This window comes from Xanthomonas bonasiae (assembly GCF_017163705.1).
GTDB lineage: Bacteria > Pseudomonadota > Gammaproteobacteria > Xanthomonadales > Xanthomonadaceae > Xanthomonas_A > Xanthomonas_A bonasiae.
On sequence record NZ_JAFIWB010000023.1, the window covers coordinates 1 to 97,393 of the forward strand.

Below are 97,393 nucleotides of genomic sequence, written 5' to 3' on the forward strand. Positions count from 1 at the left end.
CCTCCGAAACCACCGCCACCGAAGCCGCCGAAGCCGCCCCCGAATCCGCCGCCACCCCAACCACCGCCGCCACCGCCACCGACCGAGCGGCCCGGCGAGATGCCCGACAGCAGGCCCAGCACCAGCCCGATGGCGCCGGTCAGCGCGCCGACGAACAGCGACAGGCTCAGCAACAGGCCCACGCCGCCGCCGGCGAGCGCCGCCAGCACGCCGCGCAGCAGCCGCGGCGCGCGCGCGAACAGCAGTTGCGCGACGAAGGCGGCGAACAGCCCGGCGAAGAACCCCAACGGCAGCTTGCCGCCGGAGCGCGCCTCGGCCGCATGCGTGCTCACCGGCGGCGGCAACTGTTCGCCGTCGATCAGCTTGACCAGCATCGCGGTGGCCTCGGCGATGCCGCCGGCGTAGTCGCCGGCGCGGAACCGCGGCGCCAGGTACTCCTGGATGATGCGGTTGGCGGTGGCATCGGGGATCGCGCCTTCCAGGCCGTAGCCGGGCTGGATGCGCACGCGCCGATCGTCCTTGGCCACCACCAGCAGCACGCCGTCGTCCACGCCCTTGCGACCGATCTGCCACTGGTCGAACACGCGCTGGGTGTACTGCTCGATCGTCTCCGGCGCAGTGGTCGCGACCACCAGCACCTGCAGCTGGCTGCCCTTGCGCTGCTGCAACTGCACCGCCTGCTGCTCCAGCGCAAGGCGCTGGGTCGGCTGCAGGGTGCCGGTGGTGTCGACCACCGGCGTGTCCAGCGGCGGGATCGGCGCTTCGCTGGCCGCCTGCGCCCACGCCAGCAGCGGCAACAGCGCCAGCAGCAGCATCCCGATCCAGGCATGCCGGCCGCGGCGCACAGGGCGGTGGCGGGTGGTCGTATCGCGCATTGCAGACTCCTGCCGGCGCGATCGCGCGGCGGCATCGAAGGGAGCACACCGCAGCGGCGGCGTGGCCCGGGAAGCGGCCGGCTGGCTTACGACACCAACCGGGATGCACGAACCGGCCGCAGGCCGCAGCGCGGACCGGTGCGCAGCGGCGCCATCGTCGGCACCGCCATGCGCTGCAGTGCGCTTACTGCGCCGGCGCCGGCTGCGGCGCCTGCTGCGGTTGCGCTTGCGGAGCGGTCTGCGCCGGCTGGCCACCGAAATTCACCGCCGGCGCCTCGGAGATCTGCGCTTCGTTGGCCACGGAGAAGTTCGGCTTTTCCTTGTAGCCGAAGATCTTCGAGGTGATCACCTGCGGGAACGAGCGGATGTAGGTGTTGTAGTCCTGCACCGCCTCGATGTAGCGGCCGCGGGCCACGGTGATGCGGTTCTCGGTGCCTTCCAGCTGCGCCTGCAGGTCGCGGAACGACTGGTCGGACTTGAGGTTGGGATAGTTCTCGGTGACCACCAGCAGCCGCGACAGCGCGCTGGACAGCTGGCCCTGGGCCTGCTGGAACTGCTGCAGCGACGCCGCATCGTCGGCGTTGACCTGGACCTGGCCGACCCGCGCGCGCGCGTTGGTCACGTCGGTCAGCACCTGCCGCTCCTGGTCGGCATAGCCCTTGACCGTGTTGACCAGATTCGGGATCAGGTCGGCGCGGCGCTTGTACTGGTTCAGCACCTCGGACCAGCCGGCCTTGACCGCCTCGTCCTTCTGCTGGATCGCGTTGTAGCCGCAGCCGGACAGCAGCGCCACCACGGCGGCGAGGAACAAGGAACGGGACAACAGGCGCATGGTGCTCTCCGGCATGAAGACAGGGCGCAGCTTGCCACGCCCCCCGTGAAAACGCAGCCGCGACTGGGTCAGCCGTTCACCACTTGCCGGCGCCGGGCACGTTGTGCGCGGCGGCGCGGCGGCGCATCAGCAGGTTCAGCCATTCCACCAGCACCGAGAAGCCCATCGCCGCGTAGATGTAGGGCTTGGGCACGTGCACGTCCAGGCCGTCCAGGATCAGCACCACGCCGATCATCAGGATGAACGCCAGCGCCAGCATCTTCACCGTCGGGTTGGCGTCGATGAAGCGGCCCAGCGGGTTGGCCGCCAGCAGCATCACCGCCACCGCCAGCAGCACCGCCGCCACCATCACCGGGATGTGCTGCGCCATGCCGACCGCGGTGATCACCGAATCCAGCGAGAACACGATGTCGATCACCGCGATCTGCGCGATCACCATCCAGAACACGCCGGAGGCCTTGCTGGTGGTCGGGTCGGCGTCTTCGCCGCCGGTGATCATCTCGCGGATCTCCATCGTGCCCTTCACCAGCAGGAACACGCCGCCGACGATCAGCACCAGGTCGCGCACCGAGATGCCCATGCCGGCGACGCTGAACAGCTCGCCCTGCATCCGCGCCAGGAACGCCAGCGACACCAGCAGCGCGATGCGGGTCAGGCACGCCACCGCGATACCGAACTTGCGCGCGGCCGGGCGTTGCGCCTCGGGCAGCTTGCCCACCGCGATGGAGATGAACACCAGGTTGTCGATGCCCAGCACGATTTCCAACGCGCTCAGCGTCAGCAGCGTCAGCCAGGTGTTGGGATCGGCGAGAAACTCGAAAGCCATGGGGTCGAATCCTTTAACGGTAAAAAAGACAGGCGGATGTCACAGCACGCGCGGCAGCAGGATCAGGCCCCAACACAGCACGACATTGGCCAGCATCAGCAGCACCGCCGCCGAGCCCATGTCCTTGGCGCGGCCGGCCAGTTCGTGGTGTTCCGGGCCATAGCGCTCGATCACCGCCTCGATCGCGGAATTGAGCAGTTCCACCGCCAGCACCAGCAGCAGCGAGCCGATCATCAGCGCCTGCTGCACCGCTCCATCGCCCAGCCACAGCGCCAGCGGCGCCAGCAGCACGAACAGGCACACTTCCAGCCGGAACGAGGATTCGTGCAGCCAGGCCGCGCGCAGACCCTGGTACGACCAGCGCAGCGCCATCAGCATCCGGCGCGGTCCGCGCGGCAGGTGCCCGAATTGGTCGGCCATGGCTCAGGCCCGGCCTGGGGAACGAAGACGCGACGGCGACGGCCGGAAGGGAACGGTCATGGGCGATGGCGAAGCGGGCTAGGCGCCAATTTTGCCACAAGCCCCCGTTCGCCGCTGAGCCGGGCCGCCGCCGGCGGCGGATTTGCCTGCGGCGCGGCGCCTGCGGCACCATCGCCGCTCCGTTGTCGTTAGGAGGTGCTTCATGCCCCGTTCACCGCTGCGCACCGCGCTGCTCGCCACCTGCCTGTTCCTGCTGGGCCTGCAGTCGGCCCTGGCGCTCACCCTGATGCCCCCGCCGCAGATTCCGCAACAGGTCTCCAGCCCGGACTGGGAACAGGACATGCAGCGCTTCGCCCAGGCCGATGCCGCGCATCCGCCCAAGCCCGGCGGCGTGCTGTTCGTCGGCAGTTCCTCGATCCGCTTCTGGACCTCGCTGGCCAGCGATTTCCCCGGCGTGAACACGCTCAACCGCGGCTTCGGCGGCTCGGAGATCCGCGACAGCACCTGGTATGCCGACCGCATCGTGGTGCCGTACCGACCGCGCCTGGTCGTGTTCTACGCCGGCGACAACGACCTCAACAGCGGCCGCAGCCCGCAGCAGCTGCGCGACGACTTCCTGGCCTTCGTCACGCGGGTGCGCCGCGACCTGCCCACCACCCGCATCGCCTACATCTCGATCAAGCCGAGCCCGGCGCGCGCGGCGCTGCTGCCGCAGGTGGCCGAAGCCAATGCGCTGATCCGCAAGGCCGCCGCCGGACTGAAGCGGGTGGACTTCATCGACGTGTCCACGCCGATGCTCGGCGCCGACGGGCAACCGCGCGGCGAACTGTTCGGCCCGGACCACCTGCACATGAACGCCGCCGGCTATGCGCTGTGGCGCGACATCGTGCGGCCCTATCTGAAGCGCTGAACGCGCTGCGCCGGCGCAGCACACGCCGCCGCGCGCCAGGCGATCCGCTCGCTCACTTGACCGGATCGAACCTGACCGTGGCGGTGGTGCCGCCGCCTTCGGCGCTTTCCAGCCCGATCCGCCAGCCGAAGCGCTCGCACAGCCGGCGCACGATCGACAGGCCCAGCCCGGTGCCCTGCGGGCGGTCCGGTTCGGCACGGAAAAACGGCTCGAACGCGCGCTGCAACGCTTCGTGCGACATGCCGATGCCGGTGTCGCGAATGCTGATCCGGTCGCTGTCGATCTCGACCACGATGCTGCCGGCGTCGGTATAGCTGCAGGCGTTGCGCAGCAGGTTGCTGACCACCACGTGCAGCACCCGCGGCGGCGCGTGCAGGCGCGTGGCGGCGAGCACGCTGACGCTCAGCGTCACCGGCTTGCCGGTCAACAGCTCGCGCGCATTCTCGACTTCGTACTCGACCACGTCGGCGACCTCGAAGGTCTCGCTCTGCGGCACCACGTCCGCCTCGCGCGCCAGGATCAGGAACGCGTCGATCACCGCCTCCATGTCGCGGCCGGCGCGCTGGATGCGCTGCAGGCTGCGGCCCAGCCGCGGCGGCAGGTCGGGATCGGTCATCGCGATGTCGCTGGCGACGCGGATCACGGTCAGCGGCGTGCGCAATTCGTGGCTGGCGTCGCGGGTGAAGTTGCGCTCGCGCGACACGTGGTCGGTGACGCGCAGGGCCAGCGCATGCAGCGCGGCGGCCAGTTGCCGCGATTCGCCCTGCACGTCGGCCGGCAGGTTTTCCGGCGCCAGGTCGGCGGTGGACGGATGCCGCGGATCCCATTGCGACACGCGCCGCGCCAGCCAGTTCACCGGCGACAGCAGGCGCCGCGAGGCGCGATGGGTCAGCCACCCCACCACCACCACCGCGACCAGGGTCAGCAGCGCCGGCACGATGCCGAACCAGAACGCCAGGCGCTGCGCCTGCGCGCGCAGGAACACCAGGTACAGGCGCCCGGCCTTGGTGTCGTCGACCAGGACCATCTCGCCGCCGGGGCGGTTCTCGTGCAGGCCGGGCTCCAGGCCGCGCAGATTCGCCGGCACCGCCGCATCCGATTGCCCGGCGGGCACCAGGTAGCCGTGCAAGGTGTGGCTGTTCGGCGGCGGTTGCGAGGGAGACTGCGCGTACAGGCGCCAATAGTGCGCGGCTTCCTGCCGCATCACCGACCCCACCAGCGAGTGCTGCACGACCGCCACCACCAGGTAACTGCCCAACGCGACGATGCAGCCAGCGAACAGGATCCGGGCGATCAGGGCAAGGCGGATTTTGCGCGGCAAACCGTGCGGCATTACAGCTTCCGTGTGACGTCGCCGCGATTATAGGAGGGCGAATGGTGAATCCGCCGTGCAAGCAGGCCCCGTTGCCGGGGTCTGCCGCGTAACGAACGCCGGCCTCTCAACGAAAGCCGGCGCCGCTCAGCTCATCGGCTGGGCGATGTCGGCGATGCGGTAGCCGGCGCTCTGCACGGTGTGCAGCAACGGCCGGTCGAACGGCTTGTCGATGATCTTGCGCAGGTTGTACAGATGGCTGCGCAGCGTGTCCGAATCGGGCAGGCCGTTGCCCCAGATCTCGCGCTCGATCTCCTGGCGGGTGACCACGCGCGGCGATTCGCGCATCAGGATGGTCAGCAGGCGCAGGCCGATCGGCGACAGCTGCAGCTCGGTGCCGGCACGGGTCGCCCGCATGCTCACCGGATCCAGCACCAGATCGGCCACCTTCAGCACTTCCGAGCCCACCTGGCGGCGCTCGCGGCGGATCAACGCACGCAGCCGCGCTTCCAGTTCTTGGATCGCGAACGGCTTGGTCAGATAATCGTCCGCGCCGAAGCCCAGGCCGGTGAGCTTGTCGTCGAGCGTGTCGCGCGCGGTCAGCATCAGCACCGGCGTGGACTTGCGCGCGTCGTTGCGCAAACGGCGACACACCTCGATGCCGTCCAGGCGCGGCAGCATCAGGTCCAGCACCACCACGTCGTAGCTGTTCTCTGCCGCCAGGCGATAGCCGTCCAGGCCATCGCAGGCGTAATCCACTTCGAATCCGCGGCCTTCCAGGTATTCGCCGATCATTTCGGAGATGTTGCGGTTGTCCTCGACGACCAGAACGAGTCCGGAGGTTTCCTTGGTCTGACGCATAGAGCTTCCTCAGTCTTCAGCTTTGTGAAACATGCCGGAAACCCGGTGGTGACCGCGTGAAGACCGCTTCATATGCCTGACCGGCGCAAGAATCACCCGCCGATCAAGGGTTTGAGCTTGGGCCACACATTGTCCAGCACCTTCGGCTGGCCGGCGGCGGTGGGATGCAGGCCGTCGTCCTGCATCAGCGCCGGGTTCAGCGCCACGCCTTCCAGCAGGAACGGCAGCAACCCGGTCTGGTACTGTTTGGCCAGGTCGGCGTAGACCGCACGCAACCGCTGCCGGTAGGCCGGCCCGTAGTTCGGCGGCACGTCGATCCCCAGCAACAAGACCTTCGCGCCGGCATTACGGCTGAGCACGATCATCTTCTCCAGATTGCCGCGCAGCTCCGCCGGGGTCAGCCCGCGCAGCGCGTCGTTGCCGCCGAGTTCGATCACCACCACCGCCGGCCGGTGCTTGAGCAGCAGCGCCGGCAGCCGGGTCAGCGCGCCGGAAGAGGTCTCGCCGCTGATGCTGGCATTGACTACGGCCGGTGGCGCCTGCATCTGTTGTTGCAGGCGGCGCTCCAGCAGCGCCACCCAGCCGGACTGGACCGGGATGTTGTGCGCAGCGCTGAGGCTGTCGCCGACCACCAGCACCGGCCCCGTCGCACCTTTGGCACAGGCGATGGCGGGCAGCAGCAGACACCATGCCAGACAGGCCCAGAGCCAGGCGCTGCGCGTCCAGGCCGGCGTTCCTTTCGTATCGTTGCCACGCATCCGGAGATTTCCTCATCGACAGTCTGGCCCCCACTCCCCGCACCGGCATCGCGATCGACGTACGCGATGTCGGCAAATCCGTCAGCGGACCGGAGGGCACGGTCCACATTCTCGACAACGTCGGATTGACCATCGGTGAAGGCGACAGCGTCGCCATCGTCGGCGCCTCCGGTTCCGGCAAGACCACCCTGCTCGGCCTGCTCGCCGGCCTGGACCTGCCGACGCGCGGCGAGATCGTGCTCGCCGGGCAGTCGCTCAACGCGCTGGACGAGGAAGCGCGCGCCGCCCTGCGCGCGCGCGAAGTCGGCTTCGTGTTCCAGAGCTTCCACCTGCTGCCGTCGCTGACCGCCGCCGAAAACATCGCGCTGCCGCTGGAACTGGCCGGGCGCGAGGACCCGGCGCGGGTGCGCGAGGTGCTGGAGGCGGTCGGCCTGACCGCGCGGGCGCGGCACTACCCGCGGCAGCTGTCCGGCGGCGAGCAGCAGCGCGTGGCGCTGGCGCGCGCATTCGTGGCGCGGCCGCGGATCCTGTTCGCCGACGAACCTACCGGCAGCCTCGACCAGGCCACCGGCCAGCAGATCAGCGACCTGCTGTTCGCGCTCAACGCCGGCAGCGACACCACGCTGGTGCTGGTCACCCACGACCTGCGCCTGGCGCAGCGTTGCGAACACCGCTACCGGCTCGACCGCGGGCGCCTGCGCCAGGCCGAAGCGGTGGCCGACGCATGAACGTGCTGCGCCACGCCGCGCGCGCGCTGCGCCGCGAGCTGTTCGCCGGCGACCTGCTGACCGTGTTCGCCGCACTGGTGCTGGGCGTGGCGGTGATGACCGCGGTCGGCACCCTGGTCGATCGCGTCACCCTGGCGCTGACCGGCAGCGCCGCCGAGGTGATCGGCGGCGACCTCGGCGTGACCGGGCGCCAGGACATCCCCGCCGCGTTCGCCGAAGAGGCGCAGCGCCGCGGCGTGCGCCACACGCGCTTGGTCAGCTTTCCCAGCGTGCTGTTCCATGGCGACGCCAGCCAGATGGCCAACATCAAGGCGGTCGATGTCGGCTATCCGTTGCGCGGCGAATTGCGGGTCGCGCGCGACACCGCCGGCGCCGGCAGCGAGCGCGCCGGCCCGCCGCCGCGCGGCCAGGCCTACGCCGATCCGCGCCTGCTCGAGGCGCTGGGACTGAAGCTCGGCGACGATCTGGAATTCGGCGCCGGCACGCTGCGCGTGACCCGGGTGCTGCGCGCCGAGCCGGACGCCTCCGGCGAACTGATGCAGCTGTCGCCGCCACTGCTGGTCAACCGCGCCGACGTCGATGCCGCCGGCCTGCTCGGCCCCGGCAGCCGCGCCTCGTACCGGCTGATGTTCGCCGGCGCCCCGGGCGAGATCGCCGCGCTGCGCGAATGGCTGCAGCCGCGCGCCAAGGCGTTCCGCCTGGTCGGCATCGAGGACACCCAGCGCGGCGTGCGTGGTGCGTTCGACCGCGCCGGCCGTTTCCTGGCACTGACAGCCTTGCTGGCGGTGCTGCTGGCCGGCGTCGCCACCGCGCTGGCCGCCAACCGCTTCGCGCTGCGCCGCATCGACAGCGTGGCGGTGCTGCGCTGCCTGGGCGCGCGCCAGCGCGACATCCTCGGCGCGCTGGCGCTGCAGTTGCTGTTGCTGGCGATCCCGGCCTGCGCGCTCGGCGTGGGCCTGGGCATGCTGGCGCAGATCGGCCTGGTCGAAGCGCTGGGCAGCCTGATCCCGAACCGGCTGCCGCTGCCGCAGGCGACCCCGGCGCTGGCCGGCGCCGGCATCGGCCTGTTGCTGCTGCTCGGCTTCGGCCTGCCGCCGCTGCTGCGGCTGCGCAACGTGCCGCCGATGCGCGTGCTCAACCGCAGCTTCGCCGCGCTGCCGCCGACCTCGCTGCTGGTCTACGCAGCCGCATTGGTCGCCACCGTGGTGCTGGCGGTGTACGCCACCGGCGATGGCGTGCTCGCGGCCTGGGTGCTGGGCGGGCTGACCCTGCTGGCCGCGCTCGCCGCAGCGGTCGGCGGCCTGCTGCTGGCCCTGCTGCGGCGGTTGCAGTCGCGCCTGCGCGGGCCGTGGAAGCTGGGCCTGGCCGCGCTGACCCGGCGCCGCGCGCTGAGCGTGGTGCAACTGGTCGGACTGTCGCTGTCGCTGTGCGCGTTGCTGCTGCTGGCGGTGATCGGCCCGGGCCTGCTCGGCCAGTGGCGCGACCGGCTGCCGGCGGACACGCCGAACTACTTCCTGATGAACATCCAGCCCGACCAGGCCGAGCACGTGCTCGGCACGCTGCGCGGACTCGGCGTCACCGACGCGGCGGTGGAGCCGTTCAGCACCGGCAAGCTGGTGGCGATCAACGGCAAGCCGCCGCAGCGCCAGGAGCAGGGCCCGGAGGACGATGGCGATGGCGTCGATCGCCCAATCAACTTCTCCTGGCGGCATGCATTCCCCGCCGCCAACCGCCTGCTGTCCGGCCGTTTCTGGGCCGCCGACAGCACCGCGGCGGAAGCGTCGGTGGAGGAAGCCTGGGCACAGCGCTACGGCCTCAAGCTCGGCGACCGCATCACCCTGCTGCTCGGCGAGCAGCAGCGCAGCTTCACCGTCACCAGCGTGCGCAAGGCCGACTGGGATTCGTTCCGGGTCAATTTCTTCCTGTTGCTCAACGCCGGCGCGGTACAGGACGCACCGTACAACCTGATCTCCGCGTTCCACCTGCCGCGCGGTTCCGCAGCGCAGTTGAGCGGCCTCAGCCGCACCTATCCGAACGTGTCGCTGCTGGACATCGACGCGATCCTGGGGCGGGTGCGCGAGGTGATCGACCAGGTGGCGCAGGCGGTGCAGCTGGTGATGGGCTTCAGCCTGCTGGCCGGCGTGCTGGTGTTGCTGGCGGCGCTGCAGGCCACCGCCGGCGAGCGCCGCTACGACAGCGCGGTGCTGCGCACGCTGGGCGCGCGCCGCGGCCAGTTGCGCGGCGCGGTGCTGGTGGAATTCGGCGCGCTCGGCCTGCTGGCGGCGATCCTGGCGGTCGGCGCGGCGGCGGGGATCGGCGTGGTCGTGGCGAAACAGGCGTTCCAGCTGACGCTGTCGCCGCCGTGGCCGGCACTGCTGCTGGGCGGGGTCGGCGGCGTGCTGCTGAGCCTGCTCGCCGGCTGGTCGGGCACGCGCCGCATCCTGCGCACGCCGCCGGCACTGGCGCTGCGCGAGAACTGAGCGCACTGCGGCGCAGCCCGGCATGCGGGTCGCGGCGATGAGGTAGGTCTCGACGAATGCTTGCTCGCGGCCGGCGACGACGATGTGCACCGCCGATAGAACTCGGCGGTGCACTACGAATCCCCAATCCCCAATCCCGCGCAAGCAACATATGCCGGTTGCGTATAAGCACCATCCGAATCGTTGCTTCAGCGCACGCCTGACCCTGCCTACAGTGCAATCGATGCCGCGTGCCGTGCGCGCGGCGCTGCATCCTTCGCAGACGAGGTCAGACGATGGCACGCGCCTCCACCGCAACACGGCCTGCCCCCGCGACATCGGCGGTCCGCATCGAACCGTTCGCTGCGCCGCTGGGCGCGCAGGTGCTGGGCCTGGACCTGTCGCAACCGCTGGACGCGGCCACGTTCGCGCTGCTGCATCGCGCGCATCTGCACTATCACGTGCTGGTGTTCCGCGATCAGCGCATCACCCCGGCGCAGCAAGTGGCCTTCAGCCGCCGCTTCGGCCCGTTGCAGATCCATGTGCTGCGCCAGTTCCAGCTGCGCGAGCAGCCGGAAGTGCTGGTGGTGTCCAACATCAAGGAGAACGGCCAGCCGATCGGGCTGGGCGACGCCGGGCACTACTGGCACTCGGACCTGTCGTACAAGCCGACCCCGAGCCTGGGCTCGATGCTGCTGGCGCAGGAGCTGCCGGCCGAGGGCGGCGACACCCTGTTCGCCAACCAGCACCTGGCCTGGGACACGCTGCCGCCGGAACTGCAGCGCGCGGTCGACGGCCGCCTGGCCGAGCACAGCTACCTGGCCAAGTACGAAGCGCTGCGTGCGCGCAATCCGTGGCGTCCGCCGCTGACCCAGGCGCAGATCGACGAGGTGGCGCCGGTGCGCCATCCGATCGTGCGCACCCATCCGGAAACCGGGCGCCGCGCGCTGTTCGTCAGCGAACACTTCACCACCCGCATCGTCGGCCTGCCGCAGGACGAAAGCGATGCGCTGCTGCAGGCCCTGTTCGCCCATAGCAGCGCCGATCCGCTGGTCTACCGGCATCGCTGGCAGGCGCACGACATGGTGTTCTGGGACAACCGCGCGGTCACCCACCTGGCCGGCGGCACCCCGGACCATCTGCGCCGGCGCCTGCACCGCACCACCATCGAAGGCGACGTGCCGTTCTAGGCCAGCAACAGCGCACCGCCCCGCCACTCCGCCCTTCCCCGCAACGGAGCGACGCATGACCGCTTTCGATTCACCTGCTGTTTCCCTGGCCGCAGCGCGGTCCGCTGCCGTGCCGCAGCGCCGGCCGCTCTGGTGCGCCGCCGCGCTGCTGGCGATCGCACTGCTGCACAGCCTGCCGGCGCACGCCGAAGGCCGGCTGCGCATCGCCAAGCAGTACGGCATCGTCTACCTGCTGCTGGACGTGGCCCAGCAGCAGAAGCTGATCGAGAAGCACGGCAAGGCCGCCGGCATCGACATCGCGGTGGAAACCGTGCAGCTGTCCGGCGGCGCCGCCGCCAACGACGCGTTGCTGTCCGGCTCGATCGACGTGGCCGGCGCCGGGGTCGGCCCGCTGTTCACGCTGTGGGACCGCACCCGCGGGCGCCAGAACGTGCGCGGCGTGGCCTCGCTGGGCAACTTTCCCTACTACCTGATCAGCAACGATCCGCGGATCAAGACCCTGGACGACTTCGGCCCGCGCGACCGCATCGCGGTGCCGGCGGTCGGCGTGTCGGTGCAATCGCGGCTGCTGCAGCACGCCTCGGCGCAGCGCTGGGGCGAGAAGGCCTACAACCGGCTGGATACGCAGCAGGTGGCGTTGCCGCATCCCGACGCGGCCGCGGCGATCATCCGCGGCGGCACCGAGATCACCGCGCACTTCGCCAGCCCGCCGTTCCAGGAGCAGGAACTGGCGCGCAATCCGAAGGCGCACATCGTGCTGGACTCGTACGCGATCGAAGGCGGCCCGACCTCGGCCACGGTGCTGTACGCCACCGAGAAATTCCGCCGCGACAATCCCAAGACCTACCAGGCCTTCGTCGCCGCGCTGGCCGAGGCCGCCAGCTTCGTGCAGCGCCAGCCGGAACAGGCGGCGGACCTGTTCGTGCGCGCCAACGGCGGCAAGATCGACCGCGCGCTGGTGCTGCGCATCCTCAAGGACCCGAAGGTGCAGTTCAAGACCGCACCGCAGAACACGCTCAAGCTCGGCCAGTTCCTGTACCGGATCGGCGCGATCAAGCAGGCGCCCGGCGCGGTCAAGGAGTATTTCTTCGACAGCGCGCAGGTCGCCGGAGGCAGCTGAGATGAGCGCATTCGCACTGGCGCCGGCGCCGCTGCTGCAGGTCGAGCGGGTCAGCCTGGAATACGCCACCGGACAGCGCGTGGTGCGTGCCACGCACCAGGTCAGCTTCGACGTGTACGCCGGCGACCGCCTGGTCCTGCTGGGCCCGTCCGGATGCGGCAAATCGACCCTGCTCAAGGCCATCGCCGGCTTCGTCGCACCGAGCGAGGGACAGATCCGCCTGGACGGACAGACGCTGCGCGCGCCGGGACCGGACCGGGTGGTGGTGTTCCAGGAGTTCGACCAGCTGGCGCCATGGAAGACGGTGCGCCAGAACGTCACCTTCGGCCTGCGCGCGGCGCGCAAGCTGGGGCGTCGCGAAGCGGCCGAGCGCGCGGACCACTACCTGCAGAAGGTCGGGTTGTCCGCGTTCGCCGATGCCTATCCGCACACCTTGTCCGGCGGCATGAAGCAGCGCGTGGCGATCGCGCGGGCGCTGGCGATGCAGCCGCGCGTGCTGCTGATGGACGAGCCGTTCGCCGCGCTCGACGCGCTGACCCGCCAGCGCATGCAGGAACAGGTGCTGGAACTGTGGGACGAGTTGCGCTTCACCCTGCTGTTCGTGACCCATTCGATCGACGAGGCCTTGCTGGTCGGCAACCGCGTGGTGCTGCTGTCGCCGCATCCGGGCCAGGTCCGCGCCGAACTCAATAGCCATGGCTTCGGCCCGGCCAGTCTCGGCAGTGCGCCGTTCCAGCAGGCCGCGCAACGCATTCACCGGCTGCTGTTCGACCCGCCCGGCGGCGACGCCTCTGCCTCCGAGGCGGCCGCCGGGAACGTGGCGCCGTTGCGCCGGCGCGCGCCGCTGCGCGAGGTCGCGCCGTGAGCGCCGCCGCGCCGCTGCGGCCGCCGATCCGCGCCGAGTACGAACGCCCGGTCGTTGCCTACGTCGCGACCGCATCGCCGCTGGCGCTGCCGCAGCGGCGGCTGCCGGACTGGCTGCGCCAGGCGCTGATCCTGCTCGCGCTGGCCGGAGTGTGGGAAGCGGCCGCGTACTGGCTCGACGACGACCTGCTGCTGCCGGGCTTCGTGCAGACCGCACGCGCGTTCGCCGACGGGCTGTGGTCGGGCGAACTGCCGGGCCGCGTCGGCGCCTCGCTGCGCCTGCTGGCGCAAGGCTATGCGCTGGGCGTGGTACTGGCCTTCGCGCTGACCGCGCTGGCGGTCTCGACCCGGATCGGCCGCGACCTGCTGGGCACGCTGACCGCGATGTTCAATCCGCTGCCGGCGATCGCCCTGCTGCCGCTGGCGCTGCTGTGGTTCGGCCTGGGCAACGGCAGCCTGGTGTTCGTGCTGGTGCACGCGGTGGTGTGGCCGCTGGCGCTGAACACCTACGCCGGCTTCCAGGGCGTGCCGGAGACATTGCGCATGGCCGGGCGCAATTATGGATTGCGCGGGCTGCGCTACGTCGTCGCGATCCTGGTGCCGGCCGCGCTGCCGGCGATCCTGTCCGGCCTGAAGATCGCCTGGGCCTTCGCCTGGCGCACGCTGATCGCCGCCGAACTGGTGTTCGGCGCCACCTCCGGCCAGGGCGGCCTGGGCTGGTACATCTTCCAGAACCGCAACGAGCTGTACACCGACCGCGTGTTCGCCGGGCTGGCGATGGTGATCCTGCTCGGCCTGCTGGTGGAAGGCGCCGGCTTCCGCGTGCTGGAGCGGCTCACCGTGCGCCGCTGGGGCATGCAGCGCTGAGACGCTGAGCGGCACAAGCCCGCTGCGCGCAGCGGGCGCGGAACTTGACGGCCGCCCTCGCCTTCGCCGAGCATCGCGGCGACTGCCGCTGCCGCTTCGTGCGCAGATCGGCCCGCGCCCGGTCAGCATCGGCGAGCACGAGGACCATGCCGGCAAGCGACAGTCCATCGCACAGCGCGTCCGCCCCAGCGAACGCGGTCGTTGCACGCAACGGCGTGCCGTACCTGGCCTGCATCATGGCCGAGACCCGCAGCGGCCCGTATTACATCGCCACCGCACCGACGCCGCAGGCGCTCGATGGCTTGGGCAAGACCCTGCGCGAGCGCAACAGCGTGCGCGGGCAAACCGAAGATCCGGTCGCGATCCTTGCGGTGTGGTACGAGGAGTGCGAGAACGAAGTGGCCGCCTTGCTCCGCGCCGCGGAGATCTCCCGGCTCAGCCATTGCTGGCAACGCGGCCTGATCGAGTCGTTCAACCCGCAGTGGCTCGACCTCAGCGGGCTATCGGTCGGTTTTCCATGGATCTTCACCCTGCCCGAGCGCAAGGGATTGAGCTACCACCTGGTGACCGACCTGTAGCCCGGCGCCGCGGCGCGCTGCCTGCGCGGGCAAAAAAAGGGAAGGCGCCAGTCCCGGCCACCTTCCCACCCTGGCGCTGCGCCGGCAGCGGCGTTCAACGCTCGGCGGGCGCCGGCTCCACCCACTGCGCGAACACCGCGGCGATCCTGGCATCGGCCACCGGCTTGCCCTGCTGCACCGCCTCGGCCTGCTCGAACAGCGGCATGATCATCGCCATGCCGTCGAGCTTGGTCTTCAGGTGCACGCCCGGCGGCTTGCCGAGGAAGGCGTCCCAGTGCGCGCGCACCTTGGCCCAGTAGCCTTGCGTCGCCTTCCAGTAGGCGTAGGCCGGCGTGAAGTCGACCTCCTCGGTCTTGACGTAGTCGTTGAAGCCGAATTCGCGCGCGATCGGCTGCTGGCTGCCGTCGGGCTTGCGCAACACCTTGGTGTTGAACTGCTCGTGGGTCCAGCCGGCCGGGGTCAGCGTGTGCCGGTTGATCACCGCCAGCGCGTTGTAGTCGCTGCGCTTGGTGTATTCGCGGCGCGGCAACGGACGCCAGCTCAGGTCGCTGGTCCAGGTCGGGTGGCCGTCGGCGTAGTCCCAGCGGCCGGTGCCGCAGTAGCGCGGCGCGTCGCTGACTTCGTACACGCATTGGGTCCAGGCGCCGCGGGTCGCGGCAGCGGCGAGCGGGCGCACCTGCCAGGTCTGGTCGGCGCTGAATTCGAAACGCTGCGGCGCCTCGTAGCTCCAGTCCTGGCGCCAGTGCTTGGTCACGTGGCCGCTCTTGGTGTCGACCAGCAGATGCTGCAGCACCACCTTGCGCGGGCTGTCCTCGACCACGATCACCACTTCGTTGGCGCCGCTGCGCATCGCCGGCGCGCGCTCGTACCCGGGCTTGAGCAGGACGGTCTCGTCGAAGGCGAAATCCACCATGTACTCGCCTTGCATCGCCAGGATGCTGGTGCGGTCGCGTTGCGGATCGGCGTCCTGGGCGTGGGCCAGGCCGGTAGCGGCGAGCAGGAGCAGCAGAAGCGGTGATTTCATCGTCGTGGTCGGTCGCGGTAGCTGAGGAAGAAAGGAGAACTGCGCCCTACAGGCGCAGCAGCGGCCACGGCCGTTGCGGATCGTGGCGCGCGGCCGCCAGGCCGGCGCGGGCGCAGCAGCAGTCGTCGACCAGCACTTCGCCCTCGGCCGCCTCCAGCCGCGCGATGCGCCGGGCGATGCTGGCGCCCAGCGGCGACACGCTGGCGACGCTGGCCGCCAATTCGCCGTCGCTGGCGTGCAGGCGCAGCGCCCGCGCGCGCCAGCTGTCGCCGCTCAGGCGGCCGGCCACGCGTCGCCACAGGCGTTCGGCGACGCCGGCATCGGCGCTGCCGCTGTGCACCGCGGGCAACGTGGACAGCAAGGCGTCCCAGGCGACGAAATCGCTGTCCGGCAGCAGGTACAGGCGCCAGCAGCAGCGTTCCTGGCGATCGTAGAAACACAGGCTTTCGAGCAATCCGTCGCTGTCCACGCCGAGCTGCGCGCCGACGCGCAGCGCATGGTTCCAGCCCATCAGTTCCGTGCCCAGCTGCGCGCGGTACAGGCATAGAACGGTGCCCAGCGCCGCCAGCTGCGCCGGGCGCGGCAGCGGCGCGGATGCGGCGATCCGGGTCGCGTCGGTGGTCGCTGGCGCCGCCTTGCCCATGCGCCGCTACCAGTCCAGCGCCAGGCTGACCGAGACGTTGCGTCCGGCGCCGGTGTAGCGGTCCAGCACCGCGCTGCTGGCCAGGGTCGCGCTGGGCAGGGTGTTCCAGTCGATGTAGCGGCGATCGGCCAGGTTGAACACGCCGACGTTGAGCCGCGCGCCGGGGGTGAAGTTCCAGTGCGCCAGCAGGTCCAGCGTCGCATAGCCGGACGGCGTGTAGTACGTCGCCGACGCCGGGCGTTTCTTCTTCGCCACGAAGGTGCCGACCAGTTGCGTGCCCCAGGTCTCGCGGTCGTAGGCCAGGCCGAGCACGCCGCGCAGCGGATCGATCGAGTTCAGCGGCGTGGCGTCGGTCTTGTTGTCGCCACGCGCATAGGCGGCGCTGGAATGCAGCGACCACCCGGCCCAGCGCGCGGACAGCGCGCCGAAGTCGACGCCGGCCTTGGCCTCCACGCCCTTGATCACCACGTGATCGACGTTGCGCGACTGGTACAGCATCAGCCCGTCGGCGTTGTAGCCGACGAAGCTGTAGGACTCGATGAAGTCGCGGTAGTCGTTGTAGTAGCCGCTCAGGCCGAAATACCCGGCCGCCGCGGTGTAGCGCAGGCCCAGCTCGGCGCCCTTGCTGGTCTCCGGCTTCAGGTCCGGATTGGCGATGGCGGTATAGCCGAACTGCAGGTTGGTGAAGCCGATATTGACGTCGTTGTAGGGCGGCGCGCGGAAGCCGTGCGCGTAGTTGGCGTACAGCGACCACGCATCGTCGATACGCCAGATCGCGCCGAGCTTGGGCGAGACGTTGCTGTCGGTGACCTTCTCCGCGGCCACGCCGGGGTTGTCGACGGCGAAGATCGCATCGACCTGCGGCGACAGCCGGTAGTAGTCCACGCGCAGGCCCGGAATCAGGCTGAAGCGGCCATCGGCCAGGCGCATCTCGTCCTGCAGGTAGGCGCCGGCCTTGGTGGTCTCGGTGACCGGGAAATCGCGCACCGGGAACGTCTCCACGCCCACGGTCTTGCTGATCGCGCCGGTGGTCAGGTTCTGCGCGTAGCCATCGCGCTTTTCGTGGGTGTCGCTCCACGACAGGTCGATGCCGTAGCTGAAATCGTGGACCACGCGGCCCTGGTCCACCTGCTTGTGCAGGTTGGCCTGCAGCCCGTACAGGCGCTGGTCGAAGTCGTGCTCCATGTGCCGCAGGGTGTTGTTGCTGCGCCGCTCGTCGGTGCGTTGCAGGCTTTCGCTGTCCTGCCGGTACAGCTGCCACTGCAGGTCGTCGGCGAGCAGCGTGTCGAGCTGGTCCACTTCGTGGGTCAGCGACACGCGGGCGCGGGTCTGATGGTCGCGACCGCGCTGCGACAGGATGCTGGAAGTGACGTTGCTCAACGCATCGATGCTGGAGTAGTCCTCGTTGCCCTCCACGGTCAGCTTGAAGCGCTGGTTCGCGCTCGGCGCGTACACCAGCTTGCTGAGCAGGCTGCGGCCGTCGCTGCTGAGCGGATTGGGCGCGGTGCGCGCCGCGCCGGTGCTGCGGTTGTCGCCCTGGGTCTCGCTTTCCTGGCCCTGGCGGTGGCTGACCGCGGCCATGCCGCTCCAGCGCTCGCCGCCGAACGCGACCAGCGCGCCGGCGAACAGGCCGTTCCATTCGCTTTCGTAGCCGAATTTCAGGCCCACGTAGCTGTTCTTGCCCGGCGCCAGGTAGTCGGCCGGGTCCTTGGTCACGTAGGCGACCACGCCGCCGAGCGCATCGGAGCCGTACAGCGAACTGGCCGGGCCGCGCACGATCTCGACACGCTTGAGCGTTTCCATATCGACGAAGTTGCGGTTGGCGTTGAGATAGCTGCCGAAGCTGAAGGTGTCCGCGACCGGGATGCCGTCGGTCAGCATCAGCACGCGGTTGCCGTCCAGGCCGCGGATGCGGATGCCGCCGATGCCGCTGAAGCGGCCGCTGTTGCCGGTGACCGAGACGCCGGGGCTGTAGCGCAGCAGGTCTTTCAGGTCGTAGACCAGTTCCTGGTCCATCTGCTCGCGATCGATGACATCGACGCTGCTGGGGACATCGACGATGGCGCGCTGGGTGCGCGTGGCGGTGACCTGCAGGCGGTCGAAGTCGCGCGGCGTGGCGGAACTGGATGCATCGACGGCATCGACGGCATCGGTGGCGTCGACGGGTGCGGCATGCGCGCAGGCGGCCAGGGCCAGCCACAGCGCGCCGGTGAGCGGAGCGGTACGGATCATGGAAGTCATCGGTGGGTCGCGAAAAAATCCCGGCCACGCCGGCGCATGCCGGCGCAAGGGCCGAGGAGAGAAACGGTCGCGACTGCGGGCGGCCGCAGCGGACCCATCGGGTCCGGCCAGGTGGCGGCAGTGTCGAGCGGGTGGCGTGGCCGCGCGCTGCGCGGCCGGCCGGCTTACTTGGTCAGGATCAGCTTGTCGTTGCTGGTATGGCGCAGGCGATACACGCGGTCGCCATGCTGGATCAGCACTTCGCGGCGCCCCTTGAGCAGCGCTTCGCTGCCGATCGTCTCTTCGACCGGGACCGCGCGCGGCAGCGCACGCTCGCGCAGGCTCAGGGTTTCGGGGTGACGCAACAGGACGGGTTGAGCGGTCATGGTCGGGCTCCGTACACAGGGGTCGATACGGATGATAATGATTCTCAATAATTAAGCAAGAGCCGTTCTCGTTTGTAGCGATTCAAGCTGCGAATAGGAAATCGAGCTTCGACAGTCCCGACGAATCGACCATTGCGCACGGCTCTCGCGAGCCGTGCGCACACGCACTTCGCGCCGAAGCGGCGCCGGCTCAGGCCACCGCCGCCTCGACCTGCGCCCACCACGCCGGATCCTCGCGCGCGGCCAACGGCAGCGCCTCGAAGTTCTGCAGCAACTGGGCGACGCGGCTGGCGCCGAGGATCACCGTGGACACGTGCGGGTTGCGCAGGCACCAGGCGATCGCCAGCGCCGCCGGCGCCACGCCTTCGGCGGCCGCCAGCGCGGTGAAACGGCGTGCGCGCTCCACGCGGCGCTGCGCGGGCGGCCCGATCACCTCCTCGTGCAGCCAGGCGTTGCCGGCCTGGCCCAGGCGCGAGGCCGGGTCGATGCCGTCGTTGTACTTGCCGGTCAGCAGGCCCGAGGCCAGCGGCGACCAGATCGTGGTGCCCAGGCCGAGTTCGGCGTACAGCGGCGCGTATTCGCGCTCCACGCGCTGGCGGTGCAGCAGGTTGTACTGCGGCTGCTCCATCGACGGCCCCTGCAGGCCGAGCGCCTGCGCCACCTGCGCCGCTTCGCGGATGCGTTCGGCCGGCCATTCGGAGGTGCCCCAGTACAGCACCTTGCCCTGCCGGACCAGCGCGTCCATCGCGCGCACGGTTTCCTCCACCGGCGTGTCGGCGTCGGGACGATGGCAGTAGTACAGGTCCAGATAGTCCACCCGCAGCCGCTTCAGCGCGGCATGGCAGGCGTCGGTGACGTGCTTGCGCGACAGCCCGCGCTGGGTCGGGCGCGGTGCGTCGACCGCACCGAAGTACACCTTGCTGGACACGCAATAGCCGTCGCGCGGCAGCCGCAGGTCGGCGATCACATCGCCCATCACCTGCTCGGCGCGGCCCCGCGCGTAGACCTCGGCGTTGTCGAAGAAGTTGACCCCGTGGTCCCAGGCGGCGGCGATCAGGTTGCGCGCTTCGTCGCGGCCGATCTGTCCGCCGAAGTTGATCCAGGCGCCGAACGACAGCGCCGACAGCTGCAGGCCGGTGGCGCCAAGGCGACGGTAATGCATGCGAATTCCTCCTGCGGTGCGAGCCGGCGAACGTGGCCGGCGGGCGGCCGCACAGTGTAGCGAGGCGACCGGCACGTGCCCGCACTCCACGCACTGCCTTGATCGGCAACCGATTTCCGGCGCTGAACGGGGTTTGCCTTGCCGCCCGTCACCCCCTGCACTACGCTCCCTCTCTTTGGTCCGGCGATCCAGGGGAAGCAGATGGTCGAGGGTTTGGGGAGGATCGGCTTCGGCCTGTTCGGGTTGGCGGTGCTGATCGGGATCACCTGGTTGTTCTCGAACAACAAGCGCGCGGTGGATTGGAAGCTGGTCGCGACCGGCCTGGTCCTGCAGATCGGCTTCGCCTCGCTGGTGCTGCTGGTGCCGGGCGGGCGCGAGGTCTTCAACTGGCTGGGACAGCTGTTCGTGAAGGTGCTGAGCTTCGTCAACGAAGGCTCCAACTTCATCTTCGGCAGCCTGATGGACACCACCAGCAACGGCTTCATCTTCGCCTTCCAGGTGCTGCCGACGATCATCTTCTTCTCCGCGCTGATGGGCGTGCTCTACCACCTGGGGGTGATGCAGGCGGTGGTGCGGGTGATGGCCTGGGCGATCACCAAGGTGATGCGCGTGTCCGGCGCGGAGACCACCAGCGTCTGCGCCAGCGTGTTCATCGGCCAGACCGAGGCGCCGCTGACGGTGCGCCCGTACATTCCGAAGATGACCGAGTCCGAATTGCTGACGATGATGATCGGCGGCATGGCCCACATCGCCGGCGGCGTGCTCGCCGCCTACGTGGGCATGCTCGGCGGCAGCGATCCGGAGCAGCAGGCGTTCTACGCCAAGCACCTGCTGGCGGCGAGCATCATGGCCGCGCCGGCGACGCTGGTGGTGGCCAAGCTGCTGATCCCGGAGACCGGCACGCCGCTGACCCGCGGCACGGTCAAGATGGAAGTGGAGAAGACCACCAGCAACATCATCGACGCGGCCGCCGCCGGCGCCGGCGACGGCCTGCGCCTGGCGCTGAACATCGGCGCGATGCTGCTGGCGTTCATCGCACTGATCGCGCTGGTCAACGCGCCGCTGACCTGGTTCGGCGACGTCACCGGCCTGGCCGCGGCGATCGGCCGCCCGACCAACCTGTCCACCATCTTCGGCTACCTGCTGGCGCCGATCGCCTGGGTGATCGGCACGCCGTGGGCGGACGCGACCACGGTCGGCTCGCTGATCGGGCAGAAGGTCGTGATCAACGAGTTCGTCGCCTACAGCGAGCTGTCGAAAATCGTCAAGGGCGAGATCCCCGGCATGCAGCTGAGCGAGGAAGGCCGGCTGATCGCCACCTACGCGCTGTGCGGCTTCGCCAACTTCAGCTCGATCGCGATCCAGATCGGCGGCATCGGCGGGCTGGCCCCGGAGCGGCGCCAGGACCTGGCGCGGTTCGGCCTGCGCGCGGTGCTCGGCGGTTCGATCGCCACCTTCATGACCGCCACCATCGCCGGCGTGCTGTCGCACTTCGGCTGATGCGATTCCCCTTTCCCCAGTACTTGTTGAGAAGCAGCACATGCCTATGAGTTCGGTCATCGTCGTCGGTTCGTTCAATGTCGACCACGTCTGGCGCTGCGAGACCCTGCCCGCCCCCGGCGCGACCATCGCCGGCCGCTACAGCACCGGCCCCGGCGGCAAGGGCTTCAACCAGGCGGTGGCGGCGGCGCGCGCCGGCGCCCGCACAACCTTCGTGTGTGCGCTCGGCGACGATGCCGGCGGCGCGATGGCGCGCGCGCTGGCGGCGCAGGACGGCATCGATCTCGCCGCCGAGGCCAGTACCGAGCCGACCGGCACCGGCGGCATCTACGTCGACGGCCACGGCCGCAACACCATCGTCATCGGCGCCGGCGCCAACGCCGCGTTGAGCCTGGGCTTCGTGCAGGCGCAACGCGCGCTGCTGGGCTCGGCGCGGGTGCTGCTGGCACAGCTGGAATCGCCGATCGAGACCATCGAGGCGACCCTGGCGCTGGCGCGCGAGACCGGCCTGACCACGGTCCTCAACGCGGCGCCGGCCAATGCGCAGACCAGCATCGGCCTGCTCAAGCTGGCCGACGTGCTGACCCCGAACGAAACCGAGTTCGCCGCGCTGCTGACGCGCCATGTCGGCGAGCGCGTGGATGCCGATGACGTCGCCGCCACCGATGGCGGCAGCCTGCACGCGCTGTGCCGCAAGCTGCTGCCGGGCGGCACCGTGGTGGTGACGCTGGGCGCGGTGGGCGCGTTCATCTCGCACCCCGAAGAGCGCCAGCGCGGCGACACGCAGCCGTACTACCGCATCGGCGCCGAGGCCGCGCAGACCGTGGACACCACCGGTGCCGGCGATGCGTTCAACGGCGCGCTGGCGGCTTCGCTGGCGCAATCGCCGAACGCCAGCTTCGCCACCCATGTGCGCTTCGCCAACCACTACGCGGCGCGTTCGACCGAAGCCGAAGGCGCTGCCGCGTCGATGCCGCGACTGGTGCCCGACGCCGGTTGAGCCGTCCGCGCCGATCGCGGCCTCCGTTGCCGCGCACCCAGATCACCGACCCACCGCCCGGCGCCGCGCCGGGCCTGCATCCCGACAAGGAGTTTCCGATGCCGCGTTTTTCCGCCATCTCGTTCGGCGCGCTGTGCGCACTGCTTGCCCCGCTGTCCGCCCTCGCCGCGCAGCGCTGCGACTGGAACAGCACTGCCGCCGACGCCGACCGCGCCGCGGTGACCGTCTCCGCCGACAGCCTGCAACAGGCGATCGCGGCGCACTACGACGACGCCGACCAGGAAGACGGCGCGGCCCTGGCGCGCACGCTGCTGCAGCGCGCGCAGTCGCCGCAGCTGCCGGGCAAGCTGGAAGGCCGCTGGAAGGTGCGCTCGATCCAGGTCGACCAGCGCTTCGCCTATGCCTACCCCTACTTCAAGGCCGAGATCGCGCGCGATCCCTGCGGCTATCGCCTGAGCAAGACCAGCGGCTCGCAGCGCCGCAGCGGCACGCTGTATCCGCTGGCCAAGGACAGCCGCGAGTTCGCGTTCCTCGGCGCCAGCACGGTCAACGACGATCCGCAGGGCCACTACGCGCCCGGCAACGTCTCGGACGGCACCAATGGCAACAGCGTCGGACGCCTGGTGGCGCTGGGCCCCGACGAACTGCTGCTGATCCTGGACGGCAACGCCAAGGGCTTCGAGCTGTACCAGCTGATCCGCTGAATCCGCGACCTTCGGCCGGGTCGCGCGCGCGCGATCCGGTCGGCGCACGCGCTCGGGCCTGTCCCAGCCAGGTCGCCGCGCTTGCCGCCACCAACATGGCCGTCCGAGTTGGCAGCGGCCGCGGTGGCGGCGACAATGGCCGCATGCGCATCGGCCCCTACACGATCGAACCGAAGGTGATCCTGGCGCCGATGGCCGGGGTCACCGACAAGCCGTTCCGGCTGCTGTGCAAGCGCCTGGGCGCCGGCCTGGCGGTGTCGGAGATGACCATTTCCGATCCGCGCTTGTGGCAGACCCGCAAATCGCTGCAGCGCATGGACCATGCCGGCGAACCGGACCCGGTCAGCGTGCAGATCGCCGGCACCGAGCCGCAACGGCTGGCCGAGGCGGCGCGCTACAACGCCGACCACGGCGCGCAGCTGATCGACATCAACATGGGCTGCCCGGCGAAGAAGGTGTGCAACGCCTGGGCCGGCTCGGCGCTGATGCGCGACGAGGCGCTGGTGGCGCGCATCCTCAGCGCGGTGGTGAACGCCTCGCCGGTGCCGGTGACGCTGAAGATCCGCACCGGCTGGGACTGCGACCACCGCAACGGCCCGGCCATCGCGCGCATCGCCGAGGACTGCGGCATCGCCGCGCTGGCCGTGCACGGCCGCACCCGCGACCAGCACTACAGCGGCCAGGCCGAATACGCCACGATCGCGCAGATCAAGGCCGCGCTGCGCATCCCGGTGATCGCCAACGGCGACATCGATTCGCCGCACAAGGCCGCGCAGGTGCTGGCCGCGACCGGCGCCGATGCGGTGATGGTCGGCCGCGCCGCGCAGGGCCGGCCGTGGATCTTCGGCGAGATCGCGCACTATCTGGCGACCGGCGAACTGCTGCCGGCGCCGGCGCTGCCGTTCGTGCGCGACACCCTGCTCGGCCACCTGCGGGCGCTGCACGATTTCTACGGCGAAGCGCAGGGCGTGCGCATCGCGCGCAAGCACCTGGGCTGGTACGCCAAGGATCGCCCCGAGAACGCGGCGTTCCGCGCGGTGGTCAATCGCGCCGAGAGCGCCGATGCGCAACTGCGGCTGACGGCCGATTACTTCGATGCGCTCATCGCCGGCGTGTCGCCCGACTTGCCCGCCGCGGCCTGAGCGGCGCGGCGCAGGACCACGCCAGGCGTTCGCAGCGGGTTCCTGTCCCAACTGTGCGGCTTTGCCCGCAACCACGCAGGCGCGGCGGCGTGCCCGTTCGGCCAGATCGACCACAGCGCCACGCGGACAGCAGGCATCCGCACGCGGACCGGGAGGCGGCGGCGATCCCCTAGCCGCTCAGTGCAGCTCGGACTGCGCCGGCGCGCCGACCGGTGTCGTCGCTGCAGGTTCGGTCCAGATCCGCCGCCACATCCGCGCCAGCGCCGCGCCGATCTGCCCGCGCGCGACCGGGGCGCGATACGCGGCCTGCAGCTGGCGCGGCGCGATCGCCTGCCAGCCATCGCCGTGCTGCCGCGCCACCGCGAAGTTGAAGTTGTAGTCCGGCTCCAGGCCCATGCGCAGGTCGCTGAGCACCAGTTCGCCGTCCTTGACCTGGGCGCGCATGAAACCGCGGTTGAACCAGGTCAGCCGCTGCACCGCCGGCAAGGCGCGCACTTCGCCCAGCGCCTGGGTGTTGGAGGGATGGCCCTGGAACCGCATCGGCCCGCGGTCGGCGACCAGCGAGCGCTCGCCGATCACATAGCCGCCCGGCGTCATCGCCACCACCCGCCACAACAGCGTGTTGAACGGCATCGGCACCGAGAAGCGCGGCGCGTGCTGCAGGCCCATCGCCGCCAGCGCGCGATCGGCCTGGCGATCGACCAGGTGCTTGGCCAGCAGCGACCAGCCCAGGTAGGCGCTGCTCAGGATCAGCCCGGCCAGCAGCGCCTGCTGCGCCACGCGCCGTGCGCGCGCCCACCAGGCGATGGCGCAGGCCAGGAGCAGCCACAACGTGTAGCCCGGATCGATGATGAAGACGCTGGACCACATCGCCGGCGGCGGCCGCAATGGCCACCACAGCTGCGTGCCGTAGACGGTGAACGCGTCGAGCAGCGGATGGGTGATCAGCGCCAGCTGGATCGCCCAGAACCAGCGCCGCGGCGCTGCGGCCACGCGGCCATGGCCGAAGCGCCGGTACAGCCACCAGATCAGCCAGCCGAGCAGCGGCAGCACGAACAGCGAATGGCTGAAGCTGCGGTGCACGGTCATCAGCGTGACCGGGTCGCGGGTCAGCGGCAGCAGGAGCAGCGAATCGAGGTCGGGCACGGTGCCGAGCGCGGCGCCGGCCAGCAGCGCGGCGCGGCGATGCGCGGCCGGGGCAATGGCGGCAGCGACGGCGGCGCCGAGTACGATCTGGGAAAGGGAATCCATCGGCCGATGCTAGCAGCGATGCGGCGAAGGGTACGCGGCGGTTGCAATCGTCGCGATGGCGACCGGGCCTAGCACTTCACGGGAAGGCGCGTCGCGACTGAAGCCGCTCCCACAGCGGCTTCGCTCGGTGTGTTGCAGACGTGGGGTATGCCGGTGTGTGTGCAGGGGGCAGCCCCGACGCCATGTTGCTGGCGATGCAGGCCTGTCGCCGGCTACTTCACGAAAAGACCTTGGCATCCGCGCCGAGCAAGCGGGGTGGCGACATGTCCACCTGCACGGTCGCCCACGGCAGGAACGGCGTCCCCACGGGACGCCTTCCACACCCATCTGCGCTGTCGGAATCGGACCGTCAGTCGAGCCAGCCCTGGACCGTGTTGGAAACGGCGGACGATATGCTGATGTTTTGAGTAAGGATGTAGCCGAGCGCATCCGCTGCTACGACGAGCAGTATTTTCCAGGGAAATGCCTTCGCGGTTGAGTTCCCGTTCCTGGACACATACTCGGACCAGTAGCGCGTGGAATGCTTGGCCACGCTCAGCCCGCCCAGGATCAGCGCGCCGTTCTTCGATTTGGGATCGAGCCGCCCGATGGCCTCACGCTCCAGCTCCTCGAACTGCAGCGCCGCCGCATCCACGTCCCCGGTGTTCTGCACGATCTGGTCCATCCGCTCGATGAACGAGAATTCGTAGGCACTGAACTGAGGGCGCAGCCCTGCCAGGCTTTCGGCCATCGGCTTGGTCGGATCGATCGAATCGACAATGGGCTGCTGCGTGGCGACGAACCGTTCCAGCGGCATGCCGGGGTCGTAGCCGCACTTTTTTACCAGCACGGTGAGAGCGTCGCTGGGCGAAGTGTTCAGGTCCATCAGGCAGCCGAGATACATGTTGTGCTGGATGCCTACCTGGTCCTCCGGATTCTCGGCCGCCAGCGCGGGGGCACCGAAGGCGCTGCCGGCCAGCAGAGCGACCGTTACGGCAAGAAGCTTCTTCTTCATGAGCATTCTCCTGTAGTGGATGATTGGGGCCCGGTGTCCAGACATCCTTGCGAACGCCTTCGACGAGGTGACCACCGCCGCATCGGCGTGCGGGGCGATGCGGCGATTCCAGGCTAGGCGGGCCCGCAACGAGGCACGAGGGCGAAGCCGGGTCGTCAAAGGAACAAACCGGGTCGATTTGACGAACCAGGGTCGGCACCCCTTGGCCGCGTGGGTGCATGCGCCTTCCTTCGGCGCGGACATAACATCGAAGAATCAATGCGCTACGCGGGTTTGTTCCCCATCCGTACCCGCGGATTCGCTGGTATCCGTATCGCCGGCACCCTTAGGCTGCAGATCCCGTTCCCGACGTTGCGAGCCTCCGATGCCTCCCAGCCGCCCCCTCTTCCATGCCGCCGCCGTCGCAGTCCTGCTGACCCTGCCCCTGGCCGCCCACGGCCACGACACCCTGCCGCCGGACTGGTGCCTGGAGGAAGACCAGGAGCCGGAAGTCGTGGTGAAGTTCGATTTCAACGGCGGGCAATTGCGTCAGGTGATGGACAAGTGCGGCGTGGTCGACAGCCATGAGCCGTATGCGAACGCGCTGAACACCATCACCGCCTATTGCGACGTCGTGGCACCGTCGCGATCGGCCAAGCCCATCGTGCTTGGCCCCGCGACCTTCCTGGCCCGGGACCACCACAGCACATACCGCATGGAACAAGGCTTGAAGGGGGCCTGTGTGGTCTGCCCGGCCAAGCGCGGGCGCTGACCAGCCGTGAAGGAGCGCGCGCTTCGCGTGGCTAACGAAGGGACGTGAATAGTCTCCAGCCGGGCACGGACGGCGCGCAGGAACCGTCGTGCACGAGTGGTTCATGAGGTTTTCGAGCGCCGTACGCGCCCGGCTGTTGGCCGCGCAGCAGTTTGCCAGCCACTCTCAGACCAGTGCGTCCCGACGGGTATAGGCCAGCACCGCGTCGACCCGCCACTGCAGCGCGGCGCGCGTGTCCGCCGACAGCCCGTCGCAGTGCGCGAGCACGAAATAGGCCGAACGCAGCACATCCCGCCAGCGCGGGTTTTGCGGCAACTTGGAGACCGCCAGATAGCGCTCCATCGCGCGTGCGCGCAGGCGGCCGTCGTCGATGTTCACGCGCCAGATCCGGCTGCGCTCGGCCAGCTCGAGGCGGCCGGTGCCGGTGGTCCGCTCCCAGGTATCGATGACCGCCAGCATGAGCTCGACCAGCGTGCGCCGGAACGCATCGCGCGCTGGCGGCGCGGCTGCGTCCGCCTCCTGGTCTGCTTCCTGGCCCGCCTGCCGGCCCGCGGCCGGGGAGGTCTGCACTGCGACGCCGTCGCGTTCCTGCAGGGCGAGAACGACCAGGCCGTCGCCTCCCGGCCAGGGTTCGAGCGTCGCGATCAGCGGGCCGCCGTGCCGGGCGACGAACGCGACGCGCTGCCCCGCGCTGTCCTCCATCCGCTCCAGCGCCGACTGCAGCGCGGGACGATCGGCGACGGCCACGAAGGCGGACACCGTTTGTCCTACCGGCTCGGCATCGTCCGCGCCGCCGAGCCGAAGGCGTCCGGTGCGATTGGCGACCAGCACCTGTCCTTCGGCATCGAGCAGGCATACCGCATCTTCCCGGCTGTCGAGCAGCGTCTGCAGCAGGCTGCGATCCTCAGCCAGCGCGTCCGCCTCGCGCCGATAGCGGGCGAGCTCCTCCTCGTGCCGGACCCGCCGTGCAGCGTCCAGCAGGCGTTCGCGTTGCCGGCGCCGCTGCAGCAACAGCCAGACGCCGAGCGCGGCCGCGACGCCGGACACCAACGCGAGCCATAGCAGAAGCGTGCGTTGCCGCAGCTTGGCCTCGCGCAGGCGGTTCCGGCTTTCCAGCAGGGCGATGGTGCGCTGCTGCTCCGCGGTTTCGAAGCGGATCCGCAACCAGTCCAACTGGCGGTCGTGCTGCGCGTGCACCAGCGCGGCGGCGTCCGCGTTCGCGCGCCGCAGCGTGGCGTTGGCGGCCACTGCGTCGCCCGTGCTTTCCTGCAGCCGCGCCAGTTCCTCCAGCAACGGCACCCGCACCGGATCGCCGCTGGCGGCCGATGCCAGCGCCTCGCGCAGGCGCGCCGCAGTGGCGGCAGCGTTGCCTTCGAGCCGTGTCGTGCGCGCCATCTGCAGCTGCAGCGCCGGAGGCAGCGGCAGCTTCCATGCGTCGGCCAGCGCCAGCGCGCTGGAACTCCAGCGCCGCGCCTGCGGCACGTCGCCCAACGCCAGCGCCGCGCGGATCAGGCCGTCATGGACCCGCAGCTCATAGGCCCGGCGGCCTTTCTCGCGGTAGACGGCCAGGGCCTCCTGCAGCCAGGCCAGCGCCTGGCGTGTATCGCCGCTGTCCAGGGCCAGTTCTGCCATGGTCTCCTGCACATGCGCCGCCTCGATGGAGTCGCCCTTCGCGCGGTTGGCGGCGAGCGCATCGCGGTAGTAGCGCATCGCGGTGTCGGGCTCGCGCAATTCGCGATACACGTCGGCGATGTTGTTGAGCACGGACGCCGCGGCACCACCCTGGGCGCGCTGGATCCCGAGGCTGACCGTCATGTTGCGCAGGGCGCCGTGAAAATCGCCGAGACGGCGCAGCGCCGCGCCCACGTTGTTCAGATCGCGCGCCTCCGCCTCGCGATCGCCGAGCGCCCTGGACAGCGTGACCGCGCACTCGAACCGCTCCAGCGCCTGCGCAATGCGTTCGCGGCGAAAATCGAGAATGCCGCGGCGGCGGGTGAGTTCGTAGCGCAAGCGTTCGTCGCCGCCGTCGCCGATGTTGGCGTCGGCGCAGTCCAGCGCCTGTTCGGCAGCCTCGAAACGGCCGATGTCCAGGCGTTCCTTGGCTTGTGCGAACAACGCTTCCACCTGTCCGTCGCCCGCCGCTGCCGAAGGCGAAAGTCCCGCACGCTGGACGCACAGCACCGAGTCCGGAAGTGTGCGGGCCAGCTTGGCGTCCGTGCAGCCGTACACCGTGTTTCGCGCGATCGAGGTGCCGCTCGCCATGAGCAGGATGAACGTGCACGACAGTCCCAGGTTTGCCGGATGCCGGGCAGCGACGCCGGAAGGAGCCGGTGCGGTCGGGCTCATCCAGTTCCACGCGGATCGCAGCGACCGGCCGGACAGTTCCTTCCCTGGCTTCAGCTTCTCCATGACCCCCGACGTGATCGAGATGCGACAAGCTTGCGCGGCGCCGTGCGTCGGCGCGACAACCAGGCTCGATCGTGGCGTCCTGCCCGGGCTTGCCGCTCCGACGGAAGGCAGTAGACCCGATGGGACGCATGCCGAGCAAGCGCAAGCCGCGTTTCACGAACGCGACGCATCGATCATGGGATGTACGGCACGCCGTGATGCGCCGCGTCCCTCAGCGCGAATGCGCGGCGTCGGATCTGGCGGTCAATCGCGGACGGCACTGGTCGCGGACGCAAACGCTCCGCACCAGCATGCGCAGGCACGGACGCATGACCTGCCGAAGCGCTTGCCCTGGCAATGCGCCGTCTCGCGCAAACCGCCGGATTCAGGCCGCCCGCGGCCAGGCGCTGTCCTGCACCGAGCGCAGGCGCGGCGGCAGTTCGGCCAGCACTTCGTCGCGATGCGAGAGCAGGCGCAGGGTACCGTCGGCCTCTTCCGCGAGCGCGGTCAGGCTCTCGACCCAGTCGCCGTCGTTGGCGTAGACCAGGCCGGCGCGCTCGAACAGGCCGGCGCGGTGCACGTGGCCGCAGACCACGCCGTCCAGGCCGCGGCGGCGCGCATCGTCCAGCCCGGCGTCGACGAAGCGCTCGATGTAGCGCTCGGCGGCGCTGCTCTGCCGCTTCAGGTAGTCGGCCAGCGACCAGTAGCGCATGCCGAAGCGGCGGCGCACGCGGTTGGTCAACTGGTTGCCGGTGAGGATGCGGTAGTACAGCCAGTCGCCGAACTTCTCCTGCAGGCCGCCGAACTGGGTGACCGCGTCGTAGTCGTCGCCATGCACCACCAGCAACCGGCGGCCGTCGGCGGTCACGTGCACTGCGCGCCGGCGCACCTGCATCGCCGGCAGCGCCAGGCCGCAGAAGCGGCGGATCGGGCGATCGTGGTTGCCGGGCACGTAGATCAGTTCGGTGCCGCCGCGCGCCAGCGCGTGCAGCGCATCGATCACGCGCTGGTGCGCCGCGCCCCACACCGCGCGGCGCTGCGCCATCCACCAAAAATCGACGATGTCGCCGACCAGATACAGCTGCTTGCACTGCAGGCCGCCGAGGAAATCGGCCAGTTCGCGCGCATGGCAGTGCGGCGCGCCCAGGTGCACGTCGGACACGAACACCGCCCGACGCGGGGGCACAGACAAGCTGCTCACATTGTTCATGCCATCACCTCAGCTTCGCTACGTGGCCGTTCCAGGTAGCGCACGCGCTTCTTGCTGCGAATGCGCTGCAGATCCAGTTCGATCAGGCCATCGACCGCGTCGTTGAACGCCGGATCGACGCCGAAGGCGAGGAAGCGTGCGCCGCCCGGCTCGCACAGCTCGGTGTATTGCTTGTAGAGCATCGGCACCGCCGCGCCGAGCGCGTCCAGGTTGCCCTTGAGCACCTTGAACGCAGTGTCCGCGTCCAGCGCGTCGAACGCCGGCGGTGCCTGCGAATAGTCGAACGGCCGCGCCGAGGCGGCTTCGCCCAGCGCATCGCCGTAGTAGCGCGCGTAGTAGGCCACGATCTGCTCGCGCGCCTGCCGCGGCAGCGCCGCGCTGATCGAGACCGCGCCGTACAAATAGCGCACCTGCGGGTAGTCGCGCAGGTAGGCGCCGATGCCCTGCCACAGGTAGTCGATGCTGCGGCTGCCCCAGTAGTCGGGCACCACGAAGCTGCGGCCCAGCTCCATGCCGGCGGCGATGCGCGGCAGCAGCGCTTCGCCGTAGCGGAACAGCCCGGCGGTGTAGAAGCCGGCCAGGCCGCGCTCGGCCAGCACCGGCGCGCCGCGGGCCACGCGGTAGGCGCCGACCACGCGCGCGGCGGCGCCGTCCCACAGCACGATGTGCTCGTACCAGGTGTCGTAGTCGTCCAGGTCCAGGCGCCGGCCGGTGCCCTCGCCGACCGCGCGGAAGGTCAGCTCGCGCAGGCGGCCGATCTCGCGCAGCAGCGCCGAGCCGGCACGCAGCCGGCCCACGCGGATCTGCTTGCCGTCCACGGTCTGGCCCAGGCTGCGCAGCGTGGCGAGTTCCGCCGCCACCGCGGCCGGATCCTCCGCCGCGACCAAGGGTTCCTCGCTCGGCGCGGGCACGTCGGCGCCGGCACGGCCCAGCGCATACAGTTCGCGGCGCAGGCCACGCATCAGTTCGGCGTCGGACTGCCCCTGCGGCAGCACCCGGGCGCGGCCCAGGCTCAGCGCGATGCGCCGCTCGCGGCGGGCGAACATCTCCCGCGCCAGCAACGCGGTACCGGCCGGCTTGAACAGCGCCGAGGCGCCATAGAACAGCGCCGAGTTGCGCGCATGGATGCGCACCGGCAGCACCGGGGTGGCGGTGCGCAGCGCGAAGCGGGTGAAGCCGCGGCGCCAGCGCCCGTCGGCCACCCCGCCCCAGCCCAGCCGCGACACTTCGCCGGCCGGGAACACGATCACGCACTGCTCCTGCTCCAGCGCCTGCTCGATCGCGCGCACGCTGGCCGGCGACGGCGCGCCGCCGAGGATGCGCACCGGCAGCAGCAGCTCGCGCAGGCCTTCCAGCGCCCACAGGAAGTCGTTGGCGACGATCTTCACGTCGCGCCGCACCTGGCCCACGCAATCCAGCAGCGCCAGCGCGTCCAGCGCGCCGGACGGATGGTTGGCGACGATCAGCAGGCGCCCGCGTGCCGGAATGCACTCGGCGGGGGTCGGCGCGACCACGTAGCGCGCCTGCAGGAAATCCATCCCGGCCTGGACCAGGGCGAAGCCGCGCAGTTCGTGACTGGCGTCGAGGAACGCCTCCAGCGCGTCCAGGCCCGACCATTTCTGCAGGCCGCGCAACAGCGGCCGCACCAGCCGCGAGCGGCGCCCGGCGAACCAGTGCGGGTAGCGATCCTGCAGACGACGTTCGAGTGCGAGCACGGCAAGCCCCCTTGCTGACTGCGCACAGCTTCGGCCCCCGTGGCGACACCGATCTTGCAATATGACTACGGCAAAGTGACGCCCGCGGTCCCGCCGGCTGACCGGTTAACCTTGCCCAACGGCGGCGGGGCCACAATGCACAGCACCGCGCGCCCGTGTATCATGCGCGTCCATCTTTTCATCCGAATACAAGGATATAGCCGCGATGTCCAGCTATCTCTTCACCTCCGAGTCGGTCTCCGAAGGCCACCCGGACAAGATCGCCGATCAGATTTCCGATGCGGTGCTCGACGCGATCCTGACCCAGGACAAGCGCGCGCGCGTGGCCTGCGAAACGCTGGTCAAGACCGGCGTGGCGATCGTCGCCGGCGAAATCACCACCAGCGCCTGGATCGACCTGGAAGCGCTGACCCGCAAGGTGATCCTGGACATCGGCTACAACAGCTCCGACGTCGGCTTCGACGGCGAGACCTGCGGCGTGCTCAACCTGATCGGCAAGCAGTCGCCGGACATCAACCAGGGCGTGGACCGCAAGAAGCCGGAAGAACAGGGCGCCGGCGACCAGGGCCTGATGTTCGGCTATGCCACCCGCGAGACCGACAGCTTCATGCCGGCGGCGATCCACCTGTCGCACCGCCTGGTCGAGCAGCAGGCCAAGATCCGCAAGAAGAAGAACTCGCCGCTGGCGTGGCTGCGCCCGGATGCCAAGAGCCAGGTCACCCTGCGCTACGAAGACGGCGTGGCGACCGCGATCGACGCGGTGGTGCTGTCCACCCAGCACGACCCGGACATCAAGCAGAAGCACCTGGTCGAAGCCGTGCGCGAAGAGATCCTCAAGCCGGTGCTGCCGGCCAAGTGGCTGCACAAGGGCACCAAGTTCCACATCAACCCGACCGGCAAGTTCGTGATCGGCGGGCCGGTCGGCGACTGCGGCCTGACCGGGCGCAAGATCATCGTCGACACCTACGGCGGCTGGGCGCGCCACGGCGGCGGCGCGTTCTCCGGCAAGGACCCGTCCAAGGTCGACCGTTCCGCCGCCTACGCGGCGCGCTACGTGGCCAAGAACGTGGTCGCCGCCGGCCTGGCCGACCGCTGCGAAGTGCAGGTCTCCTACGCCATCGGCGTGGCCGAGCCGACCTCGATCTCGGTCACCACCTTCGGCACCGGCAAGATCGCCGACGACAAGATCGAGAAGCTGATCCGCAAGCACTTCGACCTGCGTCCGTTCGGCATCATCCAGATGCTCGACCTGATCCACCCGATGTACCAGCAGACCGCGTCGTACGGCCACTTCGGCCGCACCCCGAAGGCGTTCACCTACACCGACGGCACCGGCGCGCAGCACAACGCCACCTCGTTCTCGTGGGAAAAGACCGACCGCGCCGACGCGCTGCGCGCGGACGCGAAGCTGAAGTAAGCCGGCGCTTCGGCGCTTGCACGAAAACGGGCCGCATCGCGGCCCGTTTTTTTTGTTCGCCTCGGCATCATGGCAGACCGCGCATCGCCCCCTGTAGGAGCGGCTTCAGCCGCGACCGGGCGTTACCGGAAGCGCCCGCTCGCGGCTGAAGCCGCTCCTACAACAAGCGGCGGCAACTCTCTTCCGGCAGGCGACACGCCTCACGCCAAGGCAAACCGCGGGAATGCCCTCTCACCCGCGCCGCTGCAACGAGTCCTGCAACACCTTCTGGAACTGCTGCAGCGTGCAAAGCTGGGTCTTGGCGTCGCTGCAGCCCGGCACGTGCAGGGTCTGCAGCAGCGGCGGCTTGCGCAGGCTCAGCGGGGTCAACTCGCGCAGCTGGTCCAGCGATTGCGCCTGGTAGCGCAGGCGCACGTAGCGCTGGCCGCTGCGCGTGTCGCGCAGTTGCTCGAGCACCAGCGCGCCGCCCGGCGGCGAGTCGTCGCGACCGAAGCCGGGCAGATGGAAGTGCAGGTCGAGCAAGCCGCTGAGCGCGGCGATGTGGGTATCGCTGGCGACCAGCACGCTCAGCTTCGGCGCCTCCGCCACGCCCAGCGTGTCCAGCACCCGCCGCGCCAGCGGCGCGCCGGCGCGCGCGGCCATGTACTGCGGCCGCGCGTAGATCTCGAACAGCAGCGCATGCAGCCGCGACACCACGCCGATGCGTTCGCGGGTGGCGCGGCCCCAGCCGACCTGGTCCAGCGGCAGGCCTTCGGCGTATTGCAGGATGAACACCTCCGCGGTGCCGGAGGTCAGGTCCAGCGGGCCATGCATGGCGATGCCGCGGCCGTTGCCGCTGGCGCTCAGCGACGACGGCATGCGCGCGAAATCGCAGTCCTTGGCGCTGCAGCCGAGGATCTGCCGCATCGTGCGCAGCTCCTTCGCGTAGGGCGCGAGCACCGCGCCGGGACCGCCGGTCTGGCGCTGGATCGACGCCACCGCGGCGTCCGCGTCGAAGTCCACCGCACCGGCCTCGACCGGGCGGAACAGCGGATCGTCGCTGCCTTGCGGCTGATGCCCGGCCTGCAGTCCACAGCCCGGAGCCAGCGTCTCGGCCAGGAGCTGCGCGCTGGCGATGGTACGCTGGTCGGTGTTGGCGTAGACGCTGACCGCGCCGTCGGCAGGGCAGCCGGCGGCCGGCAGCACGCCGTCGCGGACCAGCCATTGCCGGGTGTAGTCGCCGCTCAGCTGCACGGCCACGCGGCCGTGCGCGGTGAGCAGGCTCGCCGGCGTGTTCCACACCGGCCACGGACGGTCGGCCAACGCCGCCGCCGCGGCTTCGCCATCCAGCGGCGCACGCACGCCATGACGGAACAGCATCACCACCTGCTCGACCTGCAGTGACGGCGCAGACGCTTCGCGCGCGGGCCGCGCCTGCGCGCCGGCGGTTGCCGCCAGCACTGTCAACAGCATCCACCGCATCCGCTTGCTCATCGTCGTTCCAGAAAAAAGGGGAAAGAAATCACTCACTGCGCGGCATCCATCGCACTGCATGCCGGTGCGATTGCAGCGCAGGTCCATGGCGATCGCGTGTCGGTCGCCGCGCTGCGGTGGACCGGACACACCCGCAACCTCATCGCTGCCGCAACATTGCGCTGCGGACACCGACACCACCTGAGCGCGCCGGCTCACTGGCGATCATGCGCGCGCGCCACGCGCTCGACGACCGCATGCATGCCGACGCGCGCCGCGGCGACATGCCGCGACGCGCGAGGAAAGCCGACCCATGCACAGGCCGTTGGCTCAGAACGTGTACTTCACGGTCAGCAGGCTGGTGCGCCCGGCATCGACGATGTCCGAGATCGCGGTGCTGTTGCGGCCCACATGCGCCCAGTAGCTCAGGCGATTGGTCAGGTTGGCCACCGACAGGTCGGCGCGCAGGTGCTCGTTCACCGCATAGCCCACGTGCAGATCGACGCGGGTGATCGGCTTCACCCACAGGTCGTCCCAGCTGGCGCCCTGGTCCAGGTAGTCGTAGACCGACACGTATTCGCCCGAGTAGTGGTAGCTCAGGTTCACCGACAGCGGCCCCTTCTCGTAGAACAGCTCGGCGTTGGCCATCAGGTCCGGCGCGTTCTGGATGCGCTCGTCGTGGAAGCCGGTCATGCCCAGGTCGACGCGGGTGGACTGGCGGGTGACGTTGGCGCCGATGCCGAAGCCGTCCAGCGGCGCCGGCATGCCCTGCAGGGTCTGCCGCACCGCCGCTTCCACGCCCAGCACCTTGCCGTCGCCGCCGTTCTGCGGACGCACGTAGCGCACGCTGCCGCTGGTGCTCGCCCCGGCATTGGCCGCATCCGAGCCGTTCTCGTAGATGTAGTCGGACAGGCGCTTGTAGTAGCCGGCCAGCATCGCGTGGCCGCCGACGCCGTTGTCCCACTCGCCGGACAGGTCGACATTGACCGCCTTGATCGGCTTCAGATCCGGATTGCCTTCGGTGATGGTGGTGATGCCGTCGCTGGACACGCTGTAGCTGGAACCGCCGCCGAGCTGCACGAACGCCGGGCGCGTGTAGCTGGTCCACACCGAGGCCCGGTACACCGCGTTGGCGTTGCCGGGACGATAGTTCAGGAACACGCTGGGCAGCGGCACGTCGTAGGTGGTGTGGTTGTTCTGGAAGTAGCCGGCCAGCTCGTTGCCGCTGCTGTCCTTGGGCATCGTCCAGTAGGTGTTGCGGATGCTGGTCTGCTCGAAGCGCAGGCCGGGGATGATCTCCAGGTCGCCGGTCTTGAACGTGGCCATTGCATAGGCCGCGGCCACCGCCTCGGTGCCGCGCATGGTGTCGCAGTTCTGATTGTTGACCGCCAGGCTGCCGCAGGTGTCGAAGCTGCTCGCGGTCAGGTACTTGGCGATCGAGGCCTTCAGCGCCGAATTGCTCAGCTTGACCGTCGGGTAGTCGTACTTGCCCGGATACACCGCGTCGTAGCTGCCGCTGACCAGGCCGGTGTTCTCCAGCAGCGTGCCGTCGGTGAACTTTGCGGTGGTCCAGTCGCGCTCGGTGAACTCGCGCGAGCTGTCCACGTACTTCACGCCGAACTGCAGACTGCTCAGCGCGCCCTCGTCGAAGTCGTAGCGCGCGTCGAACTTGGCGCCGCCCTTCTTCTGCCCGCTGTAGGACTTGGTCAACTGGCCGTGGCGGCGCGCGTACAGGCTGCCGATGTCGTCGGCCTGGTTCTGCATCGCGGTGGTCAGCTGCGGCACCGGGAAGCCTTCGCTGTCGTAGCTGATGAAGCTGTTGGCGCCGTACGGGAACTGGGTGGAGCTGTACTGATCCACGCGCGCAGAGACTTCGATGTGGTCCGGGCGATCGTTGTCGCCGAAGCTGTAGAACAGGTTCGGCGACAGCGTCCAGTTGCCGAGCTGCTTGTCGCCGCCGAACTGGAACGTGGCCAGGTCGGCTACTTCCGGATTGGTCTCGTACCAGTAGCGCACCGCGACGCGATTGATCTGCGGCTGGTACACGCCGGTGCTGCCGATCTGCGAATAGCTGACGCTGGCCGGCACGAACTGCGTATAGCCGGTGTTCTGCTCGGTCTTGGCGTAGGCGTAGGTCGCCCGCGCGTACAGCTGCAGGGTCGGGTCCACATGCCAGTCGAAGGAGACGTTACCGCCGTAGCGCTTGGTGTCGCCGCCGGAATAGCCGATGTTGGTGCCGGTGGACTGCAGCGAATCTTCCGCGTCGTAACCGGCGGCCAGAGCGCCCTTGGCGGTGGTGCGGGAGAATTCCCACGAACCGTCGTTGCGCGCGGCGGAGGCGCTGGCCACTTCGCTGTTCACGTAGTGACGCTCGTCGTAGTACGCGCTGGCGTAGATGCCGAACTGGTGCTCGCTGCCGAACTTGGCGTGGAACTCGCCGGCCGCGCCCTTGCCCAGGCCGCTCTCGTCGTAGTCGCGGGCGCGGCTTTCCATGCGCCCGCTGGCGGTGATGCTGCCGCCGATCGCGTCGCTGTAGTCGAAACCGCTGGGAGTGCGGTAGTCGATGGTGCCGCCGATCGCATCGCCGTCCATCGCCGCGGTGGAGGTCTTGTTCAACACGATGGTCTGCAGGCCGGACGGCGGCAGCAGGCTCAGCTGCACGCTGCGGCTGTACGGCATGCCCTGGGCGACGTTGACGCCGTTGATCAGGTTGACGTTGTATTCGGCATTGAGGCCGCGCACCGAGGCGAACATGCCCTCGCCGCGCGCGGCGCCGTCGACGCCGCCGAAATACGACTGCCCGGTGTTGACCACGTTGACGCCCGGCAACAGGCCCAGCGCCTCGGCGATGTTGTGCACGGCGGTGTACTTCAGGTCGTCGGCCGACAGCACGTTGGCGGTGTTGCTGGCCGCCATCTGCATGTCGGCGGCGGTGTAGCGGTTCGCCGCGACGGTCACGGTCGACAGGGTCTGCGCATTGCCCTTGGCGGCGGCCGGCGCGGTGTCGTCGCCGGCGGTGTTCTGCGCCTGCTCCTGCGCGGGGTCTTCGGCATGGGCGGCGGCGGCGAGGGCCAGGCTCAGGGCCAGGGCGATGGATCCGGCAAGCCGGTGCGGCCTGGCGCGGTGCGATGCGTGGTTCATGGAAATTCCATCAGGACGTGGGGTGGTGTCCCGGCACGCGACGACGCCGCGGCCGGAGAAGGCAAAGCGCTGCCCGTATCGCCGGCGCGAAGCCGGCAACTGGGCGAACATCTGGGGGAGTTCCGTGTCGGAGCTGGACCGTGCGAACTGACGGTCCGTTAACAACTGCGGCGCATTGTGTGCGTCGATGTTTGCAGATGCGTGACGGAGTTCATAGGTGAACGGAAATGCGATACGTCAGTGATGCATACGCGTGCGTATCGCAAGTGCGCATGGCTGCGGCGCTTTTTCCGCTGACATCCGGCGCGCCATAACGCCACCGCAGGAGCGGCTTCAGCCGCGACGAACGACGCGGCGGGCCTGCCGGCGACGGAGACTGTCGCGGCTGAAGCCGCTCCTACAGTGCACCCAGATGGCGTCGCGTACGCCCTTGGGAGCGACGCCAGGCGACATTCACCATCGGTCGCAACGAGTTCTACCGATAGTGCGCGTCGCGACTGAAGGCGCTCCCACGGAGGGATCTAACCGGGTGCCTATCGACTCCGCCGCATCACTCCGACGCGATCTGCGCATGCAGGATGCGGCGGATCTCCAGGATCGCCTGCGGCGTCTCCTGCACGCTGTGTCCGGAGGTGATCACCAGTTCCGATTCGGCGCCATCCAGGTGCGCGCTGCGGTAGGGCACCAGCCCATCGTCGGCGACGGCCAGCGGCAGCGCCGGGTTGCGCCGGGCGATGATCGAGTTGTAGCGCACGGCTGGCGAAATCGGCAGCTCGGCGGCCGCACGCACGAACGGATCGGTATCGCGCAGATTGTCGATGCCGTTGGGCAGGCGCTGCGGCACGCCGTCCTGGCCGGCGATGTCCTGCATCACCTCGGTGAAGCGCTGCAGCAAGGTCACCGGCAAGCGGATCAGTCCGCCGACCAGGCGCCCGATGCTGCCCTCGGCGATGGCGGTGCCGCGGTGCGGCGCGGCGATGAAGATGGCGCGGTCCACCTGCGGCAGCGGCGCGAAGCGCAACAGCGGCTGCAGGCGCTCGCGTACCCGCGCGCCGCGTTCGCCGCTCAGGTCGCGGCCGGCGAGCAACGCGTTCCAGATGCGCTCGCCGGAGCTGCTGACCAGCAGCCGCGCGATCACTCCCCCCATGCTGTGGCCGATCAGCACCATGTGCTGCGAGGCCGGCGCCTGCCCCTGCGGATCGAAATTGTGCAGGGTCTGCTGCAGCAAGGTTTCGATCTGCGCGCGGTTCCAGGCGATCGGCATGTTGGTCGGGTAGTAGACCTGCCAGATCTGGTAGTGGCGGCGCAGTTGCTCGTCGCCCATGATCTCGTTGGCGACGTTGACCCAGGCCTCGGGGCTGCTGCCCAGGCCGTGCAGCATCAGCACGATGCGCCGGTTCGGATCGTAGGGCTGCATCAGGTACAGGTGCGGCTGCTCGATGCCGTGTTCGCGCCCCAGCATCGAGCGCAACGACTGCTTGGCGAAGCCCGAACGCGCCAGCCACAGGCCGTAGGCGGCGGTGAAATTGGCCGCCAGCGGCAGCCGCTGGCCGTGCACGACAACCTCGTTGTCGCGATACGGATCGTAGGGCGCGATCACCACGCTGCGCGTGTCCAGCACCTGCGCCAGGCTGTCGCCGTCGAAGCGCAGCAGCACGGTGGTCGGCGCGTACGACAGTTCGCTGTAGCCGGCGGTATCGGTAGCCGCTTGCCCTGGCTTTGCAGCAGCCATGATCGCGGTCGGATCGCCGACCTGCGCCGGCGACACTTCCGCCACCAGTTCGGCCCCGAAGCCATCGCGGCGATAGGTGCTGCGCAGGCCGTCGAAACGCAGCGAGGCGGCAGGCACCATCGCATTCGGCCGCGCCACGCCGCCCGGCAGGCGGAAACTGTCCAGCTGCGCGCGCACTTGCCAGCCGGCGGCAGCCAGCGTGTCGTCGTCGCGCAATTCGCCGCTGGCGCTGCGCGCGCGCCAACGTTCGAACATCGCGCCGACCACGTGCTGCACCGCGTAGTTGTAGTAATCGCGCACCTGCGTCTGCCGGTCCTCGAAGGCGCGCGCGCTGGCCGGGCGTTCGGTATAGAACAGGTAGGCATAGGCGTAGCGCGCGGTTTCCAGCCATGCCTGCAAGGCTGCATCGTCGAGTGCGACGTTGCCCTTGGGCGTGCGCGTCGTCGCCGCGCGCAACCACAGCTCCGACAAGGTCGCCAGGCGGCGTTCCTCGTCCAGTCCCTGCAGCGTGCGCAGTTGCGCGGCGCAGGCGGGGATATCGGCCTCGCAGGGCTTGCGCTCGATCGCGACCACGCGCAGCGTTTCCTGGCTGGCGTCGCTGAGTTCGCCGGTGCTGAGCACGTCGCCGCGCTTGGTCGCGATGTAGTCGCCGGCCGCGCGCGACTGCACGGTGACCATGGCGCAGCCGGACCCGGCGAGCAGGCCCACCGCCAGCAGCGCGCGCGCCGCCAGCTGCCGCACCGCGCGCGCGGCGCGCATCAGCGCGGCGCTCCGGGCGGTTCTTCGCCGGGGATGCCTTCGCGGATGCGCTGCGAAAAGTCGGCGCCGGCGCCGGCCTGGCGTGCGCGCTCGCCGATGCGCCCGCGCGCCTGCAGCGTGGCCAGCGCGTAGCCCGGCACGAAGCCGTGCTGCGCATAGACATAGGACGGCAGATAGCCGGACAGCAGCAGGCGGTAATCCAGCGGCAGTTGCGGCTCGAACTTGCGCACCAGCTCGAACACGATGGTGGTGCAATTGCTGGTGGCGGTGTTGTAGAACTTCGGCGTGCGCTGCAGCTGCTGCGCCTGCGCCACGTAGCCCATGAACAGCTGGCGCAACTGCGCGCGCGGAATGTTCAGCCGGTACAGATAGACGTCTTCGCCGCGCACGTTGCTGCGCACCGCGAGGATGTCGCGCTCGTCGGCGGCGATCATCGCCTGCTCGAAATTGCGGAAGAACCCGGCCAGCGCGGAGAACGATTCGCCGCGCTCCTTGCGGATCTCCAGCGAGAACACCACCCGGCGGCCGTCGTCGAAGCCGAACGAGACCAGGGTGTGGGCGATCGCCGGCCCCATCCAGTAGGACAGCGCCAGGTCCGCCGAGACCAGCCGGTCCAGGTCGTACTGGCGGGTTTCCCAACGCGGCGTGTAGTCGCTGTCGCTGCGCCAGGCGAAATTGCGCACGTTGTGCAGGGTGACGAGGTGGCCTTCGACCTGCGGCTGCAGCGGCTGCGCCACGTCGTCGGCCCAGTCGCGGTTCTGCTCGGGCAGCAGCTGCGACCAGCCGAACACCAGGCCGGCGCAGGCGACGGCGAAGATCCACGGCAGCACGCGGTAGTCGCGGGGATGGCGCAGGCCCCACAGCGCGGCGCCGCCCATCGCCAGCCACAGCAACGCCGAGGCGTAGCGCACCAGGCTGCCGGTATGCGGCAGGTAGGCCAGGAACAGCGCGCCCCAGACCCCGGCCAGCACGATCGCCAGCGCCACCGTTGCGCGCAACAGGCGTGCCGGCCAACCCCGCTGCGCGGCGTTGCGCGCCGCAATCGCGGCGACGGCGCGGCCCTGCCCTCGCTCGCGACGCAGGCTCATAGCGTCGCCGCCGCCGCGGGCGTGGCCAGCGCATGGCACAGCAGCCGGCAACCGCGCAGCGCCAAGGCCTTGCGTTCGGCTTCGTCGCTGCCGCGCTGGCAGGCGCCGAGCATATCCATCAACAAGGTGAGGTCGTCGCCGTCCAGACCCTGGCGGCACAGGCCGGCGTCGGTGGCGCGCTGCAGGAACGGCAGCAGGATCGCCATCAGCCGCGCATGCGCCACTTCGATCTGCGGATGGTCGCGCGGCATCGAGCGCCAGCAATCGGCCAGCGGCGCGGACATCGCGATGTGCTCGGCGACATCGCGCAGCAGCAGGAACAGGCCGTCGGGGCGCTCGCCGATATCGCGCGCGCAGCATTCCAGCCCGTCCAGGGCGCGCTGCAGGAGCGCGATCATCAGGTCGGTGCGGTCGGCGAAATTGCGGTACAGCGTGGCCCGGCCCACGCCGGAGCGTTCGACCACCAACTCCAGCGGCGCGAGCACGCCGTGCTCGCAGAATACTTCGTCGGCCGCATCGAGCAGCAGGCGGCGACGTTGGGCGGCATCGGCACGGAGATCCATGCCGGGATTATCGGACAATTTTGTCCACTTGCAAGCGCGGTGCTGGCCGGACCGCGTCCGGCGGCCCGGCGGCGATGCTGGAAGCAGCGCCACCGGGTCCGGTCCGGCCGCTGCTCAGCCGGTGTTCTGCACGCCCTGCGAGACGCCGTTGACGCAGGCCACCAACGCGCGCAGCAGGTCCTCGTCCTCGCCGTCGGTGGCCCGCCAGCGCTGCAGCAGATCCACCTGCAACACGCTGATCGGATCGATGTAGGGATTGCGCAGGCGGATGGACAACGCCAGCCGCGGGTCGTGCTGCAGCAGCGACGCCTGCCCGGTCAGCGATTTCACCCAGCCCTTGGTCAGCGCGAGTTCGTCGCGAATGCGCGGGAAGAAGCGCTCGTGCAGCGGCCCGGCCAGGCGCGAGAACATCTCGGCGATGTTGAGGTCGCCCTTGGACAGCACCATCGCGATGTCGTCGAGGAAGGTGCGGAAGAACGGCCAATCGGCGGCCATCTCGCGCAGCGTGTCCTCGTGGCCGGCCTCCACCGCCGCGCGCAGGCCGCTGCCGACGCCGTACCAGCCCGGGATCACCGCGCGCGCCTGGCTCCACGCGAACACCCACGGGATCGCGCGCAGGTTGTCCAGCGCCGCATCCTGGCCCAGCCGCCGCGACGGCCGCGAGCCCAGGGTCATCCGCTCGATCACGTCGATCGGCGTGGCCAGGCGGAAATAGCGCATGAACTCGGCATCGCCGACGAAGCTGCGGTAGGCGCGGGTGCTGTGCTCGGCGACGATGTCCATCACCGGCCGCCACGCGTCCTCGCGCGCGTCCGGCGCGCGCGGACGCATGCTCGACAGCAGCACCGCGCCGGTCATCTGCTCCAGCGAGCGCAGCGCCAGCGCGCGGATGCCGTACTTGCGGTGGATCACCTCGCCCTGCTCGGTCACCCGCAGGCGGCCGTCGACGCTGCCGCGCGGCGCCGCTTCCAGCGCGCGCGTGGTCTTGCCGCCGCCGCGCACGATCGAACCGCCGCGGCCATGGAAGAAGGTCAGGCGGATGCCGAGGTCGGCGGCCGCATCGAGCAGTTCCACCTGCGCGCGCTGCAGGCCCCAGCGCGAGGCGGCGATGCCGCCGTCCTTGCCGCTGTCCGAGTAGCCGAGCATCACCATCTGCACGTCGTTGCGCGCGGCCAGGTGGCGCCGGTAGACCGGGTCGGCGAGCAGGTCGCGCAGCGTGTCGGTGCCGCCGCGCAGGTCGTCCACCGTCTCGAACAGCGGCACGATGTCCAAAGGCACCGCGTTTTGCGCATCGACCAGGCCGCCGCGCCGCGCCAGCGCCAGCACGGTCAGCACGTCGGCGCGGTTGTGCGCCATGCTGATGATGTAGCTGCCCAGCGCATCGGCGCCATGCCGCGCACGCGCGTCGGCGAGCGCGGCGAATACCGCGTCCAGGCGTGCGTTGCCGGCATCCTCGGGGGCGGCCGGCAGGATCCGCTCGCCGCCGGCATAGGCGCCGAGCACGCTGGCACGGTCCTGCGCCGAACGTGCGTCCCACTCGTCCTCGCCCAGCGCCGCGGCGACCGCGCGCGCGTGCACGCTGGACTCCTGGCGCACGTCCAGCCGCGCCAGGTGGAAACCGAAGCTGCGCACCCGCCACAGCAGCCGGCGCACCGCGAACCAGCCCGCGTGCAGGCCCTTGTTGGCCTGCAGGCTGTCGAGGATCAGCTGCAGGTCCTGCTCCAGTTCGGCCGGCGCGGCGTAGGCGCCCGGCGCGTCGTCCAGCGTCGCCTGCAGGCGTGCGCGCATCAGGTCGTTGAGCAGGCGGTACGGCATGTCGCCATGCCGCGGCCGCGAGCGCGCCGCGGCCTCGGACAGCAGGTGCCGGTAGCGTTCCAGCTGCGCCAGCAGCGCATCGCTGACCGCCACCAGCGTGGTCGACTGGCTGAGCAGGCTGGCCAGCTGCCACAGTTCCTTCAGGTAGCGATCCAGCACCGCGCGGCGCTGCGCGTCGAGCGTGGCGGTGATGGTGCCGGCATCCACGTTCGGATTGCCGTCCATGTCGCCGCCGACCCAGGTGCCGAACCGCAGCAGCCGCGGCAGCGGCACCGGCTCGCCGTAGGTTTCCTCGATCGCGTGCTCCAGGGTCTCGTACATCACCGGGACTACCCGGTACAGCACCTGGGTCAGGTAGAAGCCGACATGCTCGCGCTCGTCTTCCACCGTCGGCCGCACCGGCGAGGAATCGGCGGTCTGCCACGAGGCGGTCAGCGCCATGCGGAAGCGCGCCGCATCGGTGGCGCGCTCGCCGGGGGTGCGCATGCCGTCGAGGTTGTCGACCAGGCTGGCGACCATCAACTGTTCTTTCTCCAGCAGCGCGCGGCGTACCGCCTCGGTCGGGTGCGCGGTGAACACCGGCTCCACGTCGATGCGCGGCAGCCATTCGCCCAGTTCCTGCGCGCTCACGCCCTGCGCCTTGAGCCGGCGCAGCGCGTCGTGCAGGCCGTCCGGCTGCGGCGTGTCGGCGCTGTTGCGCTGGTAGTCGCGGCGGCGGCGGATGCGGTGCACGCGCTCGGCGATGTTGACCACCTGGAAGTAGGTGCTGAAGGCGCGCACCAGCGCCTCGGCGTCGCGCGGCGTGCGGCCGTAGAGCTGCTCGCTCAGCGACGACGGCGGCGCATCGCTCTCGCGGCGCGCGATCGCGGTGGTGCGGACGGTTTCGATCTCGTCGAGGAACTCCGCAGACACCTGCTCGGCGAGCAGGTCGCCGACCAGCGCCCCCAGTCGGCGGACGTCGTCGCGCAAGGGGATGTCGGGCGTGGCAAACACGATGCTGCTGCGGTACTCGTTCATCGGAAACGCATGGCTCGGCAGTGGGGGGCGCCGCAAGACTAACCCAAAAGTATTAGTCCCTCGCCCGGCCTGGTAACGGTTACAAAGCGAACCATCGTGGGCCGGCGCAGACGCCCCCCCCTGCGGGAGCGATCTCGGTCGCGAGGCTTTCCAGGGAAGCCTCGTCGCGACTGAAGTCCCCCCCACGGGGAGGCCTGGCGACACCTGGAGCACGCACCAGCGAATCGAAGCGCTGGCTCCGGGGGCGCACCGGCCGGCAGGCGGCGGCGGCGCGGCCGTGGTCGCCGAACCGGGCCTTGGGCGTGCGCCACGTCCCAGGGCCACCGCCCCATTCAAGTGCCTCACGCCGCAGCCGCTATAATCGGGTGTTCCTTCGCCGAGGGGCGCTGCGACCGTGTCGAGGTGGGTTTCCCGCTTCCAGACCCGGCCAGGCTCGGCGGCAGGCTTGAGCGACAACGGCGCCCGGACCTTCGCGAGTTTTCTCGCCATTGACCGGAGCACTACCGATGAACGCTGTACGCAAGAGCTTTTCCACCGAGGGCGACTACAAGGTCGCCGACATCTCCCTGGCCGATTGGGGCCGCAAGGAGCTGGACATCGCCGAGCACGAGATGCCGGGCCTGATGTCGATCCGCCGCCAGTACGCCGCCGCCAAGCCGCTGGCCGGCGTGCGCGTGACCGGCTCGCTGCACATGACCATCCAGACCGCGGTGCTGATCGAGACCCTGAAGGACATCGGCGCCGACGTGCGCTGGGCCTCGTGCAACATCTTCTCCACCCAGGACCACGCCGCCGCGGCGATCGCCGTCACCGGCACTCCGGTGTTCGCCTGGAAGGGCGAGAGCCTGGAGGAATACTGGGACTGCACCCTCGACGCGCTGACCTTCACCCTGGCCGACGGCACCCAGACCGGCCCGGAGCTGGTGGTGGACGACGGCGGCGACGTCACCCTGCTGATCCACAAGGGCTACGAGCTGGAGAACGGCTCCAAGTGGGTGGACGAACCCGCGTCCTCGCACGAAGAGCAGGTGATCAAGGACCTGCTCAAGCGCGTGGCGGTCGAGCGCCCCGGTTACTGGACCCGCGTGGTCAAGGACTGGAAGGGCGTGTCCGAGGAAACCACCACCGGCGTGCACCGCCTGTACCAGCTGGCCGAAGCCGGCACCCTGCTGGTGCCGTCGATCAACGTCAACGACTCGGTGACCAAGAGCAAGTTCGACAACCTGTACGGCTGCCGCGAATCGCTGGCCGACGGCCTCAAGCGCGCGATGGACGTGATGCTGGCCGGCAAGGTCGCAGTGGTCTGCGGCTACGGCGATGTCGGCAAGGGTTCGGCGCACAGCCTGCGCGCCTACGGCGCCCGCGTCATCGTCACCGAGATCGACCCGATCTGCGCGCTGCAGGCGGCGATGGAAGGCTTCGAGGTCAACACCGTCGAAGACAGCCTGGGCCAGGCCGACATCTACGTCACCACCACCGGCAACAAGGACATCATCCGCATCGAGCACCTGACGCAGATGAAGGACCAGGCCATCGTCTGCAACATCGGCCACTTCGACAACGAGATCCAGGTCGAGGCGCTGTACAAGTATCCCGGCGTGCAGAAGATCAACATCAAGCCGCAGGTGGACAAGTTCGTGTTCCCGAACGGCAACGCGATCTTCCTGCTGGCCGAAGGCCGCCTGGTCAACCTGGGCTGCGCCACCGGCCACCCCAGCTTCGTGATGTCCAACAGCTTCGCCAACCAGACCCTGGCGCAGATCGACCTGTGGCAGAACAAGGACAGCTACGAAAAGCAGGTCTACCGCCTGCCGAAGAAGCTGGACGAAGAAGTGGCGCGCCTGCACCTGGAAAAGATCGGCGTGAAGCTGACCAAGCTCAGCGACGACCAGGCCGCCTACCTCGGCGTGTCGGTCGACGGGCCGTACAAGCCGGAGCATTACCGGTACTGAGTGGTTGGCGGGTTTATCCGTCTAACGCGAAGAGCTAAGAGAACGGGCGCCGAAAGGCGCCCGTTCTTTGTTGGTGGCCAGGCGCTTTCGAGAAAAATCCGGTCATCGCGGAAACGGCCGAGTTCCAGTGACCAGCGGTCGCTTGTACACGATGGAGGCCGGTGATAGCGTCGCATCGGCCTGCATCCAGGGAACGGATATCATGATCAGACCCGCGCGTGACACCGGCAGGGCGTCCCGATGGCTTGAAAGCCTACTCGGATCCGCTACCCGAGCGGTCCCCCACCAACGAATCGACAGGCGGCGATCATGAAACGATCATTGCCGTGCCTCGCCCTGTTTCTGCTTTCCATGGGCTGCGTCAGAGATCTGCAGCATAAGCAATTGACAGAGATTCCATTGGCCGAAAAACCAGCCATCCCTTCGACCGAGTCCGCATGCAAGGCGGCCGGCCAGTTCTGGTCGGAACAGGGCTTGCCCGGCGGTCCGAAATCTTGCGCGGTCAGGACGACCGATGCACTCAAGATATGCACCGATAGCGCGCAGTGCCAGGGAAGCTGCCTGGTTGCTGAAAACTTGCCGCTGGGCGTAGCAGCAATCGGCAGTTGTTCAGCGTGGGTCGCAACCTTCGGTTGTTACAAATACATCGAAGGCGGCCGCGTCCATGCGATGTGCGCAGACTGACCATTTCCCAGCCTCGCTCGCGTACGTTGGGCCGGACCGCAGAGAGACTTCATCGCTGCTCATTGTTGCGCCGACGGTATATCCACCCCGAATTCGGCGATCGTTGATAAGGCAATGATGCTGGCAGCCTTCTCGCCCAGCGCTTTCAGCCAACAGACGGGGAATCCCATGCGCGCCGAGCCGGCTTCGCGGCTTGACCTGCTCATGGGCGGTTGCCGATGAAAAGCATCGCCTTATCGACGCTGAAATCTGTCGCGGCACTTTTGCTTGCATCAATCGCCGCGATCGCCGCCTACGACGTCCTGGCATTTCAGCCGCGCCAAATGGAAATTCGAGCGCTTCTGAACCGCGCTCCGCCAGAAGATCGCGATCCACCGGCGTCGATCCGCCGCTACATCGATGCGGCGCATCGCTCCACCTATCCGCCATCCACCGCCGTCGCCCGCTTGCTGCTGGCGCGCCTGGGCACGCCACGTCACGAGAACGCGCTTTCCTGGCATGTGCGCGTCGTCCTGTGGGATCTTCTGGTGTCGCTGCACCTGTCGCAGGACCAACTCCTGGCGTTGTACAGCACCTTGTCCTACAACGGCGCCGGACATGGCATCAGCCAGCTGTCGCAGAAACTCTACGCAAAGCCTGCCAGTGCGCTGTCGGATGCCGAAGCGGCCACGGTCGTTGCCATCCTCTGGGCACCGGGCCTCTATCTGCACGACAAGTCGCGCCTGGAACGGCGCCGAGACCTTCTGCTGGCGCGAGCTCAAACCAGACATTGACACGTTCGGGCGAAATGCCGTGACCGGCCTAGCGTCTCGTGGCCACTATGGCCGCCAATTCGCATTGCTCTCCCAGAACGCCACGCTGCGCCGGTAGGCCTCACGATCCAGCGCCACGCCCGAGCCGCCCTCTTCCACGCCCAGCGCGTTGCGCAGCATGGTGATCGGTGCCATCGGGATCTCCTGCGGTTCGGCGGTGTAGAGGCAACCGACCACGCCCCATTCTGCTTCGATCGGCGCACCCTCGCGCGCCAATTGTTCGCGACTGTAGAGGATCGGCAGCAGATATGAAGCGACCGGCGGCTCGACGCCTTCGAACCAGCGCACCAGCACCGGCAACTCTTCCCTGCTGCGCGCTTCGTAGCCGGAACGCAGCAGGTGGCGATTGGCCTCGGTGATCGGCACGGTCAGGCAGCGGGTGGAGGTCCAGTTGGGATGCACGTGCAGCTTGCAGAACGGCGCGTAGCCGTCCAGCACCCGCAGCGGCGTGGCGTCGTTGAGCTGGCGCTCGAACTGTTCCGGCGTGCAGTCCTGGATCGCGTTGCGGCGCGCGTCGCGCGGGAACAGGCGGGTGCGGGCGAAGGGGGTCAGGACGATGGACATGGCGGCGACGGTCACGAGGAGAGATCAAGCGTAGCGCGCTCACCGGGCGATGCACACCATGACCACCGTCCCCCAGGTGGGGAGCGTCATCGCATCGATTCGGCCAGGCCGCCGTTGCGCACCGCGTTCTGCAGGAGGGGGTTCAACCCGGACGCCTTGCCGCTAGAGCCCCTGGTCGAAACCGGTCCTGCAAAAGAGTCGGCGCGGCGCGGCGATGCCTGCCAGTGCGCAGCCACGCAGCATGTGCCGACTTAAACGCCCGGCGTCTAGTGCGGATGTGCCAACGCGTAGCCGATCGCCGCACGGATCGCCGCCACCTGCGCGGCATTGCATTGCTCCGGCGTCGCCGTTGGGCTGTCGGGGTAGACCTCGGTGGTCGTGGTGTAACGCGCATCGCTGATGCCCGCGCACAAGCCCAGCTTTTTCACCGGGTAGTTGATGACGCCATGCGCCACCACCGGCGAACCGATGATCTCGCCCTCGGCATCGGCGGGCGCGATATGAGTGACCTGCGCGACCGCGGCCACCACCGCCTGCTGGAACGCCGGCTGCGGATTCTCGCTGTCGCCGACCAGATAGAAGCCGTCGGGAATGCCGCCAGGCTCGTAGGCGACGCCATCGCGCGCGGCCAGCGCCGGCCGGAACTCGGATTCGTCGCTGTCGGTGGTTTCGTGCAGGTCGATGTGCATCGCGACGCGCCCGCGCAGCGGCACGACCAAGCGCAGCAGCGCGGCCGATTCCTGCGCCGGGCTGTCCTCGCGGAACGACCGGTTGGGATCGATGGCGTCGGCATTCCAGCGATGGATGCGCTCGTAGGCCCATGGACTCACGCACGGCGCAACCAGCAGGTTGACGCGGCCGGCGTGCTCGGCCGCGTGGCGGTCGGCGAACTGCAGCGCACCATGCACGCCGCTGGTTTCGTAGCCATGCACGCCGCCGGTCACCAGCATGCACGGCAACGCGTCGTCCCACGCGCGACTGCGCAACGCCAGCAGCGGATAACGCTCCCCGGCGTACTCCAGCACACCGTACTCGACGATCTCCAGCGGCCCGCGCATGCGCTCGATCGCCGCCACCACGTCCGTTTGGTAGCTGCGCTGGCGACGCTGCCGCGCCAGCCACGCCGCCTTTTCCGCTTGCCCCCAGGGAATGCCGGGCGTGCCGATCGGATAGAAGGTTTCGAGTGTCATCGTGCGAGTCCGCATCTGCAGGTGAGGCGGGTGACTTTAGCATCGGGAAACGCCGGCCACCGCGGCCATGCAAGCTCGCGGCCGCATCGACATGCATGCCTCGCATGCAATGCGCTCGCGCGCCGCACAGCGCCGACAGAACCAGATGCCGATCCCGCTTTGCATCGGCCAATGCAATGAATACGTATGTAGCCCGCGCATGCTGCGCCGCGATGCGCGCTTAGCATCCACGCAGCGCCGCACGCCGTGTGCGGCGCGTCCGGAAGGGGGCCGGATTTCCCGACGCCACGCAGCGCGCCCGGCATGCGCGGCGTCCCGACCGAAGGAGATCTGTGTGATGCGCGAACTGCCCGCCGCTGCAATCGCTCCATTGCGCCCGCACCGCTGGCGCCTGTTCCTCGTCGGCCTGCTGCTGACCCTGGCCACCGCCAGCGCCCAGGCCGATGTCATCCTGCACGCCTTCAACTGGCCCTATGCCACCGTGGAAGCGCGCGCGGCGCAGATCGCCGCGGCCGGCTATCACAAGGTGATGGTGGCGCCGGCCTACCGCTCGCAGGGCAGCGCCTGGTGGGCGCGCTACCAGCCGCAGGACATGCGCGTGATCGACAACCCGCTCGGCGACACCGAGGACTTCGCCAGCATGGTGCAGGCGCTGGCCGATGTCGGCGTGGAAACCTATGCCGACGTGGTGCTCAACCACATGGCCAACGAGGCGGCGACGCGCCCGGACCTGAACTATCCCGGCAGCGCGGTGCTGTCGCAGTACGCCGCGGATCCGTCGCGCTACGCATCGCTGCGGCTGTTCGGCGACCTGTCGGTGAACTTCCTCGGCGCCGGCGATTTCGGTCCGGCGCAATGCATCACCGACTACACCGACGCCTACCAGGTCCGCACCTACCGCATCTGCGGCGGCGGCAGCGATCCGGGCCTGCCCGACCTGGTCGGCAACGACTGGGTGGTGCAGCAGGAGCGCAGCTATCTGCAGTCGCTGAAGGCGCTGGGCGTCACCGGCTTCCGCATCGACGCGGCCAAGCACATGACCTTCGACCACCTCAACCGCGTGCTCGATGCCGGCATCCGTTCCGGGGTGCACGTGTTCGGCGAAGTCATCACCGGCGGCGGCGCCGGCAACGCCGACTACGACCAGTTCCTCGCGCCCTACCTGCAGGCCACGCCGCACGCGGCCTACGATTTCCCGCTGTTCAATTCGATCCGCAACGCGTTCGCCTACGGCGGCAGCATGGACCTGCTGGTCGATCCAGGCGCCTACGGCCAGGCGCTGCCCGGCAACCGCGCGGTGACCTTCGCGGTCACCCACGACATTCCCAACAACGCCGGCTTCCGCTACGCGATCCTCGACCCGGTCGACGAGACCCTGGCCTACGCGTATCTGCTCGGCCGCGACGGCGGCGTGCCGATGGTGTACTCGGACAACAACGAGAGCGGCGACAACCGCTGGGTGGACGCCTACCAGCGCGACGACCTCAAGCGCATGATCGGCTTCCACAACGCCGCGCAGGGCAGCGACATGCAGGTGCTGTCGCACGATGCCTGCCACCTGCTGTTCCGCCGCGGCGATCTGGGCATCGTCGGCATCAACAAGTGCGGTACCGCGGTCAGCGCCACGGTGGCGATGAGCGGCAGCGTGCTGCGCTGGAACGTGGACTACAGCGACGCGCTCGGCTCGGGCAGCGTGGTGCGCATTTCCAGCAGCAGCTACACCTTCAGCCTGCCGCCGCGGCAGGCGCGGATGTGGAAGCGCTGATCCTGGCGCACCTTGCGTAGCCGTGCGGCGGCGCCCGCTGCCGCACGGCTGTGCCGCAGCCGGTGCCATCCGCGCGATCCCGGCTGGCGTTTGCAGGCCGGCACTCACGAACAGCGGCGATTCGCGCGCGCGCCATGCACATCGGTCGCAGCCGACTGCATTGCGCGCTTGGCACGGCGCCCATCGACCGTGCGATGACGCATATGGGCGGCATTTCGACCATCTTCCATGCAGCACCGCCGCTCGTGAGCCGGCCGGCCAGCGGACAGCCGGAATCGGGCCTGATCGCACATCCATCCGGATGGAGAGATATACTCGGACAATCACCTGACGCGCCGCGCCCATGACCGCCATCAGTTTCGAGTTCTACCCGCCCAAGACCGACGAACAGCGTGCGCAGCTGGACCGCACCGCCGCGCGCCTGAAGACCTACGCACCGGAGTACGTGTCGTGCACCTTCGGCGCTGGCGGCTCGACGCTGAGCTACACCTCCGAGACGGTGCGCCATCTGAAGCAGCACCACGGCTTCGAGGCGGCGCCGCACCTGTCCTGCGTCGGCGGCAGCCGCGAAGAGATCCGCGAGTTGCTCAAGCTCTACCGCGCGATCGGCTGCCGGCGCCTGGTCGCGCTGCGCGGCGATCTGCCCTCGGGCATGGGCCACCCCGGCGACCTGCGCTACGCCGCGGACCTGATCGCCTTCATCCGCGCCGAGCACGGCGACGCCTTCCATCTTGAGGTCGGTGCGTATCCGGAAACGCATCCGCAGGCCAGCGACGCGTTGAGCGACTTGCGCCACTTCAAGGCCAAGGTCGACGCCGGCGCCGACGGCGCGATCACCCAGTACTTCTACAACGCCGACGCGTATTTCCATTTCGTCGACGCGGTGCGCAAGCTCGGCGTGCAGATCCCGATCGTGCCGGGGATCATGCCGATCTCCAATTTCAGCCAGCTGCGGCGTTTCTCCGAGCAGTGCGGCGCGGAGATCCCGCGCTGGATCGGCAAGCGCATGCAGGCCCTGGGCGACGATGCCGAGGCGATCCGAGAGTTCGGCGCCGACCTGGTCGCGGCGCTGTGCGAACGCCTGCTCGCCGGCGGCGCGCCGTCGCTGCACTTCTACACGCTCAACCTGGCCAAGCCCACCGTCGGCGTGCTGTCGCGCTTGGCGTGAGCGGCGTCTGCAGCTTCGGCGGCAATCGGCGAAGCTGCAGGCATCCCGATGGTGGACAGCGTCGGGACTGAAGTCCCTCCCACAAAAGCCTTCGCAGCGCCGCGCACAATCCCCTGTAGGAGCGGCTTCAGCCGCGACAAACGGAGTGGGAAACTTGGCCGGCGTCGGAACCAACCGGTCGGGGCTGAAGCCCCTCCTACAAGACTCCCGGCGCCCGCCCGTCCGAAACCTTGTAGGAGCGGCTTCAGCCGCGACGAGCGAAGCAGTCAGACACACCATGCTCGCGAAGGATCAGGACCGATGTCCTTATCCCTCAGTTCGCACTGACACGCCTCGCCAACGCTGCCGCCTGCACCTTCACCTGGCGCAGCTTCCCACACACCAGGCCTGCGGCTAGGCTGGCGCGATGCGTGCGCCCCCGTCGATCCTCTTGTTGCTGTGCCTGTGCGCCGCGCCTGCCGCCGCGCAGAAGGTGAATCGCTGCACCGGCGCCGACGGCGCCACGGTGTTCAGCGATCGCCGTTGCGAAGACCTGGGTGCGATCGACCGTTTGCCGCCGCGCACCGCGCCCAGTGCGGCCAGCGAAGGCGCCAGCGGCCTGTACCGGCCGCAATGCGTGCGCCGGCTCAGCGAACTGGCGCAGCAGATCCGCACCGCGGTGGACGCGCGCGACGTCAATCGCCTGTCCACGCTGTATTGGTGGAACGGCGTCTCGGACGAGGCGGCGCGGCGCATCCTCGACCGCCTCGACGCGATCACCCAGCGTCCGTTGGTGGCGATCGTGCCGGTGTTGCCGGACCCATCGGCGCAGGCGGCTGACCCCGCGGCCACGCGCCCGGCGTCCGGCACGTTGGCCGCTGCCGAGCAACGCCCACCCGATGCCGCCGCCGGAACACCCCAAACATCGGCCGGCGACAACGCCGCACCGCCGCGCGCACGCGCGACCGGGTTGCGCCTGGAGCAGACCCTCGGCAGCAGCGCGACCCCGACATCGACGGTGCTGGGCCTGCGCCGCCAGTACAACTGTTTCTGGATCAGTTTCTAGCGCGCTTTCGGCTTGGGAATTCGCAATCGGCGCGATGCTGGAGGAGTTACTTCGATCGCGGCAGGCATCCCTTGTACTGCCCGTCGCGACTGAAGTCGCTCCCACAACCCCCGCTCAGGCGGCGTCCACGTCCAACGGCCACAGCCCACGGATCGCGGCGATTCCCTGGCCGCCATGGCGCCGCGCTTCGGCCACCTGCGCCGGCAGCAGGCCGCCGATCGGGTACAGCGGCAGCGCCACTTCCTCGCGCAGGCGCTCGAACGCCTCCCACCCCAGCGGCGCGGCGCCGGGATGGCTGGCGGTGGCGGCCAGCGGGCCGACCACGGCGAAATCGCAGCCGAGCCGCTGCGCCGCGTGCAGCTCTTCGACGCGATGGCAGGACGCGGCAACGCATTGCCCGGCCGGCAACGGACGCGCGTCGAACTGCGGCAACTGCTCCGCGCCGAGGTGCACGCCGACCCCCAACTCCTGCGCCAGCGCGAGATCGCGATTGACCAGCACCTGCGCGCCGCGCGCCGCGCACAGCGCCGCCGCGGCCCGCGCCAGCGGCTGCCAGTGCCCGGCCGGCAGGCTGCGCGCACGCAACTGCACGCGCTGCACGCCGCCTTGCAGCGCGCGTTCCAGCGACGCCAGCCAGCGCTCGGGATCGACCGGCTCCGGCGTCACCAGATAGCGATCGGGCTGGCGCAGCATCGCCACCACCGGCTGGTCGGCCGGCGGCATCGCGTAGCGGCTCAGCTTGTCCGGCGCCACCCAGGTCAGCGCCTGGCCCTCGCGGCCGCGGGCGGTGCCCTTCCACGACAGTACCTGGCGCATCTCCAGACGCAGCCGTTTGTCCGGATAGCGCTGCGGCACTTCCATCAGCTGCGCGCCGACCGTCGCCTCGATGCCCAGTTCCTCCTGCAGCTCGCGCACCAGGGCCTGCTCGGAGGTCTCGCCCGGTTCGCGCTTGCCGCCGGGGAACTCCCACAGGCCGGCGAGGTCGCGGCCCTCGGTACGCCGGGCCAGCAAGATACGGCCGCGGGCATCGGTGATGACCCCGGCGACGACATGGATGGATCTGAGCGGTTCGGACATGGCGCAAGCTTGCCGTCTTCGGCGGTGCCAACGCAATGAATCCGGTTCACATCGTCGGCGATCCGCGTATCGCGGCAGCGATCCGCACGCATTCGGCCAACGTACGGCGAGGCGACGGCCTGGACGACGCGGCAACAACGACGAAACCGACCGCATGCGGCCATGCGAATGGATACACCCACGGACAGCTGTGCCGGCGGTACCGCCACCGCCCGGACGCCCGCTCCCCGCTCACCCGGGCAAGTCGTGCCCGATCCGCCACAGCACCCCGCCCGGATCGTGCAGGGTGAAGTCGCGCATGCCCCACGGCCGATCCTCCGGCTCACCAAGGCGCGCGCCAAAGCGGCCGGCCAGATCCGCGGCACCCAGCCGCCGCCACCAGGCATCGGCATCCTCCACCCACAGGTGCAGCATCAGGTTGTGCGCCAGTGCCTGCTCGTAGGAATCCTGCAGCAGGAACGCACAGCGCTCGCCATGGCGGAAACAGACGAGGCCGTCGCCAAGCGGCTCCGCCACGAATCCCACCTCGCGATAGAACTCCACGGACAGCGCGAAGTCCCGCGCCGGCACGAACACCTTCAATTCAAGACTGGCGGAACGCTCCACGGCATGCATCCAACGGCAATGGCGACACCCGGCACCCTACCCGCAGAACGCGCGACACGCCACACAGACAAGCCCCCCCGTCCGGGCCGTCCCCCAAACAAAGCGCCCCGCACAAGGCGGGGCTGCAGATACAAGGGTTTGACCAATCACCGCACCCCATCTGGAGCCGAGCCCCCTTTAGTGAAGGGGGCGCGCCGATAGGCGCGGGGATTTGGGGAGAGATGAGCTGGGGCCCACGTTTTGCGAAGCAAAGCGTGGGGCTGTTGCGCGATTGCGCAACAGCGCTCTTAACTCAACTGCCCATGGCAATGCTTGTACTTCTTGCCGCTGCCGCACGGGCACGGATCGTTGCGGCCGACCTTGGGCGCCTCGCGGGTGACCTGCGCCACCTGCGGCGCGTTGGCGCCCAGCGCGACCTGCTCGGCTTCCTCGTCAGCGCTGTAGCCGCCGACGTCCTGGTGCTGGAACTGCGCCTGGCGCAACTGCGCCTCCATCTGCTGCCGTTCCTGCGCTTCCAGCGCCGCCACCTCTTCCTCGCTGCGGATGCGCACGCGCGCCAGCAAGGTCACCACCTCGCGCTTGGCGTGCTCGAGCATCTCCGAGAACAGTTCGAAGGCTTCCTTCTTGTATTCCTGCTTGGGCTGCTTCTGCGCGTAACCGCGCAGGTGGATGCCCTGGCGCAGGTAGTCCATGCGCGCCAGATGCTCCTTCCAGCTCTGGTCGAGCACGGTCAGCATCACGTGCTTCTCCAGCGCGCGCATGGTCTCGCCGCCGACCGCGGTCTCCTTCTCCTGGAAGTGGCGATCGACTTCCTCGCGCACCTTCTCGGCGATGCCGGCCGCGTCCAGTTCCTCGTGACGCTTGACCAGGTCGGTCAGCGACAGCGACAGGCCCAGGTCGCTGGCCAGGGTCGCTTCCAGCCCGGCCAGGTCCCACTGCTCGTCGATCGAATTCGGCGGCACGAAGCGCGCCACCAGGTCGTAGATCACGTCGTCGCGGATGCCGTCGACGTTGTCCTTGACCGACTCGGCGTCGAGCAGTTCGTCGCGCTGCGCGTAGATCACCTTGCGCTGGTCGTTGTTGACGTCGTCGAAGTCGAGCAGGTTCTTGCGGATGTCGAAGTTGTGCGCCTCGACCTTGCGCTGCGCCTTCTCGATCTGGCGGCTGACCATGCGGTCCTCGATGACGTCGTCTTCCTTCATGCCCATCATCCGCATCGCCTTCTGCACCCAGTCGGAGGCGAAGATGCGCATCAGGTTGTCTTCCAGCGACAGGTAGAAGCGCGAGGAACCCGGATCGCCCTGGCGGCCGGAACGGCCGCGCAGCTGGTTGTCGATACGCCGCGACTCGTGGCGCTCGGTGCCGATGATGTGCAGGCCGCCGGCGGCCTTGACCGCGTCGTGGCGCTCCTGCCAGGCCGCCTTCAGGCGCGCGCGCTCGGCGTCGCTCAGGTCCTCGCCCAGCGCGTGCAGCTCCGCTTCCAGCGAGCCGCCGAGCACGATGTCGGTACCGCGGCCGGCCATGTTGGTGGCGATGGTCACCGCGCCCGGCTGGCCGGCGTTGGCGACGATCTGCGCCTCGCGCTCGTGCTGCTTGGCGTTGAGCACCTCGTGCTTGACCCCGGCCTTGCGCAGGTGCTCGGACAGCATCTCCGAGGTCTCGATCGAGGTGGTGCCGACCAGCACCGGCTGGCCGCGCTTGGCGCAATCCTCGATGTCGGCGAGCACCGCGTTGAACTTGCCCTGGCGGTTGAGGAACACCTGGTCCGGCCAGTCCTTGCGGATGGTCGGGCGGTTGGTCGGGATCACCACCACTTCCAGGTTGTAGATGCTCTGGAATTCGTAGGCTTCGGTGTCGGCCGTACCGGTCATGCCGGACAGCTTCTTGTACATGCGGAACAGGTTCTGGAAGGTGATGCTGGCCAGGGTCTGGTTCTCGCGCTGCACCGGCACGCCTTCCTTCGCTTCCACCGCCTGGTGCAGGCCGTCGGACCAGCGCCGGCCCGGCAGGGTGCGGCCGGTGAATTCGTCGACGATGACCACTTCGCCGTCGCGCACGATGTAGTCCACGTCGCGCTGGTAGATCGCATGCGCGCGCAGCGCGGCGTTGAGGTGATGCACCACGCTGAGGTTCTGCGCGCCGTACAGGCGGTCCTCGTCGTTGGTCAGGATGCCGGCGGCGCGCAGCAGCTCTTCGGCGTGCTCCATGCCCGCCTCGGACAGGTGCACCTGCTTGCCCTTCTCGTCGACCCAGAAGTCGCCCTCGCCTTCCTCGGACTCCTGCTTGGTCAGCTGCGGCACGATGCGGTTGACGCGGATGTACAGCTCCGGCGAATCGTCGGCCGGGCCGGAGATGATCAGCGGGGTGCGCGCCTCGTCGATCAGGATCGAGTCCACTTCGTCGACGATGGCGTAGTTCAGGCCGCGCTGGTAGCGGTCGGCCTTGGACAGCGCCATGTTGTCGCGCAGGTAGTCGAAGCCGAATTCGTTGTTGGTGCCGTAGGTGATGTCGGCGGCGTAGGCGGCGTGCTTGTCGCTGTGCGGCATGCCCGGATAGACCACGCCCACGCTCAGCCCCAGCCAGTTGTACAGCTTGCCCATCTGCGCGGCGTCGCGGCGTGCCAGGTAGTCGTTGACGGTGACCACGTGCACGCCCTTGTCTTCCAGCGCGTTGAGGTACACCGGCAGCGTCGCCACCAGGGTCTTGCCTTCGCCGGTGCGCATTTCCGCGATCTTGCCCAGGTGCAGGACCATGCCGCCGATCAGCTGCACGTCGTAGTGGCGCATGCCGAGCACGCGGCGGCTGGCCTCGCGGCACACCGCGAACGCTTCCGGCAGCACCTTGTCCAGGCTCTCGCCGCCGGCGATGCGCCCGCGCAGTTCCGGGGTCTTGGCCTGCAGCTGCGCGTCGGAGAGCTGCTCCATCTCCGGTTCCAGCGCATTGACCTTGGCGACGATACGGTGGAGCTGACGCAGCTGGCGTTCGTTGCGACTACCGAAAACGCGAGTAAGCAGACTGTTGATCATTGAAGGAACCGGTTGGAAAGGAACGCCCATACGGCCCGATCCCCAGGGAATCGGCGGGCCGCAAACGAAACAGGGCGCGAGGCGCCCTGTCGTGGCAAAGCCTATTGTAGCTTGGGGCGGGCTCCGGCGATTCAAGCGCCGGCATCGCCGCCCCAGCGCTGCGTCAGCCGCGGCCGCGGCGGCCCACCGGCGTGGCGCCATCGCCGAGGAACTTGGCCGGATTCATCACCACGCCGTCCTTCCACACCTCGAAATGCACGTGCGCGCCGGTGGAACGGCCGGTGGAACCGGCCTTGGCCACTTCCTGGCCGACCCGCACCAGGTCGCCGACCTTCACCGACAAGCGCGAATTGTGCGCGTAGCGGGTGACATACCCGTTGCCGTGATCGACCTCGACCACGTTGCCGTAGCCGCCGCGCACGCCCGAGTAGCTGACCACGCCGTCGGCCACGGCCAGCACCGGGTCGCCGACGTTGGCGTGGAAGTCGATGCCCTTGTGGTTGCCGGCGCCGCGGCCGAACGGATCGGCGCGGCCGCCGAAACCGGAGGTGATGTAGCTGTTGCGGATCGGCATCCGCGACGGCACCGCGTTCTGGTCGAGCTGGTGGTCGAACAGCAGCGATTCGAGCACCGACAGCTGCTGGCCGGAGGTGGCGAACTGCTGCTGCAGCCCGTCCAGTTCCTTGCTCAGCTGCGGCGCCGGCATGTCCTGGCTGACCTCGTCGTCGCCGCCACCGACGCCGACCGGCTGGTCGAAGTCGAATTCGCCGTCCTGCAGCTTGCCCATGCGGGTCAGGCGTTCGCCCAGCGCGTTCAGGCGCGTGGCCTGCGCCTGCAGCTCGCCCAGTCGCGCGGCCAGCGCGTTGACCTGGGTCTGCGCGTCGCGGCGCACCTGCGCCAGCTCCGCGTCCTGCCGCTCCACCTTGGCCCGCAGCTGCGCCGAACCGACGAAGCCGGTCGCGGCGCTGACGCCGATGCCGAGTACCATGCCCACCGCCAGCACCGTGCCCAGCACGGCAAGGGGACGCCGGTCTGCGAACTCGCGCAGCCGCCACGGCAGGTCCTTTATCCCCTTTTCACGCGAATTGATTACGATCTTCTTAAACGCCATATGAGTTTTCATGTCTAAGCGAAAGTCCGGCGAGGGCCATACCACCGCGCCGATGCCGGCGTTGGACGCCGCATTGGCGGACAAGGTGGGCGACCCGTTGCGGCGTGCCTTGTGGCTCGACGCGCTGGACCGACAGTTGCGCCCCCATCTGCCGCCGAACCTGGCCTCCCGGTGTCGGTTAGCCAATGTGAACGGCGAACAGCTCGTTTTTCTCGTTGACTCTCCGGTCTGGCACGCCCGGGTAAGGCTCGCCGAGGCCGATATCCTCGCTGCGGCCCGGTCCCTCGGGCTGAAGGCCACCAGGGTGACCGTCAAGACTGCGACTGCATCCGCGCATTCCCCAATGCAACAGGCAAGAAGCAAGCCAGCACCGGTTTCCGCGGCGACGCACAAGGGATTGCGCGACGCGCTGGCGTCCTTGCAGGACGTCGATTCCACGACGCCTGAAGCAGCGACGGCCTCCGGCCGGCGCGGTCTGCGTACGTAGACACGCACGTCACGACCCGACGCATCCTAGCGGGCGCAGGCGTCGAGGTCGTTATCGATTCGTTAAATAGAAGTTAAGCGGGGTCAAAGGTGCGACGGATCGCCCATTCCGTGATCCCGGACCGCCCCCGGCCGCGGGGCGGAAAACTTTAGGCGTAAGCCACGGCCCCGTAGGCCACCGGTGCCGGCACGGCCTTGGAATCGAAGCTCACCCACTCCCACGCGGCCTGCTCGGCGAGCAGCGCGCGCACCAGCTTGTTGTTCAGCGCATGGCCGGATTTGTAGCCTTCGTAGGCACCGAGGATGGCGCCGCCGGCCAGGTACAGATCGCCGATCGCATCGAGGATCTTGTGCCGCACGAACTCGTCGGCGTAACGCAGGCCATCGTCGTTGAGCACGCGGAACTCGTCGAGCACGATGGCGTTGTCCATCGACCCGCCCAGGCCCAGATTGCGTTCGCGCATGTACTCCAGATCGCGCATGAACCCGAAGGTGCGCGCGCGGGAGATTTCCTTGATGTAGGCCATGGTCGAGAACTCGATTTCCTGGCGCGACTGCTTGGCCGGGATCATCGGGTGGTCGAACTGGATGGTGAAGCCCAGCTTGTAGCCGTCGTACGGCTCGAAGCGGGCGATCTTGTCGCCGTCGCGCACTTCCACCGGACGCTTGATGCGGATGAAGCGCTTGGGCTTGCCCTGCTCGACGATGCCTGCCGACTGCAGCAGGAACACGAACGGGCCGGACGAGCCGTCCATGATCGGCAATTCGGCCGAGGACAGCTCGACGATGGCGTTGTCCACGCCGAGGCCGGCCATCGCCGACATCAGGTGTTCCACCGTCTGGATCTTGGCGTCGCCGCGACTGAGTCCGGTGCACAGCGTGGTCTCGGTGACCAGCTCGGCATCGGCCGGCACTTCCACTGCCGGTTCCAGGTCGACGCGCCGGAACACGATGCCGTGATCGGCCGGCGCAGGACGCAGGGTCATGTACACCTTGTCGCCGCTATGCAGGCCCACGCCGGTGGCGCGGATCGTGTTCTTGAGGGTGCGTTGCTGGGTCATGGGAGACAGTCTGGGAACGTCCGCTCAGACGGGAACTGAACGGAATTGAGAATATCACGCGTTTAGCCAAATTTTAACAAGACGGTCACAGCGTCCTATTTGCGCAACGCTGGCGCAGGCCGGCGTCGCGGTCGCAAAAACCTGCCGGGTCGAAACGACCCGGCAGCAAAGGACACGGCGCGCCGCCCGGGCGGACAGGCCCGATCGGCGGTGTTGCGGCCGGCGCAGGGCCGGCCTGGCGAAACGTCAGTCGGCCTGGCGGCGCAGGGCGGGCGGCGTGCTTGCGAAGCACTGCTTCGCACGCCGACCCGCGCCTGGCCACGGATGGCCAGGCTGGGCCATCCGCAAGCCGACCTGTCGCGCCAGGGACGGCATCAGTCGGCCTGGCGACGCAGGAACGCGGGAATATCCAGGTAATCGTTGGGCAGATCGGCCGCCGCCGGTGCCGGTGCCGAAGCGCCCATCGCATCGCTGCTCGGACGCCGCAGGCCCAGGCCCATCGCGCCGCCGACCGCCTTGGACACGGCGTCGCCGCCATGCTCGAAGTCGCCGAATTCCGGCTGGCCGGTGGTCGCGTTGCGCACCAGCTTGATCGGCGCGCGCTGCTCCGGACGCTGGGTCTGGCGCGACACGGCACGGTTCAGGCCGGTGGCGACCACGGTCACGCGCACTTCGTCCTGCATGTCCGGGTCGAGCACGGTGCCGACCACGACGGTCGCGTCTTCCGAGGCGAAGCCTTCGATGGTGCGGCCGATCTCGTCGAACTCGGCCATGGTGAAGTCCGGACCGGCGGTGATGTTGACCAGGATGCCGTTGGCGCCGGCCAGGTTGACGTCGTCCAGCAGCGGGTTCTGGATCGCCGCTTCGGCCGCGGCCTGCGCGCGGTCGTCGCCGCGGGCCGAGCCGGTGCCCATCATCGCCAGGCCCATTTCCGACATCACGGTGCGCACGTCGGCGAAGTCGACGTTGATCAGGCCCGGACGCACGATCAGGTCGGCGATGCCCTGCACGGCGCCCTGCAGCACGTCGTTGGCGGCGCGGAACGCCTGGATCATCGTGGCGTTGCGGCCGAGCACGGTGATCAGCTTCTCGTTGGGGATGGTGATCAGCGAGTCGCAATGCTGGCTCAGTTCCTCGATACCCTTCAGCGCGACCTGCATGCGCCGGCGGCCTTCGAACGGGAACGGCTTGGTGACCACGGCGACGGTCAGGATGCCCATCTCCTTGGCCAGCTGCGCGACCACGGGGGCAGCGCCGGTGCCGGTGCCGCCGCCCATGCCGGCGGTGATGAACACCATGTCCGCGCCCTGCAGCGCGTCCATGATGCGTTCGCGATCTTCCAGTGCGGCCTGGCGGCCGACTTCCGGGTTCGCGCCGGCGCCCAGGCCCTTGGTGACGTTGGTGCCGAGCTGCAGCTGCAGCTTGGCGCCGCAGTTCTTGATCGCCTGCGAGTCGGTGTTGGCGGTGATGAACTCCACGCCGTCCACGCTGCTGCTGACCATGTGCGCGACCGCGTTGCCGCCGCCGCCGCCCACGCCGACCACCTTGATTACCGCGTTGGGTGCCATCTTTTCAATCAGTTCGAAATGCGCCATGTCCGTGTCCTCTTTGAGCCGGGATTCGGGATTCGGGATTGGGGATTCGGAAGCACTCCGATCCTGCATCCCGCCTCTCCGTCCGGCGAGTGTTGTTGTTTGGAAGCCGGGATTCGGGATTCGGGAGTGGGGATTCGCAAAAGCGCGATCGCCCAACACCGTTGCCCGCTCCGCGGCGGAATCACTACAAAAAAAACCTGTCGCCTACCCTCTCTCCGCTCTCCGCTCTCCGCTTTCTTGCTTTTGCTTGCTCTTACGAATCCCAAATCCCGAATCCCGAATCCCGGCCCTCAAAACTCACCGCGATACCAATTCTTCAATTTCTTGAACAGGCTGCCGGCGCGGCCGGTGGGCAGCGACGGGCGCCGTGGGTGTTCGATCTGGCTGCCCATCAGCAGCAGGCCCACGCCGGTGGCGTGCACCGGGTTGCCGACCACTTCGCCCAGGCCGGTGACGTGCTGCGGGATGCCCACGCGGACCGGCATCTGCACCATTTCCTCGGCCAGTTCGACCACGCCTTCCATCTTCGAGGCGCCGCCGGTCAACACCATGCCGGCGCGCACCAGTTCCTCGAAACCGGAGCGGCGCAGTTCGGCCTGCACCATCTCGAAGATCTCCTCGTAGCGGCCCTGCACCGCCTGCGCCAGCGAATGGCGCGGCATGCGCCGCGGCGGGCGGTCGCCGACGCTCGGCACCTGGATGCTTTCCTCGGCGGTGGCCAGCTGCGCCAGCGCGCAGGCGTAGCGCACCTTGATCTGCTCGGCTTCCGGGGTGGGCGTGCGCAGCATGTGCGCGATGTCGTTGGTGACGTGGTCGCCGGCGATCGGCAGCGAGGCGGTGTGGCAGATCGCGCCCTGCACGAACACCGCCAGGTCGGTGGTGCCGGCGCCCATGTCGACCAGCACCACGCCCAGCTCGCGCTCGTCGGCGGTCAGCACCGCCACCGAGGACGCCAGCGAGGACAGGATCAGGTCGTCCACCTGCAGGCCGCAGCGCTGCACGCACTTGCTGATGTTGGCCGCGGCCGACTGCGCGCACACCACCAGGTGCGCGTGCACCTCCAGGCGCACGCCGGTCATGCCGACCGGGTTGCGGATGCCTTCCTGCGAATCGTCGAGCACGTACTCGCGCGGGATCGCGTGCAGGATGCGCTGGTCGGCCGGGATCGCCACCGCCTTGGCCGCTTCCAGCACCCGGTCCAGGTCGTTCCAGGTGACCTCGCCGTCGCGGATCGGCACGATGCCGGGCGAGTTCTTGCATTGCACGTGGTTGCCGGAGATCGACGCGTACACCGAGCGGATCTCGCAGCCGGCCATCAGCTCCGCTTCCTCGACCGCGCGCTGGATCGACTGCACGGTGGATTCGATGTCCACCACCACGCCGCGCTTGAGCCCGCGCGATTCGTGCGAACCGATGCCGATCACCTCGATCGGATTGCCGGGCGAGTACTCGCCGACCAGCGCGACGACCTTGGAGGTGCCGATGTCCAGTCCAACGATGAGGGATTTGTCGCCTTTGCGGTTCATGTCTTGGAGCCGGGATTTGGGATTCGGGATTGGGGATTGGTAAAAGCAGGAGGGCTTGGAATGCTGGGAAGGTCGGCGGAAGCGGAGCGTTGGGAAGCCGGTTTCTTTCCCGATCCCGAATCCCGAATCTCCAATCCCTGCCTTTCGACCGTGAATCCATTGGTGTAGCGCAGGTCGGCGCGCGCGATCGGCGCCTGTTCCGGCGTGGCCAGTTGCGGCAGCACGCGGGCGAAGCGCGCCAGGCGGGCGCGGGCGTCGTCGCGGCCGACCACGACCTGCACGCCGTTGCCCAGCTGCAGCGACCAGCTGCCGCGCGCGTCCATCGCCACGCCGTCGACCTGCAGCCCGGCCGGCGCGAACAGCGCGCGCGATTCGTTGTACAGCGCGACCACGTCCTGCGCCTTGGCGTCCGGGCCGGCCAGTTGCGGCAACGCCATGCCGCGCAGTTCGCTCGGCAGCGCGAAGATGCGGCCCTGCTCGGACAGCATGCGGTCGCTGCCCCAGCGCGCGAACGGACGGTGTTCGGTGACGCGCACTTCCAGCACGTCCGGCCAGCGCTTGCGCACCCGCGCGCTTTCCACCCACGGCAACCGTTCGATCGCGTCCTGCGCGTCCTGCAGGCGGACCGCGAAGAACCCGCGGCGCGCATACGGCAGCACCACCTGGCGCAACTGCTCGGCCGGCACGCGCTTGAAATCGCCGCTGACCTGCAGCCGGCTCAGCGGCCAGCGCTCGGCACCGACCCAGCCGTTGAGCACCGCCACCACCGGCAGCGCGACCAATGCCAGCGCCAGCAGCCAGGCGAGGATGCGCAGGAGGGCGGTCATGCGGCACTCCGTGCCGCGGGATTCGGGATTCGGAATTCGGGATTCGCGCAAGACACGCACGCGAGCGCACAGGCAGCGCGACGCTGCCGCTGTGCGAATCCCCAATCCCCAATCCCGAATCCCGGCTTCACAGCGTCTGCTCCAGCACGCGCCACACCAGCTCTTCGAAGCCGATGCCGGCCTGGCGTGCGGCCTTGGGCACCAGCGAGTGGCTGGTCATGCCCGGGGCGGTGTTGGCTTCCAGCAGGGCGAAATCGCCGCTGGCGCCGTCGCGCATCACGTCCACGCGGCCCCAGCCGCGGCAGCCGGCGGCGCGGAACGCGGCCAGCGCCAGTTCGCCCAGGGCAAGCTCGTCCTCGCCGTCCAGGCCCGGGCACAGGTACTGGGTATCCTCGGCCACGTACTTGGCGTGGTAGTCGTACCACTGGCCCTTGGGCACGATGCGGATCGACGGCAGCGCGGTGTCGCCGAGGATGGCCACGGTCAGTTCGTCGCCGACGATCATCTGCTCCATCAGCAGTTCGCCGTCGTAGCGCGCGGCCAGCGCCACCGCCTCGTCCAGCTGCGCCGGCTCGAACACGCGGGTCACGCCGACGCTGGAGCCTTCGTTGGCCGGCTTGACGATCACCGGCAGGCCCAGCTGCGCGGCCGCGGCGCGGATCGCGTCCGCCTGCGCGGTCGCCGCCAGGCGCACGTAGCGCGGCGTCGGCAGGCCCAGCGACAGCCACACCTGCTTGGTCCGCACCTTGTCCATGCTCAGCGCCGAGCCGAGCACCGGCGAGCCGGTGTAGGGCACGCCGAACGCGTCCATCAGACCCTGCACGATGCCGTCTTCGCCGCCGCCGTTGTGGCCGTGCAGCACGTTGAACACGCGGTCGAAGCGCTTGTCCACCAGCGCCTGCGCCAACGCCGGAATGCCGTCCACCGCCACCGCGTCGACGCCGCGCGCGCGCAGCGCCTCGAGCACGTTGCGGCCCGAATCCAGCGACACCTCGCGTTCGCTGGAAGTACCGCCGAGCAGCACCGCGACGCGGCCGAACACGGCCGGGTCGGTGTGGCGCGGCGGCGGGAAGTTCTGCGCGCTCATGACTTGGCTCCGACGACGAACCCGTCCTGCGCGATGTGCTGGGCGACGTAGCCGATGTCGCCGGCGCCCATCATCAGCAGCAGATCGCCGTCCTGCAGCACGTCCGGCAGCACTTCGCTCAGTTCGGCGACCTGCCCGACCACCACCGGCTCGCTGCGCCCGCGCGCACGGATCGCGCGCGCCAGCGAACGCGCGTCGGCGCCGGGAATCGGCGCTTCGCCGGCCGGATAGACCTCGCTGAGCACCAGTGCGTCCACTTCCGACAGCACCGCGGCGAACGCGTCGAACTGGTCGCGGGTGCGGCTGTAGCGGTGCGGCTGGAACGCGACCACCAGGCGCTTGTCCGGCCAGCCGCCGCGCGCGGCGGCGAACACCGCGGCCAGTTCGCGCGGATGGTGGCCGTAGTCGTCGACCAGGCGCACGCGTGCGCCGGCGGCGGTGGTCACTTCGCCCAGGTCGTTGAAGCGGCGGCCGATGCCGGCGAAGCCCTGCAGCGCGCTGGCGATCGCCTCAGGCGCCACGCCCAGCTGCCAGCCGATCGCGGCGGCGGCGAGCGCGTTGAGCACGTTGTGCCGGCCCGGCAAGGCAAGCGTCACCGGGGTGCTGCTGCCTTCCGGCAGGCGCAGGGTGAAGCGCATGCGCGGGCCGTCCTGGACCACGTCCTCGGCGCGCACGTCGGCGTTCTCGCTGAGCCCGTAGCTCATCACGTGGCGCGGGGTCTTGGCGGCCAGCGCGGCCACTTCCGGATCGTCGATGCACAGCACGGCCAGGCCGTAGAACGGCAGCCGCTGCAGGAATTCGGCGAACGCGGCCTGCACGCGGGCGAAATCGTTGCCGTAGTTCTCCAGGTGATCGGCGTCGATGTTGGTGATCACCGAGATCAGCGGGTTCAGGCGCAGGAAGCTGCCGTCGCTCTCGTCGGCCTCGGCCACCAGCCACTGGCCGCCGCCGAGCTTGGCGTTGGCGCCGGCGGCGAGCAGCTGCCCGCCGATCACGAAGGTCGGGTCCAGCCCGCCTTCGCTGAGCACCGCCGCAGCCAGGCTGGTGGTGGTGGTCTTGCCGTGCGTGCCGGCCACCGCGATGCCGCGGCGGAAGCGCATCAGCTCGGCCAGCATCGCCGCGCGCGGCATGATCGGGATGCGCTGGCTGCGCGCCTCCATCAGCTCCGGGTTGTCGTCGCGGATCGCGCTGGACACCACCACGCAGTCGGTGCCGAGCACGTTGGCCGCCGAATGCCCGCGCATCACCCGCGCGCCGAGCGTGACCAGGCGCCGCGTCGCCGCATTGTCGGCGTTGTCCGAGCCGGACACCTCGTAGCCCAGGGTCAGCATGACCTCGGCGATGCCGCTCATGCCGGTGCCGCCGATGCCGACGAAATGCACGCGCGGAAACGCGCGGACCAGATCGCCGGTGTCGTGGAGACGGCGGATCACAGGGCACCTCCTGCGGAGGTGCCGGGATTCGGGATGGCCAGCCTGCGGCTGTCGAAGAGCGAGCGGGATTGGGGATTGGTGGCGTCGCCGGTGGCCTGTTGCCGCGGCGCATCGCCATGTACGGATGTCTGCATAGTGTCCTGCTTGTGCTCCTGCTCTTTACGAATCCCCAATCCCAAATCCCGACTCCCAGCCTCTTCCAGAATGATGTCCGCGATCCGCTCGGCCGCATCCGGCTTGGCCAGGCTGCGGGCGGCGTCGGCCATCGACAGGCGGCGTGCGGGGTTGCCGAGCAGGTCGCGCAGCACGCCCTGCAGGTTGGTCGCCAGGGCGTCGTCCTGCTTCAGCAGCACCGCGGCGCCGCGTTCGACCAGGTATTCGGCATTGCGGGTCTGGTGGTCGTCGACGGCGGCGGCGAACGGCACCAGCACGCTGCCGATGCCGACCGCGCACAGTTCGGCCAGGGTCGAGGCGCCGGCGCGGCACACGATCAGGTCGGCCCAGGCGTAGGCGGCGGCCATGTCGCCGATGAAGGCTTCGACGCTGGCGGCGACGCCCGCCTCGGCATAGGCCTGGGCGGCTTCGTCGCGCAGTTTTTCGCCGCACTGGTGGCGCACTTCGACCTGCGCACCGAGCGCGGCCAGCGCGCGTGGCAGCGCCTGGTTCAGCGCGCGCGCGCCCTGGCTGCCGCCGAGCACCAGCAGGCGCACCGCGCCGTCGCGCGCGGCGAAGCGCTGCGCCGGCGGCGCCAGCGCGGCGATCTCGGCGCGCACCGGATTGCCCACCGCTTCCTCGCGCGCGGCGAAGCTGCCCGGGAACCCGGTCAGCACGCGCCGCGCGACGCGCGACAGTACCTTGTTGGTCAGACCCGGCGCGCGGTTCTGTTCGTGCACCAGCAGCGGCAGTTTCAGCAGGCGCGCGGCGATGCCGCCGGGGCCGGCGGCGAAGCCGCCGAAGCTGACCACCGCGCGCGGCATGCGCCGGCGCAGCACGAAGCCGGCGGCGCGGATCGCGCGCATCACCCGCAGCGGCGCGCCGAACAGCGCCAGCGCGCCCTTGCCGCGCAGCCCGCCGATTTCGATGGTGTCGATCTCGATGCCGTGCTGCGGCACCAATTGCGTTTCCATGCGCCCGGCCGCGCCCAGCCACACCACCGGCACGCCGCGTGCGCGCAGCACCTTGGCCACCGCCAGCGCCGGGAAGATGTGCCCGCCGGTGCCGCCAGCGAGGATCATCACCGGACGCGACGCAGCGTCGGTCATGGCGGTGCCGGTCATCGGCACGGACACACTCATCCCAGCCTCCCGAAGGTCGGCTCGACCCGCGGCTGCATGCGGCTGGTGCCGCGCGCCGGGGTGCCGGCCTGGATCGCCGCGGCCACCGCGCTGGCGCTGGCCTCGCGTGCGGCCTGCAGGTCCTCGGCGCTGTCCACGGTCTGCCTGACCGGCGGCGCGGCATCGCTGCGCACCTTCGCCACCTGGCGTTCGGCGCGATCGAGTTCGTAGGACACACGCAGCAGCAGGCCCATCGCTACGCAGGTCATCAGCACGCTGGAACCGCCGGCGGAGATCAGCGGCAGGGTCAGGCCCTTGGTCGGCAGGATGCCCAGGTTGACGCCGACCGAGACGAAGCTCTGCAGGCTGATCCACAGGCCGATGCCGAAGGCGATGTAGCCGGAGAAGTGGCGCTTCATTTCCACGCAGCGCATGCCCAGCCAGAACGCGCGCCCGACCAGCAGCGCGTACAGCGCGATGATCAGGCACACGCCGGTGAAGCCCAGTTCCTCGGCGATCACCGAGAAGATGAAATCGGTATGCGCCTCGGGCAGGTAGTTGAGCTTCTGCACCGAGCCGCCCAGGCCGACCCCGAACAGTTCGCCGCGGCCCACCGCCATCAGCGCATTGGACAGCTGGTAGCCGGAACCGAGCTGGTCGGCCCACGGGTCCAGGAACGAGGTGATGCGGCGCAGGCGGTACGGTTCCAGGATCGCGATGAAGGCGAACACCGGCAGCCCGATCACGATCGGCATCGACATGCGCGGCAGGTTGACCCCGCCCAGCACCAGCATGCCGGCGGTGATCGCCAGCAGCAGCGTGGAGGAACCGAAGTCCGGCTGCAGCAGCAGCAGGCCGACCAGCGCCACCGCCACGCCCAGCGGCTTGAGCATCGCCGGCCAGGTGGCGTTGACCTCGTCGCGGAAGCGCACCAGGTAGCTGGACAGCCACACGATGTACAGCACCTTCACCGCTTCCACGGTCTGGAAGCGGGAGATGCCCAGGTTGATCCAGCGCCGCGCGCCGTTGACGGTGCTGCCCAGCCCCGGCACGAACACCACCAGCAGCAGGCCGAAACAGGCCAGCAGCAGCAACTGGTTGTACTGCTCGATGTTCTTCAGCTCGGTGCGCATCGCCCAGATCGCCAGGCCGATGCCGCCGGCCAGGAACAGCAGGTGCCGGGTCAGGTAGTAGAACGGGCTGACGGTCAGCTCGATCGAGCTGGAGCCGACCATCACCACGCCCAGCGACGCCAGCGCCACCACGGCGCCGAGCAGCCACGGGTCGTAGCGGCCGCCGATGGCCTCGAGTCGGGTTGCCTGGCGCGCGGCGTCGTTCATCAGCGCACCTTCAACGTGGCCAGGCCGACCAGCACCAGCACCACCGAGATGATCCAGAAGCGCACGATCACCCGCGGCTCGGGCCAGCCCTTCAGTTCGAAGTGGTGGTGGATCGGCGCCATGCGGAACACGCGCTTGCCGGTGAGCTTGAACGAGGCGACCTGGATCATCACCGACAGCGTCTCGACCACGAACACGCCGCCCATGATCACCAGCACCAGTTCCTGGCGCACGATCACCGCGATGGTGCCGAGCACCGCGCCCAGCGCCAGCGCGCCGATGTCGCCCATGAACACCATCGCCGGATAGGTGTTGAACCACAGAAAGCCCAGGCCCGCGCCGGCGATCGCCGCGCAGATGATGATCAGCTCGCCGGCGCCGGGGATCGAGGGAATCTTCAGATAGGCGGAGAACACCGCGTTGCCCGAGGCGTAGGCGAACACGCCCAGCGCGCAGGCCACCAGCACGGTCGGCATGATCGCCAGCCCGTCCAGGCCGTCGGTCAGATTGACCGCGTTGGAGAAGCCGACGATCCAGAAGTAGGCGATGGCGACGAAGCTGATCCCGGCCAGCGGCAGCGCGATCGACTTGAACATCGGGATGTAGAAAGTGATCGCGGCCGGCACGTCGGCGCTGTAGTACAGGAACAGGCCCGCGGCCAGGCCGAAGATCGACTGCAGCAGGTACTTCCAGCGCGACTTCAGCCCGTTCGGGTCGCGGCGCACGATCTTGATCCAGTCGTCGTACCAACCGATCACGCCGAACGCCAGCATCACCGCCAGCACCAGCCACACGTAGCGGTTGCGCAGGTCGCCCCACAGCAGCACCGACAGCAGCACGGTCAGCAGGATCATCGAGCCGCCCATGGTCGGCGTGCCGGCCTTGGAGAAATGGCTCTGCGGGCCGTCCTGGCGGATCGGCTGGCCGCCCTTGAACTGCGCCAGCTTGCGGATCACCGCCGGGCCCAGCCACAGTGACAGGAACAGCGAGGTCAGCGCCGCGAGGATGCCGCGGAAGGTGAGGTAGCCGAACAGCCCGAACAGGCTCTCCAGCTGCTGCAGCCAGCGGGACAGTTCAAGCAGCATGCGGCGCCTCCTCTCCCTGCGCCAGCAGCGCGCTCACGATCTTGTCCATGGCGCTGCCGCGCGAACCTTTGATCAGGAGGGTGGGAGGAGCCGGGAATCGGGAATCGGGAATCGGGAGTCGGGGGAGCAAAACGTCGTCTGCCACCGCGCCGGTGTTCTCATCCATCAGCTCTGTTTCCTGCTCTTGATCTTGCTCTTCACGAATCCCCAATCCCGCTCGCTGTTCGACAGCCGCAGGCTGGCCATCCCTACTCCCGGCCGCACGCAGATCCGCGCGCAGCGCGGCGATCAGCGCCGCATGGCTGTCGAACACGCGTCCGTTCTCGCCGAAGGCCTGCGCGGCGACGGCGCTGAGCGGGCCCAGCGCGTACAGCCGGGTCAGGCCGGCGTCGCGGGCGCGGCGGCCGCCGCTGGCGTGCAGCGCTTCGGCACCGTCGCCGAGTTCGCGCATGTCGCCCAGCACCAGCCAGCGCTCGCCGCCGGCGGCGGCCAGCGCGTCGATCGCCGCGGCCAGCGAACCGGGGTTGGCGTTGTAGCTGTCGTCGATCAGCACCACGCCGCCGGGCAGCGTATGCGCGATCTGCCGGCCCGGCACCGGCTGCACCTGCGCCAGGCCCGCGGCGATCAGCGCCGGCGCGATGTCCAGCGCCAGCGCCAGCGAGGCGGCGGCCAGTGCGTTCATCAGGTTGTGCCGGCCCGGCAATGGCAGCGTCGTTTCGATCTCGCCCTGCGGGGTGACCAGCACGAACTGCGAGCGGTCCGGGCGCATGCGCAGCTGCGTGGCGGTGACCTCGGCGCTGGCCTGCAGGCCGAAGCGCAGCACGCGCGGGGCCAGCGGCGCCGGCAGGCGCTGCTCGAACCACAGCCCGAACGCGTCGTCGGCATTGATCACCGCGGTGCCGTCGGCGGTCAGCGCGGCGTAGATCGCGCCCTTGGTCGCGGCGACGCCGAGCAGGCTGCCCATCCGCTCCAGATGCGCCGGGGCGATGTTGTTCACCAGCGCCGCATGCGGGGCCACGATGTCGGTCAGGTAGGCGATGTCGCCCGGCTTGCCCGCGCCCATCTCGTAGATCGCGTAGTCGGCCGCGTCCGGCGCTTCGATCACCGCCAGCGGCAGGCCGATCTCGTTGTTGCGGTTGCCGGGATTGGCGTAGACGCTGCCGCCCTGGACCCGGCAGGCATGCTGCAGGATCGCCAGCAGCAGCGCCTTGACGCTGGTCTTGCCGTTGCTGCCGGTGATCGCGGCCACCCGCGTGGCGCGGCCGCGCTGCATGCCCGCGGCGATCCGCGCCAGCGCCAGCTGGGTGTCGGCGACCAGGATCTGCGGCAGTTCGCTGTGCGGCTGCAACAGTTCCACCAGCAATGCGCTGGCGCCGCGCGCGGCGGCATCGGCGACGAAGTCGTGGCCGTCGAAACGCTCGCCGCGCAGCGCCACGTACAGGCTGCCCGGCGCCAGCGTGCGGGTGTCGTGGGCGATCGCGTCGATCGCCACGTCGTCGCCGTGCAGCTCGGCGCCGGCCCAGTGCGCGATCATCGACAGCGGCAGACGCTTCATCGGGCGTGCTCCACTGGCATTGCGGCGCGCGCCTGCAGGGCCTGCGCGGCGATCTCGGTGTCGTCGAACGGATGCTGGATGCCGGCGATCTCCTGGTACGGCTCGTGGCCCTTGCCGGCGATCAGCACGATGTCGTCGGGGCCGGCTTCGGCCACGGCCAGGGCGATGGCCTGCGCGCGGTCGCGCTGCACGCGCACCGCCTGCAGGTCGGTGAACCCGGCCAGGATGTCGGCGACGATGCGATCGCCATCCTCGCCACGCGGATTGTCGTCGGTGACGATCACCGCATCGGCCAGGCGCTGCGCGATCGCCGCCATCTGCGGACGCTTGCCGGTGTCGCGCTCGCCGCCGCAACCGAACACGCACAGCAGGCGGCCGTGGGCGTGGCCGCGCAGGCTGTCCAGCGCCTGCTCCAGCGCGTCCGGGGTGTGCGCGTAGTCGATCACCAGCAGCGGCTGCGCGTCGCTGCCGCCGAGGCGGTTCATGCGCCCGCGGATCGGCTGCAGCTGCGACAGCGTCGCGGCGATGCGCGCCGGCGCCACGTCCAGCGCGTGCAGCGCGCCGGCCACCGCCAGCAGGTTGTCCACGTTGAAGCGGCCGAGCAGCGGCGACTGCAGCGGATGCCGCGCGTCGCCGATCAGCAGGTCGAAACCGATGCCGCGCGCGTCCAGGCGCAGCGCCTCGGCGCGCAGCGTGGCGTCGGCCTGGCCGCGCGAGCTGACGCCGATGCGGCGCAGCGCCGGGTCCAGCGTCGCCAGCAGCTCGCGGCCGAACGCGTCGTCGAGATTGACCACCGCGGCCTTCAGCCCCGGCGTGGCGAACAGGCGCGCCTTGGCTGCGCCATAGCCGGCCATGTCGCCGTGGTAGTCCAGATGGTCGCGGGTGAGATTGGTGAACACCGCCACGTCGAAGTGCACCGCATCGACGCGACCCTGGTCCAGCGCGTGCGAACTCACTTCCATCGCCACCGCCTGCGCGCCGGCGTCGCGCAGCTGCGCCAGCAGCGCGTGCGTCTGCAGCACCAGCGGCGTGGTGAAACCGGTCGGCACCACGTCGCCGTACAGGCCGACGCCGAGCGTGCCGATGCTGCCGCTGCGCGTGCCCAGGCACTGCCAGGCCTGCGCCAGCAACTGCACGGTGGAAGTCTTGCCGTTGGTGCCGGTGACCCCGACCATGGTCATCGTCTGCGACGGATGGCCGTGGAACTGGTCGGCCATCGCGCCCATGCGCGCGCGCAGGCCCGGCACCGCGATCGCGTCGGTCGGCGCCGGCAATTCAGCCGGGGCCGGCGGTTCGAACAGGATCGCCGCGGCGCCCTTGGCCTGCGCCTGCGCGACGAAGCCCAGCCCGTGCGCGCCGAACCCGGCGATCGCCACGAACGCATCGCCGGCGCGCACCGCGCGGCTGTCCATGACCAGCCCGGACACCTGCACGTCGCGCGCCAGCGCCACGTCCGGCAGCAGCTGCGACAGCGGCAGCGCGCGGCTCACTGGCGGGTCTCCTGCAACGGCACCGGCTGCGCGGCCGGCGGCGGCGTGACGGCACGGGCGATGGGCAGCGCCGCTTCCACTTCGGCGGCGGCATCGGGCACCACGGCCGGATCCGGCTCCACCGGCGCCGGCGGCGGCGCATGGCCGCTCTTGCCGGCGGCCTGCGCCGCCAGCCACGCCTGGATGTCGTCCGGCGGCACGTCCATCAGCCGCAGCGCACCTTCCATCACGTTGTGGAACACCGGCGCCGAAACCAGGCCGCCGTAGTACTTGGCGCCCTGCGGATCGTTGATCACGATGACCGTGGCGAAGCGCGGATTGGTCGCCGGCACCAGGCCGGCGAACAGCGCGTTGTAGTGGCCGCGGATATAGCCGCCGGGACCGTTCAGGCGCGCGGTGCCGGTCTTGCCGGCGACGTGGTAGCCGAGGATCGCCGCGCCCTTGGCGCCGCCCTGGGTCACCACGGTTTCCATCATCGACACCACTTCCTTGGCGATCGCCGGGCTCAGCACTTCCTTGGTGTCCTCGTGCTGGCCCTTGACGAAGGTCGGCGTGACCAGCTTGCCGCCGTTGCCGAGCGCGCAGTACGCGCGTGCGATCTGCAGCGGCGTCACCGACAGGCCGTAGCCGTAGGACATGGTGGTCTTGGACGACCCGCTCCAGCGTGCCGGCGAGGGCAGCACGCCGGCCGATTCGCCGGGGAAGCCGCTGTGCGGGGCGCTGCCGTAGCCGTAGCTGTGGATCTGGTCGTAGAAGGTCTGGTCCGGCAGCTTGGCCGCGATCTTGGCCGCGCCGATGTTGGAGCTGCGGGTGATCACGCCGGTCACGGTCAGCACGCCGTTGTTGCGCGGCACGTCCTTGATGGTGAAGCGGCCGATCGCCATGTAGCCCGGGTTGGTGTCGATCAGCGTGTCCTTGGTCACCACCCCGGCCTTGAGCGCGGTGGAGATGGTCAACGGCTTCATCGTCGAACCCGGCTCGACCAGGTCGGTGACCGCGCGGTTGCGGCGCGCATCGGAATTGACCCCGGTGACCGAGTTCGGGTTGTAGGTCGGCAGGTTGACCATGGCCATGATCTCGCCGGTGGCCACGTCCATCACCACGATCGAACCGCCGGCGGCGTTGTTTTCCACCAGCGCGTTGCGCAGTTCCTTGTAGGCCAGGAACTGGATGCGGCGATCGATGCTGAGGGTCAGGTCCTTGCCCGGCTCGGCCGGCTTGACCAGATCGATGCTTTCCACGATCGCGCCCTTGCGGTCGCGGATCACGCGCTTGGAACCGGGCTTGCCGCGCAGCCATTCGTCGAACGCCAGCTCCAGCCCTTCCTGGCCGCGGTCGTCGATGTTGGTGAAGCCGAGCACGTGCGCCATCGCTTCGCCCTGCGGGTAGAAGCGGCGGAACTCGCGCTGCGAGAACACGCCCGGGATGCCCAGCGCGACCACCGCGTGTGCCTTGTCCGGATTGATCCGGCGCTTGAGGTACATGAACTCCTTGTCCGACTTCTGCGACAGCTTGGCGGTCAGCTCGTCGCTGGGCAGCTCCAGCGCCTGCGCCAGCTGCGGGATGCGGTCGGGATTGCGCAGCAGCTCCTGCGGATTGACCCAGATCGACTCCACCGGCGTGGACACCGCCAGCGGCTCGCCGTTGCGGTCGGTGATCATGCCGCGCGAGGTCGCGATCGGCAGCTCGCGCAGGTAGCGCGCCTCGCCCTGGCGCTGGTAGAAGTCGCTGTTGATGATCTGCACGTAGGCGGCGCGGCCGATCAGGGTGACCGAGCACAGGCTCAGCGCCGCACCGACCAGCACCAGCCGGCCACGGAGATTGAAGTTGCTGCGCGGGCGGTTGCGGCCGGTCTTGCTCATGGCCGCACCACCACGATGTCGCCGGTTTCCGGAAACTTCATGCCCAGCCGCTCGCGCGCGACCTGGTCGACGCGATTGCTTTCGGCCCAGGTCGCCTGCTCCAGCTGCAGCCGGCCGAACTCGATGTTCAGCTCGTCGCGGTTGTGCTCCAGCCGCGACAGCTCGACGAACAGCTGGCGATGGCGATGGCGCATGTACACCACCCCGATCGCCGAGGCGATGGTGCAGGCGAGCAGGACGATCAACAGCAGCCGGCTCATTGGGCGTCTCCTGGCGGAGACGCCGGGATTGGGGATTCGGAATTGGGGATTGGAGAAGAGCGCTCGCCCAATCCCGAATCCCCAATCCCCAATCCCAGCTTCTCGGCCACCCGAAGCACCGCGCTGCGCGCGCGCGGATTGAGCGCCAGCTCGGCGCCGTCGGCCTTGATCGCGCCGCCGTGCAGTTGCAGCGTCGGCACGAACGGCTGGGCCTCGGGCAGGCGGCGGTTGCTCGGCGGGGCCTTGGCGTGGCGGTTCATGAACTGCTTGACGATGCGGTCTTCCAGCGAGTGGAAGCTGATCACCGCCAGGCGCCCGCCCGGCTTGAGCTTGGCCAGCGCCGCGTCCAGCCCGGCTTCGAGGTCGGCCAGTTCGCGGTTGATGTGGATGCGGATCGCCTGGAAGCTGCGCGTGGCCGGATGGGTCTTGCTGTCGCCGCGCGGCATCACGCTGGCGATCAGGTCGGCCAGCTGCGCGGTGCGGGTCAGCGGCTGCTCGGCGCGGCGCGCCACGATCGCGCGGGCGATGCGCCGGCTCTGGCGTTCGTCGCCATAGGTCCACAGCACGTCGGCGATGTCGCGCTCGCTGGCGTGAGCCAGCCACTGCGCGGCGCTCTCGCCGGCGTCCGGATCCATGCGCATGTCCAGCGGGCCGTCCTTGCCGAACGAGAAGCCGCGCTCGGCCACGTCCAGCTGCGGCGAGGACACGCCCAGGTCGAACAGCACGCCGTCCAGATCGGCGGCGGCGTCCCACTGCGCCAGTTCGGCGAAGCTGCCGCGGCGGATGCGCACGCGCGCGTCGCCACCGAACGCATGTTCGGCTTCGGCGATCGCCTCGGGATCCTTGTCCATCAACAGCAGCCGGCCTCCTGGGCCGAGTTTGTGCAGCACCCCGCGCGCGTGTCCGCCACGCCCGAACGTGCCATCCAGATAGATTCCGTCTTCGATCACCTGCAGCCCGTCCATGACCTGCGCGAACAACACCGGCACATGCGCCGCCGGCGGTTGCGACACCGGAAGGTGACCGGCCTGCGCCTGTCCGCGCATCCGGACACCCCGGCTCACAACTTCAGATCGAGCAATCCATCGCCCAGATCCTCGTCAGACAATGTCTGCTGGATCAGTGCGCGATGAGCCTGCTCGCTCCATAGTTCGAACTTGTCGCCCATGCCCAACAGCACGGCGCGCTTTTCGATGCCCACCGCAGCGCGGTGGCTCGGCGGGATGGTGATGCGGCTGTTGGCGTCCAGCTCCAGCGCGGCCGAGGAACCGACCAGCTTCTGCTGCAGGACCCGCACCACGCGCTGGGTGTTGGGCTTGGCCATGACGTCGTCACGGACCCGCTCCCATTCCTTTTCCGCGTACAGCCACAGGCATCCGGCCTCGAACGGGTTGTAGGTCAGCACCAGCCGATTGCCGCTCGCACGCACGACAAGGTCGCGGTACGCGGTGGGAACCGCCATACGCCCCTTGTCGTCCACTGTGATTGCGGTCTCGCCCTGAAACACGACGCCTACACCTTTCAAATCCGCCTGGACGGTCATTGAACCACGAAAAACCACAAAAAACCCGGTTTTCCCTCGAGTGCCCACCTTAGCAGCGCGCGAAAGGTTGTCAACAACTTTGCGAGCGATAAATCGCTAGCCACATCAATGGCTTGCGCCATTCTTTAGAGACTTGTTCAAAGCTTATCCACAAGTTGCTGTTTCGTCTCATATTTTGAGATTGAGCGGAAATTCAGCCCTGTGCACAAGGCGTTAAGACAGCGGCCAGCTGCCGCGGCCACGACCGACCGGCTCGCCTGCCGCTGCGCAAAACCGCACAATCGGCGGCCTATGTGCCTGGTCGCCCTCGCCCTCGAATCGCACCCGCGCTGGCGCCTGCTGCTGGTCGGCAACCGCGACGAATTCCACGCCCGCCCGACCGCGCCGCTGCAGCGCTGGGCGGCGCCGGCGCAGCGCGTGCTGGCCGGGCGCGACCTGCGTTCCGGCGGCAGCTGGGTGGGCCTGGACGACGCCGGCCGCTGCACTGTGGTCACCAACGTGCGCGACCCGCTGGCGTCGATGTCCGGCGCCTCGCGCGGCGCCCTGGTCGCCGACTACCTGGCCGGCGCCGCGCCGGCAGGCGCCTTCGCCGACGCACTGGCGCTTCGCGCCGACGCCTACCCGCCGTTCAATCTGCTGCTGGCCGACGCCGAAGGCGCGCAATACCTGGGCAACCACCCGCCTGCCCGGCAGCGCCTGGCGCCCGGCATCCACGGCATGTCCAATGGCGCGCTGGACGCGCCATGGCCGAAGACGGTGCGCCTGTGCGAGGTCCTGGCGGGGTGGATTGCCGCCGGCGACGAGGACCTGTCCCCGCTATGGCGCGCGCTGGCCGACGAGACCATCGCCGCCGACGCGCAGTTGCCCGACACCGGCGTAGGCCTGGAGCTGGAGCGGCGCCTGTCGCCAGCCTTCATCCGCGGCCACGACTACGGCACCCGCGCCAGCACCATCGTCGCAGTGGGCGGCGACGGCCGCGGCTGGATCCACGAGCGCCGCTTCGGCGCCGATGGGGTGTTCCTGGGGGAGACGCGGCTGCAGGGGCTCAGGATCGGGGACTCGGGACTCGGGGCCCGGTAAGAGTTGCGTTGCGGCCATTCGCTGTTCCGGACATCCGATTCCGCGCGGCGCAGTGGCGCCGCACATGCGACAATGCCCACGGCGGAGTCGGCCAGACAGTCGCGTCATCCCGGTGCATTTCGGTGCAGTGGGGTGCCGAGGAAAGTCCGGGCTCCATAGGGCAAGGTGCCAGGTAACGCCTGGGCGGCGCGAGCCGACGGATCAGTGCAACAGAAAGATACCGCCTAAGTCTGCGCAAGCAGACCGGTAAGGGTGAAATGGTGCGGTAAGAGCGCACCGCGAGTCCGGTAACGGACCGGTACGGCAAACCCCACCTGGAGCAAGACCAAATAGGGACCTCATGGCGCTGCCCGCGTCGGGTCCGGGTAGGTTGCTCGAGCGCCGCGGTGACGCGGCGCCTAGAAGAATGACTGTCCACGACAGAACCCGGCTTATCGGCCGGCTCCGCCACTTTTCTCAAAAAATCTCCAGACTCCGGGCCAGACTCCCGGGTTCGGAGGCTTTAGCCTCTGTGACGAAAACATCCTTCAGACTGACGCACACGCCCAAGGCATCTCATTGATGACCTGGCGCTCGCCAGCGACAACCTGCGGGCACTCGCCATCGAGCAGGCCGGCGACTACTCGCACCAGCAGATCATCGCCTGGATGCATCGCCACGACCTGACGCTGGATTCGGCCGCCGCGGCATTGGGTGTGAGCCGGCGCATGCTGGCCTACTACCGCAGCGGCGAGAAGCCCGTCCCCAGGAGCATCGGGTTGGCGACGCTGGGATGGGAAGCCGAACAGGCCGGGTTCCGATTCCCGGCAGTCGCCTGACAGCGCATTCGCCTGGGAACGGCAGGTTTGCGATTGCCTGTTGCAGGCCAGTCGGCACCGGCTCGGTTTACAGCCGCCTCATCCCCCATACAACGCCTTGCGCGGCGCTCCGGTGATCTCCGCGGCCAGCTTGGCGGCGGTGGACGGCGGCAGGTGCGCGCTCAGCGTGGCATAGACGCGGCGGCCCTCGGCCAGTTGCGCGTCGGCATCGTCGCCGGCGCCCTGCACGATCAGCACGAACTCGCCCTTGCGCTGGTTGTCGTCGGCTTCCACCTGCGCCTGCAGCTCGGCCAGGCTGCCGTCGAGCACGGTCTCGAACAGCTTGGTCAGTTCGCGCGCCAGCACCGCCGGCCGCGCGTCGCCGAACGCGGCGCGGCAGTCGGCCAGGGATTCGACGATGCGGTGCGCCGATTCGTAGAACACCAGGGTGCGCGGCTCGCCGGCCAGGCGCGCCAGGCGCTCGCGGCGGCCGGAGGCCTTGGCCGGCAGGAAGCCCTCGAAGCTGAAACGGTCGCTGGGCAGGCCGGCCACGCTGAGCGCGGCGATCGCCGCGCAGGCGCCGGGCACCGGGCTGACCCGCACCCCGGCCTCGCGCGCCGCGCGCACCAGCCGGTAGCCGGGATCGCTGACCAGCGGGGTGCCGGCATCGCTGACCAGGGCCAGCGACTCGCCGCCGAGCAGGCGCGCGACGATGCGCTGCGCCAGCGCGTCCTCGTTGTGCTCGTGCAGCGCGACCAGCGGCTTGTCGATGCCGAAATGCGCCAGCAGCTGGCCGCTGCGGCGGGTGTCCTCGGCGCAGATCGCGGCGACCGCGCGCAGCACCTCCTGCGCGCGCGGCGTCAGGTCGGCGAGATTGCCGATCGGCGTGGCGACGACATGCAGGGTTCCGGGCTGGGCGCTCATCTACGGCTTTCCATGGTCAAGGGTAGAATCGTAGCGGTTTTCCCCGGCGCGCCTCGGCGTGCCCTGCCGAATGGACCAGAAATGAACAAGCGATTCGCAAGGATTTCCGCCCTGTCGCTGCTGGCGCTGCTGTTCGCCGGCTGCGCCACCACCAGCGTGACGCAGAGCGCGTCCTCGCCGGCCCAATCCGCGGCGCTGGCGCTGCTCGACCAGGGCAAGCCGCGGGAAGCGGCGCAGCAGCTCGAGGCGCAGGCCGCCACGGCCACCGGCAGCGAGCGCAACCAGCTGCTGGCCGATGCCGCCTTCGCCTGGTACGAGGGCGGCGACGTCGCCCGCGCGCGCAGCCTGGCCGCGCAGGTCCAGCCGCGCCAGCTGTCGGGCCTGAGCAAGGTGCGGTTGGCCCTGGTCAATGCCGAGCTGGCCCTGGTCGACCGCCAGCCGGCGCAGGCGCTGCAGGCGCTGGGCAGCGATCCGCAGGCGGTGCCGCAGAACCTGCGCGCGCGCTGGCACCTGGCCCGCGCGCAGGCGCTGGAAGGCACCGGCGACGCCACCGCGGCGCTGGACGAACGCGCCCGCGCCGATATCGGCCTGACCGGCCAGGCGCGCACCGACAACCAGCGCGCCATCGTGCGCCAGCTGGCGGCGTTGAACGACGCCACGCTGCAGGCGCGCGCCGCCGCGCTGCCGGCCGGCGATCCGCTGTACAACTTCGCCGGGCGCGCGCTGATCAGCCGCGGCCTGGCGCTGCCGCGGCCATTCGACCGCGGCGAGCAGTGGGGCTTCGACACCAGCAAGCGGCCGCCGGCCGAGCGCGACGGCTACCGCCCGCCGGCCAAGCTGGCGGTGCTGTTGCCGCTGAGCGGCACCCTGGCGACCGCGGCCGCGCCGGTGCGCGACGGCCTGCTCGCCGGCTACTACGGCGAGACCCGGCGCCGCCCGGAGATCAACTTCATCGACACCACCGGCACCCCCGCCGGCGCGCTGGCCGCCTACCAGAAGGCGATCGACGGCGGCGCCGACTTCGTGGTCGGCCCGCTCGGCCGCGACGAGGTCACGGCGCTGTTCGCGCGCGACGCGCTGCCGGTGCCGCTGCTGGCGCTGAACCGCGGCACCGGCGCCCCGCCCGCCGGCAGCGCCGGCTTCTCGCTGGCGCCGGAAGACGACGGCATCGCCGCCGCCGAATACCTGCTGGCGCACGAGCGCCGCAACGCGCTGGTGATCGGCAGCAACGACGACAACGGCCGCCGCGCGGTGGCCGCGTTCCGCGAGCGCTTCAGCGAGCGCGGCGGCAAGGTCGCGGCCAGCGTCAGCGTGGCCGAGGTGCCGGGCGATGTCGGCGCGCAGCTGCGCAACGCCGGCGCCGCCGACGCGGTATTCCTGGCGGTGAAGGGCAGCACCGCGCGCGCGCTGGCGCCGCAGCTGGCGCTGGCCGGTTTCGCCGGCAAGAGCCGGGTGGCGACCTCGCAGCTGGTGCTCGGCACCGGCAAGCCGGAGGACGACCTGGTGCTGGACGGCATCGCCTACCCGAGCGAACTGTGGAGCGTGCGCGGCGTCGGCGGCCTGCCGGCGGCGACCAGCGTGGCCGAGACGCTGCCGACCGCGCGTGGCCCGGCCGCGCGCCTGTTCGCGTTCGGCTACGACGCCTGGCAGATCAGCGCCTACCTGGAGAAGCTCGCCACCGGCGCCGAGGCCAATCTGCGCGGCGCCACCGGCGTGCTGCACCTGGACGGCTTCGGCAACATCCTGCGCACCCCGGCCTGGTCCACCTTCAGCGGCGGGCGCGCGACGCCGCTGCCCGATGGGCGTTGACCGCCGGCAACGCGGCAACGATGTGGAAGCGGCGGCGCGCGCCGAACTGGAGCGCGCCGGGCTGCAACTGATCGCCGCGAACGTGCGCTATCGCGGCGGCGAACTGGATCTGGTGATGCAGCAGGCGCAGTGCCTGGTGTTCGTCGAGGTGCGCTACCGGCGCAACGACGCGTTCGGCGGCGGCGCCGCCTCGGTCGACCTGCGCAAGCGCCGCCGGCTGGTTTTGGCGGCGCAGTTGTTCCTGGCCGCGCATCCGCACTACGCCGACTGGCCGTGCCGCTTCGACGTGGTCGAGGCCGAAGGCGAACCGCCGCGGCTGACCTGGCTGCGCGACGCGTTTCGCGCCGACGACTGCTGACGTGCCCAGCATCTTCACCCACGCCGCGATCCCGCTGGCGCTTTGGGCCGCCGCCGATCGCGGACGCATTTCCGCGCGCCTGCTCGGCGCCGGCATCGGCGCATCGATGTTGCCCGATCTGGACGTGGTCGCGTTCGCCTTGCACGTTCCCTATGCCGATGCGTTCGGCCATCGCGGCGCCAGCCATTCGCTGCTGTTCGCCGCGGCGCTGGGCGTGTTGGGTGCCCTGCTGCACCGACCGCTGCGTGCCGGCGCGCTGCAGGCGGCGACCTGGATGTTCGTCTGCACGCTCTCGCACCCGCTGCTCGATGCGCTGACCTCCGGCGGCCTCGGCGTCGCCCTGGCCTGGCCGTGGAGCGAGCAGCGCTGGTTCGCGCCGTGGCGGCCGATCCGCGTCTCGCCGTTCGCCAACGGCTTCTTCGGCGCGCGCGGCATGGCCACGCTGTTGTCCGAGTTGCGCTGGGTGTGGCTGCCGCTGGCGCTGGCGGTCGGCACCTGGAAACTGTTGCAACCGCCGCCCTCTTCCGCTTCGCGATCCCAGCCATGACCACGCCGCTGCCAGCCGCCCTGACCGACACCCTCGCCGCACTGCTCGGCGCCGACGGCTGGCGCACCGACGACGCCAGCCGCCGCAGCTACGGCGAGGACGATTCGCGGCGCTGGGCGCTGGCCGACGCGGTGGCGCTGCCGCAGACCCGCGACCAGGTGCAGGCGATCGTGCGCGCCTGCCGCGAACACCGCGTGCCGATCGTCGCGCGTGGCGCCGGCACCGGCACCGCCGGCGCCGCGGTGCCGTTCGGCGGCGGCGTGGTGCTGTCATTCGCGCGCATGAACCGCATCGTGCAGCTGCGCCCGCAGGACCGCTGCGCGGTGGTCGAGCCGGGCGTGCTCAACGGCGACCTGCAACAGGCGCTGGCGCCGCACGGCCTGTTCTGGCCGCCGGACCCGTCCAGCGCCGAGATCTGCAGCGTCGGCGGCAACCTGTCGACCAACGCCGGCGGCCCGCGTGCGGTGAAGTACGGCGCCACCCGCGACAACGTGCTCGGCGTGGTCGCGGTGACCGGCGCCGGCGAACTGATCCGTTGCGGCGGCGCCTACACCAAGGACGCCACCGGCTACGACCTGACCCACCTGCTGGTCGGCAGCGAAGGCACCCTGGCGCTGATCGTGGAGGCCACGCTGAAACTGTCGCCGCGGCCGCTGGCGCAGGCCGGGCTGCGCGCGTTCTACCGCGATGCCGGCAGCGCCGCGGCGGCGGTGTCGCGGCTGATGGCGCAACCGACCACGCCGGCGATGCTGGAATTCATGGACCGCAGCGCGATCGCGCTGTTGCGCCGCAACGGCAGCGACGTGCCCGAAGCCGGCGCGATGCTGCTGATCGAGGCCGACGGCGACCACGACACCCTACCCTACGCGCTGCAGGCGCTGGGCGCGGCCGCCGAAGGCGACGGCCTGCTGTCGCTGGACGTGGCCACCGACGGCGCCGCGCGCGACCGGCTGTGGGCGGCGCGCCGCGCGCTGTCGCCGGCGCTGCGCACGATCAAGCCAGGCAAGATCAACGAAGACGTGGTGGTGCCGGTGTCGCGCATTCCCGAGCTGGTCGCAGGAGTCGAGGCACTGGCGGCGGAATTCGAGCTGCCGATCGTCGCCTTCGGCCACGCCGGCAACGGCAACCTGCACGTCAACATCATGTACGCGCCCGACGACGCCGCCGAGACCGCGCGTGCGCACGCCGCGCTGCCGCGCCTGTTCGCGCTGGTGCTGGCGCTGGAAGGCACGCTGTCGGGCGAGCACGGCATCGGCGTGGCCAAGCGCGACTACATGGCGCAGGCCTTCGACGCGGCCACGCTGGACGCGATGCGCGCGGTGAAGCGCGCGCTGGACCCGGACGGCATCCTCAATCCGGGGAAGGTGTTGCCGGACAGATAGCCGGACGCGGGACGCGGGACTCGGGACTCGGGACTCGGGACTCGCAAGAATCGGCCCGATACCGCGCGCAGGCGACCGGCGACCGCTTTTTGTAGGAGCGGCTTCAGCCGCGACGAACGCAGTGGAAAAGTCTGACGACTTGGGAATCTGTCGGGGCTGAAGCCCCTCCTACAGTGCACCGGGCCGGGTTATCGACCGTCTTGCAGAACCGGCTCTGATTAACCGTGCGTCTCAGGTGCTGCGCTCGCTCACGCCGATGAAGCGCAGCCCTACGCCCGGCTCGGTGGCGATGTAGCGCGGCGCCACCGCGCTGTCGCCGAGTTTCTGCCGCAGTTTGCCGACCAGGATGCGCAGGTAGTGGGTGTCTTCCTGGTGGGTCGGCCCCCACACTTCGCGCAGCAGTTGCGGCTGGGTGAGCACGCGCCCGCTGTGCCGCAGCAGCAGCGCGAGCAGGGCGTATTCCTTGCGGCTCAGCGGCAGTGGCTCGCCGTCCAGGCGCACCTCGCGCAGGCCCAGGTGGATGTGCAGGTGGCCGTCGTCGAACACCGGCTCGGCCTCGCCGGCGGCCGGTTGCATGCGCAGCAGCACGCGGATGCGCGCCATCAGTTCCTGCACGCCGAACGGCTTGGTCACGTAGTCGTTGGCGCCGGCGTCCAGCGCCTGCACTTTCTCCGCTTCGCCGGCGCGCACGGTGAGCATGATCACCGGCACCGCGGACCACTGCCGCAGTTCGCGCAGCACGCTGTGTCCGTCCTGGTCGGGCAGACCCACGTCGAGCACCACCAGTTCGGCGCCGTGCGCGGCCAGCTGCGCCAGGCCGTCGCCGCCGCTGGCCGCCTGCAGCACGCGGTAACCCTGCGCGCGCAGGCTGATGTCCAGGAAACGCCGGATCTGCGGCTCGTCGTCGATGACCAGCACGCGCGGCGGCGGAATCGGATCGGCGTGGGACTCAGTCGGCATCGGGGCGGGGTGGCGGGGCGGCGGGTTCGATCAACGGCAGGGTAATGCGGATCGTGGTGCCGCGGCCATCGGCGCCGGGCAGCGCCTCGACGCTGCCGCCGTGCGCGCCGATCATGCCCTGGCAGATGGTCAGGCCCAGGCCGGTGCCGTGGCGGCCGCGGTCGCCGCGTTCGACGCTGTAGAACATGTCGAAGATGCGCGCGCGCTCGTCCTCGGGAATGCCCGGGCCGCGGTCGCCGATGTCGATGCGCAGGCGCCCGTCGACCATCGCCGCGGCGACCCGGATCGCCTCGCCCTCCGGCGAAAATTTCGCCGCGTTCTCCAGCACGTTGAAGATCGCCTGTTCGACCAGCGCCGGATGCACCCACAGCGTCGGCAGCTCGGCGGCCAGGGCGATGTCCAGCCGCACCTGCGGCTGGTAGCGCTGCAGCCGCCGCGCGGCCGAGCCGATCAGTTCGTCCACGTCGATCCAGTCGCGGTTCAAGGTCAGCCCGGTGTGGCCGAGCCGGGTCATGTCGAGCAGGTTCTGGATGTAGCGGTCCAGGCGCTCGCCTTCCAGCTGGATCGTCTCCAGCAGGCTGCGGCGGTCGTCGGCGTCCATCGCCTGGCCGTAGCTGGACAGGCTGCTGGCCGCGCCGATCATCGCCGCCAGCGGCGAGCGCAGGTCGTGCGACACCGACGACAGCAGCGCCGAGCGCAGGCGTTCGGTCTCGCCGCTGACCCGCGCGCTTTCCAGGTCGGCGACCAGCCGCGTGCGCAGCGCGGCCTGGCCGATGTCCTCGACCATGGCTTCGGCCAGGCGCTGCTGCTCCAGCCCGGGACGCTGCACGCCGGCGGCGAATTTCAGCCCGACCACGCCGATCGCGCCGCGCTCGTGGCGCACCGGCAGGAACCACCAGCTGGCGCCGGCCAGGGTGTCGGTGAAGCGGCCGGTGGCCTGGCCGTGGCGCTGCGCCCAGTCGGCGGCGCTGCGATCCACCGCCGCCATCGATGCCGCGTAGTCGTGCGCGCCGTCCTGCGCGGCGGCGTGCGCCGCCTCCAGCGGCTGCAGCCGCACCCAGGCCTCGGCCTCGAGCGTGGCGGCCAGCGCGCGGCGCCCGGCCTCCAGCACCTGGCCCAGGTCGGCGGCGCTGGTCAGTTCGCGGCCCAGCCGCTGCAGCGCGGTGGTCTGCGCGTTGGCCGCGCGCAGCGCCAGCACCTGCATGCGCAGCCGCGACGCCAGGCGCCCGGCGACCAGCGCTGCGACCAGGAACAGCAGCACCGTGACCACGCCCTGGCGCGCGCCGATGTGCAGCGTGTAGCGCGGTTCGATGAAGAAGAAGTTGTAGGCGAAGAAGCTCAGCAGCGCCGACAGCACCGCCGCGGCCATGCGCGTCTTCGCCGCGACCATCACCACCGCGACGATGAACACCATCGACAGGTCGTCGATGCCGACCCAGCGCTCGGCGATCCAGCCCACCGCCACCGCCAGCAGCGAGGCGACGGTGGCGAACACCAGGTCGTCGCGCGACAGCCAGTGGCCGGGACTGCGCCAACGCCGCCGCGCACGCGCGCGCGCCTCCGGCGAACTGATGATGACCAGCTCGTAGTGCGCGCCGCGCTGCAACAGCTGCTGGGTCAGCGTGCGGTTGATCATCCGCGCCAGCGGCCGTTCGCGGGTGCGGCCGAGCAGCAGCGTGGACACGCCGTTGTGCGCGGCGTGGTCGAGCAGCGCATCGGCCACGCTGGCGCCGTGCAGCAGCGCGGCGTCGCCGCCGAGCCGCCGCGCCAGGGCGAAGGCGCGATCGACCTCCAGCTGCCAGGCTTCCTCCGGCTGCGCCTGGGTCTGCACGGTGACCACGCTCCACGGCGCGCCGCGGCGCTCGGCCAGGCGCCGCGCCACCCGCACTAGGTAGTCGGACTGGCCGCGCCCGTCGATCGCCACCAGCACCCGCCGCCGCAGCGCCACGCCGGTGCGGCCCTGTGCGGCCTGCACGTCGCGCAGGTCGTTGTCGACGCGGTCGGCCGCGGTCTGCATCGCCAGTTCGCGCAGCGCGGCCAGGTTCGACGGCGAGAAGAACGCCTGCAGCGCCTGTCCCGCCTGCTCGGGCAGATACACCTTGCCCTGTTGCAGGCGTTCGATCAGTTCGCGCGGCGGCAGGTCGACCAGCACGATGTCGCGCAGCCGGTCGAAGATCGCATCGGGCACGGTCTCGCCGACGCGGATGCCCGTGATGCGGTGGACCACGTCGTTGAGGCTTTCCAGGTGCTGGATGTTGACCGTGCTGTAGACGTCGATGCCGGCGTCGAGCAGTTCCTGCACGTCCTGCCAGCGCCGCTCGTGGCGGCTGCCGGGCGCGTTGCGGTGCGCCAGCTCGTCGACCAGCACCAGCGGCGGGTGCCGTGCCAGCAGCGCGTCCAGGTCCATTTCCTCGAGCGTGCGGCCGCGATATTCCACGCGCCGCCGCGGCTGCACGGCCAGCCCGTCGAGCAGCGCCGCGGTCTCGGCGCGGCCGTGGGTCTCGACCACCCCGACCACCACCTCGCTGCCCTGCTGCTGCAGCTGGCGCGCGCGCGACAGCATCGCGTAGGTCTTGCCGACGCCGGGCGCCGCGCCCAGGAACACGGTCAGGCGCCCGCCGCGTTCGCGCTGGAGCGCGCCGATCAAGGCGTCGGCCTGCTGGGTGCGTGAGTCGGACATGTGAGCGCCGGGATTGGGGATTCGTGAGTCGGGATTCGCAGAGCCTACAGCCTTGGGCCGCCGGTACTACTGCTTTTGCTTTTCTCCATTCCCGATTCCCGTCTCCCCATTCCCGGCCTTATCCAACGCCAGATTCAGCGCCAGCACATTCACCCGCGGCTGGCCGAGCACGCCGAACTGGCGCGGCTGCGCCTGCGCGGCGACCAGCGCGGCGACGGTCGCCACCGGCAATTCGCGCGCCTTGGCCACGCGCGCGACCTGCTGCTGCGCCGCGGCCACGCTGATGTCCGGGTCCATGCCGCTGCCGGACTGGGTCAGCAGGTCGTCCGCCACCTGCGCCGGGGCGACGCCGTCGCGCGCGGCCACGCTGGCGCGCGCGTCGGCGATGCGCTGCTGCAGCTCCGGATTGCTGCGCGCCTGGTTGCTGCCGGCCGCGGACATCGGGTCGAACTTGGCCGCCGACGGACGCGGCTGGAAATAGCCGGGCGCGGCGAACGGCTGCGCGACCAGCGCCGAGCCGAGCACGCGACCATCGCGTTGCAGCAGGCTGCCGTTGGCCTGCGCCGGGAACAGCGCGCCGGCGAGCAGGGTGGACAGCAACGAGTACAGCGCGGCGGCGCCCAGCACCAGCAGCGGCAGTACCAGCGCCGCGCGCCAGCGCAGCGGTTCGCGGTAGGAAGAGGAAACCGGGGAAACGTTCATCGCAGGTGGTCCGAAAAGGAAGCGGAAGATCGGCGCCGGGTTCAGCCCAGCGCCACCAGCAGCAGGTCGATGAGCTTGATCCCGACGAACGGCAGCAGCACGCCGCCGACGCCGTAGATCAGCATGTTCCGGCGCAGCAGCGAGGTCGCCGTGGCCGGGGTGAAGCGCACGCCGCGCAACGCCAGCGGAATCAGCGCCGGAATCACCAGCGCGTTGAAGATCAACGCGGCCAGCACCGCATGCACCGGGCTGGACAGGCGCATCACGTTCAGCGCCGCCATCTGCGGGATCGAGGCGGCGAACAGCGCCGGCAGGATCGCGAAGTACTTGGACACGTCGTTGGCCAGCGAGAAGGTGGTCAGCGCGCCGCGGGTGATCAGCTGCTGCTTGCCCACTTCCACCACCGCCAGCAGCTTGGCCGGATCCGAATCCAGGTCGACCATGTTGCCGGCTTCCTTGGCCGCCTGCGTGCCCGAGTTCATCGCCAGGCCGACGTCGGCCTGCGCGAGTGCCGGCGCATCGTTGGTGCCGTCGCCGACCATCGCCACCAGCCGGCCGCCGGCCTGCTCGGCGCGAATGCGCGCGAGCTTGTCTTCCGGCGTGGCCTCGGCGATGTAGTCGTCGACGCCGGCCTCGGCGGCGATCGCCGCGGCGGTGAGCGGGTTGTCGCCGGTGATCATCACCGTCTTCACCCCCATCGCGCGCAGCCGTGCGAACTTCTCGCGCACGCCATGCTTGACCACGTCCGACAGCTCGACCACGCCGAGCACGTGCCGGCCCTCGGCCACCACCAGCGGCGTGGCGCCGCTGCGCGCGACCTGCTCCACGCGGCCCTTCAGTTCCGCCGGCACCAGCCCACCCAGCGCGGTGACGTGGCGGATCACCGCATCGGCCGCGCCCTTGCGGATCGAACGCGGCGGCTGTTGCCCCTGCGCGGCCAGATCGACGCCGGACATGCGCGTCTGCGCGGTGAAGGCGACGAAGCTGGCGCCGTCCGGATCGGCCGGCGGCATGCCCTGCTCGCGCGCCAGGCGCACGATCGACTTGCCTTCCGGGGTCGGGTCGGCCAGCGAGGACAGCATCGCCGCCTCGCGCAGTTGCACCGCATCGACGCCGCTGAGCGCATGGAACGCGGTGGCCTGGCGGTCGCCGTAGGTGATGGTGCCGGTCTTGTCCAGCAGCAGCACATCGACGTCGCCGGCCACTTCCACCGCCTTGCCCGACTTGGCCAGCACGTTCGCCGACAGCGCGCGGTTCATGCCGGCGATGCCGATCGCCGGCAGCAGCCCGCCGATGGTGGTCGGGATCAGGCACACCAGCAGCGCGATCAACAGCAGCGGATCGATGCGCACGCCGACGTAGCCGGCGATGACCGGCAAGGTCGCGACCACGATCAGGAAGGTCAGGGTCATCGCCGCCAGCAGCATGGTCAGCGCGATCTCGTTCGGGGTCTTCTGCCGGTTGGCGCCTTCGACCAGCGCGATCATGCGGTCCAGGAAGCTGTGGCCGGGCTCGGCGGTGACCTTCACCACGATCTCGTCGGACAGCACCTTGGTGCCGCCGATCACGCCGGAACGGTCGGTACCGGCCTCGCGCAGCACCGGCGCCGATTCGCCGGTGACCGCCGCTTCGTTGATCGTGGCCACGCCGTGCACGATCTCACCGTCGGCCGGGATCAGTTCGCCGGCGGAGATCACCACCAGGTCGCCGGGCTTCAGTTCGGCGGCGGGAATGCTGGTTTCGCCGTCCAGTTGCGCGCTGCTCACCCGGCGCGCCACCAGGTCCTTGCGCGCGCGCCGCAGCGAGGCGGCCTGGCCACGGCCGCGCGCCTCGGCCACCGCTTCGGCGAAATTGCCGAACAGCACGGTGATCAGCAGGATCGCGGTCACCGCCCAGCCGAACGCGGGCGCGCCCTGCCCGGCCACGGTGATCAGGGCCGACAGCAAGGTGCCGGCGAACACCACCGCCATCACCGGACTGCCGAGCAGGTGACGTGGCGAGAGTTTCAGCACGCTGGCGCGCAGCGCCGCACGCAGTGCGGGGCCGTCGAGCAGACCGGGCTTGTGGACGGAGGAAGAAGCTTGCGGAAGCGGGGTGCTCATGGTCGTGGTCTCAGTGCGCGGCAAGCGTCAGGTGATCGGCGATCGGACCCAACACCAGTGCCGGCGTGAATTGCAGAACGGTCAGGACCGCGATGACCGCGATCAGGGTCAGCGCGAAGGTCGGCGTTTCCACCTGCAGGCTGCCGCCGGTTTCCGGCGCCACGCGCTTGCGCGCCATCTGCGCGGCCACGATCAGCGGCACGATCAGCGCCGGATAGCGGCCCAGTATCAGCACCAGCGTGCAGGTCAGGTTCCACCACGGAATGCCGTCGCCGAGGCCTTCGAAACCGGAGCCGTTGTTGGCGAAGGCCGAGGTGTACTCGTAGAACACCTGGCTGATGCCGTGGAAGCCGGGATTGGAGGTGGCGGTGATCGCCGCCGGCATGGCCAGGGTCAACGCAGTGAAGCCGAGCAGCACCAGCGGCTGCAGCAGGATCAGCAAGGCCAGCAGGCGCACTTCGCCGGCCTCGATCTTGCGCCCGAACAGTTCCGGCGTGCGCCCGGTCATCAGCCCGGCCAGGAACACGCTGAGCAGCAGGTACACCAGGAATTGCTGCAGGCCGCAGCCGATGCCGCCCCAGATCGCGTTGACCAGCATGTTGACCATGGCCACGCCGCCGGTCAGCGGCGCCAGCGAATCGTGCATCGCATTGACCGAGCCGTTGGAGGTCTGCGTGGTGAGCGACGACCACGCCGCCGAGGCATCGGCGCCGAAGCGCACTTCCTTGCCTTCCATCAGCGCCACGCTGGCGGTGCTGGCCGAATGGCCTTCGGACCACACCGACACCGCGGTGGAGGCCAGCGACATCGCCAGCATGCTGCCGAACACCAGCACGGTGAATTTGCGGCGCCCGGTGAACGGGCCGACCATGAACGCGATCGCCACCGGGATCAGCACGATCGCCAGCATCTCCAGCAGATTGGAGAACGGGGTCGGATTCTCCAGCGCCATCGCGCTGTTCGGACCGTACCAGCCGCCGCCGTTGGTGCCGAGCTGCTTGATCGCCACCATCGCCGCGACCGGGCCGAGCGGGATCTTCTGCGCGGCCATACCGGCGCTGGCGTCCAGCGGCGTGGCAGTGGGACCGGCCGCCAGCGTGGACGGCACGCCCTGCTGGGTCAGCAGCACGGTCCACAGCAGGCACAGCGGCAGCAGGAAGCGCAGCGTCGGCCGGATCACGTCGGCCCAGTAGTTGCCGACGTCGGCTTCGTCGACGCTGAGCGTCGCCTGCTGGGTCCCAGCGTTCGCGGCGGCCGCTCGCCCACCGAACAGCGCACGCAAGGTCGCCACCACCAGCGCCAGGCCCATCATCGGCGTGATGAACTGCAAACCGACCACGCCCACCGCCTGCGACAGATACGACAGCTGCGCCTGGCCCGAGTAGTGTTGCTGATTGGTATTGGTCAGGAACGAGACCATGGTGTGCAGCGCCACGTCCCAGCGCATGTTCGGCACCGCATCGGGATTGAGCGGCAACCACGCCTGGGTCACGAACAGGGCGAACACCAGCGCGCCCAGCACCAGGTTGCTGGCCAGGAACGCGCCGGCATAGCCGCGCCAGCTCATGCCGCGCGCCGGATCGGTGCCGAGCAGGCGGTACAGCGGCCGTTCGATCCAGCCGAACAGCGCGTCGCCGCGCATCGGCGCACCGCGCATCACCTTGGCCAGGTACAGGCCCAGCGGCCAACCCAGCAGCAGCGCGAGCGCATAGACAAGCAATGTATCGATCATGGCAGTAGCACTCGGCTCAGAAATCTTCGGGACGCAGAATCACGTACAACAGGTAGCCGGCGGCGACGATCACCGCCACGCCGCAGATCAGCGATAGCCAGGTCGGCATGTCATCTCTCCTCAGGACTCAAAAGGTGGCTTGCAGCGCGGCTTCGACCCGCGTGCCGGCCATGTCGGGGAACAGCCGCTCGGCGGCGCGGTCGGTGTCGTGCGCGGTCAGCCGCAGCTCCAGCCCCGGTCCGCCCTGGCGAATGCCGGGCAGGGTGAACACGGCGCTGACCAGCCCATGCGTGTAGCTATCCGCGTAGCTGCGGGCGAGCCAGTAATGGCCCACCGCCGCCTCGACGCGGAAGCGCTCGTTGAACGGGTAGCGCGCGCCGAGCTGCGCGTAGGTGCCGGTGGTGTCGCTGGCCAACGCATCGTCGGACCAGCCCAGTTGCGCCCACACGCGCTGCTTCCAGGTCACGGTGGCGCCCAGCTCGGTCCAGTTCAGCGCGGCGGCCGAGGGGTATTGGTAGCGGGTCAGGTTCGCGTCCCAGGCCCAGTCCGGCGTCCACTGGCCGCGCCAGCCGAGCACGCCGTCGACTTCGGTGCTGGCGTGCGGGGTGCTGTCGAACTTGATCGACGAGGCCCACAGCGACGCGTACGCGCCGTTGTCGGCGGCCAGCGCCAGACCGGCCTGCACGGCAGGATCGCCGTCGCTCTGGGTGCTGCCGCGCCAGACGTAGTCGCTGGTGAGCGTGGCATTGCCGCTGACACTGGCGGCGTTGGCCGCTGCGCTGCCGGCAAGGAGAAAAAGCGCAAGCGCGCCGCGCGACAGGAGTCGGCGGGCGGCACAGGAAAGCGGGGAACGCATGACGTCGGATCCAGGGCGGAACCATTCCGCCGACCTGGTCATGTTCCGGCGCGGGGCCGTAAAGTCGCTATCGGCCGATGCCGGCGGCCGCGTAAATTCCGCGTAATTTCCGCGGCCGTGCGGCCACGGCAAGACGCGGGAAAGGCCGGCATTGCGCCGGCCTTTCCGTCAAACGCAGGTCAGTGCAGCGGCACGCTCAGGCTCGACGGCGCGGCCGCCGGCGAACTGAAGCTGACGCTGCCGCCGAAGCGGCTGGCCGAGGTGTAGCGCGGATCGGTGGTGTCCACCACCAGCACCAGGCGGTTGCCGGCCGGGATATCGACCGCGGTCGCCTGCAGCTGCAGGTCGATCGTGGTCGCCACGCCCGGGGTCGCGTTGCGCAGCGAGTACGGCGCGTGGCTCAGCAATTGCGCCACGCCGAGCCCGTTCATGCTGTACAGGTAGGCGAACAGCGACACGTTGGCCTGGCTCGGGGTCACCGTCACCCGCAGCGACGGGCTGCCGGCCAGGCGCTTGGCGCTGGTGTACACCGGCCCGCTCCATACCGCCGCGCCGTTGCGATCCACCAGCGGGATCGAGGTGGTGACCGGCTGGCCCAGACCCTGCAGCAGGCCGCTGACCAGCAGCACGCCCGAATCGGCCAGGGTCGGTACGCCGGTGGCGATGCCCTTGCTCCAACCGGTGCTGGTGCCGGTGCTCAGCGCACCGGTCGCGATCAGGCCGCTCGGGCGGGTCAGGCCATAGCGCGTGGCGCCGGCCTGCACGCTGTTCCAATCGGCGTAGCGCAGCCAGGTGCCGTCGAGCGTGGCCAGCTGCACCGGCTGCTCGCTGTCCACGCCGTTGGCCTGGCCCTTGAGGTAGTGGTCGAACCAGCGGGTGGTTTCCGTGTACACCTCGTTGGGCAGGCCGAGCGCGCCCGGCAGTTCGGCCGTGGCGTGATCGCCCTGGCTGAACATCAGGTGCTTGGGCACGCTCAGGCGGTTGTACAGGTCGATGTACTGGTTCGGCGGGAACAGGCCGTCGTTGAACGCATTGGCCATCAGCACCGCAGGGCCGTTGCGGTTGAGCGCCTGCACTTCGTTGATCACGCTGCGCTCGCCGGCCTTGGGCAGGAAGCCCTGCACCGCGCCGTCGTAGTCGCCGACCGCGACCCGCGCGCTGATCTGCGCCAGGTCCGGCCCGGGCCGGCCGGTGATCGCGCCGGAGGCCACCAGCAGGGCGACGCCCTGTTCGCTGACCGTGGCGTTCGCGTACAGCGAGGCCTGCAGGTCGGCCCAGCCGCTGAGCGCGGCCACCGCCTTGATCCGCGGATCGCGCGCGGCGGCGAGCAGGCTGGTGCCGGCGCCGTAGGAAATGCCGGACACGCCGATCGCCTTGGCGTTGGCCGGGGTATTGGCCAGCGCCCAGTCGATCACCGTGCTGACGTCTTCCACCGTCGGCGCCCCGGCGATGTCGATCACGCCCGCCGAATCCCAGAACCCGCGCGAGGTGTAGCTGACCACCACGTAGCCGTTGCTGGCCAGCTCGCTGGCGCGGCCCACGTATTCCAGGTTGGGCAGCGACCAGCTGGCCGGCATCACCACCAGCGGGAACGGCCCGGTCCCCTGCCCCTGCGGCACCAGCACCAGTGCGCCGAGCTTGGTGCCGTCCCAACTGGAAATGGTCTGGTACTGCTTGCTGAAACCTCCGGCGGACGCGGCGGCGGAGAACAACAGCATCGCGCACAGGGCGATGCAGCGGGACACGGACATACGCATGTACTGCCTCCCAAACGGCGCCGGGTCGGAATGGCCCAGCTGCCAGAAACGGTTACGGGTGCGCGACGTGGGGATCGGACGTCGCGACCATACCAGCGGGTACGGACAACTTCACGCCGCAGTGCGGCACGGTATGGTGGGGCTCTTGTGGCCGCCCAGTAGGTTCTCAGCTGGTCCGCCGTCTCTATTTCGGCCGGACCCTCATCCGCCCCTGCGGGGCACCTTCTCCCGGCGGGAGAAGGAACAGCCGCGGTGCGCTTTAGCCCCTCTCCCACCGGGAGAGGGGTTGGGGTGAGGGTCCGGCGCGAAGCGTCTCGCGGAGTTGGGTGTACTGAGGCTGCGCCCGGACCCTCATCCGCCCCTGCGGGGCACCTTCTCCCGACGGGAGAAGGGAACGGCGCGGTGTGCTTTAGCCCCTCTCCCACCGGGAGAGGGGTTGGGGTGAGGGTCCGGCGCGAAGCGACTCGCGGAGTTGGGTGTACGAGGCTGCGCCCGTACCCTCATCCGCCCCTACGGGGCACCTTCTCCCGAGGGGAGAAGGGAACGGCGCGGTGTGCTTTAGCCCCTCTCCCACCGGGAGAGGGGTTGGGGTGAGGGTCCGGCGCGAAG

At 69.7% G+C, this 97,393-nt stretch carries 80 protein-coding genes, 2 other RNA genes and 1 riboswitch; of the genes, 28 read left to right on the plus strand and 54 right to left on the minus strand.

What is annotated here, in order from left to right; all coding sequences use genetic code 11:
• From JR064_RS17010 to JR064_RS17025, 4 genes are all read right to left on the minus strand, one after another.
• Positions 1 to 875: TPM domain-containing protein (locus JR064_RS17010; RefSeq protein ID WP_425510309.1), on the minus strand; the 875-nt coding region annotated here is incomplete at its 3' end.
• A 184-nt stretch (positions 876 to 1,059) separates the two neighbouring features.
• The gene (locus JR064_RS17015) at positions 1,060 to 1,707 is read right to left on the minus strand and encodes a LemA family protein (RefSeq protein ID WP_206230532.1); all 648 of its coding nucleotides are present in this window, start codon (positions 1,705 to 1,707) and stop codon (positions 1,060 to 1,062) included.
• A gap of 76 nt (positions 1,708 to 1,783) precedes the next feature.
• A complete protein-coding gene (locus tag JR064_RS17020; RefSeq protein ID WP_206230533.1) occupies positions 1,784 to 2,533 on the minus strand; it encodes a TerC family protein in 750 nt (249 codons plus the stop codon).
• A 39-nt stretch (positions 2,534 to 2,572) separates the two neighbouring features.
• Positions 2,573 to 2,953, minus strand: coding sequence for a diacylglycerol kinase (locus JR064_RS17025; RefSeq protein ID WP_179568285.1), 381 nt, complete (start codon positions 2,951 to 2,953; stop codon positions 2,573 to 2,575).
• A gap of 202 nt (positions 2,954 to 3,155) precedes the next feature.
• Between JR064_RS17025 and JR064_RS17030 the strand changes: the two genes are divergently transcribed.
• On the plus strand, positions 3,156 to 3,863 hold the full coding sequence (locus JR064_RS17030; RefSeq protein ID WP_206230534.1) for an SGNH/GDSL hydrolase family protein: 708 nt from the start codon (positions 3,156 to 3,158) through the stop codon (positions 3,861 to 3,863).
• A 52-nt stretch (positions 3,864 to 3,915) separates the two neighbouring features.
• Here JR064_RS17030 and JR064_RS17035 read toward each other — a convergent pair whose 3' ends face one another.
• The 3 genes from JR064_RS17035 to JR064_RS17045 all read right to left on the minus strand — a co-directional run bounded on the left by JR064_RS17035 (position 3,916) and on the right by JR064_RS17045 (position 6,794).
• Positions 3,916 to 5,196: a sensor histidine kinase gene (locus tag JR064_RS17035; RefSeq protein WP_206230535.1), complete on the minus strand. Its 1,281-nt coding sequence runs from the start codon at positions 5,194 to 5,196 to the stop codon at positions 3,916 to 3,918.
• A 126-nt stretch (positions 5,197 to 5,322) separates the two neighbouring features.
• Complete coding sequence (locus JR064_RS17040) at positions 5,323 to 6,036, minus strand: response regulator transcription factor (RefSeq protein ID WP_003481607.1); 714 nt, start codon at positions 6,034 to 6,036, stop codon at positions 5,323 to 5,325.
• A gap of 92 nt (positions 6,037 to 6,128) precedes the next feature.
• Complete coding sequence (locus tag JR064_RS17045; RefSeq protein ID WP_206230536.1) at positions 6,129 to 6,794, minus strand: arylesterase; 666 nt, start codon at positions 6,792 to 6,794, stop codon at positions 6,129 to 6,131.
• A 125-nt stretch (positions 6,795 to 6,919) separates the two neighbouring features.
• Between JR064_RS17045 and JR064_RS17050 the strand changes: the two genes are divergently transcribed.
• From JR064_RS17050 to JR064_RS17080, 7 genes are all read left to right on the plus strand, one after another.
• Positions 6,920 to 7,522, plus strand: coding sequence for an ABC transporter ATP-binding protein (locus JR064_RS17050; protein WP_004426017.1), 603 nt, complete (start codon positions 6,920 to 6,922; stop codon positions 7,520 to 7,522).
• Complete coding sequence (locus JR064_RS17055) at positions 7,519 to 10,002, plus strand: ABC transporter permease (protein ID WP_206230537.1); 2,484 nt, start codon at positions 7,519 to 7,521, stop codon at positions 10,000 to 10,002. Before JR064_RS17050 ends, JR064_RS17055 begins: the two co-directional genes overlap by 4 nt.
• 275 nt (positions 10,003 to 10,277) lie before the next feature.
• Positions 10,278 to 11,171, plus strand: a complete 894-nt coding sequence (locus tag JR064_RS17060; protein WP_179568305.1) for a TauD/TfdA dioxygenase family protein — start codon at positions 10,278 to 10,280, stop codon at positions 11,169 to 11,171.
• A gap of 55 nt (positions 11,172 to 11,226) precedes the next feature.
• A complete protein-coding gene (locus JR064_RS17065) occupies positions 11,227 to 12,291 on the plus strand; it encodes an ABC transporter substrate-binding protein (protein ID WP_241093139.1) in 1,065 nt (354 codons plus the stop codon).
• Between the two features lies 1 nt (position 12,292).
• A complete protein-coding gene (locus JR064_RS17070) occupies positions 12,293 to 13,156 on the plus strand; it encodes an ABC transporter ATP-binding protein (RefSeq protein ID WP_206230538.1) in 864 nt (287 codons plus the stop codon).
• Entirely contained in the window at positions 13,153 to 14,022 is an 870-nt protein-coding gene (locus tag JR064_RS17075) for an ABC transporter permease subunit (protein ID WP_206230539.1), read from the plus strand. Before JR064_RS17070 ends, JR064_RS17075 begins: the two co-directional genes overlap by 4 nt.
• Before the next feature lie 236 nt (positions 14,023 to 14,258).
• Positions 14,259 to 14,600, plus strand: a complete 342-nt coding sequence (locus tag JR064_RS17080; RefSeq protein WP_225209910.1) for a GIY-YIG nuclease family protein — start codon at positions 14,259 to 14,261, stop codon at positions 14,598 to 14,600.
• A 94-nt stretch (positions 14,601 to 14,694) separates the two neighbouring features.
• On the opposite strand, the gene JR064_RS17085 is transcribed toward JR064_RS17080, so the two are convergent.
• The 5 genes from JR064_RS17085 to JR064_RS17105 all read right to left on the minus strand — a co-directional run bounded on the left by JR064_RS17085 (position 14,695) and on the right by JR064_RS17105 (position 20,035).
• A complete protein-coding gene (locus JR064_RS17085) occupies positions 14,695 to 15,624 on the minus strand; it encodes a DUF6607 family protein (protein WP_206230540.1) in 930 nt (309 codons plus the stop codon).
• A 46-nt stretch (positions 15,625 to 15,670) separates the two neighbouring features.
• A complete protein-coding gene (locus JR064_RS17090) occupies positions 15,671 to 16,267 on the minus strand; it encodes a ChuX/HutX family heme-like substrate-binding protein (protein WP_206230541.1) in 597 nt (198 codons plus the stop codon).
• Positions 16,268 to 16,273: 6 nt separating this feature from the next.
• Positions 16,274 to 18,499: a TonB-dependent hemoglobin/transferrin/lactoferrin family receptor gene (locus JR064_RS17095; RefSeq protein WP_206230542.1), complete on the minus strand. Its 2,226-nt coding sequence runs from the start codon at positions 18,497 to 18,499 to the stop codon at positions 16,274 to 16,276.
• Positions 18,500 to 18,672: 173 nt separating this feature from the next.
• Positions 18,673 to 18,873 (minus strand): hemin uptake protein HemP, encoded by a 201-nt coding sequence (gene hemP, locus JR064_RS17100; protein WP_179568321.1) that lies wholly within the window; start codon positions 18,871 to 18,873, stop codon positions 18,673 to 18,675.
• Between the two features lie 190 nt (positions 18,874 to 19,063).
• On the minus strand, positions 19,064 to 20,035 hold the full coding sequence (locus JR064_RS17105; RefSeq protein ID WP_206230543.1) for an aldo/keto reductase: 972 nt from the start codon (positions 20,033 to 20,035) through the stop codon (positions 19,064 to 19,066).
• A 201-nt stretch (positions 20,036 to 20,236) separates the two neighbouring features.
• On the opposite strand from JR064_RS17105, the gene JR064_RS17110 reads away from it, so the two are divergent.
• The 4 genes from JR064_RS17110 to dusB all read left to right on the plus strand — a co-directional run bounded on the left by JR064_RS17110 (position 20,237) and on the right by dusB (position 24,381).
• Positions 20,237 to 21,535: a NupC/NupG family nucleoside CNT transporter gene (locus tag JR064_RS17110; RefSeq protein WP_179568325.1), complete on the plus strand. Its 1,299-nt coding sequence runs from the start codon at positions 20,237 to 20,239 to the stop codon at positions 21,533 to 21,535.
• Between the two features lie 46 nt (positions 21,536 to 21,581).
• Positions 21,582 to 22,535 carry a ribokinase gene (locus JR064_RS17115; RefSeq protein WP_179569391.1) on the plus strand — a complete coding sequence of 318 codons (954 nt, stop codon included), beginning with the start codon at positions 21,582 to 21,584 and terminating at the stop codon, positions 22,533 to 22,535.
• 98 nt (positions 22,536 to 22,633) lie between these two features.
• Complete coding sequence (locus JR064_RS17120) at positions 22,634 to 23,239, plus strand: DUF4893 domain-containing protein (RefSeq protein WP_206230544.1); 606 nt, start codon at positions 22,634 to 22,636, stop codon at positions 23,237 to 23,239.
• A 143-nt stretch (positions 23,240 to 23,382) separates the two neighbouring features.
• Entirely contained in the window at positions 23,383 to 24,381 is a 999-nt protein-coding gene (gene dusB / locus JR064_RS17125; protein WP_206230576.1) for a tRNA dihydrouridine synthase DusB, read from the plus strand.
• Between the two features lie 177 nt (positions 24,382 to 24,558).
• Here the strand turns inward: dusB and JR064_RS17130 are convergent, their stop codons facing one another.
• Complete coding sequence (locus JR064_RS17130; protein ID WP_206230545.1) at positions 24,559 to 25,632, minus strand: metal-dependent hydrolase; 1,074 nt, start codon at positions 25,630 to 25,632, stop codon at positions 24,559 to 24,561.
• Positions 25,633 to 25,981: 349 nt separating this feature from the next.
• Positions 25,982 to 26,626, minus strand: coding sequence for a hypothetical protein (locus JR064_RS17135; protein WP_206230546.1), 645 nt, complete (start codon positions 26,624 to 26,626; stop codon positions 25,982 to 25,984).
• A 364-nt stretch (positions 26,627 to 26,990) separates the two neighbouring features.
• Between JR064_RS17135 and JR064_RS17140 the strand changes: the two genes are divergently transcribed.
• Complete coding sequence (locus tag JR064_RS17140; RefSeq protein ID WP_206230547.1) at positions 26,991 to 27,377, plus strand: hypothetical protein; 387 nt, start codon at positions 26,991 to 26,993, stop codon at positions 27,375 to 27,377.
• Positions 27,378 to 27,406: 29 nt separating this feature from the next.
• Here the strand turns inward: JR064_RS17140 and JR064_RS17145 are convergent.
• The 4 genes from JR064_RS17145 to olsF all read right to left on the minus strand — a co-directional run bounded on the left by JR064_RS17145 (position 27,407) and on the right by olsF (position 32,690).
• Positions 27,407 to 27,482, minus strand: a non-coding RNA gene (locus tag JR064_RS17145) — sX9 sRNA.
• A gap of 60 nt (positions 27,483 to 27,542) precedes the next feature.
• Positions 27,543 to 29,786: a tetratricopeptide repeat protein gene (locus JR064_RS17150; RefSeq protein ID WP_206230548.1), complete on the minus strand. Its 2,244-nt coding sequence runs from the start codon at positions 29,784 to 29,786 to the stop codon at positions 27,543 to 27,545.
• A 364-nt stretch (positions 29,787 to 30,150) separates the two neighbouring features.
• Complete coding sequence (locus tag JR064_RS17155) at positions 30,151 to 30,975, minus strand: UDP-2,3-diacylglucosamine diphosphatase (RefSeq protein WP_206230549.1); 825 nt, start codon at positions 30,973 to 30,975, stop codon at positions 30,151 to 30,153.
• Positions 30,972 to 32,690, minus strand: a complete 1,719-nt coding sequence (olsF, locus tag JR064_RS17160) for a bifunctional ornithine lipid synthase OlsF (protein ID WP_179568339.1) — start codon at positions 32,688 to 32,690, stop codon at positions 30,972 to 30,974. The genes JR064_RS17155 and olsF overlap by 4 nt, the downstream gene beginning before the upstream one ends.
• A 205-nt stretch (positions 32,691 to 32,895) precedes the next feature.
• On the opposite strand from olsF, the gene metK reads away from it, so the two are divergent.
• Positions 32,896 to 34,107, plus strand: coding sequence for a methionine adenosyltransferase (gene metK, locus JR064_RS17165; RefSeq protein WP_179568341.1), 1,212 nt, complete (start codon positions 32,896 to 32,898; stop codon positions 34,105 to 34,107).
• 231 nt (positions 34,108 to 34,338) lie between these two features.
• Here the strand turns inward: metK and JR064_RS17170 are convergent, their stop codons facing one another.
• The 6 genes from JR064_RS17170 to ppc all read right to left on the minus strand — a co-directional run bounded on the left by JR064_RS17170 (position 34,339) and on the right by ppc (position 45,674).
• Positions 34,339 to 35,580: a histidine-type phosphatase gene (locus JR064_RS17170; protein ID WP_206230550.1), complete on the minus strand. Its 1,242-nt coding sequence runs from the start codon at positions 35,578 to 35,580 to the stop codon at positions 34,339 to 34,341.
• A 309-nt stretch (positions 35,581 to 35,889) separates the two neighbouring features.
• The gene (locus tag JR064_RS17175) at positions 35,890 to 38,700 is read right to left on the minus strand and encodes a TonB-dependent receptor (protein ID WP_206230551.1); all 2,811 of its coding nucleotides are present in this window, start codon (positions 38,698 to 38,700) and stop codon (positions 35,890 to 35,892) included.
• 550 nt (positions 38,701 to 39,250) lie between these two features.
• Entirely contained in the window at positions 39,251 to 41,191 is a 1,941-nt protein-coding gene (locus JR064_RS17180; protein WP_206230552.1) for an esterase/lipase family protein, read from the minus strand.
• The gene (locus JR064_RS17185; RefSeq protein ID WP_241093140.1) at positions 41,191 to 42,279 is read right to left on the minus strand and encodes an Lnb N-terminal periplasmic domain-containing protein; all 1,089 of its coding nucleotides are present in this window, start codon (positions 42,277 to 42,279) and stop codon (positions 41,191 to 41,193) included. Before JR064_RS17185 ends, JR064_RS17180 begins: the two co-directional genes overlap by 1 nt.
• Positions 42,276 to 42,842, minus strand: a complete 567-nt coding sequence (locus tag JR064_RS17190; protein ID WP_179568349.1) for a TetR/AcrR family transcriptional regulator — start codon at positions 42,840 to 42,842, stop codon at positions 42,276 to 42,278. The genes JR064_RS17185 and JR064_RS17190 overlap by 4 nt, the downstream gene beginning before the upstream one ends.
• A gap of 114 nt (positions 42,843 to 42,956) precedes the next feature.
• The gene (ppc, locus tag JR064_RS17195) at positions 42,957 to 45,674 is read right to left on the minus strand and encodes a phosphoenolpyruvate carboxylase (RefSeq protein ID WP_206230553.1); all 2,718 of its coding nucleotides are present in this window, start codon (positions 45,672 to 45,674) and stop codon (positions 42,957 to 42,959) included.
• A 372-nt stretch (positions 45,675 to 46,046) separates the two neighbouring features.
• Positions 46,047 to 46,145: riboswitch (S-adenosyl-L-homocysteine riboswitch) on the plus strand.
• A gap of 35 nt (positions 46,146 to 46,180) precedes the next feature.
• Between ppc and ahcY the strand changes: the two genes are divergently transcribed.
• The 3 genes from ahcY (at position 46,181) to JR064_RS17210 (ending at position 49,083) form a co-directional block, all read left to right on the plus strand.
• Positions 46,181 to 47,626 carry an adenosylhomocysteinase gene (gene ahcY, locus JR064_RS17200; protein ID WP_145705491.1) on the plus strand — a complete coding sequence of 482 codons (1,446 nt, stop codon included), beginning with the start codon at positions 46,181 to 46,183 and terminating at the stop codon, positions 47,624 to 47,626.
• 309 nt (positions 47,627 to 47,935) lie between these two features.
• Positions 47,936 to 48,310 carry a hypothetical protein gene (locus tag JR064_RS17205; protein WP_179568353.1) on the plus strand — a complete coding sequence of 125 codons (375 nt, stop codon included), beginning with the start codon at positions 47,936 to 47,938 and terminating at the stop codon, positions 48,308 to 48,310.
• 218 nt (positions 48,311 to 48,528) lie between these two features.
• Positions 48,529 to 49,083: a transglycosylase domain-containing protein gene (locus tag JR064_RS17210; RefSeq protein ID WP_206230554.1), complete on the plus strand. Its 555-nt coding sequence runs from the start codon at positions 48,529 to 48,531 to the stop codon at positions 49,081 to 49,083.
• A gap of 45 nt (positions 49,084 to 49,128) precedes the next feature.
• On the opposite strand, the gene JR064_RS17215 is transcribed toward JR064_RS17210, so the two are convergent.
• Both JR064_RS17215 and JR064_RS17220 read right to left on the minus strand, forming a co-directional pair.
• Positions 49,129 to 49,686 carry a DUF3228 family protein gene (locus tag JR064_RS17215; RefSeq protein ID WP_206230555.1) on the minus strand — a complete coding sequence of 186 codons (558 nt, stop codon included), beginning with the start codon at positions 49,684 to 49,686 and terminating at the stop codon, positions 49,129 to 49,131.
• Positions 49,687 to 49,952: 266 nt separating this feature from the next.
• Positions 49,953 to 50,876: a M14 family metallopeptidase gene (locus JR064_RS17220; protein WP_206230556.1), complete on the minus strand. Its 924-nt coding sequence runs from the start codon at positions 50,874 to 50,876 to the stop codon at positions 49,953 to 49,955.
• Between the two features lie 337 nt (positions 50,877 to 51,213).
• Between JR064_RS17220 and JR064_RS17225 the strand changes: the two genes are divergently transcribed.
• From JR064_RS17225 to JR064_RS17235, 3 genes are all read left to right on the plus strand, one after another.
• Positions 51,214 to 52,641 (plus strand): alpha-amylase family protein, encoded by a 1,428-nt coding sequence (locus tag JR064_RS17225; RefSeq protein ID WP_206230557.1) that lies wholly within the window; start codon positions 51,214 to 51,216, stop codon positions 52,639 to 52,641.
• 343 nt (positions 52,642 to 52,984) lie between these two features.
• Positions 52,985 to 53,809, plus strand: coding sequence for a methylenetetrahydrofolate reductase [NAD(P)H] (gene metF / locus JR064_RS17230; protein WP_179568363.1), 825 nt, complete (start codon positions 52,985 to 52,987; stop codon positions 53,807 to 53,809).
• 406 nt (positions 53,810 to 54,215) lie between these two features.
• Positions 54,216 to 54,854, plus strand: a complete 639-nt coding sequence (locus tag JR064_RS17235) for a DUF4124 domain-containing protein (RefSeq protein ID WP_206230558.1) — start codon at positions 54,216 to 54,218, stop codon at positions 54,852 to 54,854.
• A 114-nt stretch (positions 54,855 to 54,968) separates the two neighbouring features.
• On the opposite strand, the gene JR064_RS17240 is transcribed toward JR064_RS17235, so the two are convergent.
• The 4 genes from JR064_RS17240 to JR064_RS17255 all read right to left on the minus strand — a co-directional run bounded on the left by JR064_RS17240 (position 54,969) and on the right by JR064_RS17255 (position 60,674).
• Positions 54,969 to 55,931 (minus strand): Nudix family hydrolase, encoded by a 963-nt coding sequence (locus tag JR064_RS17240; RefSeq protein WP_179568367.1) that lies wholly within the window; start codon positions 55,929 to 55,931, stop codon positions 54,969 to 54,971.
• 231 nt (positions 55,932 to 56,162) lie between these two features.
• Positions 56,163 to 56,546: a VOC family protein gene (locus JR064_RS17245; protein ID WP_425510310.1), complete on the minus strand. Its 384-nt coding sequence runs from the start codon at positions 56,544 to 56,546 to the stop codon at positions 56,163 to 56,165.
• A 278-nt stretch (positions 56,547 to 56,824) separates the two neighbouring features.
• Positions 56,825 to 59,563, minus strand: coding sequence for a preprotein translocase subunit SecA (gene secA / locus JR064_RS17250; protein ID WP_191825499.1), 2,739 nt, complete (start codon positions 59,561 to 59,563; stop codon positions 56,825 to 56,827).
• Positions 59,564 to 59,726: 163 nt separating this feature from the next.
• Positions 59,727 to 60,674, minus strand: coding sequence for a M23 family metallopeptidase (locus tag JR064_RS17255; RefSeq protein ID WP_179568373.1), 948 nt, complete (start codon positions 60,672 to 60,674; stop codon positions 59,727 to 59,729).
• A gap of 10 nt (positions 60,675 to 60,684) precedes the next feature.
• Here JR064_RS17255 and JR064_RS17260 point away from each other — a divergent pair, with 10 nt between their 5' ends.
• Positions 60,685 to 61,161, plus strand: a complete 477-nt coding sequence (locus JR064_RS17260; RefSeq protein WP_191825498.1) for a DciA family protein — start codon at positions 60,685 to 60,687, stop codon at positions 61,159 to 61,161.
• A gap of 148 nt (positions 61,162 to 61,309) precedes the next feature.
• Here the strand turns inward: JR064_RS17260 and lpxC are convergent, their stop codons facing one another.
• The 15 genes from lpxC to JR064_RS17335 form a co-directional block, all read right to left on the minus strand.
• Positions 61,310 to 62,221, minus strand: a complete 912-nt coding sequence (gene lpxC, locus JR064_RS17265; RefSeq protein ID WP_179568377.1) for a UDP-3-O-acyl-N-acetylglucosamine deacetylase — start codon at positions 62,219 to 62,221, stop codon at positions 61,310 to 61,312.
• Between the two features lie 374 nt (positions 62,222 to 62,595).
• On the minus strand, positions 62,596 to 63,816 hold the full coding sequence (gene ftsZ / locus JR064_RS17270; protein WP_046979230.1) for a cell division protein FtsZ: 1,221 nt from the start codon (positions 63,814 to 63,816) through the stop codon (positions 62,596 to 62,598).
• A 290-nt stretch (positions 63,817 to 64,106) separates the two neighbouring features.
• On the minus strand, positions 64,107 to 65,342 hold the full coding sequence (gene ftsA / locus JR064_RS17275; RefSeq protein WP_003465508.1) for a cell division protein FtsA: 1,236 nt from the start codon (positions 65,340 to 65,342) through the stop codon (positions 64,107 to 64,109).
• The gene (locus JR064_RS17280) at positions 65,339 to 66,169 is read right to left on the minus strand and encodes a cell division protein FtsQ/DivIB (RefSeq protein WP_206230560.1); all 831 of its coding nucleotides are present in this window, start codon (positions 66,167 to 66,169) and stop codon (positions 65,339 to 65,341) included. Before JR064_RS17280 ends, ftsA begins: the two co-directional genes overlap by 4 nt.
• A 127-nt stretch (positions 66,170 to 66,296) precedes the next feature.
• On the minus strand, positions 66,297 to 67,256 hold the full coding sequence (locus tag JR064_RS17285) for a D-alanine--D-alanine ligase (protein WP_191825495.1): 960 nt from the start codon (positions 67,254 to 67,256) through the stop codon (positions 66,297 to 66,299).
• Positions 67,253 to 68,689, minus strand: a complete 1,437-nt coding sequence (gene murC, locus JR064_RS17290; RefSeq protein ID WP_206230561.1) for a UDP-N-acetylmuramate--L-alanine ligase — start codon at positions 68,687 to 68,689, stop codon at positions 67,253 to 67,255. Before murC ends, JR064_RS17285 begins: the two co-directional genes overlap by 4 nt.
• Entirely contained in the window at positions 68,686 to 69,984 is a 1,299-nt protein-coding gene (gene murG, locus JR064_RS17295; RefSeq protein ID WP_206230562.1) for an undecaprenyldiphospho-muramoylpentapeptide beta-N-acetylglucosaminyltransferase, read from the minus strand. Before murG ends, murC begins: the two co-directional genes overlap by 4 nt.
• Positions 69,981 to 71,303, minus strand: a complete 1,323-nt coding sequence (gene ftsW, locus JR064_RS17300; protein ID WP_179568388.1) for a putative lipid II flippase FtsW — start codon at positions 71,301 to 71,303, stop codon at positions 69,981 to 69,983. Before ftsW ends, murG begins: the two co-directional genes overlap by 4 nt.
• A complete protein-coding gene (mraY, locus tag JR064_RS17305) occupies positions 71,303 to 72,388 on the minus strand; it encodes a phospho-N-acetylmuramoyl-pentapeptide-transferase (protein WP_179568390.1) in 1,086 nt (361 codons plus the stop codon). The genes ftsW and mraY overlap by 1 nt, the downstream gene beginning before the upstream one ends.
• Positions 72,378 to 73,943, minus strand: coding sequence for a UDP-N-acetylmuramoyl-tripeptide--D-alanyl-D-alanine ligase (locus tag JR064_RS17310; protein ID WP_206230563.1), 1,566 nt, complete (start codon positions 73,941 to 73,943; stop codon positions 72,378 to 72,380). Before JR064_RS17310 ends, mraY begins: the two co-directional genes overlap by 11 nt.
• Positions 73,940 to 75,433, minus strand: coding sequence for a UDP-N-acetylmuramoyl-L-alanyl-D-glutamate--2,6-diaminopimelate ligase (locus tag JR064_RS17315; protein WP_206230564.1), 1,494 nt, complete (start codon positions 75,431 to 75,433; stop codon positions 73,940 to 73,942). The genes JR064_RS17310 and JR064_RS17315 overlap by 4 nt, the downstream gene beginning before the upstream one ends.
• Positions 75,430 to 77,295, minus strand: coding sequence for a peptidoglycan D,D-transpeptidase FtsI family protein (locus JR064_RS17320; RefSeq protein ID WP_179568397.1), 1,866 nt, complete (start codon positions 77,293 to 77,295; stop codon positions 75,430 to 75,432). Before JR064_RS17320 ends, JR064_RS17315 begins: the two co-directional genes overlap by 4 nt.
• Entirely contained in the window at positions 77,292 to 77,555 is a 264-nt protein-coding gene (gene ftsL, locus JR064_RS17325) for a cell division protein FtsL (protein ID WP_009576670.1), read from the minus strand. The genes JR064_RS17320 and ftsL overlap by 4 nt, the downstream gene beginning before the upstream one ends.
• Positions 77,552 to 78,601, minus strand: a complete 1,050-nt coding sequence (rsmH, locus tag JR064_RS17330) for a 16S rRNA (cytosine(1402)-N(4))-methyltransferase RsmH (RefSeq protein WP_179569397.1) — start codon at positions 78,599 to 78,601, stop codon at positions 77,552 to 77,554. Before rsmH ends, ftsL begins: the two co-directional genes overlap by 4 nt.
• Positions 78,602 to 78,615: 14 nt before the next feature.
• Positions 78,616 to 79,098 (minus strand): division/cell wall cluster transcriptional repressor MraZ, encoded by a 483-nt coding sequence (locus JR064_RS17335; protein ID WP_179568399.1) that lies wholly within the window; start codon positions 79,096 to 79,098, stop codon positions 78,616 to 78,618.
• 291 nt (positions 79,099 to 79,389) lie between these two features.
• On the opposite strand from JR064_RS17335, the gene JR064_RS17340 reads away from it, so the two are divergent.
• The 3 genes from JR064_RS17340 (at position 79,390) to JR064_RS17350 (ending at position 80,996) form a co-directional block, all read left to right on the plus strand.
• Positions 79,390 to 80,178 carry an NRDE family protein gene (locus JR064_RS17340; protein WP_206230565.1) on the plus strand — a complete coding sequence of 263 codons (789 nt, stop codon included), beginning with the start codon at positions 79,390 to 79,392 and terminating at the stop codon, positions 80,176 to 80,178.
• An 83-nt stretch (positions 80,179 to 80,261) separates the two neighbouring features.
• Positions 80,262 to 80,628, plus strand: an RNA gene (rnpB, locus tag JR064_RS17345) — RNase P RNA component class A.
• A gap of 197 nt (positions 80,629 to 80,825) precedes the next feature.
• A complete protein-coding gene (locus JR064_RS17350; RefSeq protein ID WP_241093141.1) occupies positions 80,826 to 80,996 on the plus strand; it encodes a hypothetical protein in 171 nt (56 codons plus the stop codon).
• A 78-nt stretch (positions 80,997 to 81,074) separates the two neighbouring features.
• Here JR064_RS17350 and rsmI read toward each other — a convergent pair whose 3' ends face one another.
• The gene (rsmI, locus tag JR064_RS17355; RefSeq protein WP_179568403.1) at positions 81,075 to 81,899 is read right to left on the minus strand and encodes a 16S rRNA (cytidine(1402)-2'-O)-methyltransferase; all 825 of its coding nucleotides are present in this window, start codon (positions 81,897 to 81,899) and stop codon (positions 81,075 to 81,077) included.
• 81 nt (positions 81,900 to 81,980) lie between these two features.
• Between rsmI and JR064_RS17360 the strand changes: the two genes are divergently transcribed.
• The 4 genes from JR064_RS17360 to JR064_RS17375 are packed head-to-tail and all read left to right on the plus strand — an operon-like array spanning position 81,981 to position 85,995.
• Entirely contained in the window at positions 81,981 to 83,708 is a 1,728-nt protein-coding gene (locus JR064_RS17360; protein ID WP_206230566.1) for a penicillin-binding protein activator, read from the plus strand.
• On the plus strand, positions 83,698 to 84,066 hold the full coding sequence (locus tag JR064_RS17365) for a YraN family protein (RefSeq protein WP_179568407.1): 369 nt from the start codon (positions 83,698 to 83,700) through the stop codon (positions 84,064 to 84,066). Before JR064_RS17360 ends, JR064_RS17365 begins: the two co-directional genes overlap by 11 nt.
• Before the next feature lies 1 nt (position 84,067).
• Positions 84,068 to 84,613 (plus strand): metal-dependent hydrolase, encoded by a 546-nt coding sequence (locus JR064_RS17370; protein WP_206230567.1) that lies wholly within the window; start codon positions 84,068 to 84,070, stop codon positions 84,611 to 84,613.
• Positions 84,610 to 85,995 carry an FAD-binding oxidoreductase gene (locus JR064_RS17375; RefSeq protein ID WP_206230568.1) on the plus strand — a complete coding sequence of 462 codons (1,386 nt, stop codon included), beginning with the start codon at positions 84,610 to 84,612 and terminating at the stop codon, positions 85,993 to 85,995. Before JR064_RS17370 ends, JR064_RS17375 begins: the two co-directional genes overlap by 4 nt.
• A gap of 231 nt (positions 85,996 to 86,226) precedes the next feature.
• On the opposite strand, the gene JR064_RS17380 is transcribed toward JR064_RS17375, so the two are convergent.
• The 8 genes from JR064_RS17380 to JR064_RS17415 all read right to left on the minus strand — a co-directional run bounded on the left by JR064_RS17380 (position 86,227) and on the right by JR064_RS17415 (position 96,784).
• Positions 86,227 to 86,955, minus strand: a complete 729-nt coding sequence (locus tag JR064_RS17380) for a response regulator (RefSeq protein WP_206230569.1) — start codon at positions 86,953 to 86,955, stop codon at positions 86,227 to 86,229.
• Positions 86,945 to 89,635, minus strand: a complete 2,691-nt coding sequence (locus tag JR064_RS17385) for a sensor histidine kinase (RefSeq protein ID WP_206230570.1) — start codon at positions 89,633 to 89,635, stop codon at positions 86,945 to 86,947. Before JR064_RS17385 ends, JR064_RS17380 begins: the two co-directional genes overlap by 11 nt.
• A gap of 66 nt (positions 89,636 to 89,701) precedes the next feature.
• Positions 89,702 to 90,337, minus strand: coding sequence for a potassium-transporting ATPase subunit KdpC (gene kdpC, locus JR064_RS17390; protein WP_206230571.1), 636 nt, complete (start codon positions 90,335 to 90,337; stop codon positions 89,702 to 89,704).
• A gap of 41 nt (positions 90,338 to 90,378) precedes the next feature.
• Positions 90,379 to 92,439 carry a potassium-transporting ATPase subunit KdpB gene (gene kdpB / locus JR064_RS17395; protein ID WP_179568419.1) on the minus strand — a complete coding sequence of 687 codons (2,061 nt, stop codon included), beginning with the start codon at positions 92,437 to 92,439 and terminating at the stop codon, positions 90,379 to 90,381.
• 10 nt (positions 92,440 to 92,449) lie between these two features.
• The gene (gene kdpA / locus JR064_RS17400; protein WP_206230572.1) at positions 92,450 to 94,171 is read right to left on the minus strand and encodes a potassium-transporting ATPase subunit KdpA; all 1,722 of its coding nucleotides are present in this window, start codon (positions 94,169 to 94,171) and stop codon (positions 92,450 to 92,452) included.
• Positions 94,172 to 94,187: 16 nt separating this feature from the next.
• Positions 94,188 to 94,280 carry a potassium-transporting ATPase subunit F gene (locus tag JR064_RS17405; protein ID WP_046977662.1) on the minus strand — a complete coding sequence of 31 codons (93 nt, stop codon included), beginning with the start codon at positions 94,278 to 94,280 and terminating at the stop codon, positions 94,188 to 94,190.
• An 18-nt stretch (positions 94,281 to 94,298) separates the two neighbouring features.
• On the minus strand, positions 94,299 to 95,027 hold the full coding sequence (locus tag JR064_RS17410) for a TorF family putative porin (protein ID WP_191825481.1): 729 nt from the start codon (positions 95,025 to 95,027) through the stop codon (positions 94,299 to 94,301).
• 179 nt (positions 95,028 to 95,206) lie between these two features.
• Positions 95,207 to 96,784 (minus strand): CocE/NonD family hydrolase, encoded by a 1,578-nt coding sequence (locus tag JR064_RS17415; protein ID WP_206230573.1) that lies wholly within the window; start codon positions 96,782 to 96,784, stop codon positions 95,207 to 95,209.
• Between the last annotated feature and the right edge of the window lie 609 nt (positions 96,785 to 97,393).

Coding starts and splice junctions, on each gene's coding strand:
- JR064_RS17015 (WP_206230532.1), bottom strand. CDS start 1,707: ATGCGCCTGTTGTCCCGTTCCTTGTTCCTCGCCGCCGTGGTGGCGCTG.
- JR064_RS17020 (WP_206230533.1), bottom strand. CDS start 2,533: ATGGCTTTCGAGTTTCTCGCCGATCCCAACACCTGGCTGACGCTGCTG.
- JR064_RS17025 (WP_179568285.1), bottom strand. CDS start 2,953: ATGGCCGACCAATTCGGGCACCTGCCGCGCGGACCGCGCCGGATGCTG.
- JR064_RS17030 (WP_206230534.1), top strand. CDS start 3,156: ATGCCCCGTTCACCGCTGCGCACCGCGCTGCTCGCCACCTGCCTGTTC.
- JR064_RS17035 (WP_206230535.1), bottom strand. CDS start 5,196: ATGCCGCACGGTTTGCCGCGCAAAATCCGCCTTGCCCTGATCGCCCGG.
- JR064_RS17040 (WP_003481607.1), bottom strand. CDS start 6,036: ATGCGTCAGACCAAGGAAACCTCCGGACTCGTTCTGGTCGTCGAGGAC.
- JR064_RS17045 (WP_206230536.1), bottom strand. CDS start 6,794: ATGCGTGGCAACGATACGAAAGGAACGCCGGCCTGGACGCGCAGCGCC.
- JR064_RS17055 (WP_206230537.1), top strand. CDS start 7,519: ATGAACGTGCTGCGCCACGCCGCGCGCGCGCTGCGCCGCGAGCTGTTC.
- JR064_RS17060 (WP_179568305.1), top strand. CDS start 10,278: ATGGCACGCGCCTCCACCGCAACACGGCCTGCCCCCGCGACATCGGCG.
- JR064_RS17065 (WP_241093139.1), top strand. CDS start 11,227: ATGACCGCTTTCGATTCACCTGCTGTTTCCCTGGCCGCAGCGCGGTCC.
- JR064_RS17070 (WP_206230538.1), top strand. CDS start 12,293: ATGAGCGCATTCGCACTGGCGCCGGCGCCGCTGCTGCAGGTCGAGCGG.
- JR064_RS17080 (WP_225209910.1), top strand. CDS start 14,259: ATGGCCGAGACCCGCAGCGGCCCGTATTACATCGCCACCGCACCGACG.
- JR064_RS17085 (WP_206230540.1), bottom strand. CDS start 15,624: ATGAAATCACCGCTTCTGCTGCTCCTGCTCGCCGCTACCGGCCTGGCC.
- JR064_RS17090 (WP_206230541.1), bottom strand. CDS start 16,267: ATGGGCAAGGCGGCGCCAGCGACCACCGACGCGACCCGGATCGCCGCA.
- JR064_RS17095 (WP_206230542.1), bottom strand. CDS start 18,499: ATGATCCGTACCGCTCCGCTCACCGGCGCGCTGTGGCTGGCCCTGGCC.
- hemP (WP_179568321.1), bottom strand. CDS start 18,873: ATGACCGCTCAACCCGTCCTGTTGCGTCACCCCGAAACCCTGAGCCTG.
- JR064_RS17105 (WP_206230543.1), bottom strand. CDS start 20,035: ATGCATTACCGTCGCCTTGGCGCCACCGGCCTGCAGCTGTCGGCGCTG.
- JR064_RS17110 (WP_179568325.1), top strand. CDS start 20,237: ATGGTCGAGGGTTTGGGGAGGATCGGCTTCGGCCTGTTCGGGTTGGCG.
- JR064_RS17115 (WP_179569391.1), top strand. CDS start 21,582: ATGAGTTCGGTCATCGTCGTCGGTTCGTTCAATGTCGACCACGTCTGG.
- JR064_RS17120 (WP_206230544.1), top strand. CDS start 22,634: ATGCCGCGTTTTTCCGCCATCTCGTTCGGCGCGCTGTGCGCACTGCTT.
- dusB (WP_206230576.1), top strand. CDS start 23,383: ATGCGCATCGGCCCCTACACGATCGAACCGAAGGTGATCCTGGCGCCG.
- JR064_RS17130 (WP_206230545.1), bottom strand. CDS start 25,632: ATGGATTCCCTTTCCCAGATCGTACTCGGCGCCGCCGTCGCTGCCGCC.
- JR064_RS17135 (WP_206230546.1), bottom strand. CDS start 26,626: ATGAAGAAGAAGCTTCTTGCCGTAACGGTCGCTCTGCTGGCCGGCAGC.
- JR064_RS17140 (WP_206230547.1), top strand. CDS start 26,991: ATGCCTCCCAGCCGCCCCCTCTTCCATGCCGCCGCCGTCGCAGTCCTG.
- JR064_RS17150 (WP_206230548.1), bottom strand. CDS start 29,786: ATGGAGAAGCTGAAGCCAGGGAAGGAACTGTCCGGCCGGTCGCTGCGA.
- JR064_RS17155 (WP_206230549.1), bottom strand. CDS start 30,975: ATGAACAATGTGAGCAGCTTGTCTGTGCCCCCGCGTCGGGCGGTGTTC.
- metK (WP_179568341.1), top strand. CDS start 32,896: ATGTCCAGCTATCTCTTCACCTCCGAGTCGGTCTCCGAAGGCCACCCG.
- JR064_RS17170 (WP_206230550.1), bottom strand. CDS start 35,580: ATGAGCAAGCGGATGCGGTGGATGCTGTTGACAGTGCTGGCGGCAACC.
- JR064_RS17175 (WP_206230551.1), bottom strand. CDS start 38,700: ATGAACCACGCATCGCACCGCGCCAGGCCGCACCGGCTTGCCGGATCC.
- JR064_RS17180 (WP_206230552.1), bottom strand. CDS start 41,191: ATGCGCGCCGCGCGCGCGGTGCGGCAGCTGGCGGCGCGCGCGCTGCTG.
- JR064_RS17185 (WP_241093140.1), bottom strand. CDS start 42,279: ATGAGCCTGCGTCGCGAGCGAGGGCAGGGCCGCGCCGTCGCCGCGATT.
- JR064_RS17190 (WP_179568349.1), bottom strand. CDS start 42,842: ATGGATCTCCGTGCCGATGCCGCCCAACGTCGCCGCCTGCTGCTCGAT.
- ppc (WP_206230553.1), bottom strand. CDS start 45,674: ATGAACGAGTACCGCAGCAGCATCGTGTTTGCCACGCCCGACATCCCC.
- ahcY (WP_145705491.1), top strand. CDS start 46,181: ATGAACGCTGTACGCAAGAGCTTTTCCACCGAGGGCGACTACAAGGTC.
- JR064_RS17205 (WP_179568353.1), top strand. CDS start 47,936: ATGAAACGATCATTGCCGTGCCTCGCCCTGTTTCTGCTTTCCATGGGC.
- JR064_RS17210 (WP_206230554.1), top strand. CDS start 48,529: ATGAAAAGCATCGCCTTATCGACGCTGAAATCTGTCGCGGCACTTTTG.
- JR064_RS17215 (WP_206230555.1), bottom strand. CDS start 49,686: ATGTCCATCGTCCTGACCCCCTTCGCCCGCACCCGCCTGTTCCCGCGC.
- JR064_RS17220 (WP_206230556.1), bottom strand. CDS start 50,876: ATGACACTCGAAACCTTCTATCCGATCGGCACGCCCGGCATTCCCTGG.
- JR064_RS17225 (WP_206230557.1), top strand. CDS start 51,214: ATGCGCGAACTGCCCGCCGCTGCAATCGCTCCATTGCGCCCGCACCGC.
- metF (WP_179568363.1), top strand. CDS start 52,985: ATGACCGCCATCAGTTTCGAGTTCTACCCGCCCAAGACCGACGAACAG.
- JR064_RS17235 (WP_206230558.1), top strand. CDS start 54,216: ATGCGTGCGCCCCCGTCGATCCTCTTGTTGCTGTGCCTGTGCGCCGCG.
- JR064_RS17240 (WP_179568367.1), bottom strand. CDS start 55,931: ATGTCCGAACCGCTCAGATCCATCCATGTCGTCGCCGGGGTCATCACC.
- JR064_RS17245 (WP_425510310.1), bottom strand. CDS start 56,546: ATGCATGCCGTGGAGCGTTCCGCCAGTCTTGAATTGAAGGTGTTCGTG.
- secA (WP_191825499.1), bottom strand. CDS start 59,563: ATGATCAACAGTCTGCTTACTCGCGTTTTCGGTAGTCGCAACGAACGC.
- JR064_RS17255 (WP_179568373.1), bottom strand. CDS start 60,674: ATGGCGTTTAAGAAGATCGTAATCAATTCGCGTGAAAAGGGGATAAAG.
- JR064_RS17260 (WP_191825498.1), top strand. CDS start 60,685: ATGTCTAAGCGAAAGTCCGGCGAGGGCCATACCACCGCGCCGATGCCG.
- lpxC (WP_179568377.1), bottom strand. CDS start 62,221: ATGACCCAGCAACGCACCCTCAAGAACACGATCCGCGCCACCGGCGTG.
- ftsZ (WP_046979230.1), bottom strand. CDS start 63,816: ATGGCGCATTTCGAACTGATTGAAAAGATGGCACCCAACGCGGTAATC.
- ftsA (WP_003465508.1), bottom strand. CDS start 65,342: ATGAACCGCAAAGGCGACAAATCCCTCATCGTTGGACTGGACATCGGC.
- JR064_RS17280 (WP_206230560.1), bottom strand. CDS start 66,169: ATGACCGCCCTCCTGCGCATCCTCGCCTGGCTGCTGGCGCTGGCATTG.
- JR064_RS17285 (WP_191825495.1), bottom strand. CDS start 67,256: ATGAGCGCGCAGAACTTCCCGCCGCCGCGCCACACCGACCCGGCCGTG.
- murG (WP_206230562.1), bottom strand. CDS start 69,984: ATGAGTGTGTCCGTGCCGATGACCGGCACCGCCATGACCGACGCTGCG.
- ftsW (WP_179568388.1), bottom strand. CDS start 71,303: ATGAACGACGCCGCGCGCCAGGCAACCCGACTCGAGGCCATCGGCGGC.
- mraY (WP_179568390.1), bottom strand. CDS start 72,388: ATGCTGCTTGAACTGTCCCGCTGGCTGCAGCAGCTGGAGAGCCTGTTC.
- JR064_RS17310 (WP_206230563.1), bottom strand. CDS start 73,943: ATGAAGCGTCTGCCGCTGTCGATGATCGCGCACTGGGCCGGCGCCGAG.
- JR064_RS17320 (WP_179568397.1), bottom strand. CDS start 77,295: ATGAGCAAGACCGGCCGCAACCGCCCGCGCAGCAACTTCAATCTCCGT.
- ftsL (WP_009576670.1), bottom strand. CDS start 77,555: ATGAGCCGGCTGCTGTTGATCGTCCTGCTCGCCTGCACCATCGCCTCG.
- rsmH (WP_179569397.1), bottom strand. CDS start 78,601: ATGCGCGGACAGGCGCAGGCCGGTCACCTTCCGGTGTCGCAACCGCCG.
- JR064_RS17335 (WP_179568399.1), bottom strand. CDS start 79,098: ATGACCGTCCAGGCGGATTTGAAAGGTGTAGGCGTCGTGTTTCAGGGC.
- JR064_RS17340 (WP_206230565.1), top strand. CDS start 79,390: ATGTGCCTGGTCGCCCTCGCCCTCGAATCGCACCCGCGCTGGCGCCTG.
- JR064_RS17350 (WP_241093141.1), top strand. CDS start 80,826: ATGCATCGCCACGACCTGACGCTGGATTCGGCCGCCGCGGCATTGGGT.
- rsmI (WP_179568403.1), bottom strand. CDS start 81,899: ATGAGCGCCCAGCCCGGAACCCTGCATGTCGTCGCCACGCCGATCGGC.
- JR064_RS17360 (WP_206230566.1), top strand. CDS start 81,981: ATGAACAAGCGATTCGCAAGGATTTCCGCCCTGTCGCTGCTGGCGCTG.
- JR064_RS17365 (WP_179568407.1), top strand. CDS start 83,698: ATGGGCGTTGACCGCCGGCAACGCGGCAACGATGTGGAAGCGGCGGCG.
- JR064_RS17375 (WP_206230568.1), top strand. CDS start 84,610: ATGACCACGCCGCTGCCAGCCGCCCTGACCGACACCCTCGCCGCACTG.
- JR064_RS17380 (WP_206230569.1), bottom strand. CDS start 86,955: ATGCCGACTGAGTCCCACGCCGATCCGATTCCGCCGCCGCGCGTGCTG.
- JR064_RS17385 (WP_206230570.1), bottom strand. CDS start 89,635: ATGTCCGACTCACGCACCCAGCAGGCCGACGCCTTGATCGGCGCGCTC.
- kdpC (WP_206230571.1), bottom strand. CDS start 90,337: ATGAACGTTTCCCCGGTTTCCTCTTCCTACCGCGAACCGCTGCGCTGG.
- kdpB (WP_179568419.1), bottom strand. CDS start 92,439: ATGAGCACCCCGCTTCCGCAAGCTTCTTCCTCCGTCCACAAGCCCGGT.
- kdpA (WP_206230572.1), bottom strand. CDS start 94,171: ATGATCGATACATTGCTTGTCTATGCGCTCGCGCTGCTGCTGGGTTGG.
- JR064_RS17405 (WP_046977662.1), bottom strand. CDS start 94,280: ATGCCGACCTGGCTATCGCTGATCTGCGGCGTGGCGGTGATCGTCGCC.
- JR064_RS17410 (WP_191825481.1), bottom strand. CDS start 95,027: ATGCGTTCCCCGCTTTCCTGTGCCGCCCGCCGACTCCTGTCGCGCGGC.
- JR064_RS17415 (WP_206230573.1), bottom strand. CDS start 96,784: ATGCGTATGTCCGTGTCCCGCTGCATCGCCCTGTGCGCGATGCTGTTG.